Origin of the sequence: Arthrobacter sp. MYb214, assembly GCF_002979865.1 — a bacterium.
In the GTDB taxonomy this organism is placed as follows: domain Bacteria; phylum Actinomycetota; class Actinomycetes; order Actinomycetales; family Micrococcaceae; genus Glutamicibacter.
On the sequence record NZ_PCPZ01000007.1, the window covers coordinates 1 to 114,292 of the forward strand.

Below are 114,292 nucleotides of genomic sequence, written 5' to 3' on the forward strand. Positions count from 1 at the left end.
GGTCACCGCCGGACTTAACTTGAGTAGATGGTTTGAGGCCCTGGTACCGTTTGGTGCCGGGGCCTCACCTGTTTAACCCGTCCCCTGGTAATCGACTTGCTACAGCCTATGGGTTCAGTTTCATGCTAGGCCCTTTTTGTCGTTAACCCCTTTTAGAAGAGTTGAATCTATCAAGGGGCTTCGATCGGCTACGCATGCGTCGATGGCTGGGGGGACAACCTTAGGGCCGCCACTGAGTGTCTTGCCACATTGGACCCGTTTCCCTATGGTATGACTCGTGCCTCCCGTAGACTTGAATTTAGATGTACATGCCTCGAGGGCATGCTGAATAGTTAATAGTGAAGTGATTTGCAAAGGCAAACACGAAGGTTGCGGTATTGAGATAGCCGCTGAAGGGGACATTAGATGTCTAACGAATTCCGCCGTAACTCCGACAACGGACGAGGCGACTTCCGGAACTCAGATTCAAACCGCAACAACTCCCGCGATGGCTTCAAGCGTCGCGACGACCGTAGTGATTTCAAGCGCACCGACGATAACCGTGGTGGCTTCCGCGGTGACCGTAATGCTGACCGCGGCGGTGACTTCAAGCGCGACGACAACCGTGGTGGTGGCTTCAAGCGTGATGACAACCGTGGTGGTGGCTTCAAGCGTGACGATAACCGCGGTGGCGGTTTCCGCAATGATGACCGTGGTGGTTTCCGCGGCGAGCGTCGCGATGACAACCGTGGCGGTGGCTTCCGCAATGATGACCGTGGTGGTTTCCGTGGCGAGCGTCGCGATGACAACCGCGGTGGCGGCTTCAAGCGTGATGACAACCGCGGTGGCGGCTTCAAGCGTGATGACAACCGCGGTGGCGGTTTCCGCAATGATGACCGTGGCGGCTTCAAGCGTGATGACAACCGCGGTGGCGGTTTCCGCAATGAAGACCGTGGTGGTTTCCGCGGCGAGCGTCGCGATGACAACCGTGGCGGTGGCTTCAAGCGTGATGACAACCGCGGTGGCGGTTTCCGCAATGACGATCGTGGCGGCTTCAAGCGTGACGATAACCGTGGCGGTGGCTTCAAGCGTGATGACAACCGCGATGGTGGCTTCAAGCGTGCCGACGACCGTCGCTCGAAGGGTGAGTACCCAGCACGTGAAGACCGCTTTGCTGATAAGCGCGGTGACGCACCGCGCGCACATAATCCTGGCGATCTTCGCATCTCGAACCGTGCCGATCGTGAACAGTCCCCAGATATCGATGAGGATGTTACCGGTAAGGAGTTGGACCGCGTAGCACGCGCCCAGCTGCGTTACCTCGAAGAGCGCTCGGCAAGCTGGGTCGCAAAGCACCTGGTGATGGCTGGCCGCCTGCTGGAAGACGACCCAGAGCTGGCATACGAGCACACCCTGGCAGCATCGCGCCGCGGCGGCCGTGTCGCGGTGGTTCGCGAGGCCGTTGGCATCGCTGCCTACCACGCTGGCAAGTACGCCGATGCACTGCGCGAACTGCGTACCCACCGTCGTATTTCCGGTTCGGACTACAACCTGCCATTGATCGCTGACTCGCTGCGTGGCCTGGGCCGCCCAGAGAAGGCAATCGAGCTCGCCCAGTCCGAGGAATGCGCCAATCTGGAAAGCGCCGTCAAGGTTGAAATGCAGATGGTTGCTGCCGGTTCGTATGGTGACTTGGGCAAGCTGGATAAGGCACTGGCTGAGCTGGAGTCGCTGGAACAGCTGAACTTCAACCGTGCCTTCTCCTTCAGCCCACGTTTGTTCACTGCCTACGCTGATCTGCTGTCGGCTGCCGGCCGTGCAGAAGACGCGAAGCGCTGGAACGCTCAGGTCGAGGTTGCAGAAAGCGCCCTGGGCATCGAGCGTGAAACCGAATCCTTCATCATGGACCTGGCTCCGGAGATGGATGAGGAAGAGGAAACCCCACGCGCCAAGGATCTGATCGAGCCTTCGGAAGCTGAAGAAGCAGATGCCGACGCCGAGGCTGAAGAAGCAGATGCAGAAGCCGAGGCCGAAGAAGCAGAAGAGGCAGAAGCCGAGCAGACCGGCATCGACGAGGAAGATGACCTGAACGAAGTCATCGAATCCGACACGGAAGCTGGCGAAGCTGACGTGGAAGAAGAATCGGCGAAGTAAGCTTTGGCGTAGTAGCCAAATACCTCAAGTAGTAGGAACCACCACCGAATGCTGATTTCCGGATTTGATTCCGTCCTCTCCGACTTGGACGGCGTCGTCTATGCTGGCCCGAACGCCATTGACGACGCCGTGGAGTCGCTGAACACCCTCGCGGAAGTGAATGTCACCTTGGCGTTCATTACCAACAATGCTGGGCGTTCGCCGATGTCCGTCGCGGCCCACCTGCGCCAGCTGGGCGTGAAAACCAGCGCTGAGCAGGTTTTCGGTTCTGCCGACGCCGGTGCGGAGATGCTGGCCCGCGAATTGAATCCGGGATCCAAGGTTTTGGTGGTGGGTTCCCCCTACCTGCGCGAATGCATTGCCGTGCGCGGGTTGGAAGTCGTCGAATCCCATAAGGAAGAACCCGTAGCGGTGATCCAGGGGTTCGACCCGGACATCTCGTGGAAGAACCTGGCCGAGGCCAGCTACGCGATCAATCACGGTGCCCAATGGGTTGCCACCAACACCGACCTGACGATTCCGCGCGCCGAGGGCCTGGCCCCGGGCAACGGATCGCTGGTCAATGCGGTGAAACTGGCCACGAGCGTGGAACCACGCGTGGCGGGCAAACCCGAATCCTACCTGTTCGCTCGGGCCGCGGACCGACTGGATTCCCAGCGCCCGCTGGTCGTCGGCGACCGCCTGGATACCGACATCCTTGGCGGCTTCCGTGCCGGGTTCTCCACCGCGCTGGTGCTGACCGGTGTGGACACGCCGCGCACAGCACTGGGCGCGCCGGTCGAGCAGCGCCCCAACTACCTCATCAATTCGATGGCTGATCTGTACCGGCCGTATCCGACCATCAAGGTACTGGGCTACGGCGTGCAGGTCGGCGACGCGGTTGCCAAGGTCGATAACGGCGCGATCGAAGTCTCGGGCAGCGACCAGGACCTGAATGCCTGGCGCGCCGCCTGCCATGCCTGGTGGCTGGCCCATCCGCGCCAGTCGGGGCACGAAGAACCGGAAATCCGGTTTACCGAACGCGGGCTCGATGCCCTGCGCAAGATCCGGGGCTAAGCATGCAGCCGCAGAATCCTCTTCCGAGCCCTGGCCCTCGCGGGCTGGATGATGCAGCAGTGGAGCAGGCGCTGTCTTCCCTGGCCGACCATGACATTACCGAGCATGCCGGAATCTATGAGCAACTGCTCGTCGGCCTGCAGCAAGAACTGAATCGTACGGAGCACGGCGCGTGAATCGCCTGGATCAAGAACTTGTCACCCGTGGGCTGGCGCGCTCGCGCACCGAAGCAGCCAAGCTGATCGATGCCCAGCGGGTGCTGCTGAACGGGCAGGCCGCCACCAAGGCCGCCAAGAAGGTTTCCGCCACCGATGAGCTGGCGCTGGTGCCCAGCGAAGGCGAAGAATACGTCTCCCGTGCCGGGCATAAGCTCGCCGGAGCCCTAGATGCTTTTACGACTATTGACCCCGCTGGCCTGCACTGCCTGGACGCCGGTGCCTCGACCGGCGGCTTCACCGACGTGCTGTTGCGCCGCGGTGCGAAATCTGTGGTCGCAGCCGATGTAGGCCATGGCCAGCTGGTCGACGAGCTGCGCGAAGACCCCCGCGTCACGGTCCACGAAGGACTGAACGTCCGCTATCTGGCCCCCGAAGATATTGGGGGACCAGTCGACCTCGTAGTAGCCGACTTGTCCTTTATTTCGCTGCGCCTGGTGATCGACGCCTTGGCCGGGGCCGCCAAGGACGGCGGCTTCCTGCTGCTGATGGTCAAGCCGCAGTTCGAGGTCGGGCGCGAACACCTGAACCGCACCGGCGTGGTCACCGATCCCGCCCTGCGCCGCAGCTCCGTTGAAGCGGTGGTCGCCAGCGCGCAAGCCGCGGGACTGCACCTGCGCGGGCTGGCACGCAGCCCGCTGCCGGGACAGGACGGCAATGTCGAATTCTTCCTTTGGCTTGCCGCAGGAGAGGATCCACAGCCTGCCGATGTTCCACGCATCGGGCAGGATGTTGACTATTCTTAGTAGTGACGTGTTTTAGCCGTGGTCGATAACCACGGTCATTTTGCACCTCGCGATGCTGAGAGGGGCCGACCGCCTTGCGCCGAATCCTGATTTTCACCCATACCGGACGCCAAGAAGCGATCACCGCGGCCATAGAAACCTGCGCCCTGCTCAACGCCGCCGGAGCTATCCCGGTGATGCGCGGCAAGGACCAGCTGGCGATGACCGAAGCGATCGGCGCGGCTGTGCCTTCGGTGCAGGTGCTCGGCGAGGATTGCCAGATCGAGGACGTCGACATGGGCGTGGTGCTCGGTGGCGATGGCTCCGTGTTGCGTGCCGCGGAATTGGTGCGGGAATCCCCGATGCCGCTGGTGGGGGTAAACCTCGGGCATGTGGGTTTCCTCGCCGAAGCTGAACGCAGCGAACTGGCCTCCACCGTGGAAGCACTGGTCAATGAGACCTACACCGTGGAAGAACGCATGACCATGGAGGTCAAGGTGTGGCTGGACAACGTCTGCCTCGCCGAGACCTGGGCCTTGAACGAGGCCGCGGTGGAAAAGGCCAACCGCGAACGCATGGTCGAGGTCGTGATCGAGGTCGACGGCCGGCCGATCTCCACCTTCGGTTGCGATGGTGTCGTGATGGCCACGCCTACCGGTTCCACCGCGTACTCCTTCTCCGCCGGCGGCCCGGTGGTCTGGCCGGACGTGGCGGCGCTGATCATGGTGCCGATCTCCGCTCACGCACTGTTCGCCAAGCCCCTGGTCATTTCCCCGGATTCGATCATGGCCGTCGAAATGCTGACCCGCACCGATGCCGGGGCCGTGCTCTGGTGCGATGGACGGCGCACCATCGAGCTGCCGCCGGGAGCCCGTGTGGAAGTAACGCGCAGCGACCGCCCGGTGTACATGGCGCGATTGAACACGACGCCGTTTTCCGAGCGCCTGGTCAACAAGTTCGAGCTGCCCATTACCGGTTGGCGCGGACCAGCGAAGGAAGAGGCGCGCCGTCCGGCCACTACGGCACTGCCGGTGATCGGACCAGGCCTGCAAAGCGTCGATCCGCATTACCGCGATGAACCGGGCATTCCCATGGTGGGACGCCCCGAGGACCAGGACTGAATAGCGGCCTCGAAGAAAAACTTTCCACACGCTCGAACATAGTTACGAAAAATAGGGTTAGAACACATATACTAAAAGCGCACGGTACGACTTGAACTCGACATTCGGGAGCAGGCATTGATTCAGGAAATCCAGATATCCAACCTTGGGGTGATCACCGAGGCCACGCTTCCGCTTGGTCCGGGACTCACGGTAGTCACCGGTGAAACCGGCGCTGGCAAGACCATGGTGATCACCGCCTTGTCCCTGCTGCTCGGGCGCCGGGCCGATGCCGGTGCGGTGCGCAACGGCGCCAAGCACGCCCTTGCTGAAGCCGTGGTGCACTTGCCGCCAGATCACCACGTGCTCGATGCCGCAGGCCAGGCAGGCGCATTCATCGAACCAGCGGGGGAGAACAGTGAACTGCTGCTTTCCCGCTCGCTCTCGGCCCAAGGCCGTTCACGCGCCACCATCGGCGGACGCAGCGCCCCTGTCGGCCTGCTAGCCGAACTGGGGCACGATCTGGTGGCCGTCCATGGCCAATCGGACCAGATTCGCCTGAAAGAGCCGGTGGCGCAACGCGATGCCCTGGACCGCTTTGCAGGTAGCTCGCTGTCGCGCACGCTAAGCAACTACCAGCGAGCCTACCGCCAGTGGCGATCGGCTTCCAAGGAGCTGGCGGGGCTCAAAACCGAATCGCGCAACCGTGTTCGCGAAGCAGAAAACTTGCGCCTGGCGCTGGACGAGATCGATTCCCTGGATCCGCAGCCGGGCGAGGACGAAGCCTTGCGCGAGCAATCCATGAAGCTGGGCAATGTCGAGTCCCTGCGCACCGCCGGGCGGCAGGCGCAAGCCGTCATCGACTCCGAGGATTTCGAGAACCCGGGCGTTACCACCTTGGCGGAGACCGCCCGCGGCGTGCTGGCCCAGGCCAGTGACGATGATACTGCGCTGGCCGCCTTCGCGGAGCGGGCAGCGGAACTGGGCATTCTCGCCTCGGAACTCTCCAGTGATCTTGCCGCCTACGTTGCCGACCTCGATGAGGAAGGTCCGGAGCGCTTGGCGCAGATTGAAGCCCGCCGTGCCGATTTGAGCAAGCTCATGCGCAAGTACGCACCGAGCATTGATCAGGTGCTCGCCTGGGCTGCCGAATCCCGTACCCGTCTGGAAGAACTCGGTGGGGATGACTCGCGCATCGAGGAGCTGGAAACAGAAGTCGTTGAATTGGAGCACAAGGTGGCCTCGCTGGCCTCGGACCTCTCCGACGCGCGCCGCAAGGCTGCCAAGAAACTCTCCGCGCAGGTTTCAGCCGAGCTCAAGGCCCTGGCGATGCCGGATGCCAAGCTCGTCATCGAGGTGAAGGAACTGGAAGAACCAGGTGCCTTCGGCCAGGACGCGATTTCCATGCTGCTGGCCCCGCATGCCGGAGCCTCGCCGCGACCGCTGGGCAAGGGTGCCAGCGGCGGCGAGCTCTCCCGCGTCATGCTGGCCATTGAAGTCGTCCTAGCGGCGGTCGACCCGGTGCCGACCTTCGTCTTTGACGAGGTGGACCAGGGCGTGGGTGGCAAAGCGGCGGTGGCCATTGGAGAGCGCCTGGCGATGCTGGCAAAGCATGTGCAGGTCATCGTCGTGACCCACCTGCCCCAGGTGGCCGCCTATGCGGATCGGCACATTCGTGTGATCAAGAATTCAGATGCCAAGTCGAAGGCGGGAGCTGGCTACACTGCCAGCGATGTCATCAGCCTGGATCAGGAAGCCCGCGTCAAGGAACTTGCGCGCATGCTCGCCGGCCAAGAGGAATCCGGCACGGCGCAGGCGCATGCTGAGGAGTTGCTTGAAGAAGCGCAGAACCTAGTGTCATCGCTCACTTCCAAGAGAATGGCGAAAGCCTAAAAGTCTTGGTGAGCCCCTGAATTACGGCAATGCTAGGGCATTGGCCGGAGGTGCACTAGAGTCTTATGAGGATGCGAAATATTGGAATGGTGATAGGATGAAATCCCGTGGTGCAGCGTAATTCAACTCGTGATTCCCGGTCGTCTGAAACGACAAAGCATATCTTCGTCACCGGCGGTGTGGCCTCTTCCCTGGGTAAGGGATTGACGGCATCCAGCCTTGGACATCTACTTCGAGCTCGTGGTCTCTCAGTGACCATGCAGAAGCTCGACCCGTACCTGAACGTCGATCCAGGTACTATGAACCCCTTCCAGCACGGTGAAGTCTTCGTTACTGACGATGGCGCAGAAACCGATCTGGATATCGGACACTATGAGCGTTTCCTGGATGAGAACCTTCCGGGTACCGCCAACGTGACCACCGGACAGGTCTACTCGACCGTTCTGGAACGCGAACGTCGCGGTGAATACCTCGGCGATACCGTTCAGGTCATCCCTCACATCACCGATGAGATCAAGCGTCGTATGCGCTTGGCAGCAACCGAACCAGGGGCCGGCAAGTCGGCACCTGACGTGATCATCACGGAAATCGGTGGCACCGTCGGCGATATCGAATCCCAGCCATTCCTCGAAGCAGCACGCCAGGTCCGCCAGGACATCGGCCGCAAGAACGCATTCTTCGTACACGTTTCCCTGGTTCCATTCATCGGCCCAAGCCATGAACTGAAGACCAAGCCTACCCAGCACTCCGTTGCCGCTTTGCGTTCGATCGGTATCCAGCCAGATTCGCTGGTAATCCGCTCGGACCGTCCAATCCCGGCAGAAATGCGCGCCAAGCTCGGCCGTACCTGCGATGTGGACACCGAAGCAGTGATCAACTGCGCCGATGCTCCAAGCATCTACGACATCCCAAAGGTCATCCACTCCCAGGGCCTGGACGCTTACATCGTCCAGACCTTGGAGATGAAGTTCCGCGACGTCGACTGGGCTTCGTGGGATCGCTTGCTCGAAGTCGTGCACAACCCCGCAACCGAGTTGACCGTAGCTTTGGTGGGCAAGTACATCGATCTGCCCGACGCCTACCTGTCGGTCACCGAAGCTCTGCGTGCCGGCGGGTTCGCAAACAACGCCAAGGTCAACATCCGCTGGGTACCAGCAGATGACTGCGCTACCGAAGCAGGGGCCGCCAAGGCGCTTGAGGGTGCAGAGGCAATCTGCGTCCCCGGTGGCTTCGGCATCCGCGGTCTGGAAGGCAAGCTGGGCGCGCTGCGCTTCGCTCGCGAAAACAAGCTGCCAACCCTGGGCCTGTGCCTGGGACTGCAGTCGATGGTCATCGAATACGCCCGCAACATGGCTGGCCTCACCGATGCATCGTCCACCGAATTCGATCCTGAAACCTCGACCCCGGTCATCGCGACCATGGAAGAGCAGCTGGACATCGTTGAAGGCAAGGGCGACCTGGGCGGCACCATGCGTTTGGGCCTGTACGACGCAAAGCTGCTTGAGGGATCGGTTCTGGCTGAGACCTACGGCAAGACCGAGGTTGCGGAGCGCCATCGCCACCGCTACGAGGTCAACAACTCGTACCGCGCGCAGCTCGAAGAGGCTGGCCTGGTCTTCGCTGGCACCTCGCCAGATGGAAACCTGGTCGAGTTCGTTGAACTGCCAAGGGAAGTACACCCGTACTACGTTTCAACGCAGGCTCACCCTGAGCTCTCCAGCCGCCCGACTCGCCCGCACCCGCTGTTTGCAGGTCTGGTCGAGGCAGCTCTGGGGCTGCGCAAGTAAGTAAGTAATACAGCTTGCCGGAGGTAAAACTCTGAAGGCACTGCGCGCCGGTCGTTACTGACCGGCGCGTAGCTGTTTAAGCTGGAGAATACCGACCAGCTTTTTCCACCGAAGGACGATCCTCGTGCCGCTGCATCCGATAGCCGATGAATTCTCACCACGTGAATTGCTGAACCGTGAAACCGTGTACGAGGGACGGATCTGGGACGTCATCCATGACACGGTGAAGCTCTCCGAATCCGGGGCGACCATTGAACGCGATTACATCAACCACCCCGGTGCTGTATGCGTTCTGGTCATGGATGCTGAAGAACGCATCTTGATGGTCAACCAGTACCGCCACCCGGTAGGCATGCGGCTGTGGGAAATCCCTGCCGGGCTGCTCGATGTGGCTGGAGAACCACCTTTGGAAGCTGCCAAGCGCGAATTATGGGAAGAAGCGGATCGTACCGCCGAGCACTGGTCGATCCTCACCGATGTTTTCTTGAGCCCGGGCTCCTCGGCCGAGGCAGTGCGAGTCTACCTCGCGCGCGATGCGAAACTGGTTGCCGCCGATCAGCGCCATGAGCGTACCGAGGAGGAAGCTGAAATGATCAGCACCTGGGTGCCGCTGGAGGAAGCCGTCGCAGCCGTGCTGGCAGGCAAGATCCATAATCCCACCGCGACAATCGCGATCCTTGCCGCTCATGCAGCCCGTACCAGCAAGTACTTGGACCTGCGCGATGCGAACGAGCCATTCGATGTGCACCCATACCTGCGCGAAGGATGAGCGGCCACTTCGAGACCCCGCTCAAGCGCTACCTGCAGCATCTGGCGATCGAGCGCGGGCTGGCCGAGAATACACTGGCTTCCTACCGGAGGGATCTGCTTCGCTACGTTGAAGCGCTGCAGGCAGCCGGCGTAGCACAACCGCAGCAGATTACCGAGCTGGCCATCAGCGGCTACCTTCAGGATCTATCCCGCGGGGACCAAGAGCATAAGCCGTTGAGCGCCCGCTCCGTCGCTCGCCATTCGGTAGCCATCCGCCAACTGCACAAGTACTGGGAGCTCGAAGGGATTTGCGCGCCTAACCCAGCCCGCGAGATCCAGCCTCCGGCTATCGGGCAATCCCTGCCCAAAGCGATCTCCATCGACCTTGTTACCAGGATCCTCGAATCGGTGAGCATCGAAACACCTGCCGGGCTGAGGGATCGCGCGATTCTGGAATTCTTGTACTCCACCGGTGCGCGCATTTCCGAAGTCGTTGACCTGGACGTCGATGACCTGCACTTTGCCGACGATGCGGTGGTGCGCTTGTTCGGCAAGGGATCCAAGGAGCGGGTCGTTCCGGTGGGCGGTTATGCCCAGCGTGCGGTGAGCGATTATCTGGTGCGTTCCCGTCCCGGGCTAGCCGCCAAGGGCAAGGGAACTCCAGCGTTGTTCCTGAACCAGCGCGGGGGACGGCTTTCCCGCCAATCGGTGTGGCTGTTGCTTTCGAAGGCCGCTGAGCGCGCCGGGGTTTCCACCGAGGTTTCTCCGCATACGCTGCGCCATTCCTTCGCCACTCATTTGCTGGAGGGCGGCGCGGATGTGCGGGTGGTCCAGGAGCTGCTGGGACATGCATCGGTCACCACCACGCAGATCTACACCAAGGTCACCGTGGATTCGCTGCGTGAGGCCTACCAGTTGGCCCACCCGAGGGTGAACTAGTGGTCGCCGGCCACCAGGTGCGTTCTGCCAAGCAGGTAGCCCTCGTGGCGCTGCTGCAGGAGCGCGAAGGACGGCTGCACGTGTTGCTCGGACGCAAGCGTCGCGGATTCGGCAAGGGCAATATCGTGTTGCCCGGCGGCAAGATCGAGCAGGGAGAGAGCGCGCGGCAAGCGGCCGTCCGGGAATTCTCCGAGGAAACCGGACTGCTTCTCGCTCCGGAGGATCTGGAGCCTGCGGCGCAGGTCATTTTCCGGTTCCCCGCCCAGCCGGCAGCCGACATGGAATGCGCCACCTTCATTGCCTGGAAGGCATCGGGCCAGCTGCACATCACCGAGGAGCTCGAGCCGCTGTGGGCCGATCCGGCGGCCTTGCCCTTGGGGCAGATGTGGCAGGATTCCCCGTTGTGGCTGCCGCAACTCGTAGCCGGCGGGAAATTTACCGTCGAGATCGTGCTGGCGCAGGACAACATCTCGGTGCAGAGCATCAGCTTCGAGAACTGGGACTAGCCAGCGAGCTGCATCTAGTCCTGTTCGGTTTCGAAGATCAAGAGGTCGCCGGGCTGGCATTCCAATTCCCGGCAGAGGGCTTCAAGGGTGCTGAAACGTACGGCCTTGGCGCGCCCGTTCTTGAGCACCGCGAGGTTGGCCGGGGTAATGCCGATGCGTTCGGCCAACTCGCCGACGGCCATTTTGCGGCGGGCCAGCATCACGTCTATATCTACGCGGATTCCCATTAGATCACGCCGCCCAGTTCGGTACGGAGCGCATCGGCTTGGGCTTCGGTCATCGCCGCTTGTGCGAGCAACTGCCGCAGTACGAGCACGATGATGCTGATGCCGATCATCAGCACTCCGGCTCCACCAACAAGAAGCACGACTCCGGGTGCAATTTCCGTGCTGGCGGCGAAGATCGCTCCGAGGGCAAAAGTGGATAGGGCGCCGATCGTGAAGGCAATGATGATCGGCGTTACATAGCCCAGGGAAGCGGGATCGAAAACGGTGCCGCGTTTAACTCTCGTGGCTAGTTTCCACACGCTGTAGACGCAGGTTTCAATGATGAGCCCGGCGAGAAGCAAGTAGCCGAGGAAGGAGGCTTGAAAGAACTTGTCGGTGCCGTTGCTCGGCGACTCGTGGATCAAGATCATCGGGATCATGAACAGCTGCACAAAAAGAGTGCCGGCCAGGATCACGGCCAGAACTACCTTCAAACCGATAATGCTGAATTTTCCCATGGCAATAGACCTTATCGTTCTTCGGAATGTATCTATCGTTAAACGATAGGCCCATTGGCCTGGGACTGCAACTTCGGGCAACGACGGCAAGCCGATGCCGTTCCGCAGCTGGCACGGCAATGGCCACGGGCTGGCACGGCTGTGCCATACCCGCGGCCAATACCGGGAGTCGAAGTGTGTCTACAGCGAGCGCTGCTCCACGCCGTTATAAGCCGAAAGCGGGCGGATCAACGCATTGGCTGCGCGCTGCTCGAAGATGTGGCTGGTCCAGCCGGTGATGCGTGCCGCGATGAAGATCGGGGTGAACATCTCGGTGTCGAAGCCCATCAGATGATAGGTAGGGCCGGCCGGGTAGTCGAGGTTCGGCTTGATGGACTTGGCCTCGTCCATGGCTGCCTCCAGGCCGTCGTACAAGCCCAGCATCTCATGGCGGCCGTAGTGCTCGATCATGCGATCCAGCGCGGCCTTCATGGTTGGCACGCGGGAGTCGCCGTGCTTGTAGACGCGGTGGCCGAAGCCCATGACCTTCTTCTTGGCGGCCAGTGCCTCTTCCATCCACGACTTGGCGCGCTTGGCTGCATCCTCGCGGGATTCTTCCTTGTCGATGCCGATCTCGTTGAAGGTATGCATGACAGCTTCGTTGGCGCCGCCGTGCAGGGGGCCCTTCAGTGCGCCGATCGCCCCGGTGACGGCCGAGTGCAGGTCGGAGAGGGTCGAGGTGATCACGCGGGCGGTGAAGGTCGAAGCGTTGAAGGAGTGCTCGGCATAGAGCACCATCGATACGCGGAACGCGTCGACAACCTCGGGGGCTGCTTCTTCGCCGAAGGCCATCCACAGGAAGTTCGAGGAGTAATCCAGATCTCCGCGCGGAGCTACCGCGTCCTGGCCGCGGCGGCGGCGCTGGTCGTAGGCAACCACTGCGGGGAAGGCCGCGAACAGCTCTTTGGCCTTGAGCAGCTCTGCCTCGGGGGAGGAGTTCTCGGCCTCGGGGTGGTTGGCGCCGATTACCGAGACGGCGGTACGGCCCACATCCATGGGATGGCAGTCAGCTGGAAGCAGGTCGATAGCGGCCTTCACCCGCGGGTCCAGCGCGCGGTTGGCCCGCTCGAAAGCACTGAACTCGGTCAGTTCGCTTTGCGTTGGCAGCTCGCCGGTCCAGAGCAGCAAGGCGACCTCTTCGAAGGACTTGTTCGCGGCCAGGTCCTGGACCGGGTAGCCGCGGTAGAGCAGCGAGTTGGTGTCTGGATTGACCTTGGAGACGGCGGTGTAGTCAACGACGACGCCTGCTAGGCCCTTCTTGATTTCCTCGGTGGCAGTCATTCTTGCTCCTCTTCATTGCCGGAGAATAATAATGCTTTGGGTCGCGCCGGCCGGCGGGTGCCGGCCGGCGCAGGGGGTAGTAGGTGCTTGCGAGCCTAGAGGTTCGCGCTGTTGGAATCAATGTCCAGGGTTGGGATCTGGAAGTTGAAGATTCCGGTGTCGAAGCGGTTGTAGGCCTCGTAGTCCACGAGCTCGTACAAACGTGACCTGGTCAACATGCTATCCACTTCACGGGCCTGGGTGCCATCCTCGCTGATGGCATCCAGTACGCGTTCAGCCGCGCCCATGGCGCTACGCAGCAAGGTGACCGGATAGATGATCAGCGCGACGCCTGCATCGGCCAGTTCCTGGCGGTTGAACAGCTCGGACTTGCCGAACTCGGTCATGTTCGCCAGTACCGGCACGTCGACCGCATTGCATACTGCCTCGAATTCGGCGACGTTCTTCATCGCCTCCGGGAAGATCGCGTCGGCACCAGCATCGACCATCGCCTTGGCGCGGTCGATCGCCGCATCCAGGCCATCGACCGCACGGATATCGGTGCGGGCCATGATCAGGAAGTTCTCATCGATGCGTGCATCAGCGGCAGCGGCGATGCGCTTGAGCATGGTCTCGGTGTCCACCACATTCTTGCCATCCAGGTGCCCGCAGCGCTTCGGGTTGAACTGGTCCTCGATGTGGCAGCCGGCCAGGCCGGCGTATTCGAGTTCCTGGATGGTGCGGGCCACGTTCATCGGCTCGCCGAATCCGGTGTCGGCATCCACGATCGCCGGCAGGTCCGACATGCGCGCGATCTGCCCGGCGCGGGTTGCTACCTCGGTCAGCGAAGTCAGGCCGATATCCGGCAGGCCCAGGTCGTTGGCCAGGACCGCGCCGGAGATGTAGATTCCGTCGAACTGCTTCTCGCTGATCAGCTTGGCCGAGAGCGGGTTGAAGGCTCCGGGGAACTGGCGGGCAGCGCCCGGGGTGAGCATCTCGCGCAGCGCAAGGCGCTTTTCTGCGGGGGTCCTGGTCGAGTACAGCATGCTAGAACAGGCCCTTCGGTGCGGCCGCGGCGTCGATGACGCCCGCTGCGGCGGCGATGTTCAGCTGGTCCAATTCGCCGGCGGCCAGGTTTTCCAGGTTCTGGGCGGCCGCGATGAAGCGGTCGATCTCGGCGTCGTCCACCAGGCCGGTGGCCAGGGTGCGGAACTTGTTGATGTACTGCTCGCGGGCGAAGGGACGGGCGCCCAGCGGGTGCGCGTCCGCAACGGCGATTTCGTCGGTGATCACGGTGCCATCGTTCAAGGTGATTTCCACCGAGCCGCCGAAAGCCTTCTCGGCGATATCCAGCGAGTGGTAGCGGCGGGTCCATTCGGCATCTTCTTCGGTGGCCACCTTGTTCCACAGCTCCACGGTGTCGGCGCGGCCGGCACGCTCTGGCGAGTAGGAATCCACGTGGTGCCATGCGCCATCCTGCAGGGCGACGGTGAAGATGTACGGGATCGAGTGATCCAGGGTCTCGCGCGATGCGGTTGGATCGTACTTCTGCGGGTCGTTGGCTCCGGAGCCGATGACGTAGTGCGTGTGGTGGCTGGTCTTGATCAGCACCGACTTGACGTTCTGCGGGTCGGTGGCCTCCGGGTGCTCGCCATGCAGCTTGCGGGCCAGGTCGATCCAGGCCTGCGCCTGGTACTCGGCCGAGTGCTCCTTGGTGTAGGTGTCCAGGATGGCGCGCTTGGCTTCGCCAGCCTCCGGCAGTGGCACCTCGTAAGCGGCATCCTTGCCGTCAAGCATCCAGGCGATCACGCCGTCTTCGCCTTCGTAGATTGGCACTGGGGAGGTCTGGCCGCGCATCGCGCGGTCGGCAGCCTCGACGGCCATCTTGCCGGCGAAGGCCGGGGCGTGGGCCTTCCAGGTGGAGATTTCACCCTTGCGCGACTGGCGGGTGGCCGTGGTGGTGTGCAGGCCCTGGCCAACGGCCTGGAAGATGGTCTCGACATCCAGCCCCAGCAGGGTGCCGATGCCGGCAGCGGCCGATGGGCCCAGGTGCGCTACGTGGTCGATCTTGTGCTTGTGCAGGCAGATGGCCTTGACCAAGTCCACCTGGATCTCGTAGCCCGTGGCGATGCCGCGGATCAGGTCCTTGCCCGAAGCTCCGGTGTGCTGGGCAACCGCCAGGATCGGCGGGATGTTATCGCCCGGGTGGGAGTACTCGGCAGCCAGGAAGGTGTCGTGGTAATCCAATTCGCGCACGGCCACCCCGTTGGCCCACGCGGCCCATTCCGGGGAAACCTTCTCGGAAATGCCGAAGACGCTGGCGCCCGCACCGCCGGTGGATGGCGCGTGCGACAGTGCCTGGGCGCGGGCGGCAACGATCGGGCCGCGGTTCAGCGAAGCGATCGCGACCGAAGCATTGTCGATGATGCGGTTAATGATCATGCCGGCCACTTCTGCGGTGACCTCTACCGGATCGGCAGCAACCGTGGCGATCTTATGTGCCAGCTGGTCTTCGCGAGCCAGGTTTTCCTCTGAGCGGTATACGCGTACGGGGTGGTTGATCATGGTAACTGCCTTTCTGATCCGGCCGCATGGGCCATGATGTGGGTGAAGGATTCGTGCAGGTGAACTGTGGTGGCCGCGGCCGCGACCTCTGGGTTTCCGCTGGCGATTGCCCTGGCGATGGCCGCGTGCTCGGAAGCGGAAGCCTTGAGCCTTTCGGGATTGTCCTTGGCCATGCGCCGCACCCGTTGCAGGTTCACCCGCAATGTGCGCAGGGCGTTGGACAGGTAATTATTGCCAGCTGCTTCGTCGATGGACTCGTCCAGCAGCTGCACCAGCTGGTAGTAGGACTCCCGCGATCCGGGAAGCTCCACTTCCGTGAGAGCTGCTTCGAAGCGGCTGGCCAGCTGCGTGAAGGCCGATCGCTGCGCGGACTTGGCAGCTTCGCGTGCGCTGGCGCATTCCAATGCCACGCGCAATACGAACAGGTCTTCTACATGGTCTTCGCTGACCTCGGAGACGACAGCGCCGCGTCCGCGATGCTGAACCGCCAAGCCGTCGGCGACCAGCCGGCCCAAGGCCTCGCGCACCGGAGTGCGGGAAACGCCCAGGCGTTCTGACTGTTCCACTTCGGCCAGGACGGTCCCTGGAGCCAGCCGCCATTCGACAATGTCGGCGCGGAGGCTCTCGTAAACCTTGTCGCTTGCTCTCATGGCTCCAGTGTATACATGAAACCCGAAAATGTGTGAGTTGCGCCAAATTCTTTTGGTATTTTTTCGAAATCTGTATACAAAGTGGTTGCGGTGATGTGATCGTACTCATACAGTTAACGCCAAGAGGACGACCTCAACCACCACACAGGTGCCGGATGATGATGCCCGGAGCCAGGAGGAGAGAACCATGGTGCAGGAATACCGCCAGGCCTATGACCAAGCCACCAATGACCCCGCCGCATTCTGGCTGCAAGCTGCCCGGGATATCCACTGGGACAAGGCGCCGCGGATTGCGCTGGATGATTCGCGCAAGCCGCTGTATGGCTGGTTCCCGGATGGCATGCTGAACCTTTCGGCCAATGCGCTGGACCGCCACGTCGAAGCCGGACGCGGCGAGAGCACCGCCTTGGTCTACGATTCGGCAATGCTGGGCACCGCCACCACCTACTCGTACTCCGAACTGCTGCGCGAAGTGGAAATCTTCGCCGGCGTGCTGGCTGGACGCGGCGTGAAGGCCGGTGACCGCGTGCTGGTCTACCTGCCGATGATCCCGCAGGCGGCCATCGCGATGCTTGCTTGCGCACGCCTGGGTGCAATCCACTCGGTGGTCTTCGGCGGCTTCGCGCCCAAGGAACTGGCGGCCCGCATCACCGACTGCGCCCCGGTCGCGATCATTACCGCCTCCGGCGGCATCGAGCCAAGCCGCCGCATCGAATACCTGCCGGCAGTGGCCGAAGCGCTGGGCCTGGCCGAGCCTGCGGTCAGGGACGTGATCGTTGCCCACCGCGATGGCTTCGAGCACGGCCTGGACGAATACCAGGCAAAGCCGGTCAACGGCCAGCAGATCAATTGGCTGGACTGGGAAGAGCAGGCGAAGACCGCCTCGCAGGCCGGGCCGGTCTCCGTGCCATCCACCCACCCGCTCTACGTGCTCTACACCTCGGGAACCACCGGTGCCCCCAAGGGCGTGGTGCGCGACACCGGCGGCTACGCCACGGCCCTGCAGTACTCCATGAACGCGGTCTACGACGTGCATCCGGGAGACACCATGTTTACCGCCTCCGACGTGGGCTGGGTGGTCGGACACTCCTACATCGTCTATGCGCCGCTGATCGCCGGGGCCACCACGGTGCTCTACGAGGGCAAGCCCATCGGCACTCCGGATGCCGGCGCGTTCGGCCGGATCATCGAGGACCACAAGGTCACCACGATGTTCACCGCGCCGACTGCGCTGCGCGCGGTGCGCAAGGCCGACCCGGAAGGCGCGATGATCGCCAGCCACGATCTGTCATCGCTGCGTGCGCTGTTCGTCGCCGGCGAGCGGCTGGATCCGGATACCTACCACTTCGCCTCGAAGCTGCTGGGCATCCCCGTGGTGGATAACTGGTGGCAGACCGAAACCGGCTGGCCGATCGCGTCCAACCCGCTGGGCCTGGAAGAGCTGTCTGCCAAGGCCGGTTCGCCCACCACCCCGGTACCGGGGTTCGACGTGCAGATCCGCGATGCGCTGGGCGAGCAGCTCGGCGCGAACCAGGAAGGCAACATCGTAGTCCGGCTGCCCTTGCCGCCCGGCGCCTTGACCACCCTGTGGGGCAACGACCAGCGCTTCATCGACACCTACCTTTCGCAGATCCAGGGGTGCTACCTCACCGGCGATTCCGGCTTCCTGGACGACGACGGCTACCTGTTCGTCATGGGGCGAACCGATGACGTGATCAACGTGTCCGGGCACCGCCTGTCCACCGGTGCCATGGAGCAGGTGCTGGCCAGCCATCCCGCCGTGGCCGAATGCGCGGTGATCGGCCTGGCCGACGCGCTCAAGGGCCAGCGGGCCAGCGGCTATGTGGTGCTCAAGTCCGGCGTGCAGATCCAGGAGGAAACGCTGAAGAAGGAAATCGTCGCGCTGGTGCGCCAGCACATCGGTGCGGTGGCCGACTTCCGCGAAGTCACCGTCGTGGCGGCGCTGCCCAAAACCCGTTCGGGCAAGATCCTGCGCAAGACCATGCGGCAGATTGCCGATGGCAAGGAATACTCGGTCCCGTCGACCATCGAGGACACCGCGGTGCTCGACGAGCTGGTGCCGCTGCTGCGTCCCGAAGCCTAGGGGAAACCAGAGCCTAGCTGCGCGAGGCTGCCCGGTATTCGTATTCCGGGCGGCCTCGTGTGCCATGCCGGGGCTGCTTGACCACGGCCTTGACCTCGGCAAGATGCTCCAGATAGCGCCGGGCGGTGACCCGGGAGATGCCCAGCTCTTCTCCGAGCTCGGTCGCTGACAGGCAGGTATCGGGCTTGCTGCGCAGATGGTCGGTGATCTGCGCCAGCGTTTCCGGAATCAGCCCCTTGGGCAGGGACGCGGAAGCGCTGGTGGTGCGCAGGGCCGAGAACGCATTATCCAGCGCGGCCTGGCTGGTATCCGGGCCGGTGGAGCTGATCTCGGAAATGAACCGCCGGTGGTTCTCCAATTTCTCGCTGAACGCCGCGAAGGTGAAGGGCTTGATCAGGTACTGGGTGATTCCGGTGGCTACCGCCGAACGCACCACAGCCAGGTCCCGCACCGCGGTAATGGCGATGATGTCGGTGGTCAGCCCGCGGCCGCGCATGCGCTTGGCGACGTCGATGCCGTGCAGGTCGGGCAGGGTCATATCCAGCAGGACCAGGTCAAAGGGGTCGTGGGCATCGCGGGCCGCGGCCAAGAGCCCGAGCGCCTGCTGGCCGTTGGCGGCAATGGCGCCGGTGGCGAATCCCGGAACGCGGTTGACGTACTTGGCGTGGGAGGCGGCAGTTTGCGGCTCGTCGTCGACCACGAGCACCTTGAAGCTGTGCGAGGCGGTGCCCGGCGGGGGCGTGGCTGCAGGGGATTCGTGCACGGTACCCTCCTGGGCTAGTCGCTGATTCTCAAGGGCAAGGTGACGGTGAAGATTGCGCCGGCATCGTTATCAACACCCATTGTGCCACCTAGCCGCAGCACCGCCTGCTGCACCAGTGCCAGCCCCAGGCCGCGCGGCTGGCCGCCGGCCTTGGTGCTGGCCCCGAAGCGCAGCAGCTGATCGAGGAACTCGGGTTCGATGCCCGGGCCGGAATCGGCCACCGCGATGATCAGCTCGTCATCGGCCGCGGCCACTTCCACCCACACCGTCGCGTCCTGGGTGCCCGCCGAAGCATCCAGCGCGTTATCCAGCAGGTTGCCGACGATGGTGACGATGTCGGTGGCGGCAAAGGCATTGCCCGGAATCATGCCCTGCGCGTTGATATCGAGCTTCACGCCGCGCTCATGGGCTTGGGCGGCCTTGGCCACCAGCAGGCTGGAAAGATAGACGTCGTCGATGGAATGCACGATCGCATCGGTGAGCTTCTGCGAATGCTGGCGGTCATCGACCGCGAAGGCCAGCGCCTTGTCGCTCTGGCCATTTTCGATCAGCGTGGCAATGGTGTGCAGGCGGTTGGCATGCTCATGGGTTTGCGCTCGCAGGGCGGTGGAGAAGGTCTTCAGCGATTGCACTTCGCCGGCCAGTTCCTGCACTTCGGTCAAATCGCGCAGCGTCATGACCTGGCCGGTCACCGGCTGGGAACCGAACCAGCGGGCCGGCAGCCCGCCGCGGCGGGGCAATCGCGCGTTGGTCAGGCGGGCCGGGCCCTGGGAAATGGACAGCACGGTGTGGGTGCCCAAATGGATTTCGTCCTTGCAGCTGCGTCCGGTCGCCATCAGGGTGCGCAGGGTTTCGGGGATCTGCACCTGGTCGAGGTCCAATCCGCCGGAAGGCACTTCCTCGGGGAAGCCGAGCAATCTGGAAGCTTCCTGGTTGTAGAGCACGATGCGGTGCCGCCGGTCCAGCAGGACCAGGCCCTCGCGAACCGAGTGCAGGGCCGAGAAGTAGAAGGCGTAGAGCCGGCGCAGCCCGTGCGGGCCGAAGCCGAGCGTGGCCTGGTTGACGTAGCGGGAGAAGGACCATGAGCTGAAACCCGCCAGCAGCAGGGCCAGCGCCGAAACGGTCATGATCTGCGGAAGTTCGCTGCGGTAGATCGACTCCAGGCTCTCCAGCGTGATGCCCGAAGAGACCATCCCCACCAGCTCGCCGTCGTGGTAGACCGGGGCGATGGTGCGCACCGAAAGGCCCAAGGTGCCCGCGGCCACCTCGTTGTGGGTCTGGCCGGCCAGCGCTTGGTTGATGCTGCCCGAATATCCCTTGCCCAGCTGCTCGGGGTCGGGGTGGGTGACGCGCAGGGCATCGGGGGTCATGATCGTAATGAAATCCACGCCTTGCCCGCGGTCCAGGATCTTGTCGGTGTAGGGCTGCAGCTGCTCGGTGGGGTGATCGCCGGCCAGGGCCTGGGACACGAAAGGATCGTTGGCCAGGGTGATGGAAATCGTGGCCACCGTGGCCTGCTTGTCATCCTGGATCACCTGCGCCTGGTGCTGGTAGGTGGCGACCGCCAGGCCCACGACGACGAAGATGACCACCAGCATCTGGGCGGCGAAGATGACTACCGCCAGGGACCAGCCGTCGCGGCTGAGCGGTGCGGGGGAGGCGGCCTCGCGGGTGGGGCGGGCCAGCGACAGGTCGGTGAAATGATCGGTCACTGCGCTCATCTCCTTGTGCTGCCTGGTCCTTGTACTGTTCACCGCGTGACCAATATGAACGCAATGGAGATGCGGATCACTTCGAACCGCACCATGGATACAGAACGATTCTACGTAATGCCGGCTGTGCAAGGGTGCACGGTTCGGTTCCATGCGCTCACAAGGGTAGGACTACCATGGCTGTCACAGACCAGATGCCGCCGGCAGGCAATTCGCCGCAGGCCGGAACGAAGAAGAAAGACAAGACCCACTGGCTGTACATCATGGTGATTGCCGCCGTGGTGCTCGGCGCAGCGGTCGGCCTGCTGGCCCCGGAGGTGGGCAAGGCCCTCAAGCCCCTGGGCACCGGATTCGTCGCACTGATCAAGATGCTGATCGGTCCAGTCATCTTCTGCACCATCGTCCTGGGCGTTGGTTCCATTGCCAAGGCGGCAACCGTCGGCAAGGTCGGCGGTCTGGCGCTGCTGTACTTCATCACCATGTCCACCTTTGCGCTGGCCATCGGCCTGGTCGTCGGCAACATCATCCACCCGGGTTCGGGGCTGAAGCTCGAGCCGTACGAGTCGGGATCCGGCGGCGGGGAGAACTCCACCGTGGCCTTCCTGCTGGAAATGATTCCGGGCGACATCCCCGTGCTGCCGACCCTGGTGCTGGCCCTGCTGGTCGGCTTCGCGCTGCAGTCCATGGGCAAGTCCGGCGAGCCTGTGCTCAACGCAGTCAAGCACATCCAGGCGGTGGTCTTCCGCCTGATGATGATGATCATGTGGGCTGCCCCGATCGGTGCCTTCGGTGCCATTGCCGCCGTGGTCGGCGCTACCGGCTGGGCCGCCATCGGCTCGATGGCGATCCTCATGGGTGCCTTCTACGTCACCTGCGCGCTCTTCATCGTCGTCGTCCTCGGTTCCCTGTTGCGCCTGGTCACCGGCCTGAACATCTTCCTGCTGCTGAAGTACCTGGCTCGCGAATACCTGCTGATCTTCTCCACCTCATCCTCCGAGTCGGCACTGCCGCGCCTGATCGCCAAGATGGAGCACGCAGGGGTGTCCAAGCCCGTCGTGGGCATCACCGTGCCTACCGGCTACTCCTTCAACCTCGATGGCACCGCCATCTACCTGACCATGGCGGCACTCTTCGTCTCAACGGCCATGGGCATGCCCATGAGCCTGAGCGAGCAGATCGGCCTGCTGGTCTTCATGATCATCGCTTCCAAGGGCGCAGCCGGCGTGACCGGCGCCGGCCTGGCCACCCTGGCAGCCGGCCTGCAGTCGCACCGCCCGGAACTGCTGGACGGCATGGGCGTGATCGTGGGCATCGACAAGTTCATGTCCGAGGCCCGCGCGCTGACCAACTTCACCGGCAACGCCGTGGCAACCTTGCTGATCGGCAAGTGGACCAGGGAGATCGACATGGACCAGGCCAAGGCTGTACTGGCGGGCAGCCTTCCATTCGACGAGAGCAGCGTCGAAGGCCACTAGGACCTTGCTGGAAATCCGTTATCCGACACGTTCGGGTAACGGATTTTCTGCGTCTGGGCGCCTTTGGCAAGATAGGGCCCAGCCGGGCGCAGCAGCCAGCAGGCGGAAAGGCATCATGGGTTCAGCGGTACGAGTGTGCTTTGTCGGCGATTCCTTCGTCGCAGGAGTCGGCGATGAAACCCATCGCGGATGGGCGGGGCGGCTGGTCGCCCGGGGAATCGAACGGGGCCATGGGCTCACCGGCTACAACCTCGGTGTTCGCGGCGATACCAGCGCCATGATCCGGCAGCGATTCGAAGCTGAATGCGCCGCACGCTTTCCGCCAGGGGACTACGCGCCAGGCGTGGTGCTCTGCTTCGGGGGCAACGACGTGATCCGCTGGGACGCGAAGCCGCGGGTGGCCGCCGGAGAACGGATCCAGAACCTCGAGGCCATCCTGGATGCGGCAAAGGAACGCAATTGGCCGGTTCTCATGATCGGTCCGCCGCCGATCGCCGATGATGCATTGAACGCGGAACTGCGCGAGCTGGATGCGCAAATGCGGGCACGGTGCGCATCGAGGAATGTGCCTTATCTAAGCGTGTTCGGGGATCTCGCGGAACATGAGCTGTGGCGCCGCCAAGTGGCCGCCGATGATGGAGCGCACCCGCGCGCAGCAGGCTACGACCTGCTGGCGGAGATGGCCAGCCAGGCTTGGGACCCCTGGCTTGCGGAACTGTGCAGCTAGGCTGGAGCAATGAACGGGACACCGCACCGGCAGCAGTATCGTGCACTGGCAGACGCCGAAGAAGAACTGGTCGAACTCGCCCGGCGGACCATTGAGGCAGCAACCGACGCGCCCGATGGCGGCGACGGAGTGCACACCATGGGTGCCGCGGTGCTGGCTGCCGACGGCGCCATGCACGCGGGCGTGAATTTCTACCACTTCACCGGAGGCCCGTGTGCAGAGCTGGTGGCCTTCGGTGCGGCCCGTGCGGCCGGGGCAAGGGATCCGCAGGTGGTGGTGGCAGTGGGCAACCAGGGGCGCGGCATCAAAAACCCGTGCGGGCGCTGCCGCCAGGTGATGGCTGATAGCTATCCGTGGCTGCGGGTCATCGTCGATACCCCGCACGGGGCGCGCAGCATCGGCATTCGCGAGCTGCTGCCGTTGTCTTTCGACTGGTTGGCCGAGCAAGCCTGAGAGCCTGATGCCCGGCTCAGCGCGAGAGGCCGGGCAAGGGCGAAGCGAGCACCACCCGGTTGCCGTCGGGATCCTGCAGCTGCACGATCCGTGCTCCGCCGCCGGGCTGCGGGCCGTGATGCCCGATGCCCGCATCCAGCAGGCGCGCGGCCTGCGCGTCGAGGTCGGCCACTTCCAGAACCAGCGTGCTGTATCCGGCACGGTCGGGCTCCGCGAAGACCTGGACTCCGAATCCCGGGGCCAGATGCCATTCGAGCAGCCCGTCCATGGGCCGCTGGTCCGGCGCCCGGTTGAAGAGCCGCGCGTACCAGTGCTCGGCTCGGGCCAAATTCGATACCGTGCAATTGCTGAGCATTCCCGTGAACATCTGCCTCGCCCCTTATGCCGCCGGATGCCGGCGCGTGTGGAACCATTCGACCACCGGAATGCGCCAGGATCAAGAACTTATCCGAATAGCCAGCGGATGATCGGGATGGGCACCAGGGCGCTGCCCAGCCGGGGACTCCACGGCAGGATCACCCTCCAGTGCCTGGCCGGTGGCTAGGGCCAGATCGCAGAGGTGGTCAAGCAGTTCGCGTACCGTCCAAGCGGTGCATGGCGCGGGAATCCTGGTTCATGATGATTCCGGTTTTCGGCCCAGAAGCACGCAGGTCAGTGGCCGGCCGCGGTGAGCAGGCGCTGCAGGCGCGGGCCGAACTGGACCTCATGATCCAGAGCCATCAGCTCGTCGATCGACGCGTGCAGCTGTTGCGCAGCGAGAATCGACTGGATGTACTGCCAATAAGCATGCAGCTCCTCGGCCCGTGTCCACCCCGGTGCCAGTTCATCCGGGCCCACCACAACCAACGCGGTTTCGCGGATTCCGGCCGGCGTCACCTGCGCCCATTCTTCGCTGCTGGACCATCCGCGGTCGTCGAGCACCACGATGAATAGCCCGTCGTCCAGTTGGGCCTGGAGGAGCACACGGACCCTTGCCTGCTTGCTGCCTGGCTCGGCTTCCGCCCAGCTGGCGAGCTTTTCAATGGTGCGCATCGCGCCCTTCCCGTAAATGCCAGATTGCGTTCAGCTCGCATACAACATTAGAGCTAAGGTTCAAGGTAAAGGCTCGCCGTGGAAGAACCCAAAAAACCAAGATCTTTTGCTTCGACCGATAACCTTGAAAAGAGCTTACAGCTCGAAGAATCAGGTTTATCGAACGGGAAGTGTGGTTTACCCATCGTGAGCGAGGAACAGGGAAACAAGCACCGCGGAGCGGGGATGCTCAAGGAGCCTCGCCCAGTGGGTCCTACTGGCAAGCCATTGACAGATTTCCCCGTGCCAGCACCGTTGCCATCGCACGGCCCGGCACGCGTGATCGCCATGGTGAACCAGAAGGGCGGCGTTGGCAAGACCACCTCCACCATCAATCTCGCCGCCGCGCTCGCCGAGTACGGCCGCAAGGTGCTGCTGGTGGACTTCGACCCGCAGGGCGCGCTGTCTGCCGGCTTCGGAACCAACCCGCATGAAATGGACATCACCGTCTACAACGTGCTGATGGACCGCAAGGTGAAGATCACCGACGCCATCGTGAAGACCGACGTCGAGAACATCGATCTGCTGCCAGCCAACATCGATTTGTCCGCAGCCGAGGTGCAGCTGGTCAACGAGGTCGCCCGCGAGCAGGTGCTGGAACGTGCGCTGCGCAATGTCATCGACGACTACGATGTGGTGCTCATCGACTGCCAGCCATCGCTGGGCCTGCTGACCATCAACGCGCTCACCGCCGCCCATGGCGTGATCATCCCGCTGACCGCAGAGTTCTTTGCGCTGCGTGCGGTGGCATTGCTGATGGAAACCATCGACAAGGTCAAGGACCGGCTGAACCAGGTGCTGGAGTTGGACGGCGTGGTGGCCACCATGTACGACGCCCGCACCCTGCACAGCCGCGAGGTCATCACCCGGCTGGATGAGGCCTTCGGCGACAAGCTCTTCGAGACCGTCATCAAGCGCACCATCAAGTTCGCCGACGCGAACGTGGCCGCCGAACCGATTACTTCCTACGCCGCCAACCACCCGGGCGCTGAGGCCTACCGCAACCTCGCCCGCGAACTGATTTGGCGTGGTGGTGCCCCGTAATGAGCGCCACGCTCAGCGAAGAAGCCGCCACCGATTCCACCACGCCAGCAGGAGCTGAGCAGGAATCGGCTGGCGGTTTTCGCCTTGCCCTGCAGAATTTCAACGGGCCCTTCGATGTGCTGCTGCACCTGATTACCAAACGCGAGCTGGATATTACCGAGGTCGCGTTGGCAGAGGTCACCGACGAATTCATCGCCTACCTGCGCGAGCTGCAAGCCACCAGTGCCGCCGAGGGGAGCGACGGGATGAAGGTGCTCGATGAAACCACCGAATTCCTCGTGGTCGCCTCCACGCTGCTGGATTTGAAGGCGGCCCGCTTGCTGCCGCGCGGCGAAATGGCCGATGAGGAGGACTTCGAGCTGCTCGAAGCCCGCGACCTGCTTTTCGCGCGGCTGCTGCAGTACAAGGCCTTCAAGCAGGCCGCCGAGTTCTTGGGCGAACGCTACGGAATCGAGGGAGCGCGCCATCCCCGCGAAGTCTCGCTGGAACCGCAGTTCGCGGCCCTGCTGCCGGAACTGGTGTTCAGCATCGGGCCCGACGCCTTGGCCGCGATGGCGGCCAAGGCGCTGGCGCCGAAGCCGGAACCGGAAACAGAGGTCGGCATCGGGCATCTGCACGGGGCGAACGTCACCATTGCCGAGGAAGCCGATGCGATCACCGCCCTGCTCGAAGCCCGCGGCACGCTGGCATTCACCGAGCTGGTGGCAGACGCGGATGCGCAGCTGGTGGTGGTCGTGCGTTTTCTGGCATTGTTGGAGATGTTCAGGCAGAGAGCCATTAGCTTTGCGCAGGAAGATCCGCTCGGCCCGCTGCTGATCTCGCTGGTCCAGGAGTCCAGTTTCGATGCGCAGGCCGTGCAAGACGACTACGAGGGGAGTGGTGGTGAGGTGGATCATGAGTGAGATTGCACCCATTGACCAGCTGCCAGGAGGCCTGGAATCGGGCCTTGAAGCGGTGCTGATGGTCGCCGATATCCCCGTATCTTCGGCGCGTTTGGCCGAAATCTTCGAAGTCCCCACCGCCAGGGTTGCCGCCGCTTTGGAGACCCTTGCTACCGAGTATGATAGTAAGGATCGCCCGCGCGGATTTGAACTGCGTCGCGTCGCCTCCGGGTGGCGCTTCTATTCGCGGGCCGATTACGCCGATTTCGTCTCCAGTTATGTGCTCGACGGGCAGACAGCACGCCTGTCACAGGCCGCCCTAGAAACCCTGGCTGTCATCGCTTACCGACAGCCGGTCTCGCGTGGACGTATTTCGGCGATTCGAGGTGTCAACGTCGATTCAGTGGTGCGCACGCTGCTCACCCGCGGATTGATCACGGAGTATCCGGAAGTTGGGGATGGCGGAGCGACGCTGTACCAAACCACCGAATACTTCCTGGAACGACTGGGACTGGGCTCGCTTGATGAGTTGCCTGCGCTGTCCCCGTATCTTCCCGGGGTGGCCGACCTCGAATCGCTCGATTCGGCAACCTACGACGACTAGGTAGCTGCCAGCCGGCAGCTACAACGGACCAACCACGCGTGAAGCCCCAAGACTGGCGGGCTCGCGCAGCGAACACGTAACAGCAAGGGACACAGGCAAGCATGAGCAGGGGACCATCCTCAGGCCGCAACGATCGCGGCAACAATTCAAACTTCGGCGGCAAGCCAGCAGGCGGCCGCGGCACTACCGGCGGCAAGGCCTACGGCAAGCCAGGCGGTGCAGGCCGCACCGGTGGCAAGTCCTTCGGCGAGAAGCCATTCGGCGAGAAGCCGTATGGCAAGTCCGCCTCGGGCAAGCCAGGGGAAAAGTCGAATTCGGCCAAGCGCAACACCGCAGCACCGCGCAAGAACTCCGAGCGTGCTTTCGGCAAGGAACGCTTCGGCAACTCCGTGCCGACCAACTATGCGCGCCCGACCCAGCGCGCCCGCGCCCAGGCTCGTGCCGAAAGCCAGGCAGCTCGCGAGATCAACGGCGAGCAGCAGGACGGCATCCGCCTGCAGAAGGCCATGGCCAACGCCGGGGTGGCCTCGCGCCGCGTCTGCGAGGAGATGATCCTCGAAGGCCGCGTCGAGGTCAACGGCAACCTGGTCGTCGAGCTGGGTTCGCGCGTGGATCCAGCCAAGGACCGCATCCACGTCGATGGCATGCGCATCCAGATGAACCAGGCAAACCGCTACTTCGTCTTCAACAAGCCGAAGCACGTGATGTGCACCATGGATGACCCGGAGGGCCGCCGCACCATCGCCGACTACTTCAAGAACGAGCACCACTCGCTGCGCTTGTTCCACGTTGGCCGACTGGACTACAAGACCGAAGGCGTCTTGATCCTGACCAACGACGGCGAGCTGGCCAACCGCCTGCAGCACCCGAAGTACGAAGTCCCCAAGACCTACCTGGTGCAGATCCCCGGCCCGCTGCCGCGTGCGGTAAGCAACCAGCTGCGCGAGGGAATCAAGCTCGAAGATGGCTGGATCAAGGTCGATGACCTGAAGATCATCGCCACCACACCGAAGCACGTGATGGTCGAGGTGACCCTGCACTCGGGCCGCAACCGCATCGTGCGCCGCATGTTCGACGCCGTAGGCCACCCGGTCCAGCGCCTGGTGCGCGTTGCCGTGGGTCCGGTGCTGCTGGGCGACCAGAAGCAGGGCACCATCCGCTCCCTGGGCAACCAGGAAGTCGGGCACCTCATGGCCATGGTGGGGATGTAGCCCATGGCGTCTTCTCACCTTGCAGGCCCGGTGCTGGTCATCGGCACCGGCTTGCTGGGCACCTCGGTGGGATTGGGCCTGCGCGCCAAGGGCGTGCACGTCTACCTGTCGGATATTTCGCCGACCGCTGCCGGAGTAGCCCAGGACATTGGCGCCGGGGTGCTGCTGGAGCACCAGCAGATCGCCCCGGAACTGGTCGTGATCGGTGCTCCGCCGGATGTCACCTCCGCCCTGGTGGGCGACGCGCTGCTGGCCTATCCGAACGCGGCCGTGGTGGACATCGCCAGTGTCAAGGGCTCGATCCTGGCCGGCGTGCTGGCGGACGAGCGGCTGGGCGAGGCTGAGACTTCCCGCTATGTGGGGACGCACCCGATGGCGGGCCGGGAGAAGTCCGGACCGGCCGCGGCCCGTGGCGAATTGTTCACCTCCATGCCGTGGGTCATCTGCGCCCATGAAGGCGCGCAGGCTTCGCGGGTTAAAGCCGCCGAATCCCTGGCCATCGACCTGGGTGCGACCATGTACCGGATGAGCGTGGCCGAGCACGATGAGTCCGTCGCGCTGATCAGCCACTTCCCGCAAGCGGCCAGCTCGATGATCGCCTCGCGCCTGCTGAACGCCGAAAGCCACCAGCTGGCCTTGGCGGGCAACGGGCTGCGCGACACCACGCGCATCGCGGCCAGCGACGAGAAGCTCTGGATCCAGATCTTCTCGCACAATGCCGCCGCACTGGTGCCGATCCTGACCGGGATGAAGGAAGATCTTGACCGGCTGATCAGCACGCTGCAGAACCCGCAGGGCCCCGGCGCGCTGCTGGACCTCTCGCAGCTGATGACCGAAGGCAACGCCGGCAAGGCCCGGATTCCGGGCAAGCACGGCGCACCGCCGCAGGCGTTCGCGTTGGTCACCGTCGTGATCGATGACCGGCCGGGGCAGATCGCCCAGTTGCTGGCCGAAATCGGCGACGCGCAGATCAACATCGAGGATTTGCGCATGGAGCACTCCGCGGGCCATCAGGTCGGCATGGTGGATGTTTCGGTCGTGCCCGGCCGGCGCGATGAATTGATAGATGTATTGACCAAGAACGGATGGAAGGTAGCCCAGTGAGCACCTTGAACAACGACAAGCTGGTTATTGCCATCGACGGCCCTAGCGGCTCCGGCAAGTCCTCGGTCTCCAAGGCCGTCGCCCGCAAGCTGGGCGCAGCCTACCTGGACACCGGCGCCATGTACCGTGCGATCACCTACTCGGTGCTCGCCGATGGCACCGATCTGTCCAACGCCGAGGCCATTGCCCAGGCCGTGCGCGATGCCAAGCTGTCCATCTCGGTCGATCCTGATGCTGAACTGGTTGAAATCGGCGGTGTAGACGTGACCGCGGCAATCCGCGAACCACGCATCTCCGAGCAGGTTTCCACCGTTGCCACCAACCTGGACGCGCGTGCCGAACTGGTCCGCCGCCAGCAGGAAATCATTGCGGCCAACACCCGCATCGTGGCCGAAGGCCGCGACATCACCACCGTGGTCGCCCCGGATGCCGATGCGCGCATCCTGCTGACCGCATCGGAAGAAGCCCGCCTGCGCCGCCGCGGCCTGCAGCTGGGCGGATCGCAGAACGAGTCGCAGCTGGCTACCCAGGTGCTGGCGCGCGATGCGAAGGACTCCACCGTGGTGAACTTCACCCAGGCTGCCGACGGAGTCATGACCGTAGACTCCTCGGACCTGGATTTCGAGCAGACCATCGACGCAGTGCTTGACGCAGTCGGCACTGCAACGAAAAACTAGCCTAAAGCTGGTGCCCATCCTCGGCGAGAGCCGATGAAGATTACGATCGCTGTGAAGGGAAAATCATGAGCGAGAACAACTCCACCCACGACGAGGAATACATCCCCGTTGGAGACGACGATATCGCCGAGCGCCTGGCCGAACTGAGCGAGGAAGAGGCCGCGGTTCGCGCCCAGGCCCTGCTCAGCGGACTGGAAGACTACGAACTGGACGAAGAGGACTCCGCCCTGCTTGCAGGCCTGGATAGCTTCGATGACGACGATGAAGACGTTGTCATTCCGCCGGTCCTGGCTGTTATCGGACGACCTAACGTCGGCAAGTCCACCTTGGTCAACCGCATCCTGGGCCGCCGCGAAGCGGTAGTCGAGGATACCCCGGGCGTCACCCGCGACCGCGTGTCCTATTCCGCCGAGTGGGTGGGACGCCCATTCACCATCGTCGATACCGGTGGCTGGGAGCACGATGCCAAGGGCATCCACGCCTCGGTTGCCGACCAGGCCGAAATTGCCGCCGACGTCGCTGACGCCATCCTCTTCGTGGTCGACTCCCACGTGGGCGCGACCGCAACCGACGAGGCTGTGGTGAAGATGCTGCGCAAGAAGGGCAAGCCGGTCTTCCTAGTGGCCAACAAGGTCGACGACTTCAACCAGGAAGCCGAAGCCGCCGCGCTGTGGGGACTGGGATTCGGCCAGCCATGGCCAGTCTCGGCCCTGCACGGCCGCGGCACCGCCGACCTGCTGGACGCTGTCATGGAGAAAATGCCGGCCCATTCGGCTTTCGGCGGCATGATCCCATCGGGCGGTCCGCGCCGCATTGCGCTGATCGGCCGTCCGAATGTGGGCAAGTCCTCGCTGCTGAACAAGGTGGCCGGCTCCGAGCGCGTAGTTGTCGACGATCTGGCCGGCACCACCCGCGATCCCGTGGACGAACTTGTCGAGCTGGGCGGCGAAGTCTGGCGCTTCGTGGATACCGCCGGTATCCGCCGCCGCCAGCACATGGCCGTCGGCTCGGACTACTACGCGTCGTTGCGTACCCAGACGGCGCTGGAGAAGGCCGAAGTCGCCGTCATCCTGCTGGCTGCCAATGAAACCATCTCCGAGCAGGACGTGCGCATCATCCAGCTGGCCATCGAAGCCGGCCGCGCGATGGTCATCGTCTACAACAAGTGGGATGAGGTGGATGAGGATCGCCGCTACTACCTGGACCAGGAGATCGAGCGCGACCTTGCCCATATCGAGTGGGCACCGCGCGTGAACATCTCGGCGAAGACCGGCTGGCACAAGGACAAGCTCGTTCCCGCACTGAATACCGCGCTGGAATCCTGGGACAAGCGCATTCCAACGGGCAAGCTGAACGCCTTCCTGGGCGAACTTGTCGCAGCCCACCCGCACCCGGTGCGCGGCGGCAAGCAGCCACGCATCCTGTTCGGCACCCAGGCTTCGGCCCGTCCGCCGCGCTTCGTGCTGTTCACCACCGGCTTCCTGGATCCAGGCTACCGCCGCTTCATCACCCGGCGGCTGCGCGAAACCTTCGGTTTCGAAGGAAGTCCCATCGAGGTTTCGATGCGAATCCGCGAGCGCCGCGGACGCAATCGCTAAATTTCGAATTTAGCCCTTCACTTGGTGTAGGCTAATAAAGGAGCTTTTCGCAGACGGCACCCTTGGTTCTCACGACTTGGGGATAACGGCTGCGAGGGCATCGGGCTATGGCGCAGCTTGGTAGCGCGCCTCACTGGGGGTGAGGAGGTCGCAAGTTCAAATCTTGTTAGCCCGACGATCCAATCGGAAAACCCCGTCGAGAGTTTCTCTCGGCGGGGTTTTGCCGTGCCTCCCCAGAATTCCACACCCACGGCGAAGATCCGGAAGATGGTCCAATGCAACGCAGATTCCAGCAGGTCGATGTCTTCGGCGCCACCCCGTACAAGGGCAACCCGCTAGGCGTGGTGCTCGACGGGCAGGGCCTGGATACCGAGTCGATGCAGGACTACTCGCTCTGGTCCAATCTCTCCGAGGTCACCTACGTACTGCCGGCCAGCGATGAGCGGGCCGACTACCGTTTCCGCATCTTTGCGCGCGAACGCGAATTCCCATTTGCCGGCCACCCTGCCTTGGGCACAGCGCGTGCCTGGCTGCATGCCGGGGGAGTGCCGCAGGATCCGAAGCAGCTGGTCGTCGAGTGCGAAGCTGGTTTGGTACCGATCAGGATCGAAGGTGAAACGCTTTCCTTTGCTTCGCCCCCGGCTGTTCGAACCGGTGCAATTGCGCCGCACGAACTGACGGAAATGATCCAGATCCTGGGCATTGAGCCCGAGCAGATTGTGGATTCGCAGTGGACGGATAACGGGCCGGGGTGGGCCGCGGTGCTGCTGGAAAACTCGCAGCAGGTTTTGGACATCGCACCGCGGATCCCCAATAGGCCGGGACGCTGGAAAATCGGGGTCTTCGGCGCACTGCCGCAGTCGTCGGCACCGGAAAAACTCGAAGTCCGAGCTCTGGCCATTGAAAACGGGGGCTTGCGCGAGGATCCGGTCACCGGAAGCCTGAATGGAGCGGCCACGCAATGGCTGATGGCCGCCGGGCACGCCACCGCGCCACTGGTCAACCGGCAGGGTGCGAAAGTCGGACGCGATGGGCATGTGCATCTGGACTTGGCCGACGGCCAGCTTTGGGTTGGCGGGGCCGCGAACGTCCTGATTGAGGGCATCATCGAGCTGTAGTGCGCAAAACCTTGCCTGTTGTGATGGCTTGGGCTTAGCCTTGAATGGTGGGAACGTTAATTCATGGAGTCCATTTCCTCTAGGCGGTAACCAGTGTCGAGCTTCGCTCCGCTGACGCCATCTTCATTGCACCTTTGTGGTGCCCGCCAACCACCAGCACCGCACCGGCCCTGATTACTCGGCGAACCGGTGCTAGGCAGGAAATTCCCATGACCCAGTCCCAAAATATCCACCAGTCTTCCCAGCATGAGCGCGAAACCGAACCGGACTACGTATGCTCATTGCAAGGCATCGCAGTCAGTTTCGGCGAACGGGATGTGCTGACCGGCATCGACCTTGCAATTTCCGGTACCGACCGCATCGCAGTACTTGGCGATAACGGTTCGGGAAAATCCACGCTGATGCGCGTGATTGCAGGGAATCTCGAACCCGACCACGGGCAGCGGAAGATGAACGCGCCCGGTGCCGTTGCCTACGCTGCGCAGAACCCGAGCTTCGCTGCGAACATGAGCGTGCAACAGGTGATCGATTCCTATCATCGGCGCTTCCGTGAACTGGAAGGCTTGATGCGCGTCGTCTCGGCCAAGCTCCAAGATGCTCCAGAACCTGTCGCCGAACGTTTGATGAAGCAGCTGCAGCAGGTTACCGACCTGTATGAGGCGGCCGACGGCTATTCGCTGGCTCCGCGCCTGGATAGCGCCTTGGAGCAGCTGGGCCTAGGAGATCTGGATCGCCAGCGCCTTGTGTCCCAACTTTCCGGTGGGCAGCGATCCCGGCTGTCGCTGGCCTGTGTCCTGTGTTCGGGTGCGCAATTGCTCCTGCTCGATGAACCAACGAACGACCTGGACGAGGCGGCCATGAACTGGCTGGAGCGCACCCTGGATAAGCATCGCGGTGCGCTGGTGCTGATCAGCCATGACCGGATGTTCCTCAAGCGTTTTGCCCGATCCATCGTTGAGGTTGCCGACGGGTCGGTCGCGCATTACGGCAATGGCTATGACGGTTATCTGCATGCCAAGGAGCAGGAGCGCATCGCGATCCGCGTCGCCTACGAAAATTGGGTGCAGGAGCTTGAGCGTTCACAGAACTTGGTTGATAAGTATGCTTCACGCGTCAGCGCCATTCCGCGCAAGCAGGAGAAATCCAGTTTTGGACATGGAAATTTCCGGGCCCGCGATTCCAGCCATGGGTCGACCTCCAAGATCCGCCAGGCAAAATCCCGAATCGAAGACCTCGAAACCCACCGGGCACCCGAGCCGGCTGCTGAGCTGTCGTTCTTGATGCCCGGCAGCACCCAGGACCAGGCTGGTGGCGAAACCTTGCTGCAGGTGATGAACGCCCGGCGCGGCTCGGATCCGAAACTGTCCACGCCACGCTTCGACATCAAGCTCGGCGAGCGCTGGCTAGTCACCGGCCCCAATGGTGCTGGCAAATCCACATTGCTCAAAATGCTCGCCGGAGAACTGGAATGCGCCGAGGGGAAGATCGAGCGCGCTGCCAACTTGCACTGCGGTTGGCTCCGCCAGGAAGTCGGAATTTTTCCTGGCAGCACCCTGGTTGAAGCCTTCGCCGCGGCCACCGGCCAGTATGTCCAGGACGCCGGTGCGTCCCTGGCCCAGCTGGGCCTGTTTTCGCCGCAGGATTTCCTGCGGCACCCCATGGCGCTTTCGGTAGGCCAGCGCCGCCGCCTGGAACTGGCTATTGCGGTCAGCACCAAAGCGCAGATGCTGTTCCTGGACGAGCCGACGAACCATCTCTCACCGGCCTTGGTGGAGCAGCTGGAGTCAGCGCTGGCGGAATATCCGGGCGCCGTGGTCACGGTCAGCCACGACCGGCGCTGGCAGCAGAAAATGCGCGAGCATTCGGTGGTGCATCGGCTCGGGGTGGAAGCAGGACGCGTCGAGCTGATCAGGTAGCGCTGGAGTTCTGGCTTCTCAAGTTCAGTCCGCCATCAAACAGGTGCTGCGGGTCAGTTCTCTCGGACAGGGCACGCAGCCGGGTTCCGGTCTGCCCAGGCCAGGCGAGCTCGGCAGCCGAACGGCGAACGTCCGAAGAGTAGGCGCCGTACGCGCCGGTGCCCAGAACCTGCAGGGCAGCGAACGACTGGTCCTGCTCGGCGATGCCTAACGGGTGGATCCAGGTAGCTGCCAGCACTTCTTGATGCCGCGACCCCCAAGGCGGTGGCGTGGGCCGGAACCCGGGCTACGGCACCGCCCAAGGCCCGCAATTCGCCGACCAGGCTGGCCCGATGGGCCAATGACTGCGCCATGGCATCGCCCAACTGCTCATCCGCCTGATCGACCAGGACATCACGCATTTTGATGCGCTGCTGACCGGCATGCGGCGAATTCGGGGCTGGCACGATCAGCGGATAAGGCACTAGCTCGGTGCGCGAATCGTGAAGTTGGGCCAGGCCCAGGGCCTCGCGCAAGACCGGTGCTGCCTGGTCCTGGCCATCGCCAGCCCAGACATTGAGCGCCTGAATTGCGTGCTGTCCATCGCCCAATGCCTGCACCATCAGGAAGCTTTCCAGCTCGTCAGGCGACTGGCGCACCCACTGGCCCCAATCAGCGGTGAATTGCGGCAGCGAATCGGTCAGGTAGGTCAGTTGCTGGTGGATGATGCTGGCGTCACCGGCGGCAGTTCGCAGATCGGTGGCCGTGAACTCGAAGGCCGTGACTACTCCGGCATGGGTCGCACCTCCGCGCACGGCCCAGAACAATTCGGGCTCATGATCAGTGTCTACCCAGCGGATCGTTCCGTCGGCGGTGACCAATTTGGCCCGCACCATGGAGTCCAGCGTCAGTCCCTGCGAACGGGCGAAGTAGCCGACGCCGCCAGCCGTGGCCAGGCCGCCGACGCCGGTGTCGCCAAAGTTGCCGCTGCTGATGACCAGGTCTTCGGCGGCTAGCTGTCCGGCAATTTGTCCCCACGTGGCTCCGGCGCCCACCCGGACCAGGCCAAGTTGCGGATCGAGCATTTCGAAGTGCCGCAGGGCGGAAAGATCCAGGATGATGCCCCCGGTATTCGTCGAGGTGCCTGCGATGCCGTGGCCCCCTGAACGGATGCTGAATTCAACGCGGGTTCCCGATTGCTCTCGGAGCCGCGCTGCATAGAGCACCGTTTCCTGCACGTCCTGTTCGCTCCGGGCCTTGATGATCAGGGCCGGTGCGCCAACAGACATGTAGCTGGACCGTTCCATGGCATAGCCTGCCCGATGCTCGGTGATCGCGCGTGCGGCCAGCGTGCCCGGGAGTCCGGGCCAGCCGTCGGGCGGCACCAGGTCGTGCGATCGTGCTAGGCGGTTGGTGTTCATGGTGCCAGTTCCTTCATCAGCTGCGCTGCGGCCTGCGTGGTGCGAAGCGTGTAGTGCGCCGAGGGGCGCTCGGGCCGGGCGGCCAGGGCCGCGGTGATCGAGCCGAGTTCTTCGTTGGTGATCCACTGCGGATCAACCCATGGGCGTTCGCGGGTTGCCACTGGTCCGAGCTCGTGGGCGAAGACGCGGCGCTGGGTTCCGGCTTCGGCGCTGAGCACCCGATGCATCATCAAGAGTCCCGCTTGTTCCATGTTGATGATCGATGCACCGGGAACCGGGGTCGTAGCGCTCCCGCCAAGGACCAGATGGTAGCTGCCTGCAGGCGCCAGCAGGGGGAGCCAGGCACGCACATTTGCGACATGGGCGGTGGACAGATCGAGGTTGAAGCGCTGCCATTCCGATTCGGTGACTTCCCACAGCGGCTTTCCCTGCCACCAGCCGCCGATAGCAGCGATCACATCGGTAACGTCCCCGAATTCGCCGGTGATGCGCTGGGCCATGTCGGTTGCCGCGGTGAAACTGGTGTACTCGCCCACGACCAATTCCAGATTCGCGGTGTCGATGTTCTCGAGACGGGCCAGCAGTTCCTTGCCGCGGCTTTCGGTGCGGGTAGGAATGATGACTTCGGCACCGGCGGCCAGCCAGGAACGGACGATGCCCTCGCCGACCCGGCCGGTTCCGCCGAGGATCACCACGCGGTGCGCGCTCAATGCCGGCTGTTTGGTGCCCAGTTTGCTGTCGATGCTGGTCATTTAGGTTCCATGCCTTTCATCCGTGTACTAGAATCAATTACTGTAACTACAGATACTTTGATCCTATTCCCGGGAGGCATCCATGAACACGGAATTGAACGATCGGCAGGAGATCTGGCGCGGCCTGCTCTACGGACAGCGCTCGATGATGCTGCGGCTATCGGTTGAGCTCAAGCGCGATTTCGGGTTGAACAGTGCGCAATTCGAGGCGCTGCTGTACCTCTGGGAGGCGAAGGCGAACCGCCTGCCAGCCACCCAGCTTTCCAACCAGCTGCTCTACAGTTCCGGCTCGGGGTCCCATCTGATCAGCAGGCTTGAGCAACTCCACCTGGTGCGCCGGGACCGTGATTCCCAGGATGCGCGCATGGTGGTGGTGACGCTGACCGAAGCGGGCCTTGATCTCATAAGCCGAGCCCGAGCCGCGCACATTGAATCGCTGGCAAAGGAATTCGACCCGCTGATCGGGGATGCCGAGGTCCCGGTACTGCTGGACTTCGCGCGCCGGCTCTCCCGTCATGAAAGTGTCACCTCGCAGCCCTATTCCGGATAGCCGCACCGCATCCCGCTGGCCCAATGGATCCGGGCTAGCGGGAATATCCTTGCAAATATATCTGTTATTACAGATATATTTGCGGAAAGCACTTGTAAAGCAACGAAGGAAGGAAAACCATGAAGCAGCATTATCGTGTCGCTGTGGCCAGGCAGTTCGGCGCCCCGGAAGTCATCAGTATCGAAAATCATCCAGTGCAGCCACTGGCTGCGGGCGAGGTCCGCGTGGCGGTACGTGCCGCGGGCCAAAACCCCGTGGATGCCCGTCGCCGGGCCGGCAATTTCGGCGGCCAGGTGCCTCTGGTCTTTGGCACCGAATTCTCCGGAATTGTCCATGAGTCGAAAGACCCGGGTTGGGCTGCGGGGGATGAGGTGGTGGGCTGGGGTGCCGTCGGCGCCGACGCCGATCTGGTTCTCACCTCGGGGGACAAGCTGGCGGCTAAGCCCAAGGAACTGCCGTGGGCCGTGGCTGGCGGACTCAGTGGTGCGGGTCAGACCTCCCTGGCAGCCCTTGCCGCACTGGAGCTGCAACCAGGAGATGTGATTCTGGTGCACGCAGCGGCAGGTGGCGTAGGAAGCATGCTGGTTCAGCTCGCCATGCATCAAGGCCTGGTCGTCATTGGTACCGCCGGAACAGGCAACCAGGAATATCTGCGTCAGCTAGGGGTTCTTCCTGTCGTTTACGGACCGGGCCTCAGCGAGCGCGTGGCCCAGGCCGCGGGAGGCCGGGCAATTGCCGCGTCCATCGATTTAGCCGGAAGCATGGAAGCTGGCGACCTGGCCCGTGAACTGGTAAGCGGTGGAGCGCAGTGCATCACGCTGGTTCCCGAGACCTGGCAATCCCATGGCCTGCCACTGGTGAGCGTCCGAGCCAGCGCGCAACGGTTCGCAGAGCTGATGCGCAGCTATCGGGATGGCGGCTTGCAACTGCAGGTGAACACCCTCGAATTCAACGATGTCGTGAAGGCCCATCGCCAGATGGATGCCAAGCATTCACGCGGAAAGCTCGTCTTGGAAATGAGCGATAACCCCTACCTCGCCAACAGCGGCGACGCGGCCTAGCTGCCGCTCAAGAAAGGCATGAACATGGCTTCAGTAGCACTGATCGGACCGGGGCGGCACGGAACCGCCATCGCAGAACTCTTCGCCTCCCACGGGGTAAGCGTCGTGATCTACCACCACAATGCCGCCAAGGGGGAGGCAGCTGCGCAAAAGATTCGACAGGCCGCGGTAGACGCGCAGGTGCAGGTGGCCGCTGACCTGGCCTCAGCTGTGGAAGGCCAAGAGGTCGTAGTCTTGGCCACGCTCTGGGACCAGCCGCAACGCAAGGTCCTGGCCGAGCTGGGCTCCAGGCTGGCAGGCAAGGTACTGCTCGATGTTTCGAACCCCTTGGACGTGACACCAGCGGGCATTATTCCGCGCTCGCCGGCCGAAGGCTCGGCAGGTCAATTCGTGGCTTCATTGCTGCCGCACGGTGCAGGGCATGCCAAGGCGTTTTCGAACTTGGCCACTGCGTTCATTCGCGAGGGAGCGGATCGGGAACCACCGGCGATCCTGCCATTTGCCGCGGATTGCGCTGCCACGGCCAGCATCATCCGCCCCTATCTGTCGGCCACCAAATGGAAGCCGTGGCTGGTCGGAGATATCTCGTCCTCGCGCGACTTGGAGATTGGCGGGAAGTTCAACGCGGTGCACGGAGCCTATGGGCGTTCGCAACTTAATGAAGAGCAGATGCTGGAGTATGCCGGACCCGAGTGGGAGCATCGGTAGCAGCTGGCATCAGTGATGGGCCCCGGCGCGAGGTTATTGCGCCGGGGCTTCTGCCCATCTGCGGCTTAGGGTGGCCGGCGCAGCGTGCGTGAACTTGTGCCTGAGCTCACAGATTGTATATGATTAGTGTGCGATAAAAGATCATGCAGTTCTAATATCGAACATTATATTTATTGACTGAGGTCATCACAGGGAATTGGGGGATGAAACGGTGCAGTTTCACCACAACGGATACATTTCAGCCGATCCACGGGTGCAGCCAGCGGCTGGCGTGGGCATAAACCGTCCCATGGAGATGCCCGATGTCATGGATGTGCTGATCGTCGGTGCCGGTCCCGCAGGCATCATCACCGCCGCCCAGCTTTCCCAGTTCCCTGATGTGCACACCCGCATCATCGACCGACGGCCCGGCCGCCTGGAAATCGGCCAGGCCGACGGGATCCAGTCACGCACGGTGGAGACGTTCCAGGCTTTCGGTTTTGCCGAGCGCATCACCGCCGAGGCCTACATCATCAAGGAAACCACCTTCTGGAACCCTGATCCGCAGAACCCGGATCAGATCATCCGCACCGACCGCACCGCCGATGATCCAACCGGCGTCAGTGAATTCCCGCACCTCGTGGTCAACCAGGCGCGCGTTATCGACTATTTCGCTGATTTCGCGGCGAACTCCCCAGCTCGCACCGTCCCGGACTACGGGTGGGACTTCAAGGAACTGGTCGTTGAAGACGGCGAAGAGTACCCGGTGAAGGTCACCCTGATCGGCTGCGGCGAGAGCAATGACGGCATTGAGCGTGTAGTGCGTGCCAAGTACGTGGTCGGTTCCGATGGGGCCAGAAGCAATGTCCGCCGCTCGATCGGCGCGAAGCTCTCCGGTGACAAGGCCAATCACGCTTGGGGCGTCATGGACACCCTGGGCCTGACCAACTTCCCGGATGTGCGCACCAAGTGCGCCATCCATTCCAAGGCTGGTTCGATCCTGCTGATTCCGCGCGAAGGCGGGCAGCTCTTCCGCCTCTACGTCGACCTGGGTGAAGTTCCGGAAGGGGATAACGGCAAGGTCCGCGAGACTCCGCTGGAAGAAATCATCGAGCGCGCCAAGGCGATTTTGAATCCCTATACCCTCGAGGTCAAGGACGTCGCGTGGCACAGCGTCTACGAAGTAGGCCACCGGCTGGCTGACCGCTTCGATGATGTGCCGGTTGAAGAGATCGGTACCCGTGAGCCGCGCGTGTTCATTACCGGCGACGCCTGCCACACCCACTCGGCCAAGGCCGGCCAAGGCATGAACGTCTCCATGCAGGACGGGTTCAACCTGGCCTGGAAGATCGGCTATGTGCTCTCGGGCCAAGCTCCGGAAAGCCTGCTGCGCACCTACTCGGACGAGCGCAAGGTGATCGCCAAGGACCTGATCGACTTCGACAAGAAGTGGTCCTCCATCATGGCTGCTACTGCGAAGGAGCTTGAAGGCCAAGAAGGCGTTGCCGAGTTCTATGTACGCACGGCCGAATTCCCTGCCGGCTTCATGACCGAGTACGCGGCATCTGCGCTGGTCGCCGGCAAGGAGCACCAGGAGCTGGCCGCCGGATTCCCCGTGGGCAAGCGCTTCCGCTCTTCGGAAGTCATGCGCTTGGCCGATGCCAACCCAACGCACCTGGGCCACCACCATCGTGCCGACGGCCGCTACCGCATCTACGTCTTTGCTGATCAGCAGCCGGTGGGAGAGTCCCAGAAAATTGCCGCCTTGTCGAGTTGGCTGCTGGAGAATGAGCGCTCGCCACTGGTTCGCTTCACGCCGAAGGGTGCCGACGCCGACGCGCTGTTCGATGTCAAGGTGGTCTACCAGCAGGACTACACCACGATGAACGTGAATGACGCGCCGAAGGTGTTCCGTCCGGACACCGGCGTGTTCGGCCTGATGGATTACGAGAAGGTCTACACCGCATTGGACGGCTCGGACATCTTCGAGGAGCGCCAGATCTCCCGCGATGGCGCGATCGTGATCGTCCGTCCGGATATGTATGTTGCCAGCATCCTGCCATTGGATGCGGCCAACGAGCTGGCCCGTTTCTTCGAGCCGATCCTGCTGGAGCAGAACTAGTAGCGCCCTCGCTCCACACATCACCGATGGCGCCGCGAGTATCTCGCGGTGCCATCGGTTTCCCTGCGCAGGGCGTCGCGTGGAAGTGCGGAATATTCTTTGTCGCAACGTGGTTGAACCACCAAGGGACAGGACTTCGATGAAAGGTGCCACGGTGAGCCAGGAATTCAGCTTTGACCTTCAGCAGGTGGTCGATTCGGATATGGTGTGTGCCGACGGCGTGTGCTTCGTGCCGCCTACGGACCAGAGAGCTGATCGAGCAGATAGTCACGCAACACCACAGCATGATTAGCCTGCTCATTTTTTGCTCCGTAGACCAAAGTGACCACGGGATGCTGGTCCAGTACTTCCAGAAAGCCATCGACAGCGGGGTTCTGATATAGCTCGGCGCGATAGTGCTGCGCAAATTCGCCAAAGCGGTCGGCATCGTGATCCCAGCCTTTGCGAAGCCCGGTGCTCGGTGCCAAGGCCTTGGCCCAGTGATCCAGCTGAAGGGCAGCCTTGCTCTTCCCGCGCGGCCAGAGCATGTCAACCAGGATCCTGTAGCCGTCCTCGACGCTGGGCGCGGTATACGCGCGTTTGAGAAGTATCTTCGTCATGATTCACCTGAAAGTTCCTGAATTCTCATTGCATCGCCTCCATCTGTGGGAAAGGATCGAAGTGCAGGGGCTGCCAAGGCATCATCGTCTCTCTTGGCATCTTGCCACACTGGCAATCCCTTGCAGCGGAAAATATGTACTTTTCTGTTATCAGTTGGGCAGTGAGTAGGCTAATCTGTAAATAGTTTGGTATTACTGACTGTGCCAACACAGAACTCAAGGTCGTCACGCACGAACTGTTAACAGAATTTTCTGGAGGACCCCATAATGTCGGAACATCGGCCGGTTGACCCGCACAACGAGTCTGCCTCTGAGACGACCAATATCGCTCTTCCTGCGGTGCACAAGGGTGCTGAACCTTCGGTCATCTACACCCTGAGTGAGGATGAGAAAAACGCAGTTAACGCCCTGCCAGCTGGTTCTGCGCTGCTGATTGCCCATTCCGGACCAAACAAGGGCGCACGCTTCTTGCTGGACACCGACGAGAGCATCGCAGGCCGCCATCCAAACGCGGATATCTTCCTGGACGATGTGACCGTTTCGCGTCGGCATGCCAAGTTCTCCCGAACGGACGCGAGGTTCACGCTCAGCGACATCGGATCGCTGAATGGTACCTACATCAACGGCGACCGTATCGACGAGATCCCGTTGAGCACTGGTGTTCAGGTTCAGATCGGCAAATTCCGCCTGAATTTCTACCAAAGCGTTCCGAACCTTTAAACTAGTAGAGTTCGAGGTTTTGTCCGCCGGCGTCTGGCACGCCGACATATCCATACATCCGAGGTGTAGACCCTTTGCCGATCTTTGACGCAGCCCGCAGCCCACGTCTCGAGGCTCATCGCCACGAGACCTTCCGGCAGGCCGCGCTGAATATCGGCGAGGTGCTCTCGGAACTCAAGGATGAGTTCCCACGTGTCACTGCGTCCAAGATCCGCTTCCTGGAAGACAAGGGACTGATCATCCCGCAACGTACCTCCGCTGGATATCGAAAGTACTCCGCGTCGGATGTGAGCCGCTTGCGTTTCATCCTTTCGGTTCAGCGCGACCAGTACCTGCCGTTGAAGGTCATCAAGGACCATCTCGACTCGGTGGATCGCGGTGAAGCGCCAGCAGCATTGCCTGGGGGAGCCCCGGTGGCGCCACAGGCGGTCAACGATGACATGGCTGAGGCCGTGGAGCGCAAAACCCGTTCGGTGTCCTTGGCTGAACTGCAGGGGCTGACCGGTGCCAGCGAGGAGCTCGTTGGCGAATTGATAAAGTTCGGCTTGATCGAACCGGTTGCTGGCCTGTTCGACGCCAACAGCATCAAGGTCACCAGATCGGCCGTTCAGCTGGCGGGCCATGGCGTTGAACCTCGCCACCTGCGGCAGTTCCGTACCGCAGCTGATCGCGAGTTCTCGCTGATTGAATCGATTGTCGGCAACGAACTGAAGAAGCCTGAAGTCTCCGCTCGTGCCCGCGCTGCGGAAGAGGCCCAGGAAATCTCGCGCCAGTGCCTGGAAATTCACGAGGCCCTGGTGCAACGTGCTATTTCCCAACTGGATCGCTAGGCTGAATTCGAACAGGCAACAACAACTCTAAGGGGCTAGCATGCTGGAACTGGAGTTTGCCGGAATCCGTATTCAATTGCCGGCGAATCAGCCGCTGTTGCTGCTCAAATACCCTGAGCGTAATCTCTACCTTCCGCTGTGGATAGGTGCGCCCGAAGCCTCGGCCATCGCAATGTCTGAACAAGGGCTCACTCCGCCTCGGCCGATGACCCATGATCTGCTGCTCAGCGTCATTGAAAGCATGGACGTGAAGCTTGAGCGGATCGAAATAGTCTCGGTAAACAATGCCGTGTTCGTCGCGGAGCTTGTCCTTTCCAACGGCAAACGCGTAGATTCCCGTTCCTCGGATGCCGTCGCCCTTGCCGTGCGCGCCCAGTGCCCGATCATGTGCGCCGAGCACGTCCTGGAAGAAGCTGGCGTGGCCATCGAGAATGAAACTGGCGGCGAAGAAGCACCCGAAGAGCAGTTGCGCGAATTCCGTGAATTCTTGGACAATATTGATCCAGAAGATTTTTCTTCGTAGATATCGCGCGTTTGGTTTCAGTGGAATATTGGCCTTGAATTGGGTAATTCCCCAAGCCTGCGCGACACGCCTTAAAGTTAAGCTTGAAGGTCTTTGACCATTAGTCGTTATCGCCGTACCGTCTTTGCATAGGGACATTTAAAAAGAGCTGTTTTTTGATGGTCATCACTCGCATCTGCGCGGTTCTCATTCGGTCCCTGGATACTCGTTTAGGAACGTGCTGACACGCAAGGAGCAATTGGATGGAGTCTCGCCAGACTGGGCCTCACTATGGGGTCGACGGTGGCAACAAGCAATCCAGCACCCAGGGATTGCTCTTCACCGATGACCTGCCTGAGCTGGATGAACATGCCGGCTACCGCGGTCCAATTGTGTGCAAGGCAGCCGGCATTACCTACCGCCAACTCGACTACTGGGCACGTACTGGCCTGGTAGAGCCGGCAGTGCGCGGAGCCAAGGGATCCGGCAGCCACCGCCTTTATTCATTCCGGGATATCCTCGTGCTCAAGGTTGTCAAGCGGCTGCTGGACACCGGAGTATCCCTGCAGCAGATCCGTTCGGCCGTTTTGCACCTGCGTGAACGCGGCGTTGAGGACCTTGCCCAGATCACGTTGATGAGCGATGGAGCTTCGGTCTACGAATGCACCAGCGCCGACGAGGTCATTGACCTTGTCCAGAAGGGCCAGGGCGTATTCGGCATCGCCGTAGGCCGTGTTTGGCGCGAGGTGGAAGGTTCCCTTGCCCAGCTGCCTTCAGAGAGCTCTGTGCAGCAGACCCTGCCAGAAGATGAATTGGCTGCCCGTCGGGCTGCCAAGGCGGCGCGCAACGTCGGCTAGGGCCGGCAGATAATTCAAGAGCTTAAGCAATTGACCGGATCTTCCTTGAAGGAAGATCCGGTCAATTGCTTAAGCTGCTATCCGTATCCGGGCCTAGGTGTTGTTCGGGCCTGCTGCGGACATGACTTCCTTGAGCAACGCGTCGAACTGCGCCAGCATCGGAGCAGTAGCCTTGGAAGGCCACTGGTGCACCGAGTACGCGGCACCTTGGATCTGCTGCCATTCCGGGTGTTCGGGAATCTCGGGCTTGACCATGGAGTCGCCGAACATCTGGCGCATTTCGCCCAAACGGAAGGTATGCTCCGCGGAGTCCTTGCGGACGCGGTTGGCGACAACACGTACCGGTCCCAGGGAAGGAGCGAATTCACGGCGGAAGAGTTCCAATGCGCGCTGGGTGCGCTCGGTGCCGGCCACGGAGAACAAGCTGGGTTCTGCCACTAGCACGAGCTGATCCGACGCGCTCCATGCCATGCGGGTCAAGCCGTTCAGCGATGGCGGGCAGTCGATGAGAACCAACTGGTAACCGCTGGTGCGGCTCAGAAGCTGGGAGAGGCGGCGTAGGTCGCGGGTCCGCAGATCTGGTCGATCGTAGATGCCGGTGAATGCGTCGCCAACGGCAACATCGAGCACTGGAATGCGGGTACGGGATTTCTTCTCTGCTGCCTTGGACTGCCAAGCGCTGGCGACAACCTGATCTTGCAGACGGGCGCGACGAGCGTTCTTGAGCATTTGCCCAATTGGCTGCTTCCCATTAGCCCGGACTCCAAGGCCAGTGCTGGCATCCGCATGGGGATCCAGGTCAATGACGAGAGTCGGAATGCCGGCGGCAAGTGCTGCTGAAGCCAATCCGAGTGTCACGGAGGTTTTTCCTACGCCACCCTTGAGGCTGCTGATGCTCACTACGTGCACGGACCAGACCACGCCTTTCACTGTTCGTTAGTTTAAACGTCCCACCGAATTTTTAGTCTCTCATCATCATAGTGTGCCGAGCCGTGTTTCTCCGACTTTGCAACGTCAGTTTTTGCCATTAGGCACAAGTTAGTGATTAAAACTTCAAAGATCCAATTATTTCATGTGGTCTGACCACAAGGCGAAATGTTTGGACGTTCTGGAGAATCCCCGTGTAGTGTGTTTCACAGAAGTGGCAAATGCTAGCTGCTTTTCGAGACCCGACACGCTGGGATGGCGGGCCTGCACCTGAGGGGAACAGTCCTGATTGTGCCGTTGAACCAGCGTGTACAGATTCGATGTAGGGACACTATGTTTGAAAAGATCTTGGTCGCCAACCGCGGTGAGATTGCGATTCGCGCTTTCCGCGCCGGCTACGAGCTGGGCGCAAAGACCGTTGCTGTCTACCCACATGAGGATCGCAATTCGATCCACCGTCAGAAGGCCGCAGAGGCCTACCAGATCGGCGAAGAGGGCCATCCGGTCCGCGCCTACCTGGATATCGACGAGATTATCCGCGTTGCCAAAGAAGCCGGCGCGGATGCAATCTACCCGGGCTACGGCTTCCTCTCGGAAAATCCTGACCTCGCACGAGCTGCCGAAGCAGCAGGCATCAAGTTCATCGGTCCAAAGGCGGACGTGCTTGAACTGGCCGGCAATAAGGTAGCGGCGCTGAAGGCTGCTCGCGAGGCAGGCATTCCGGTACTGGAATCCTCCGAGCCAAGCGATGATGTTGATTACCTGATTGCCGAGGCCGATCGCATCGGCTTCCCGATCTTCGTCAAGGCTGTAGCCGGCGGCGGCGGTCGCGGCATGCGCCGTGTCGACAAGCGCGAAGACCTGCCGGAGCTGATGGGCGCGGCAATGCGCGAAGCCGGCACCGCCTTCGGGGACCCCACCGTTTTCCTGGAACAAGCAGTGCTGCGTCCGCGCCACATCGAGGTGCAGATCCTCGCCGACGAGCAGGGCAACATTGTCCACCTGCATGAGCGCGACTGCTCGCTGCAGCGCCGCCACCAGAAGGTTGTCGAAATCGCTCCAGCACCGAATCTGGATGAATCGATTCGCCAGGCGCTGTTCCGGGACGCCGTGAAGTTCGCGCAGACTCTGGGCTACCAGAACGCAGGCACCGTCGAATTCCTCGTTGATACCGTGGGCGACCGCGCCGGGCAGCACGTATTCATTGAAATGAACCCGCGCATCCAGGTTGAGCACACGGTGACCGAAGAGGTTACCGACATCGACCTGGTGCAGGCGCAGATGCGCATCGCTGCTGGCGAGTCGCTGAAGGATCTGGAGATCAGCCAGGACACCATCCAGGTGCGTGGCTGGGCCTTGCAGTCCCGCATCACCACCGAAGATCCAGCCAATGGCTTCCGTCCGGATGTTGGAACCATTACCGTCTACCGCTCCGCCGGCGGCTCGGGTGTCCGTCTGGATGGCGGCACGATCTACACCGGCGCCGAGGTGTCCCCGCACTTCGACTCGATGCTGGTCAAGCTCACTTGCCGTGGCCGTGACTACCAGACGGCTGTGGCTCGCGCCCGCCGTGCGCTGGCCGAGTTCCGCGTGCGCGGTGTGGCCACCAACATCCCGTTCATCCAGAATGTGCTCAGTGATCCGCAGTTCCTGGCCGGTGATGTCGCTACCGACTTCATCGACTCCCGCCCGGATCTGCTCACCGGCAATGAATCCCAGGACCGCGGTACCAAGGCGCTGAACTTCCTGGCCCATGTCACGGTGAACCAGCCAAATGGCAGCCGTGTCGAGGGAATCGACCCGCGCAAGAAGCTTCCTGCTTTCCCGGGTGACAAGACCGACGAGCCAGAGCGTTCGCCATTCGATGGCCCCTCCAAGTCCGCCGTGCCGGCCGATGGCTGGCGCCAGAAGCTGCTGGATCTCGGTCCGGAAGGATTCGCCAAGGCCCTGCGCGAGTCGAAAGCGGTGGGCATCACCGATACCACCTTCCGCGATGCGCACCAGTCGCTGCTGGCCACCCGCGTCCGCACCCGCGACCTGCTCGCGGCAGCACCGGCCTACGCGCACAACGTCCCGCAGCTGTTCTCCATGGAAGTCTGGGGCGGTGCCACCTACGATGTGTCCCTGCGATTCCTGGGCGAAGATCCCTGGAAGCGCCTGGAGCTGCTGCGTGCGGAGCTGCCGAACATCCCGTTGCAGATGCTGCTGCGCGGCCGCAATACCGTGGGCTACACTCCATACCCAACCGAGGTCACCGACGCTTTCGTGAAGGAAGCCGCGTCCGCAGGCATCGACATCTTCCGCATCTTCGATGCGCTGAACGATGTTTCGCAGATGGCTCCGGCCATCAAGGCGGTACGCGACACCGGCACCGCAGTCGCCGAAGTGGCCCTGTGCTACACCGGCAACCTGCTGGATGCCAACGAGAAGCTGTACACCCTGGACTACTACCTGGAGCTGGCACAGCAGATCGTCGACGCTGGCGCGCATATCCTCGCAATCAAGGACATGGCCGGCCTGCTGCGCCCAGCGGCAGCAACCAAGCTGGTCACGGCCCTGCGCGAACGCTTCGCTCTTCCGGTGCACCTGCACACCCACGACACCTCCGGCGGGCAGCTGGCGACGTTGATGGCTGCCATCGACGCCGGTGTGGACGCCGTCGACGTGGCCAGCGCGGCCATGGCGGGCACCACCTCGCAGCCATCGGCCTCTGCACTGGTCGCAGCGCTGGAGTTCACCGAGCGTGATCCCGGCCTGTCACTGGATGCCGTGGCGTCGCTGGAACCGTACTGGGAAGCAGTGCGCGCCATGTACAAGCCATTCGAATCCGGACTGCCAGCGCCAACCGGCCGTGTCTACCAGCACGAGATTCCGGGCGGCCAGCTTTCGAACCTGCGCCAGCAGGCCATTGCATTGGGCCTGGGCGAGCGTTTCGAAGCGATCGAGTCGATGTACGCCTCGGTCAATGACATGCTCGGCAATGTGGTCAAGGTGACTCCATCGTCCAAGGTCGTCGGCGACCTGGCCTTGCAGCTGGTGGGTTCCGGAGTCCCAGCCGCGGACTTCGAAGCGAACCCGCAGAACTACGACATCCCGGATTCGGTCATCCAGTTCCTCTCGGGCGAGCTGGGCAACCCTCCAGGCGGTTGGCCGGAACCGTTCCGCACCAAGGCGTTGCAGGGACGCAATGTCAAGGCCCATGTCGAGGACCTCTCGGCAGAGGACCTGACAGCGCTGCAGGCGGATTCGCAGACGATTCGCGGTACCCTGAACCGGTTGCTCTTCGCTGGCCCAACCCGTGACTTCGAGAAGTCGGTGGAGAACTACGGCGATTTGTCCGTCCTGCACACCCGCGACTACCTCTACGGCCTGGTTCCCGGCTTTGAGCATGTCATTTCGCTGGGTACCGGTGTTCGATTGCTGGTCAGGCTGGTATCGGTATCGGAAGCCGATGAGAAGGGCCTGCGCACCGTCGTGGTCAACCTCAACGGCCAGTCCCGCCAGCTCAAGGTCCGCGACGAATCGGTAGAATCCACCGTGAAGTCCGCGCCGAAGGCCGATCCGAACAACAACGGCCACGTCGCTGCACCCTTCGCGGGAGCGGTGACTGTGAACGTCAAGGTCGGCGACCTGATCGAGGCCGGCCAGTCCGTGGCCACCATCGAAGCAATGAAGATGGAAGCTGGCATCACCGCCAACGCGGGCGGCGTGGTCAGCCAGGTAACCCTGAATGGCACCAGCCAGGTACAGGGTGGCGATCTGCTGCTGGTGATCGAACCCAAGTAGCATCCGCAGTACCCAGAGCACGGGGGCTCGTGACCAAGGTTGCGGGCCCCTGCGCTCTGCCAACTAATCGTGCGAACCACAAAGCAGAAGGAGCTGTGATGCGCCCAAGCAAGATGACGCCCGGGGCTGTGCCCGCCCGGCTGAGGCAGCAGGTTGCCGAGCTGGGATCCAAGGGCCAGCCGATCACGGTACTGGTCTTCACCCTCGACACGCATCTTCCGTTCTGCGAAATCGCAGAGCACCTGGCCGAACAATTCGGCGAATTGGATTGCAAGGCCCAGGTGGCCACGGCCGGACCGCAGCGCGTGCAATCGGTGATGGACGGGAAATTCACCGGCACCAACGTGTTGGTGGTTGTGGGCGATACCAGTGCCGACTCGGAAGACCGGCTCATGGAATTGGTCGAATGGCTGCTGGCCAATGGCCGCAAGGACCTGGCTGGGAACCTGATCTACGCGGTGCTTGGCCACGAGCACCAGAATCACGCCACCCAGGCATTCAGCCGCGTGGTATTGCCGCGCAGCTACTATGCCCGAACACAGCAAAGCGGCCTCAAGTTGCCTTGGGCCGCCTCAGCTCGCGAATCGTGGGAGCTGGCTAATGCAGTGCTGGACTATGCTGTCGGCTTGGGCGCCGAGTAGATGCCTTCGATCACGGCTTCGTAGTCCTTGAGCACTACTGCACGCTTGATCTTCATCGAGGGAGTCAAATGACCGGTTTCCTCGGTGAAGTCAGCAGGCACAACGCGGAAGGACTTGATCGCCTCGGCCTTGGATACCGAGGTGTTGGCCTTGTCGATGACCGCCTGCACGGTTTCGAGCACCTTTGGATGGGTCGATAGCTCGTCCAGCGACAGGTTCTGGTCCATCTGGTGACGGGCCAGCCAACCTGGCAGGGCTTCTGGATCCAAGGTCACCAGGGCCGCAATGAACGAGCGGCCCTCGCCGATGACCACGCACTGGGAAACCAGCGCGTCGGCGCGGATCTGGTCCTCAAGCAGCGCAGGAACCACGTTCTTGCCGCTGGCGGTGACGATGATTTCCTTCTTGCGCCCGGTGATTCTCAGGAATCCGTCGGCGTCGAGTTCGCCGATATCCCCGGTGCGGAACCAGCCATCGGTGAAGGTCTCATCCTGCAGCTCTGGACGGTTGCGGTAGCCGCGCATCACGCAAATGCCCTTGGTGAGGATCTCTCCGTCCGCGGCGATGCGCACGGCGTTGCCCGGCAGCGGCTTGCCTACGGTGCCGATCTTGATCCGGTCCAGGGTGTTCACCGTGATCGGTGCGGTGGTTTCAGTCAGGCCGTAGCCTTCCAGAATGGTGACCCCGATGCCGTTGAAGAAGTGGCCGAGGCGCTCGCCCAGCGGACCTCCGCCGGAGACCGCATGGCGGATGTTGCCACCCATCGCGGTGCGCAGTTTCTGGTAGAGCAGGGCGTCGAAGAGCTTGTGCTTCAGGTTCAGCACGAGCGGTACCTTGCCCTCCTGCTTGGCGCGGGAGTATGCCACTGCAACGTCAACGCCGGCGTGGAAGATCTTGCCCTTGCCGCTATCTTCAGCCTTGAGCATGGCCGAGTTGTAGACCTTCTCGAAGACGCGCGGCACAGCGAGGATGAAGTTCGGCTTGAAGGACTGGAGGTCCTCGAGCAGGTGCTTGACATCGGGGGTGTGCCCGGTGCGGCAACCAGCGGCAATGTTGACTACCGAGATGAAGCGGGCGAAAACGTGAGCCAGCGGCAGGAACATGATGGTCGATGCGCCCGGGTAAACGGCGCCGGGCAAGGTAGCCACAGCGTTCTCCGCCAGCTCCACGAAGTTGCCGTGGGTCAGCTCGCAGCCCTTGGGACGGCCGGTGGTGCCCGAGGTGTAGATGATCGTGGCGATGTCATCCAATGCTGCGCCCGAACGGCGGGCTTCGAGCAACTGGTCATCGACGTTCCGGCCATCTTCGGAGAGCTGTTCCAGCCCGCCATCGAACTGCCAGACGTGATCCAGTCCGTCGAGCTGTTCCTGATGGGCGGCGCGGCGCACCACGGCTTCCTGGGCGGCGGCCTCAACGACGACGGCCTTGGCACCGGAATCGGAAACGATCCAGGCAACCTGGCTAGGGGAGGAAGTTTCATAGACGGGGACAGTGACACAGCCGGCGAACCAGATGGCGAAGTCAACCAGTGTCCACTCGTAGCGGGTCTTGGCCATCAACGCGATGCGGTCGCCAGCTTCGATGCCATTGGCGATGAACCCCTTCGCAATGGCCCGGGCGTCGGCAGCGAACTGCGATGCCGTGACATCATTCCACGTTCCGTCGGTTCCCGGCTTTGAGAACAATGCCGGGTTGGCCGCTGAATTCGCGTGGCGTAATAGCAGATCTGTAATATTCGACTGCTGTGGCGAATGAATGCGAATTGGCGAGCTGTATTCGCGCATCTGGTCTTCAACTCCTGAAACTCTGTGGGACCCCATTAGCAATAGCGGGTAACCCGCATCACATCTTTATTACTATAGAGTAACCTACCGTGTGGTGTACTCAAAGCCGTTTTCTATACTTGAGCCCCATCATCTCCCGGATCGCGTTCAGTGGGAAGACGTTTGAGCAAGTAGGCGATTCCGAGCAGGGCGGCGAGTGCCAGTCCGAAATAGATGAACACCGGAGCTGATCGGAAAAACACCACGCACAGCAGCAACCCAAGCGGACCGCCAGCGGCGCCAACCCAGGCGAGGTTCAGCATCGGATCACCCGAACCCAGCGCGGCGGGTTCTTCTGGAACGAACTCTTCCGGGGTCTGCTCAGCAACATAGTCGCGCGGTCCGCGAACCGCGGCAGGCCCGGTGTTGAAGAGCTTCTCCAGTCTCGCCGCGCGCTCGTCGGCGCTGGGTTCGCGGGGTGCCGAGGCATCAAGCTGACGGAAATTCTCGACTAGCTCATCCCACTGCGGATCATTCTGGTTTGAAGGATGGGCATCTTCCGGATTCATGCGCGCTCCTCCTGGCGCTTCTGTTCCGTGGCGGCCAGCTGCGCGAAGAAGCGAGCGGATTCGTGGAAAATCTGCTCCGCATCGTAGTCCAGTGTGGCTACGTGCTTGGAGTGCAAGAGCATGTGGTGCTCGGCCAGGGTGCCTGAGTTCAGGCCCTCGACCAGCTCGCGCACCGACTGCTCTGAGACTACGTTGTCGACGGTGGAACGGAAGAGCTGCACCGGGGCGTTCACCAGTTCCAAGCGCCGGCGGGTCTGGGCAAAGAGCGAACGGAGTTCGGCTACGGCTGCTACCGGGGTGCGCGGGTAGGCCCCTTCATCGACACCGCGCTTGGCGATGTCATTGCTGATAGGGGCAACGCTGCGCACTACATGCTTGAGCCAAGGAGTATAGGGGGACAAGGGGGAGTCCACGACCAGGCCCGGATTGACCAGCGAAACACCGGCTACATTGCGGCGGGTCGCCAGATGCAGGGCCAGGGCGCCACCCATGGAAAGGCCAGCGGCGAATACCTGCTCGTGCGTGCGCGCGAGCCTGTCAAAAGCCGCTTCGGTAGCGTGGATCCACTGGCCATAACCTCGACCGACCATGTCCTGCCATTGCGTTCCGTGCCCGGGCAAAAGGGGAATGTCCGTGTCGAATCCGGCCTGCTCCAAGGAATCCGCCCATGGCTGCATGGAAACAGCGGAGCCGGTAAAACCGTGGATCATAAGTACTGCACATGGACGTTTGCGCTCGTCCAGCGGAGTATTGCCTGCATCAAGTTTCATCGTGAACCCTCCGGATTTCTGCCTTCACCTTCGAGCGTAGTGCACAATTGAAGGGTGCGGAGTGCGCTTCGACCAGTAAGGTCGCGGTTTCTCTTCCCGCGTAGCTGGTCAACTAGAAGAAGGAATTTTCCCGCTGTGCTGTACGACTTCCTCAAGCGTTTCGCTGTCCGGCCGCTAATACGAATTTTCTTCCGCGTCAAGATCCAGGGCATCGGCAATGTGCCTGAAACCGGTGCGGCGATCTTGGCTTCCAACCACCTGTCGGTGAGCGACTCGGTGTTCCTCCCAGCGGCGCTGGATCGTACCGTGATCTTCCTGGCCAAGGACGAGTACTTCAACGGCAAGGGCATCAAGGGCCGGATCACCGCGTGGTTCTTCCGCAATATCAACCAGCTGCCCATGGACCGTTCAGGCGGGCAGAAATCGGCTGCTTCGCTGGCCAGTGCCAAGAACGCACTGGCGCAGGGCCAGGTGCTGGGCATCTATCCGGAAGGCACCCGTTCACCGGATGGACGGTTGTACCGGGCCAAGCTCGGCGTCGCAAAGCTCGCCCTGGAAACCGGTGCCCCGGTGATACCAATTGCAATGATTGGCACCGACAAGGTCCAGCCCATCGGCCAAAGCCTGCCGCATCCGGGCCGGATCGGGATCAAGATCGGCAAGCCGCTGACCTTCGAGCACCTGAACGGCAGGTCCGCGAATCCTGAAACGCTTCGCGCTTGCGCCGACGAGATCCGCAAGGCAATCAATGTCCTGTCAGGTCAGAGCTACGTCGACATCTATGCTCCACGCAAACCAAAGAAGTAGCAGGCCGTTATGCGCAGTGTTACGGCGACTTGTTACATTCATCGCGGTCCTTTGAGCTGATGCCACGTAGAATGGGCAAGGTGAGCGAAGAAAACCGAACCCCATTGCCAGGCTCCTCCGTAGCCGGCCCCGCCACCGATCCGCAACTAGATTTGTGGCGTGAATTGCCAATTGCCCAGCAGCCGACTTGGCGTGAGCACAAGGACTATCAGTCCTCCATCAACGAATTGGGTTCGCGTCCGCCACTGGTATTTGCCGGCGAAGTCGACGTACTGCGCGAACGCTTGGCCGCAGCAGCCCAGGGCAAGGCCTTCTTGCTGCAGGGCGGCGACTGCGCCGAAACCTTTGCCGATGCAACCGCCGACAAGATCTCCTCGCGAGTTCGCACCATCTTGCAGATGGCTGTGGTGCTGACCTATGGCGCATCGATGCCGGTAATCAAGATGGGACGCATGGCTGGCCAGTTCGCCAAGCCGCGCTCCTCGAATGACGAAACCCGAGATGGTGTTACTTTGCCGGCATTCCGCGGCGACATCGTCAACGGCTTCGACTTCACACCCGATTCCCGTGCCCACGATCCGAAGCGCATGGTGCAGGCCTACAACACCTCATCGGCCACGCTGAACCTGATCCGCGCGTTCACCCAGGGCGGCTTCGCAGACCTGCGCAGCGTGCACTCGTGGAACAGCGGATTCATGGCCAACCCGGCGCACTCCGCCTACGAGCAGCTGGCCGGCGAGATCGACTCGGCCATCCGCTTCATGGATGCCTGCGGTGCAGACTTCGAGGCGCTCAAGCGCACCGAGTTCTTCGCCTCCCATGAAGCACTGCTGCTGGACTACGAGCGTGCGTTGACGCGTACCGATTCGCGGACCGGCCTGCCGTACGACACCTCCGGCCACTTCCTGTGGATCGGTGAACGAACCCGTCAGCTGGACCACGCACATGTGGACTTCCTCTCGCGCGTGCGCAACCCAATCGGCGTGAAGCTGGGCCCGAACTCGGATCCGGAAGATGTCCTCGCGCTGATCGAAAAGCTCGATCCGAACCGCGAACCAGGACGCCTGACCTTCATCACCCGCATGGGTGCGAAGAACATCCGCGAGAAGCTGCCAAACCTGATCGAAAAGGTCACGGCCTCCGGCGCCCAGGTGCTGTGGGTTACGGACCCAATGCACGGCAACACGGTCACCAGCCAGAACGGCTACAAGACCCGCAACTTCGAAGATGTCATGGACGAAGTCCGCGGCTTCTTCGAAGTGCACGACGCGCTGGGCACCTTCCCAGGCGGCCTGCATGTGGAGATGACCGGCGACGATGTGGCTGAGTGCCTCGGCGGAGCGGATCCGATCCGCGAGGAAGACTTCGACTCGCTGTACGAGTCGCTGTGCGACCCGCGCCTGAACCACCGCCAGTCCCTGGAGATGGCCTTCCTGGTCTCCTCGGCACTGCAGAGCCGCAGCCGAAACCGCTAGCAGCTAGAGAATAATCCGGTTCCCGACAGCGGGAACCGGATTATTTTTATGCCTGGGGAACGGCGCAGGCCTCAGAAGGCGTAGATGCTGATCTCGCTGCCGCGCACGGCTTGCTGGTGCAATGGAGACTGCATGCGAACGGTCTGGCTGAAACCGCCAAAGACATTGTGCGTCTTCACGGAAAAGCCGGCGGCTTCCAGTGCAGAGAGTGCTTCCTCGACGCCCATGCCGAGCACGGATGGGATCTGGACGTATTCTGGTCCTTCCGAGAGATTCACTGTCACGGTGCTGCCGTACGCAACGGTGCCCTGGGCCGGGTCCTGGACGGCGACTAGGCCTTTTTCGGTCGTCGTGGAATGGACGGATTCACCGGTTTCCAGCTTCAAGCCCATGGACTCAAGCTTTTCCTTGGCCGCATCCTTGCCAAGACCAATGACCGCAGGAACAGGAACCGGAGCATGTCCCTGGGAAACAGTGAGGGTGATGATGTTCTTCCGCGGCAATTTCTTGCCGGCGGCAGGGGAGGAACTGATAATCTCGCCCTTCGTCACCGATTCCGAGTAGGCCTCGGCTTCCTGGACATCTTCGAAACCGATTTCATCGAGCAACTTGGTGGCCTGATCCAGGGTTTTCCCGGTGAAATCCGGAACTGCAAAAAGCTGAGGGCCTTGCGAAACGATCAGATCGATTCCCTGGAACTTCATGATGTTCTCGCCGGTCCCCGGCTGCGAGTCGACCACCCTGCCGATGGCAATCTCATCGTTGTAGGTCGTGCCTACCCGAACTGGAACACCTTGGCCATCCATTTGCGCGACTGCCTGCGATTGAAGCATGCCGGTCAATGACGGGATGCGGATGACGGTTCCGGGGCCGCGGCCGAAGAACCATCCGGCACCTGCGACCAGAGCCACGATGAGGATCCACATCACGGTGATGACGAACTTCTGCGTACCCGAGCGAGGCTGACGCAACCGGTGGGTGGGTACCTGTGCTTCCTTGCGCCACTTTCTTGCAGCCTGCTTCTGCGCACGCTTTTGGCCACGTACCGACAGCGGTGCTTCGGAATCGGCGTCATTCTCGTGGGCCGGTTCCAGATCGCGGCCGCGGGTGTACACCGACGTTGCGGCTATGCCAGAATCAGCGGCAAGATCAGTGGGACGAGGCTGGGCCAGTGTGGCTTGCGCATCGCGAAGATCCAAGACTTCGGTGGCGTCAACCGCGGCAATGACGGTTGTCTGGTCAGGATCGGCGGGGGCATCATCGATAACGTAGCTGTCCTCGTGCTGAGCAGTATTCCGCTTCAGCCATAGCTGTTCACGCTCATCTTCGCGCTCGCGTTGCATCGCATCAAGACGCTGCTGCAGCGTAGTGGGCATCTGCGCCATAGTTTGCGGGGTGAGATCTTCAATCCCGCCGAGGTCCTCGGCGCCCAGGTCCAGTTGCGCATCGTTGAGCGTTGAGCGGATCTGGATGATCTCCTCCAGCAGCAGCGAAGCATCTTGCGGGCGCTTCTCTGGATCCTTCTCGGTGCACCATCGAACCAACTCATCGAGATCTTCGGCCAATCCCGGAACCAAGTCCGAGGGCATGGGCATGGGGGAGTCCAGATGATGCTTCATTAATGCAGCGGCATTGGTCTCGGTATACGGTGCTTGTCCAGTCAGCATCTGGTAGATCATGATGCCCAGTGCGTAGATGTCGCTGCGCGAATCGGCTGGTGCCCCTGAAACTAGTTCGGGGGAGACATGGGACAGCGTGGCGACGAGCGTGGCTGACTGGGTATGGGCGCTGGCAGCACGGGCCAAGCCGAAGTCGGTAACTTTCACTTCGCCGGTATCGGAGAGCAGCACATTTGCCGGTTTCATATCCCGGTGGATGATTCCCTCGCTGTGCGCGGCGCTGAGACCGTGGCAAATTTGTTCAAGGACGCTTAGCGCCTGACGCGGAGTAAAGCGGCCGCGTTCTTCAATGACCTGTTCGAGGTTCCGTCCTCGAACATACTCCATCACGAGGTACACCAGATTATCGCTCACGTTGTGATCGCGGATGGAGACCACATTCGGATGAGTGATATTCGCAGCGATGACAGCTTCGGATTCGAATCGCTCACGCACTGTATGCTCGCTGGAGAAGTTGTCGTTCAGGATCTTCACGACAACCGCTCGATGCAGGCGCTTGTCCATGCTGCGGTAGATGCGTGACATGCCACCCAGGGCAAGCAGATGGTCCAGTCGGTATCGACCATCCAGCGTCTTGCCCAGGTTGGGGTCGGTCAGGGCCGGGCTCATTTTGCGGTCGCACCTGCCTGAACGGTGCACGCGAAGCGGGCCAGAGTCACTAACGGATCCTTTCGAACATGAATACTACTTTTAATGTACCTAGCTGAGCTGACAATTTGTCGCTTAAACTCGAAATCCGCCAGTGGTGTTTACCTCTGGCGGATTTCGTATAGCGTCTCGGGTTGCGAGAATTACCTCGAGCGCAGCTTAATTAGGAAGCGCGGCGAGCTCGTGCTGCACGACGCTTCAAGGCACGACGCTCATCTTCGCTCATGCCACCCCAGACGCCTGCATCCTGGCCGGACTCAATAGCCCACTGCAGGCAGGTTTCGGTTACTTCACATCGACGGCAGACGCTCTTGGCCTCTTCGATCTGCAACAGGGCCGGACCGGTGTTTCCCACTGGGAAAAACAGTTCCGGGTCCTTTTCCAGACACGCCGCGCGGCTACGCCAATCCATGCTTATTGATGCTCCTTGAAATCTGAGAGGGTGTGAAACACCAACGACAATCAACACACAGGCAAAAAATAACTAGGAGTGAAACGAAATCCTGGTTGCCTAGCGGTTAACATCTGGCGTCTCGAAAGGTCGGAGAAGTCCATTCGGGCACTTCGTTTAACCGACCACATAAGGTTTTCATGTAACGCGGAAGTAAACAAGAGTCACGGTAGCGAAATGTTGCTGAATGCCTGAGTGCTTTCTCACATGGCATTTGGCACTAGGATCCGCTAGTTATCAGAGGTGTGGCGCGAGCAACAGCAAAAGTCAATTGTTGCGGTTTGAGTTCCTGCAGAAGGTCAACGAAAATTGTTGATGTGAGCAACGAAAATGCAATCTCGTCCCGCCCAACCAGTGTTTTCGTGGTTGCCGCGCTTGTCCTAATTGAGGCCCTGGCTGTTCTGGCGTACGCCATCAGCTACATGTTGAACCTCGACACCAACGGAACAGTCAATATGGGCGGGCAGTTATTCATGCTGACCCTGTGCTTGCTTCTTGCCGTTTGGCAAGGCTCGGTAGCTGTCAACTTCTTCAAGGGAAAAGCGTTCACTCGTGCTCCGATTGTCGTTTGGCAACTATTCCAGCTCATCCTCTCTGTTTCATTCCTGAGCTCCAATATCCCGATGGTGACGGCCGCGGCGGTACTTTCCATCGTGGTCGCCGGAACCACTGTGGTGATGCTCTTCGCGCCGAAGACCACCGCATTCCTCGGAGACCGGCCAAACCGCTGAATTGCCAGCAGATAATTCGTACGGAATATGAATCATCCGCGGTTTGCCTCGTTTGGAGATGACCGCGCACCAATAGTCTTTGGCTCCTTGATGAGGCACCTGATGGATTGGCTGCCAATTCATCGGTTGAAGATCTTGCGGATGATGGGCTTCGACAGCGACTACCTGGCGATCATCGAACCCGTTGGCGCTCAATCCCAGGTCGAAGGCCATCCTGCTGGACGGCGGAACGAATAGCGCGACACCGATTCCCCTCGAATTCAGAGCGTTCAAGAGCGGTGGCAACCGAGAGTCATTGGTGGTTTCGAGGAAGAGGCAAAGCAAGTCCTGCCGAACACGGTACGAGCCGTCCTCGAGAGAACGTACGAACCGTTCAAAGTCCGGTAGGCCGCAAATATGCGGGGAGTTCCAACGCACAGCGAGTACGGCAGTCAGCTGCCGGCGCTGTTGCGTATCGGGGCACAGCACAACAACCATCGGACCTGCTGGTCGAGGGACCGCCTCACCATCGAAGGGCGAGTATCCCAGAAAGTTTGCCGGTTGAAGGGCAGAACCTGAAGGCATCTGCCAAGCCGAAGGCACTTCGGGCCAGGTGCTTCCCGGGATTTCAGCTAATTGAACTTCGGTGAGTTGGAAGACCTGCGGAGGATGCCCCGAACTCAGCTTGACCCCTCGACCCGGCAAAAGCGAACAGGCCGGGATCTTGGGCCACATCATCTTTAATGACTCGGTAGCGTTGAATGGGAAGAACCATTGCTCTGTACAAAGACCGGTGGACTTCAACGCGTTTTGGTCGCGGTCAACTGAACAAATCACCATAGGCGATTGCGGGCCGCCGAAACGCAATAGCGTACCGAGTGCTTCGTCCAGGCGTTGGAAATGTTGCGGGTGGATATTGGACTGCAACTGGGCCAGTGAATGAACGAGAATGATCAATGCTGGATCACTGGGCATGGATTCCAGGAAGTCGACAGCATCGAAAAAGCCATAGGGATCCTCACCCGTGACAACCTTGACGTTTTCAGTGGCATCCGGGATCGGCGACGGACCGAAGCAAAGTATTTTTCTGGGCGAACGGGCGAGGGAAGCGAACAGGGTTCGGGCACCGGCTTCTGGCAAGCCGCAGATCAATGTTGATCGTGAACGGGCAGGGTCAAGAATCAAAGGTTCAAGCCGGGCCAAATGCAGATTATCTGCAACGCCGCAGTAAATCGTTCCTCGTTCCTTCCCATCCCACGTATCTGGCGAGTGCGTTGGTTCTGCTGGCCGAGGCAACGCTGGAGCAAAACCAGATACCGGGAGCTCCGAAGTGGACCACTGTGAGGAAAGTTCTGCTGCATGGTTTTGCAAGCGATCTCCAGCGACTGACGCGATGCTCTTTTCGAATCGGCACAACGGACGAAGGCTGAGATCTTGACGATTCCGCTCGAATAGTTCGCCGTGCAGTGGCGGCTCGATGGCCAGCTGGAATTGCATGTTCCTAGTGGGCTTGGAAGCGCCCTTGATGATCGCCTGTCCGGGGTGGAGGAGTTTGGACGCCTCGGTGGAGCCCACCAGTTCCACGGACTCACCCGGGTCGTTTACCCTCAATGCGATTGTCGTGTTTAAGTTCGCCTTGGTTTGTCCCGTCAAAGCGCCAGCCGGACGCTGCGTGCTGAGAATCAGATGGATTCCTAGAGCTCGACCCACCGCAGCTAAACGATCAATTCTGGCGCTGGCTTGAGGAAGCGTTTCGACGAAAACACGGAATTCGTCAATGACTACCAGCAAGCGAGGCAGAATCGGGCCTGATTCGTCGAGATCTTGATATTCCGCAATGTCGCTGCAGCCTTGTGCTGCCAGAAGCTCCTCGCGCCGCCGCACCTCATGTTCTAGTTGTTCCAACGTGCGCTGAGCCGCTGCCTCATCGAGGTCGCTTGCGAAGAGCTGGACATGGGGCAAACCTGCATAGACGCCTAGTCCAGCTCCACCCTTGAAATCAATAAGTGCGAAGGCAAGCTGAGTCGGCGGGTAGTTCCGGGCAAAATCAGCAATCAGGCGCCTGAGCGCTTCTGACTTGCCTGACCCTGTAGTGCCGCAAATCAGTACATGCGGACCATCCTCATGAAGATCAAGGAACACGTCCTCTTGCTGTTCATCGAGGCCCAGATGTGCCCGTACGGCTAGTGACGGGGATGCAATGGATTCTGCGTTCTTGGTTATTGCCTGCTTTTGCAGCTGCACATACTGCTGCACCATCCTGTCGAACCGCGAAAGGCTCAGCGTGCTTAGGTTCTGCAGCACTAAGCGTTCGTCGGGCAAACGCGAGGACACGGGGCTTGGAACAATCCAATTCTCCACGGATTCGGCCAGCACCGGTGAAACGCCCAGCACCAGGGCGCCGGAAATAGGTTGAGGTTCCTGGGCAGTGACGTACAACGTCGCCAGGTTGGTTTCCTCTTTCCTGGTGAAGCTCGATTCTTCGGGAATCGACAGGTGGGCCACGGAAACGTTGCTCACCAAAAGCAGCGACGCCGGAAGACACCTGACACTGGGATCGAGCACGAGCCGTATCTGGCCGGAATGTATGGCCGGGAGATAGCGTGCAAGTACTGCGGCCAGAATAGCCCCAGCGCTTTGCCCTTGTGCAGAATTCAGCTGCCAGACGCTCGGGGTACTCGGGAAAAATACTGGACCGAACCAGGGCGCGTCCGACTTCGTCTTCCTGAGGCTACGAAATACTTTGCGGATCCCCGTGGGATCAGAACGAGAGGTGTCCTGCGGAGACCACAGTCCCTCGCCCCAAACCAGTGGTGGTATCCGGGCATGCGACAGTCCCAAAGAAGCGGAATCCAGTCCGGCTACGAACGATTCTCCGAGAGCCGGAGAATATTTACTTCTCGCGATAATGGCGGAAGCTCGTTGCACTTCCATTTCCCTTTTCCATTCGCGACGCTCCACGAACAGTTGACCGGCAGGCACCATACCCATAAGGGCCGAAACGCCACTCAAGATCAGAAAGAGCATCGAACCGGTAACCAAGGCAAGCAAGACGCCGGAGATGATCGGAACGAATGCTGCGAGGACCAGAGCAATTAAGCGGGACAGCTCGGGCTTGGAAGGTACTTGGATTTCCAATTGTTCGGGGGTTACCAATTGACCGGATTGGGCGGTTAATGGATCGCCGACAGCGAATTCAGTGTTGCCCAGAAAGAAGCGCGATCCGTGTTCCAATTCCACGGACTCGCAGCGGCTGCCATCTGGCATGGCAAGTTGCTGCTCAGAGCAGGCTACCAGGCGCAAGCTCCGGGTTGTCACGAATAACTTCGCGTGAACCCGGGACACCAGCGGATCTTCTAACCATAATGGGGCGGTTCTGCCGATGACATGTTCTCCCTTTGTGAGCGGAATCCAGGCACCAGCGTCGGGGCCGCGAACTACATATAACTTGAGGCACGAAGCTGTGGTGCTTGTGGCGCGAACAGGTTGGGGCAATTCATTGAGCAGAAGACGTTCAGACGCATGCAGGATCCCCAACTCTTCTATCCGCGTTATTCCCGAATACCATCGTTGTCCCGGGAAATGCTGCTGCAGCAGTGCGGCGAGCTGCTCGCCCGATATTCGTCCGGACATGACAAGTTCGAATTGCCGCGGATGCTGGAATTTTCGGGAAATCAGAAGTAATTCATAGCGGACCATGAGGTCTCCTGAATGTAATGGAATGTTGTCGTTCCCATCTAAACCAGCATTGAGGGCGGCGCTGGAAGATAAGAATCTTGGTGTGGAGAAAGTACCAAGAACTATCCACAACTTCGGGAACCTCTTGAAAGCGGTCTCTGCTGCAGATAGCATCCCTTGTCATACGAATAGGTATGCTGCACCGACGACGCGCTCGCCGATAGTCCCCGAGATCGGGATCCTCCAGTAGGGAAGCCAAAGGAGTCAGTCGTGGATGCGCTGTCCATTGTCGAAGACGAAGTACGCGAGCTGGTTCGCCGGCGTGGATTGGACCCGGCAAAGCAGCCAGCGATGATCCGATCACTTATTGAAGAGGTCATTCGCGACTACGACGAACGCGCATTGCTTGGCGCCGTGCCTTCACTTGGATCGCTAGAGGCCGCCCAACGTTCAGTATTCGATAATGTGGCCGGGTTCGGAGCGCTGCAACCCTTATTGGATGATCCTTCTGTTGAAGAGATCTGGGTAAATTCTCCACATCAAGTATTTTGCGCCAGAGGTGGCCAAAGCGAACTGACCCACATACGCATGGAATCGGCAGAAATCGCGGCTCTAGTAGAACGCATGCTCAAAACGTCGGGCAGGCGTCTGGACCTTTCCCAGCCATTCGTCGACTGCCAATTGCCTGATGGGTCTCGTCTTCACGTCGTGATTCCAGACATCACCCATGAGCATTGGGCCATCAACATTCGTAAGTTCATTGCTCGCGCGGGAAAACTTGAAGATCTAGTTGAGCTGGGAGCCTTGAGCGAACAAGCAGCGAGGTTCCTTTCTACGGCGATCAGTGCCGGTCTGAATGTCATCGTTACTGGCCCTACACAAGCCGGCAAAACGACAATGCTCAACTGTCTGGCATCAGCGATCGGCCCCAGGGAACGCATTATCACCATCGAGGAAATCTTTGAGCTGAATCTTTCACTAAGAGATGTCGTTGCCATGCAAACTCGCCTCGCCAATCTTGAAGGCACCGGTGAAATCACGATGCGCCGGCTGGTCAAGGAGGCCTTGCGCATGCGCCCGGAACGGATCATTATCGGCGAGGTCCGCGAAGCAGAGTCCTTGGATATGCTCATTGCCCTGAACTCGGGAATCGCGGGGCTATGTACCTTGCATGCGAATTCTGCCCGCGACGCTATCACAAAAATTTGCACTTTGCCGTTGCTTGCAGGACCAAATATCACCAGCGACTTCACCATCAAGACCGTGGCTGCATGCATTGACCTTGTGGTTCATTGCGTGCGGAGTCCACAGGGCCATCGCTATGTCAACGAGATTCTCAGCGTGCGCAACCGCGTGGAGGAAGGGCAAATTGAGTCCTCGACGCTTTTCGAGCGGCAAGCCGATCGCCTGCTGCCGGCTCGGGGAGCCGATTGGTCCCATGAAAAGTTTGATGTCGCTGGAATCAATATTGCCGAATTGATGGCGGTGTAGCGGTGGTTGCTTTCTTTGCTCTCCTTGGCGGGCTAGGCATTGCCCTCATGGTTGACTGGTTGCTCTTCGCCCCGTGGGCAAAATCGCCCAAACGTAGCTCGGCCATCAAGAATGCTCTTTTGCATGCAGGAATGAGCAATCTGGCTCCGGCAAAATTCATCGTGATTTGCCTGGTCTGCGGGCTGACTTCCGCGTTGGTGACGTTGGGACTCACCGCTTCGTGGCTCTTCGCCTTGGTGTTTAGCATCTTCGGTTCATTCGCACCATGGGTCTACCTGCGCCATCAAGCCACCAAGCGCCGCACAGCATTGCAAGAACAATGGCCAGAGGTGGTTGATCACTTGCGAAGTGCCATCCGGGCGGGCCTATCTCTTCCCGAAGCATTGAGCCAATTGGCTGTCGTCGGCCCGCAGGTATTGCGTCCGCTATTTCGGGATTTCGCATTGGACTATCGAGCCACAGCGAACTTCTCCGTGGCGCTGGACCAGCTGGGCGAACGCTTGGCAGACCCGGTAGCCGACAAGATTCTCACGACATTGCGGATTACGCGTGAAGTCGGGGGCACCGACTTGGGGCATACGCTCACAACTTTGTCGGCATTCTTGCGCGATGACGTGAGAACACGAGGGGAACTCGCTGCCCGCCAATCATGGATTGTCTCGGCAGCGCGTTTGGCAGTCGCCGCGCCATGGATCTTGCTGTTGGTCTTGGGCACCCAGGAAGCTGCGAAGGATGCATATATGACGTTCGGGGGAGTGATAGTGCTATGCCTGGGCATGCTGGTTTCCCTCGTTTGCTATCGAATCATGCTCCGGCTGGGCACCTTGCCAGTAGAAGAACGAGTCCTGGCATGAACAGCTATACACCGTGGGCGGCGCTTTGCGGTTTGGGACTTGGCATAGGCCTTTGGCTGGTCTTTGTGAACCTGCCGGGCTGGCGAAGAATGGCCTTCGCTGATCGTATTGCGCCCCATGTTCGCGTTGGCGTTCGAAGCTCACGCATGCTGGAAGACTCATGGCACTCTGACTCCGGGCACTCGGCTTTAGGCCAACTCGCTGCCCCCATGTTGCTGCAAATCAAGAAGCTGGCTAGCCTACACAGTCCTTCGGCAAGTACTCTTCGGAAGCGTCTGAACGCTGCCGGATTGGACATGAGCGTAATTGACTACCGGTCTCAAGAAATTGTTTATGCTCTGGCAGGGCTAGTAGCAGGATCTGCGCTCATGGCCTTTGCCGCCGTTCAGTATCATGTCTCTTTGATCCTATCGGTGCTAGTCGTTATTGGTTTCGGGATTGTTGGCTATGCATTGCGTGGTTGGTGGCTTGGCGAACAGATCCATCGGCGGGCCAGGAAAATATTGACTCAGTTTCCAACCGTGGCCGAAGTGCTGGCGCTAACTGTCGGCGCAGGCGAATCAACCACCGGGGCCATCGAAAGAATTTCACGAATCTGCCACGGGGTGATCGGTGACGAATTCACCAAGACTTTGAACGACATTCACGCAGGCACACCGATGGTCCAAGCGATGCAGAATATGTCCGACCGGATGCAAGTTGGAGCCATGACGCGATTTGTCGATGCAATCGTTGTTGCAACAGAGCGAGGCACACCATTGGCTCAAGTGCTCAGAGACCAAGCACAAGATGTCCGCGATGCGTCCAAACGAGAACTTATGGAAGTTGCAGGAAAACGCGAGATTTCCATGCTGGTACCGGTCGTGTTCGGAATTCTTCCTCTCACGATCGTTTTCGCCGTATTCCCCGGTCTGGCGTTATTGGAGATGAGTTATTGATCGGAGCATAGAAAAGCTTGAATCTCCCACTTTGAAATCCTTTAGCAAGTTAGAAGGGCCGTCATGAATCACATACAAGAAATGATGCTCAAACTGGTATTGCAAATCACTGCAACCGGTGAACTACTCTTTCGTAAGGTTTCCCCGAAACTCAGGGATAGCAGAGGCGACGTGCCCGGATGGGTCATGATTACACTCATGTCCGCGTTGCTGGTTGCCGCCTTGCTGGCCATTGCAGGGCCTAGGCTGCAGGACCTGTTCAACCAAGCGATCGATCGAGTTTCCGGATTGGGATAACCGCGCATGTGGTCGAGTGCGGGGTCTCCTGGAAATTCGGAATCTGCGGAACTTGTAGATTGCGAGAACGGGTCTGCTGTAGCCGAATTTGTCATGGTCACAACGTTGCTTGTGGTCATCGCAATGACGCTCATCCAACTCGCGTTGGTACTGCATGTGCGCAACACCCTGATTGACGCAGCATCGAACGGCGCCCATTACGGTGCTTTGGCCAATCGGTCAGTATCCGACGCTCGAAGCAGAACTCGGATGTTGATCACCGAAAGCTTGCATGGCGGATTTGCCCGTGACATTGCTGTGAGCACAACCCGCGTTGGTGATAGCCAGTTGGTAACCGTATCGGTTAACACTAGGGTGCCCTTAATCGGGTTCTTGCCCAACGGGTGGGATTTGCAGGTTCAGGGAGAAGCTGTGCGTTATGGGTAGAGCCAAGTATCTCGCTGCCGCGATGCACAAGAGAATCCGGGCCGAAGATCGCGGCAGCGCGATAGTGGAGTTTATTTTTGCTTCAACTGTCTTGCTGATTCCCATGGTGTACCTGATTCTGGCCGTCGGACAGCTGCAAGGCGGTAGCTATGCCGTGGTTGGAGCTGCTGATCATGCAGCGAAGGTTTTCGCCGCCGCCGATAACCCCGCCCAGGCAAGGTCAGATGCGCACGCAGTCGTACGAAGAACCATGAACAACTTTGGATATGCCGACGCTCGCACATCGATTAGTTGCGACAAGGAATGCTTGAGTCCGGGCAGTGTCGTCACTGTGACGGTAGCGTTGGATGTTCCCCTTCCTTTCGTTTCCGACTGGGCAGAGGTATCTGCTTTCACCGTGGATTCTTCAGCCTCGCAAAGGACTGATCGCTTTGGCTAGGACAAAACGCGCTGCCCTGAATCCACGGGACGAGGATGGACAATCCTTAGTGCTGGCAATCGGCTTGTGCGCCATCACTTTGCTGACTATTTCAGTGGTGCTAGCAGTCAGCGCAGTCAACCTCAAAGCGCGTCAGCTGTTGTCAATTGCCGACGGGGCGGTCGTGGCTGCCGTGGATGAATTCGAATTTGTTGCGGACAATGGCGACCCGAGGATTCAGTTGGACCAGCAGCGCGTGCAACAAGCCGTGCAACAGTACCTTTCGGATGTGGGTGCGGCCGGCCGCGTCGACAATTTACGCATTGGCCGGGTGCAGATCACGCCTGATGGGCAAGGCGCGAATCTCGTGCTGCAGGGCTCGGTGCAACCGCCGATAGTGGGGTGGATCGTTCCAGACGGAGTACCAATATCTCTAGATTCATCAGCAAGAACTGTACTGAGCAGGTGAACACCTCCGCGCAGAGCAGCATGGATGTTCCAGGGAAGCGGGAAATGCACAAGTACTGGGAAGCAAGAGAAAGAACGTGTCAGCGAGCAACGCTGCTGCATGCCCCAGGAGCGGAATCCAAGAAGGATGGATCCAGCGCAACCGGATCCATCATTTTTGCGGTAGTTCGGGCTTCTTTGGAAGCTTGCGGACCCACCTCCAAATCCCAGTTCAGAAATACTGTTCGAGAACTGACTGGCCGGATTCCCGATCGACCCGTGGATGCAAGCCTTGCAAGTTGGCTAGGGGTTCCACAGCGCGATTTTCAGTGAAAACCTCGATTGGAACTTCTTTTCGGCGATAGCACCGGACTCATTGATCAATGGCTAAATGACGTAGTCTTAGAGGACCATGGCAAAAACTGACTTCTCCGCTGAAATCCGCTCACTGCGTTCTACATTCTCCGCAATTGAAGACGTGAGCGATGTCGAGCAGATCAAAGCTGACATCGCAGTCCTCTCGGAGGAAGCTGGCGTTCCGAACCTCTGGGATGATCCGGCCGCCGCGCAGATCGTTACCAGCAAGCTATCGCATCGCCAGTCTGAGCTGGAACGGCTGACCCGGCTGAAGACCCGCATCGACGATTTGGAAGTCTTGGTTGAGCTTGCTGAACTTGAAGACGACGATGATACGTTGCACGAAGCGGATAGAGAGCTCGTCAGCGTCCAGAAGTCCCTTGCCGAACTCGAAATTGTTACCCTTCTCAACGGTGAATTCGATGCTCGCGGAGCGGTTGTCACGATTCGCTCCGGTGCCGGCGGCGTTGATGCCGCCGATTTCGCAGAGATGCTTTTGCGCATGTACCTGCGCTGGGCTGAACGCCGTGGTTACAAGGCCACCGTTATGGATACCTCGTATGCCGAGGAGGCCGGCCTTAAATCGGCAACCTTCGAAATCGACGCACCGTATGCCTTCGGCACACTCTCGGTAGAAGCCGGCACGCACCGTCTGGTTCGTATTTCACCATTCGATAATCAGGGACGTCGCCAGACGTCGTTTGCCGCAGTGGAGGTCGTGCCGCTGATTGAGCAGACTGACACCATCGAAATCCCTGAATCTGAAATCCGCGTGGACGTCTTCCGTTCCTCTGGCCCTGGCGGACAGAGCGTTAACACCACCGACTCTGCAGTACGCATGACGCATATTCCTACCGGAGTTGTCGTCTCGATGCAGAACGAAAAGTCGCAGATCCAGAACCGTGCTGCCGCACTTCGAGTTCTGCAATCGCGGTTGCTGCTTCTGAAGAAGGAACAAGAAGACGCCCAGAAGAAGGAATTCGCCGGAGATGTGAAGGCATCTTGGGGCGATCAGATGCGATCCTATGTGCTTAATCCGTACCAAATGGTCAAGGACCTGCGTACCGAACATGAAGTCGGCAATACCCAGGCAGTACTTGATGGTGAAATTGACGATTTCATTGATGCAGGCATCCGCTGGCGTGCAGGACAGCGTCGCCCTAGTAAGTAAGCGAAATCGCGAATTCCAGCTGGTCTAAACGCTTTTGCCACAGAGGGTGTAAGTATCATCACCGTTACGAACTCCGTTTCGCTAATTCCAGCTAGTCATGCCTAAGCTGGGCATTCTGCGTTAGCTGTATGTACGGCATGAATCTCGCAACACACCTTATATTTCGGCTGGTTAGCTACCTGGCACCGATAGTGTTTGGAAGACTGGCGCACCAAAAGACGTTTGATCTCGAGATTGGTATTCGTGGGTCGCGCCCCGACGAAGACTAGCGATTGAAGACATGATTAAATTCGAAAACGTCTCGATGGTTTACGAGCCAAAGCAGCAGAATGCAGCTTTGGACGATATAAACATCGAGATAGACCGTGGCGAGTTCGCCTTCTTGGTTGGCGAATCCGGTTCGGGTAAGTCGACCTTCCTCAGCTTGGTGCTGCGCGAAAAGCGCTCCACCGACGGATCCGTCTACGTGGCGGGACAGAACCTCAACCGCATTCCGAGCCGCCGTGTGCCTAAGCTGCGCCGTGACATCGGTTTCGTTTTCCAGGACTTCCGCCTGCTGCGCGAGCGCACGGTCTTCGACAACGTCGCGTTCGCCATGGAGGTCATTGGAGCTTCACGGGCCCAGATCCGCGAGCGTGTGCCAGATGCACTTAAAATGGTCGGCCTTGAAGATAAGGCGCGTCGCAAGCCAACTGAACTTTCCGGTGGCGAGCAGCAACGCGTCGGCATTGCCCGCGCCATTGTGAACAGGCCCTCGATCCTGCTTGCCGATGAGCCTACGGGTAACCTCGACCGCAAGAACAGCATCGAAGTCATGAACGTGCTCAACCGCATTAACCAGAACGGTACGACTGTCCTGATGGCTACGCACGCACATGAACTGGTGAGCGAATACCGCCACCGCGTTATTGAACTGAGTCGCGGGCAGGTCATCCGCGATGAAATTGATGGACAGTACGCCCCGATGACCACCGTGGTGAACCAGGACGGTTCGCGCGAACTGCTCGTCGGCGATTCCGCCGTGGAGTACGACGAAGAGTCACAGGTTGCTGAGGACAAGAAAGACGAGGACCAGTGAGACTAGGATTTATTCTCCGCGAAGCGGCGAAGGGCCTGCGGCAGAATGTCGTCATGGTCGTCTCTGTGGTGCTGGTGACTTTCGTATCGTTGACCTTCGTCGGTGCCTCGGTATTACTGCAGCTCCAGATCAACCAGATGAAGGGCTACTGGTACGACCGCATGGAAGTTGCGGTGTACCTCTGTGATGACACGAGCACTTCGCCCAACTGCGCTGGTAGCGCGGTTTCCGAAGAGCAGCGCCAGAGCATTGAAGAGATGCTCAAATCAGAGCAGCTTGCGCCGTATATCAAGGAATTCGCCTACGAGTCGAAGGACCAGGCATACGAAAACTTCCTCGACCAATACGAGAACTCGGCATTGGTTGACCAGGTCACTGCTGAGCAGCTGCCCGAATCATTCCGCGTCGCACTGGTAGATCCGGAGAAGTATCCGGTGATCAACGAAGCGTTCTCCACGGTACAAGGCGTTGACTCGGTCATTGACCAACGGGAACTGCTTGAAAAGGTCTTCCAGTTGGTGCGCGTGGCATCCGCCGCCGCTGCTGTCGTTGCAATCGTGATGATTGTTTGCGCGGTGCTGCTGACCGGTACGACTATCCAGCTCTCAGCCATGCACCGGCGACTCGAAACAACGATCATGCGACTGGTTGGTGCATCGAAAGCAACGATTCAGCTGCCGTTCATTATCGAAGGAGTCATCGCGTCGCTGATTGGTGGATTGCTGGCTTCTGGCACCTTGTGGTTGCTGCTGAAGTTCCTCGTCGAGGATAAGTTGGCCAATGAAAACGTCGGTGTAGCGTTCATCTCCACCAGCGAAATATGGCTAGTTGCTCCGATACTCTTGATTATTGGTATCGTTTTGGCCACAATTTCATCAGTGGTAACGTTGAAGCGTTACCTGAAGGTTTAGCTGAAACGTTATCTAGGCTTGAACTGAAGTACGCAATTTCTAAAAGGAGCTTTATGCTGTCGAACGCAGTGCGACGTAAATTCTTACGCGCCTCCATCGGTGGAGCAATGGCTCTCGCGCTCACGCTGCCCGCAGGGCTGGTAGCCGCCGATGAACTGGACGACAAGAAAGCTCAAGTCGAAAAGAACATCGATACCCTCGAGAACGACATGGAATTCTTGGATGCCGACATTCAAGAAACCGACAGGAAATTGCGTGACCAGCAAGCACAGGTTCCTGTAGCCCAGCAGGCATTGGCTGACGCGCAAAGCCGCGTAGCCAATGCACAGGCCACCCTTTCCGATCTCAACAACCGCTTAATCAGCGCGCAAGCGACTCGTGATGAAGTGGCTAAGCAGATCGAGGAAAACGCGGCTAAGCTTTCCGACGCTCAAGATGCGATGGCGCAGATCGCTTCTGAAGCTTATAAGCGCGGCGGCGTTTCTGGCGGGCTGGACATGATCCTCAACATGGATTCGGCGACCAAGATGGCCGATGGCCTGGACATGGCCAACCGCGCCATGGAATCCCAGAATGCCGCATACAATGACCTGGCCCAGGAACAAGCCAGCAATGAAAGCAACAAGCTTCGCCTGGTTGCTGTTGAAAAGGAAATTTCCTCCCTGAAAGCCCAGGCTGAGGAAGCCTTGGCGCAGGAGCAGGCGGCGCGAGATGCTGCGCAGAACGCCAAGAACGAACTGGATGCGCTGGTTGCCAGCACCGAAGAACTCAGTGCTGAACTTGAAGCGCAGAAGCCGCGTATCCAGGCGAAACTGCAATCGCAGCAGAAGGAATACGCCGCGGTCAACCAGCAGATCAAGGAACGCCAGGAGCGCTTGATCAGGGAAGCTGCCGAACGCAAGCGCAAGGCAGAAGAAAAAGCGCGCCGCGAAGCAGAAGCCGAGCGAAAGCGCATCGCCGAGGAAAAGGCGGCCTACGAAGCTGAGCAGGAGCGCAAGGCAGCAGAAGCTCGCGCAGAGAAAAAGGCCTACAAGAAGAAGGCCTATGTAGCACCCAAATCCGAGCCAAAGGCACCGACATATGCCGAGCCAAGCAGCTGGGGTTTGGTTAAGCCCACTACCAGTAACCGATTGACCTCGACCTTCGGGTGGCGCCCGACTCCAGCTGGAACAATCGACTATGGCGGCCGTGGCGGCTATGTCCACGCAGGCATTGACTGGGGATTCGGCGGCCAGTGCGGCTCGCCAATCACGGCTGCTGCCTCCGGTGAAGTGTGGATGGCCGGTTGGGGCGGATCCTCGGGTAACAAGGTCACCGTTTCTCACGGCGTCATCAAGGGCAAGGCCCTGGCCACCAACTATCACCACATGTCCCGCATCGCGGTAAGCGTCGGCCAGCATGTGAAGCAGGGCCAGGTTATAGGCTACGTTGGCACCACCGGCAATTCGACCGGCTGCCATCTGCACTTCGAAACGATCATCAATGGTTCACATGTGAACCCCTTGGGACTTCTCTAGCGCTAGACTTGTAATCTGTGCGCGGGAATCCGCCCGCGACATGCAAGGAGTAACGTGGCTAAGAAGAATCAAGAAGATCGAGTAATCGCGAGCAACCGCAAGGCGCGCCACGATTTCGAAATACTCGACACCTTCGAAGCTGGCATGGTGCTCACGGGTACTGAGGTGAAGTCGCTTCGCGAAGGCAAGGCCTCGCTGGTTGACGGTTTCGGCCAGTTCTACCGTGGCGAGCTGTACATCGAGAACGTCTACATCCCCGAGTACCTCAATGGATCGTGGACCAATCACGCGGCCCGTCGTCGCCGCAAGCTCTTGCTGCACCGCCAGGAACTGCTCAAGATCGAACGCAAAATCAGTGAAGCCGGCCTGACCGTCGTCCCGCTGAGCTTGTACTTCAAATCCGGTCGGGCGAAGCTGGAGATCGGCGTTGCCCGCGGTAAGCGCGAATACGACAAGCGCCAGACCTTGAGGGAAAAGCAGGATAATCGCGAGGCGTTGCGTGCCATGCGCGAACGCAACCGCGGAAACGCATAAGGTTAGCTTGTGGCGCATTTCGCATTGGGGGAAACCCGGGCAGTGCGCTATGATTGGTAGACACGCCCTAGGGTGTGGTTGTACCCGGGAGACCGGGACTGACAACAAAATACGGGGATGATCGGTTTCGACGGTGTGAGTCGCGACAGATGAAGCGGGCCGAGGACGCAAAGTTATCTCGTAAACGCCCTTTGCAAACCAATAAGTGCCGAATCAAAGCGCACTGACTTCGCTCTCGCTGCCTAAGCAGCCAGACGGTCCGTTAGCCAGGGGACGCTATCGCCCCTGTTCCTAACGTCATTTAGATAGCCAATGTATCCAGCGGATGTTGCCGCTTCTGGATACACATTTAGGCAACTGTGCCCGGATCAACCACATGTTTGCGTGATGGTTGGGGCAGAGAAAATCCGCAGCAAACTGCGCCCGGAGAAGACCTGGCAACACCACATCGGACGGGAGTTCAATTCTCCCCATCTCCACAATATCCAGCTCCGGAGCCAGGCCCATAGGTCTGGCTCCGGAGCTTTTTGTTTGTTTCGGAGTCCGCAGTCACATCGCGAGCCTGTTCGCGGGATGGAGAATTTACACATAGACTTGAAATGAAAGTCCAAGGCTTTCGAAACGACAGCGTGTGCAGAAACGGAGTGAGATTGAAGTCGATGGGTAAAAACAGTTCCCAGCGGGTATCGCCTTTCCTTTCAGCAAGCTATGCGGCAGTTGCCTTCCTCTTGGAAGTAGGATTGCTTTTCGCCGCGGCACTAGCCGCTATCGCTTTCATCCCATGGCCGACAATTCCAGCAATCCTTGTAGTAGTTGTCCCGCTGCTGATCCTCTGGTCGATTTTCTTCTCGCCGAAAGCCGTCATCAAGTTGAGGCTGCGAACCCGTCTGCTCCTGGTCCATATCATTTACCTCATCGGAGCCTACGTGCTGTGGCTGAGCGTCGACCATTCCTTCTACGATCAATCGCAGATTTGGGCCATCGGAATGCTTGCGTTGACCGGTATCAGCGCCATTCTGGTCATCGCCACCGGCGGATACGTGGTCCCGCACGATCGAACCAAGCAGCCACCGAAGCAAGTTCCGAGCCGGGCACGAGCGGGTGCTCCCAAGGGACGCCGGGCAGCACGCTAGAACTGATGGAATGCCAAGCCGAAAGGCTTGGCATTTTTCGTTTGCGGCTAGAAGAGCCCAGCGACGTGGTAGCCGAGCAATGCCGCGAGCACCGCTCCAGCGAGGGTCCCCAATGCATTGGCCAGGCTGGCTGCGAGGCGGCCGGCCTGGAGCAGCCGGACAGTTTCGAAACTGGCCGCCGAAAACGTCGTGTAGCCGCCGAGCAATCCTGAACCTATGGCCGCAAGCCATTGCGCCGACAACAACTGCTGGGCCATCAGCCCGGTCAGCGCACCCAGCGCGAAGGAGCCGGAGAGATTGACCAGGATCGTGCCCCAGGGCAGCGGGGCCGGAAGCCACCGCTTGATCAGGGCATCGACCACGAAACGCAGGCAGGCGCCAAGGCCGCCGCAGAGCGCAACGATAAGAAATAAGCCGGGGGAGAGCACTAGTGAAGCCCTCCCGATTTCCGGGCCATGCGCCTAGCACCGGCGGCGATTCCGCACCAGGTTGCCAATGCACCGAAGAACACCGTGAACAGTGCGTAACCCAGGGCATGGAGCGCTGCGCCGGATGCGAACATCTGCATGCTGCCGGTGGCCAGCGCGCTGTAGGTCGTGAAGCCGCCCAGGAAACCGGTGCCCAGCAGCAGCCGCAGCCGGTGACGCTTGCCCTCGTCGAGGCCGGGATGCGAAAGCGCCTCGAGCAGCAGGCCGAGCAGGAACGCCCCCAGCATGTTGGCTAGGAAAATCGCGATCGGGAAACCGCCGGGATCTGGCAGCAGCAGGCCCAGGCCTTGCCGGCAGGCAGTACCGGCAGCGCCGCCAAGGAATACCAGCAGCAGGAAACGCGGGTTGAGGAAGGAACCCTGCGCGGGGCGCTGGGCCATGGGTGTTGGCGGACGGGTCATGAATTGCGAATCTGTTCTGCGCGGCGTGGCGGGACGAGGAGCACCGGATGGCGCTGTCGATGGGTCAGATGCACCGCTACCGAACCGTTGAGCAGTTCCCCAATAGTGTTGGCCATGGAACGCTCCCGAACCCCGAGCACAATCAGCGCCGCATCATGCTGCAGGGCAAGATGCGACAGCTGCTGACCGGGGCCACCGGCCGCGGCATGCGCCTGCCATTCCAGTCCCGATCCGCCGAGCTGGGCTTCGAGCTGCTGCAGAAGCCGTGCCGGGAAGCGCTCAATTGCTTCGTCCCCGGATTCGGGATCCAGCGGTGCGCTGCGGATGGTGCCATCGGGAAGCTCTTCGAGCGGATAGCGGGTGGGATCCACGTGGACGCAAAGCAACCGCGCTCCGAGCGCGCCTGCGAGGTCTGCGGCTGCGTCCAGAACGTGGGGATCGAGGCGATCCGGGATGCCCAGGATGATCGGTCGTGTCTCCAATGGCCCTCCCTTTGGCAGTGGGGCGCACCGTGCAGCGCGTCGCTGCTTTTAATTCTTGCACAGCCGGCAATCAGCTAGGCTTTGCGCACCCAGATCAGCGAAGCCTCAATGAAATCCAGCTGATGCGGCAGCTCGATGACCGCCCCGGGAACCAGCCCCTGGGCGGCGGCACGACGCAGGAACTGGGGATCTTCATCGCTGATCCGGTCGATGACGGCCCGGGCACCGGAGAAGCGGTCAAGCCGGATGGCCCCGGAGACCGGCAGTTCCCCTTCCGCGCTGGGAATCGCGTCGCCATGCGGATCGTGGCGCGGGTGGCCCAGCCGGGCTTCCAGGGCGTTGATGAAGCGGTCGGTGACGGTGTGCTCCAGGGCCTCGGCCTCGTCATGCACCTCATCCCAGCCGTAGCCCAGCTCATCACGCAGGAATGTTTCCAGCAGGCGGTGGCGGCGCACCATGCGCAAGGCCTCGCGCCGGCCGGTGCCGCTGAGCGTAATGGCCCCGCGCGGCACGTGATGGACCAGGTGCTTGGCTGCGAGCTTCTGCACCATGGCGGTGGCCGAGGCAGGGGACAAGCCCAGCTGGTCGGCCAGCGCGCCGGTGCCCACTTCGGTGTCTTCCCATTCGGTGAGCAGGTACACCGCCTTGAGGTAGTCCTCTTCGCTGGTGGTCAGCCCGGCCGGCCCGCGTCGTGCAGTTGCCATCGTCCTCGCGCTGCCTAGCTGCGGTTCAGGTAGGGAAGGATCGCCTCGTGCAGCTTGCCGTTGGTGGCCAGGGCGTTGCCGCCATGGCAGCCCTCTTCTCCGGCCACCGAGGTGAAGCGGCCCCCGGCTTCGCGTACCACCGGCACCAGGGCGGCCATGTCGTAGAGCTCCAGTTCGGGTTCGAAGGCCGCATCGACCGCGCCTTCGGCCAGCAGCGCGTAGGACAGGAAATCCCCGTAGCCGCGGGTGCGCCACGCGGTATCCAGCAGTTCCAGGAAGCCCTCGAGCTTGCCGGCCTCCTTCCAGCCGTTCAGCGAGGCGTAGGCCAGCGAGGAGTCAGACAGCTCGCTCACCGAGGAGACCTTGATCTGGCGGGTGGCGGTGGTACCGGCGGTGGCACCCGGTTCGGTGACGTACGCGCCCAGGCCGCTCGCGGCATGCCAGCGGCGGGTCATGGCCGGGGCGGAGATGACTCCCAGCACCGGTTCGCCGTCGATCTCCAGCGCGATCAGCGTGGCCCAGACGGGTACGCGGCGCACGAAGTTCTTGGTGCCGTCGATCGGGTCGATGACCCAGCGCCGGGAGCCGGTTCCGTGCACGCCGAATTCTTCGCCGAGCACCGAATCATCGGGGCGGTGGGCGGCCAGCTCGGCCAGGATCAGCTGCTCGGCGCCGCGGTCGGCGTCGGAGACCGGGGTCATGTCCGGCTTGGATTCGACCACCAGGTCGTTGGCGCCGTAGCGGGCCAGGGTGAAGGCGTCGACCTTCCCGGCCAGAGCCAGGGCGAAGTCGAGATCTTGCTGCAGGGTGTATTCAGCCATGGTGTTGCGGGCGCCTAGAGCGCGCCGAGCTCCTTTTCGTGCGTGGTTTCCTCGGTGGTGACCAGCCGGCGGTAGGAGGCCAACCGGTCAGCGGCCTGGGTGCCTTCGGCATTTTCGGCCCAAGCTTCCAGCGCGCAGCCCGCCTCGCCGGCGGCATGGGTGCAACCGCGCGGGCAGCCGGTGGCGATTTCTGCCAGGTCCTCGAAGGCGGCCAGGATATTGTCCCGGTCTACCAGTCCCAGCCCGAAAGAACGGATGCCGGGGGTGTCGATCAGCCAGGATCCAGGGGTGTCGCCCAGGCGCAGTGCCAGGGCGTTGGACGAGGTATGGCGTCCGCGGCCGGTGACCGCGTTGACGTGCCCGGTGGCGCGGGTCGAACCGGTCAGGGCGTTGACCAGGGTGGACTTGCCTACTCCGGAGTGGCCCAGCACTACCGAGACGCAGCCGGAGAGGATCTCTTCGAGTTCGGCCAGCGCGCCGGCATCCAGCCGGGCGCTGGAACCGTCGGCGCCGCGCGCGTCCACGCCGGAGGCGTCGGCAGTGGTGGTGCGGGAGATGACCACGGGGAACTCCAGTCCCTCGTAGTGCTTGAGGAAGTCGGCCGGATCCTTCACATCCGCCTTGGTCACGCACAGCACCGGCTGGATGCCGGCGTCGAAGGCGGCGACCAGCGCGCGGTCCACGAAGCCGGTGCGCGGCTCGGGATTGGCGGCGGCCACGACGATGACCAGCTTGTCGACATTGGCGACGACCACGCGCTCGGTGGCGTCGGTGTCGTCGGCGCTGCGGCGCAGCAGCGTGGTGCGCTCTTCGATGCGGATCAGCCGGGCCAGGGTATCGGGCTTTCCGGAGGTGTCGCCCACCAGTCCCACCAGGTCCCCGGGCACGATCGCCTGGCGGCGCAGCTCGCGGGCCCGGGCGGCGATGACGATGCGCTCCGTGGCGGTGTCCTCATCCAGGATTGCGGTGTAGCGGCCGCGGTCCACGGTGATGATGCGGCCGATGACCGCCTGTTCGTAGGCCGGGCGGTCCTTGGTGCGCGGACGGCTGCCCTTCTTGTTGGGGCGGACGCGGACCGAGGATTCGTCGTAGTCGGAGTAGCGCATTAGCCCTGGCCCTTTGCGGTAGCCGCCATGCGGGACCATAGCTGCGGGAAATCCGGCATGGTCTTGGCGGTGGTGGCGATGTTTTCCACGCGCACCCCGTCGATGGCCAGGCCCAGCAGGGCACCGGCGGTCGCCATGCGATGGTCCTCGTAGGAATCGATATCCGCTGCCTGCAGGGCTCCGGGAACGATTTCCAGCGCGTCCGCGGTGGCGGTGATTCTGGCGCCCACCTTGGACAATTCGGTTTCCAGCGCGGCCAGCCGATCGGTTTCATGGCCGCGCAGGTGCCCGATGCCGGTCAGCTTGCTCGGCGAATCGGCCAGCACGCACAGTGCTGCCAGGGTAGGGGCCAGCTCGGAGGCATCGGCGTAGTCGATGCCGCGGATGACTCCGGTTCCGCGCACGGTGAGCACGCCGTCGCCGCCGTGGCTGACTTCCGCTCCCATCGCGGCCAGTATTTCTACCCACTTGCCGCCGACCTGGGTGGTCCTGGCAGGCCAGAAGGGCACGCGCACGGTGCCATGGCTCGCCAGCGCGGCGGCCAGGAACGGTCCGGCGTTGGACAGGTCCGGTTCCACGGTGACGGTGAAGCCCGCCAGCTGGCCCGGGGCGATGCTCCAGCCGCGCGCGTCGGCATCGACGCTTACCTCTACGCCCAAATCGCGCAGGGTCTGGACGGTCATCGCGATGTGGTCCGGGGAAGCGATAGGCCCCGGCGCGGCGCGCAGCTTCAGCCCGCCGGGCAGTGCCTGGCCAACCAGCAGCAGCGCGGAGATGAACTGGGAGCTGCCCGACGCGTCGATGACCACTTCGGCATCCTGCTTCAGCTCGCTGGCATCAATGGTGAAGGGCAGCATGCCGGTGCTCCCGGCGTAGTCGATGCGGGCGCCCAAGGCTGCCAGCGCGTCCAGTACCGGGGCCATGGGCCGCACGCGGGCCGCGGCGTCGCCGTCGAAGGCCACCTTGGCGCCGGCGACGGCAGCCAATGGGGGAACGAAGCGCATCACCGTGCCCGCCAAGCCGCAGTCGATCGCCAGCGGTCCGGCGGCCAGCTGGCCCGGGGTGATGTCCACGGTGGTGGAGCCGTCGGCCTGCTCGGTGCGCTTGATCCCGACCCCGAATCCGGCCAGGGCGCTGAGCATCAGCTCGGTGTCGCGGCTGATCAGCGTGTTGTGGATCGTGGATGGCGAGGAGGCCAGGGCCGCAAGGATCAGATACCGGTTGGTCAGCGACTTCGAAGCTGGCACCGGGACGGTTGCATCCAGTCCGGCGGCGGCATAGGGCGCTGCCCACCAGTTCTTTTCTGCGTCGTGCAGCTGATCGAGGGGGCTCCCGGGGGCGCTTGCAGTGCTGATTGGTAGATCCTTAGGCTCGAGGCTTCAATTCGGGGCCGCTGGCAGTACCGCAAGTACTGTGCGCCCACTGCCTAATTCTAGCCGAGATCGGTGCGGGAATAAGGCTTTAGCTCCGCTGGTTATACCTACTGTGACGATACGACAGGACACTTCAAACGCCGGCGGCACCGCTTGCGCCGTCGCCGAGCAACCGCGGCCGGCCCGGGCCCGCGCTGGCACGCGCATAAAGCCGTTCGAACGCGTAGACTCGGCAGTGATGAACAACAAGAGTGTGGACGAGAATTTGCCCGATGTGGCCTCCGAGTCCGAGCAGCAGCGCCGCGAACGCTTCGAGCGTGACGCGATGCAGTACGTGGACCAGCTCTATTCGGCTGCCCTGCGCATGGCGCGCAACCCGTCGGATGCCGAGGATTTGGTGCAGGAGGCCTACACCAAGGCCTATTCCGCCTTCCACCAGTACAAGCCGGGCACCAACCTGAAGGCCTGGCTGTACCGCATCCTGACCAACACGTACATCAATTTGTACCGCAAGCGCCAACGCGAGCCGCTGCGCACTTCCACCGATACGGTCGAGGATTGGCAGATGGCCCAGGCCATGGAGCATTCGCCGACCGGCTTGCGCTCGGCCGAGGCCGAGGCGCTGGACCACCTTCCGGATTCGGATGTGAAAGCCGCGCTGCAGTCGATCGGCGAGGATTTCCGCATGGCCGTCTACTTCGTGGATGTCGAGGGCTTCAGCTACAAGGAAGCCAGCGAGATCCTGGGCGTGCCGATCGGCACCGTGATGTCCCGGTTGCATCGCGGACGCAAGAACTTGAGGGAACTGCTGGCCGATTACGCAGCAGATCGTGGGATCGCCACCGGCACCCAGAGCAAGAGTGCCGCCAAGGCTGACCGAGGAGCGAAATAAGATGGATTGCAATTCAATGGGTGATTGCGCCGATGACCGCATCGTCCGCATCTACGAGTACCTCGACGGAGCGCTGACGCTCGATGACCTCAAGGAGGTCAAGTCCCATCTGGATGGCTGCCCGGAATGCACCGAGCAGTACGATCTGGAGTGCATCATCCGCTCGGTGGTGCGCCGCAGCTGCCAGGAGCATGCCCCGCAGACCTTGAAGGCCAGCATCATCGCGCGGATCTCGCAGATCCGCGTGGAATCAGGCCACTAGCACGGCAAAGAGAAACCCCGTATCTTCCGAGTTGATCTCGAAGGGTACGGGGTTCTTTTTTGTTCGCTTCGCTTAGCTGTTTGGGCGCTTGCCGTGGTTGGCACCGCCACGCTTGCGATCGCGACGCTTACGAGCGCGCTTCGACATGGTGACTCCTTAGAGGGAACAATATTGCTTCCCGAAAATTCGGGCCGGCTCATAGTCTTTCACACTTCCGGCCCATTTTCCTAACGGACCGGCGGTCCCTAGCCCTCGCCTGGCTCAGGCAACTCCAGCCAGGAATACCAGCCGCGGTGCAGCACCAGCCAGGCCATCAGCCCGTAGCCTGCCTGGCCGGGCACCCCGCCGGAAGCGTTCAGATCGGCACGCCACTGGGCATGGGAACGCAGGGGCGTGAAAGTATCGACGTAGTGGTGGTTGCGGCGCAGCGCCACATCCGAGTAGACGCGGTTCAGTTCTGCCACGCGCTGGTTGCGCGCATCATCCAGGCCCGGGGCCGGGCCGACCAGCAAGGCTTTGATGTTCATCTGCGAGGCCGAATCCAGGATGTTGGCCAGGTTCAGCCGGCTGCGCGCGGTGGTGACATCCAGATCGACGTCGCGGTCCGAGAGCGCGATGACCAGGCGGTTTTCGTATTGGTCGCTGAATCGGCGGGAGGCTTCCCCCAGCCAGCGTTCGGCCAGCGCTTCGGATCCCTCGGCCGGGGAAGCCAGGACGAAGGACTGCAGGCGCAGGGCCGGATCCTGGGTGCGGGCCATGACGCGGCCGAACCAGCCCAGGCCCCGCGGGTCGCCATGTCCGGCCAGTAGCTCATCTCCGATTGCGGTAATTCGGATTGTGCGTAACTCCAACTGGGCGACCTTTCGTTGGCTCAAAAATGATGAATCGCTCCCCACCTTAGCAGTCGGAACGCTGGCATCGGGGGAGGCGGTCATTGGTTAAACCCCACAATTCCCTGCGAAAAACCAGCGCCGGGGTTAAAGCGCTGTTGCCGGCGAACCTCCGAGGTGGAACCCCCGGATAGTTCGCCGGCAACAGTTGGCCAGCAGCGTTCAGGCGATGCGGTCTAGCGGGCGAAGGCCTGCTGGATCAGCACTGCGTTTTCTGCGTCGTGGCGCTTTGCATTGCCAGCGGAGGTCGCAGCCGATGCCGGGCGGGAGATCAAGGTGATCTTCTGCTCCAGTGCCGGTGCAACGTACAAGCCGAAGAACGGCCATGGACCCTGGTTCGCAGGCTCGTCCTGGACCCAAGCCACCTCGGCGTTCGGGTACTTGGCCAGTTCGGCAGCGATCTGCTCGGCCGGAGCCGGGTAGAGCTGCTCGACGCGTACCAGCGCGGTCTTGGTGTCGTTCGCCTTGGTGCGAGCGGCCAGCAGATCGTAGTAGACGCGGCCCGAGCACAGCAGCACCTTGTCCACGGCGTTCGCATCGGTGATCGACGCATCGCCGATGACCTCGCGGAAGCCTCCGGTGGTGAAGTCCTCTACCGAGCTGGCCGCGGCCTTCAGGCGAAGCAGCTGCTTCGGGGTGAAGACGATCAGCGGCTTGCGCGGACGGGCGTAGGCCTGGCGGCGCAGCAGGTGGAAGTGGTTTGCACCGGTGGAAGGCTGGGCAACGACCATGTTGTTCTCGGCGCACAGCTGCAAGAAGCGCTCGATGCGGGCCGAGGAGTGATCCGGGCCCTGGCCTTCGTAGCCGTGCGGCAGCAGCATGACCAGCGAGGAGGACTGCGACCACTTCTGCTCTGCGGAGGAGATGAACTCGTCGATCACGGTCTGCGCGCCATTGACGAAGTCGCCGAACTGCGCTTCCCACATGACCAGTGCATCCGGGCGTTCTACCGAGTAGCCGTACTCGAAGCCGAGCGCGGCGTATTCGGAGAGCAGGGAGTCGTAGATCCACAGCGGTGCCTGGTCTTCGGCCAGGTGGTGCAGCGGGTACCACTCGGTGTCGTTCTCGCGGTCGTGGAAGACTGCGTGGCGCTGCACGAAGGTGCCGCGGCGCGAGTCCTGGCCTGCCAGGCGGACCGGCACGCCTTCCATGGTCAAGGTGCCCAGGGCTGCCAGTTCTGCGAAGCCCCAGTCGATGCCGCCTTCGCGGGACATCTTCTCGCGGCGCTCGAGCAGCGACTTCAGCTTGGTGTGCATGGTGAAGCCGGCCGGGATATCCAGGTGGGCGGCACCAATCTTCGCCAGCGTCTGGGCGGTGATGGCCGAGCCGCGTGCGCCGTCGACGGTGTTCTCGTCGGCAGCCTGGGCGAATGGCTTCTCCAGGTCGTTGATGGTCGAGCCCGGGGTGATGATCGGGATCGGCGAAGTCTGGGCCGCATGCGTCTCGGCGAAGATGCGCTCCAGGTTCTCCTTGTACTCGGCCAGCACGTTCTCGGCTTCTTCCTGCGTGATGTCGCCGCGGCCCACCAGGGCCTCGGTGTACAGCTTGCGGGTCGAGCGCTTGGCTTCGATCAGGTTGTACATGATCGGCTGGGTCATCGAAGGGTCATCGCCCTCGTTGTGGCCGCGGCGGCGGTAGCACACCAGGTCGATGACGACGTCCTTGCCGAACTTCTGGCGGTACTCGAAGGCCAGCTGGCCCACGTGCACCACTGCCTCCGGGTCATCCCCGTTGACGTGGAAGATCGGAGCCTGCACGGTGCGTGCAACGTCGGTTGCGTACACCGAGGAGCGCGAGGAGCTCGGCGCGGTGGTGAAGCCGATCTGGTTGTTCACGATCACATGGACGGTGCCGCCGGTCTTGTAGCCGGGCAGCTGGCTCATGGCCAGTACCTCGGAGACCACGCCCTGGCCGGCGAATGCCGCATCGCCGTGGACCAGGATCGGCAGCACGGTGTTCTTCTGGTTCAGGCGGTCCAGCTTGGCGCGGGTGATGCCCTCGAGCACTGGATCGACTGCTTCCAGGTGCGATGGGTTGGCAGCCAGGTAGATCTTGGTCTGGTTGCCCGCATCCGAGGTGTACGAACCCTCGGTGCCCAGGTGGTACTTCACATCGCCCGAACCCTGGACCGAGCCCGGGGTTGCGGTGCCTTCGAATTCGCGGAAGACCTGTGCGTAGGTCTTGCCGGCGATGTTGGTCAGCACGTTCAGGCGGCCGCGGTGGGCCATGCCGATCGCGACCTCGTCCAGCTGCTCGTCGGCTGCGTCGGAGATGATCGCATCCAGCAGTGGAATCAGCGATTCGCCGCCTTCCAGCGAGAAGCGCTTCTGGCCAACGAACTTGGTCTGCAGGAAGGTCTCGAAAGCCTCGGCGGAGTTCAGCTTCGACAGGATGCGCAGCTGCTCTTCGCGGCTTGGCTTGGCGTAGCCGGACTCCAGCTTGGCCTGGAACCATTCGCGCTCTTCGGGGTTCTGCAGGTGCATGTACTCGGTGCCGATGGTGCGGCAGTAGGCATCGCGCAGCACGCCGAGGATGTCGCGCAGCAGGCCGCGGTCCTTGCCGCCCAGGCCGCCGGCCAGCCATTCGCGGTCCAGATCCCACAGGGTCAGGCCGTAGGAATTGATGTCCAGGTCCGGGTGCTTGCGCTGGACGTACTCCAGCGGGTTGGTATCGGCCATCAGGTGGCCGCGCACGCGGTAGGAGTTGATCAGGTGCTGGATGCGGGCAACCTTGTTGACCTGCAGGTCGATGTCGACCTGGTTGTCAACGGCCCAGCGAACCGGCTCGTAAGGGATGCGCAGCTGCTCGAAGATCTCGTCGTAGAAACCCTGCTCGCCCAGCAGCAGCGACTCGACCAGCTTCAGGAATTCGCCCGAACCTGCACCCTGGATGACGCGGTGGTCGTAGGTGGAGGTCAGGGTGATGTGCTTGCCGATACCCAGGGCGGCCACGGTCTTCTCCGAGGAGCCGCGGTACTCTGCCGGGTATTCCAGTGCGCCAACGCCGATGATCGCGGCCTGGCCCTTGGACAGGCGTGGAACCGAGTGAACGGTGCCGATGCCGCCTGGGTTGGTCAGCGAAACGGTGGTGCCTGCGTAGTCGTCAGCGGTCAGCTTGTTGCCGCGGGCGCGCTTGATCAGGTCTTCGTAGGTGGCCCAGAACTCGTTGAAGCTCAGGGTCTCGGCAGCCTTGATGTTCGGCACGGCCAGCATGCGGGTGCCATCCGGCTTCGGCATGTCGATCGCGATGCCGAAGTTCACGTGGGCTGGCTGGATCGCAGTTGGCTTCTTGTCGATCACGTCGTAGGTGACGTTCATCGACGGGATCTGCTTCAGCGCACGGATCACGGCGAAGCCGATCAGGTGGGTGAAGGAGATCTTGCCGCCGCGAGCGCGCTTGAGGTGGTTGTTGATGACAATGCGGTTGTCGATCATCACCTTCGCCGGTACGGCACGCACGGTGGTGGCCGTAGGCACGGTGAGGGAGGCATCCATGTTGGTTGCGATGGCCTTCATTGGTCCACGCAGCGGGGTGCGCTTTTCCTCACCGAAAAGTTCGGTGGACGGCGTAGCCTTCGGAGCCTGTGCCGGGATCGGCGCAGTCTTCGGTGCTGGCTCGGCCTTCTTGGCTTCAGCGGCCGGAGCTGGTGCTGCCTTGGCAGCCGGTGCTGGTTCGGAGGCACGGGCCTGGGCTGCGGCGCGTGGCGCGCCCTGCCCGTTGGCTGCAGATGCTGCGGCAGGTGCTGCCGCTGCTGGCGCCGGCTGCGCTGCCGGTGCTGCTGGTGCCTTCTTTTCGGCGGCGAGAGATTCGAAAATATCCCACCATTTCTTATCTACCGAGTTCTTGTCGACGAGATACTGTTCGAACAGCTCGTCTACTAGCCACTCGTTTCCACCAAACTCTTCAGTAAGTCGGTGGTGTGCTTGCTCTGGCACGTGCAACGCCTCTTCCCTGATTTCTACGTTGTTCTAGCTTGAGCCGGTGGTCTTTCGAGGACGTGATACGACCACTGCGGCCCACAAGATTTCTAGACCTGCGCACCAGTCTAGTGACTTTTCCGCCCACTTGGCCACGGCACGTATGTAATGTCACGAAAGTGTTGCGCCTAACATGCCGTTCAGCGTATCCAAAGCACCGCTGGGCGAGCATGTGTCGAAGTGGTGCGCAATGGCCCTTCGTTCGATAGACTAATTCGCACTATGGAATCCCACTCTCCAAGCCGGTGTGCCGCCCAAGGGCGCAGTGCCGGCCACAACAGTCCATGTTCAGGAAGTTCCGCCTCCCTTTTGGAGCCTTCTAGTTGCCGCCCTGTCGGCACTGGAACTGAACTTCGCACGCCAGTGAATAGGCGGCGGTAAACGCCTATGGAATGGCTCTCAATACTTTTCGGCCTGCTGCTGATTCTCGGCACCGGCTTCTTCGTGGCCGTGGAATTCTCCCTGGTCGCCCTGGATAAAAGCACCGTGCAGCGTGCCGTAAATGACGGCGAGCGTGGCGCTAAGCCGCTGCTGCAGTGCCTCACCTCCCTCTCTACCCAGCTGTCCAGCTGCCAGCTGGGCATTACGCTGACCACGCTGCTGACCGGCTACGTGCTTGAACCCGCAATGAGCGCGCTGCTCGAGCCGTTGATGGAACAATTCGGCATTCCGGCCGCAAGCTCGCTGGCCATTGCCGTGGTGATCTCGATGGTCGTTGCCACCTTGCTTTCGATGCTGATCGGCGAACTGGTCCCGAAGAACATGGCAATTGCCCAGGCGATGAAGGTTGGCAAGCTGCTGGCCCGCCCGCAGCTGGTTTTCACCGCCATCTTCAAGCCGGCCATCATCGTGCTCAACGGCTTCTCGAATGCGGTACTGCGCAAGTTCTTCGGACTCGAAGCCAAGGAAGAAATCTCCGCGGCCCGCTCCTCGCAGGAACTGGCATCGCTGGTCCGCCGTTCGGCTCAGCTGGGCACCTTGGATGTGCAGACCGCTCGCTTCGTGGAATCCACCATTGAATTCTCCGAGCGCACCGCCGCCGACGTGATGACCCCGCGAACCTCGATGTCCACCATTGATTCCGAGGCGGCACTTTCCGAGCTGATCGAGGTCAGCGCGGACACCGGATTCTCGCGTTTCCCGGTCACCACCGGCTCCACCGATGAAATCCAAGGCATCTGCCACGTCAAGGCAATTGTCTCGGTGCCCCGCGAACGCCGCGCAGCGCTGCAGGTCGGCGAGTTCGCCCGCGACGCGCTGTACGTTCCGGAAACCATTCACCTGGATGTGCTGCTTGAGCAGTTGCGCGCCGCCGAGTTCCAGGTCGCGATCGTGATGGACGAATACGGTGGAACCGCTGGACTGGTGACCCTTGAAGACCTGGTCGAAGAAATCGTCGGCGAAGTTTCCGATGAGCACGACGAGGACGAGGAGGAAGCAGTCACCCAGCCCGACGGCAACTGGCTGTTCCCGGGCATGTACCGCCCGGACCAGATCAACGAGAACTTCGATACGGACGTCATCCCGGAAGAGTCGACCTACGAAACCATCGGCGGCTTCATGCTCGCCGAACTGGGCCGCTTGGCTGAACTCAATGACCGGGTCGCCACCGAGCACGGCACCTTCACGGTGACCGAGCTCGATGGCCGCCGCATCTCGCAGGTTCGTTTCGAACCAGCAGTGCAGGAGGATGGCAATGAATGACTTCATGGGCCTGGTCTGGCTGATTGTCTTGCTGGCTGGCAATGCCTTCTTCGTTGCCGGCGAATTCGCGGTGATGAGTGCGCGTCGTTCGCAGATTGAACCCTTGGCCGACGAGGGCAATAAGCGGGCAAAGATCGCGCTGTACGCCATGGAGCATGTTTCGATCATGCTCGCGGTGTGCCAGTTGGGCATTACCGTTTGCTCGCTGCTGATCCTGAATATTTCGGAGCCGGCGATCCACCACCTGCTGGCCGAACCGCTGACCATGATCGGCATGGCCGAATCAGCTGCGGACACCGTAGCGTTCCTGATTGCCTTGATCCTGGTGACCTTCCTGCACGTGACCTTCGGCGAAATGGTGCCGAAGAACATTTCGGTTTCCGTTGCGGACAAGGCCGTGCTGCTGCTGGCCATGCCACTGGTCGGCCTGTCCAAGGTGCTCAAGCCGATTACGGCGTCGCTCAATGGCGTGGCGAACCTGGTGCTGCACGCCTTCGGTATCGAACCGAAGGATGAGGTGGCCAGCTCGTATACCGCCGCTGAAGTCCGATCGATCATCGATGCTTCATCCGAGGAAGGCGCGCTGGATGAGGACGATGCCGCACGCTTGACCAAAGCGCTGGAATTCTCCTCGGTTACCGCGCGCAGCTGCATGGTTCCGCTGGATGACCTGTTCACCTTGGAATACGGGCAGACGACCGCGCGCGCTTTCGAGAAGAAGGTCGGCAAGACCGGATTCTCGCGCATGGTGATCACCAAGAACGAGGTTCCGGTGGGCTACTGGCATGTGAAGGACGTGATGCTCATCGATGATGCCCACTCCACGCAGCCACTGCTTGATTTGCCATTGCACCCGCTGGGCCGGTTGGAGCAGGACACCGAAATCGAGGCCGCCCTGGAAGCGATGCGGCAGGAAGGCAACCACCTTTCGGCGGTTGTCGACGAGTCGGGGGCAACGCTCGGCGTGCTCTTCCTGGAGGACGTGATCGAGGTGCTGGTCGGTGAAATCACCGATACCACGCGAAAACGCGTCAACCCGCCTCGCAGCGAAAAACGGGCAAATTAGCTCAAGCTCACCCCTGAGTGCATATTGCGAATGACTCGCAACTGATACGATTGACTGCGGCACCCATTGCGGGTGCCGCAGTTTTTCGTTGCCGGCCCATCCTCAGCCAGCGCAATCCAGAAAGCAGTCAATGACAGAGACCCCCATCGTCAGGTTTGAAGACGCGCGCCTTGCCTATGGCTCCCGCGTGCTCTGGGATGAACTCAACCTATCCATAGCGGCGGGGGAGTTCCTTGCAGTTCTAGGGCCCAACGGCTCGGGCAAGACCAGCTTCATCAACACGATGCTCGGCACCACCGCGCTCAATCGAGGCAGGGTCTCGATCGCCGGGGAGGCCGTGCGCCGGGGGTCGGCTGCCGTGGGGTTGATCCCGCAGCAGCGCCCCTTCGGGGACAACGTTCCCCTGCGCGCTCGCGACCTGGTCGCACTGGGACTGGATGGAACCCGGCCCGGGATTCGCGTGGCCCGCAGGGCCGTGCGCAACAAGGTCGACGAACTGCTGGAACTGGTCGGCGCTACCGCCTACGCCAACCGTGCGGTGTCCGACCTTTCCGGAGGCGAGCAGCAGCGCCTGCGCGCAGCGCAGGCTTTGGCCAGCGATCCCCGGGTCCTGCTATGCGACGAGCCGCTGCTCTCCCTGGACCTCAATCACCAGCAGGCGATCAGCGAAGTGATTCACCGCCAGGCCGCAGAGCGCGGCAGCGCGGTAGTCTTCGTGACGCACGAGATCAACCCGATCCTGCCCTATGTCGACCGCGTCTTGTACCTGGCCGAAGGCCGCTTCCATCTGGGCAGCGTGGATGAAGTCATGCAGTCTGCGGTGCTCACCGAACTTTACGGTGCTCCGGTCGAGGTGCTGCGGGTCAATGGCCGCATCGTGGTGGTCTCGGGCGATGGCAATCGGGCATTGCCGGCCGATGGGCACGACCACGTTGAAGAAATCGATCTAGAGACCGGAAAGTAGGAGCAGGACATGGACTTTTCGGATCTCATCGAGAAGGCGTTCAACTTCCAGGATTACGGACTGCTGCTTCCGCTGGTGACCAATTCCCTGATTGCCGGTGCAGTCCTGGGCGTGGTTGGCGGTCTGATCGGCATCTTCATCATGATGCGGGACATGGCTTTCGCCGTGCACGGCATCGCTGAGCTGTCCTTTGCGGGGGCGGCCTTCGCCTTGCTCATCGGCGCCGACGTGGTGACTGGCTCGGTGTTCGGGTCCATGATCGCGGCGCTGATCCTTGGCATTCTCGGAACCCGGGCGAGGGATCGGAATTCCATCACCGGCGTGCTGATGCCTTTCGGCCTTGGCCTGGGCATCTTGTTCCTGTCGCTGTATGAAGGGCGAAGCGCCAATAAGTTTGGCCTGCTGACCGGCCAGATCGTGGCCGTGGATGACGTGCAATTGACAGGAATGCTGGTCCTTTCGGCGGTGGTAGTGATCGCGCTGCTGGTTATTTGGCGTCCGCTGACCTTCGCTTCGGTGGACCCGGTGGTTGCCAATGCCCGGGGCGTGCGCACTGCTGGCCTGTCCATCGTCTTCATGATGATCCTGGCGCTGGCTGTAGCGGTGACGATTCAAGTGGTCGGTGCCTTGCTGGTGCTGGCGCTGCTGATCACGCCCGCCGCAGCCGCCATGCGCGTGAGCTCCAATCCGGTCATCACCGTCGTGCTCTCCATCGTGTTCGCGGAACTGGCTGTCGTGGGCGGCATCCTTCTTGCCCTGGCTGGTTCCTTGCCGATCAGTCCATATGTGACCACGATTTCGTTCGTGATCTATGTGGTCTGCCGCGGAATCGAAGCGGTGCGTTCCCCTCGCCGCCACCAAGTCTAGGAGCTGCATTCGGCCAGCGCGCCCCCGCTGGTTCCGGGCCCGGTTGACTAGCAAGCAGCCGAACCTCCAAGCTGGAGCATGAGCAAAATTCCAGCCAGTGAGATCTGGCCATTGGTGCATGCCGAACGCCTGGCCCTGATCGACGATCTGGGAACTTTGGATCCGGATCAGTGGGAAGTTCCCTCCCTGTGCGATGGGTGGAGCGTCCATGACGTGGCTGCTCATTTGGCAGATAACACGCGTGCGACTTTCTTCCGCCTGCTTGCCGGGATGGCCAAGGCCGGATTCAGCTTGGACCGCCAGAACGACAATGGCGTGGCCGCCGAGAAGGCCGCGACTCCCGATGGGACATTGCGCAGGCTCGTCGAGGTCGCGGCTTTGCGGGCCACTCCACCGGTTCCGCTTGCCAGCAGGTTGGTGGAGGAAATCGCCCATGGGGAAGACATCCGTCGTGCCGTGGGCCTGAAACGGGACTATCCTGCAGAATCCCTGGAGCCAGCAATCAAATACCAGGCAGCGACCCCGCAGGGTGTCGGGGGTGCCAAGGAATTAGCGAGCAGGGTCCAGCTGTGCAGCGAAGACGAAGACTTCCGGCTGGGCATCGGCCCGCAGATCGCAGGACCGCGCCTTGAACTGCTGATGCTGGTTTCAGGCCGAGGCAAGCACGCTGTGGGCCTGACGGGTCCGGGGCTGGCCCTCGTGCGGTAAATTGCAGAATAGGGAGGGGCCGCGCGGCAGAACGCGCGCCGCTGCCTAGGTTTCAGTAGTTCCTGGTCCGTCGGGCCTGGTGAGCCGTTCCTTTAAATCAGCGAACCATTTCGAGTCGCGCATTAGTTGCGGGAATGGCTTGTGCATGAATCCAGTTGCCGGTGGTGCAGTGGATCGATAGGACATCGCCGAGCCCGGACAGATCATCATCGAGTGCCGATCGCGGAAAGCGGTGTACTCGTACCAGCCGTCGGCCTGCTTTGCCTTGTTGCAGGTCGCGCAACGGCCCGAGGCGTTGGCCACGGTCGTCTTGCCGCCACGTGCATACTGGAGCACGTGGTCTGTTTCTTCGACCAGCCCGTCGCAGAAGGGCGTTCGGCAATGCCGATCGCGAATCCCGATGAACCTCTTGAGCTTATCCGGGAAGATCCGGGCTTTGGAATCCATCGCGATCAGTTCCTGGTCCCCGGGAGCGGTGTAGAGACGAGTTATCTCCGTCATCACTTCGATCCGCTCAATATTCTCGGGGGTGAGTTCGGCTTCCATTTCCGCGAAGGTCAGCTCATTGGGAATCTGGTGGCCGCCAATGAGTTCCCGCGCAGTCTGCGCGGGGATGAAGCCGTAGCCTTCCAAATGGGCCGGTTCGCGATCACCCATGAACAGCGCTCTATCGGTCATGACCAGTCCGAGCTGGACGTTGATCTTCTGCTCATTGTTTTCATCGAAGAACATGTAGCGGGCCAGCAGATCGGCCTGGATCTGGGTGCGGGTGCGGGCATCGCCCTTGCGCTTGATCCTGCATGACTGGTTTCGCAGCGTCATCTGCAATCCGGTTCCGCCAACGATAGGCAGACGGGCCTGGAGGAAGACGCACCCTGCTTCCCGATCGGTGCGGAAGCGAACGTAGCGTTGCTGGTTGGCTTCCTTCAGCTTCTTGTCTTCCCGGTCCGATGCGTACTTGATCGTGAAGCTGGTGACCGTCTCCTTGATGCGCTTGGGGCCCATGGATTCGAACATGTCTGGATTCTGCCCGTAGATCGCATCGAACTCGGTGCGGCGCAATGGCCGGACTTCCTGCAGCGGGGTGAGCATTGCATTGATCTGCGCTTCGGTGAATTCACCACGGGAGAATGCGGCAGCGATATTCGGGGTGTCCTCGAAGGGGATGCGGCAATTGGCCAGGTAGTTCCTGGAGCCTCGTTGAGTCTGCTTGCGGGCGATGGCGACGCGGCTGGCCGCTCCGCGGACCTGGTCATCGATGTTGGTGCCGCGCTCTTCATTCTCGCGCAGGACTTCCTTCTCCAACTGGTGAGCCAGGCCGGCTTGCTGATAGCGCAAGGATGAGACCAGTCCTTCGACGGACTCGATAACCCGGGCGCACGCGGCCTTGCCGCCGTGGTCATGGAACCATGACAGGTCGTTCTGCAGCTGGATCAGGTGGGATTCGAAATCCGGCTGATCTGCTGGGCGGGCTAGGCTGTTTCCGTGCGCCTTTGCTTCGAGCATAGTACTAGTATACGCCCATTGTTCGAATATGTCTTCGAATAATTCAGCTGGGGATTACCGAATTCTTGGGGCGCTGAACAGTCCGCTGGACCCAGGTCCAGGCAGCGGAAAGGGCTACGAGGCAGCGGGGGCGCCAGCCTTGGCTTTGGCACGGCAGTCGGCGCAGAGGCCGTAGATTTCCACGGTGTGCTCGGGATCGGAGAAGTCGTGCTCCGCGGCAACCCGAGCGGCCCAGCGCTCGACGGAAGGGGCAAGTACCTCGACGGTTTTGGAGCAAACGCGGCAGACCAGATGATGGTGGTGGACCTCGGTGACGCACTGGCGGAAGCGGGCTTCGCCATCTCCGCTGCGCAGCACATCGACCAGGCCATCGTCGGCCATGGACTGCAGCAGGCGGTACACGGTGGCCAGCGAAACCTTTTTCTCCGAATCCTGCAGCCAACGATGCAGCTGCTGGGCGGTGGCGAAATCATCGACCTCGCCCAGTGCCTCGGTGACGGCCAGGCGCTGCTTGGTGACCCGGGTTTCTGGCTGGGACATCGACGTGCACCATTCCTTGAGTTTGTTGCGGACCGGCGATGAGCCAGCGAACTGGGCCAATCACCTGCGGTTTCCCTCAATTTTAGCCAACTTTGCGTTGCAATGCGTGTCTGGCTCTGGCATGGGCGGGGCGCTGAGCCTACGCTAAGGATATGCGCATCAAACTTAGGGGCCATTCCTGCTTGGAAGCGAGCACGATCGACGGCAAGGTCTTGCTGGATCCGGGCGGATTTTCGCAGCTTGACGACGCGTTCGACGGCATCAATGCCGTGCTGGTCACCCATGAGCATGCTGACCATGCCGACCAGCCGGCCATTGCCGCCGCGCTGGAGGCGAATTCCATCCTGGAGCTCTACGCGCCGGCCGCGCTGGCGCAGGCGATGCGCGACCAGCTGCCGCCAGCGGCCCAATCCCAGGTGGTGACGGTGCGAGCAGGGGCCGACTTCATTGTCGGCGGCATTCGCGTACGGACTTTCGGAGGCACCCACGCCACCATCCACCATTCCATTGCAGTGGTTGCCAACGTGGGCTACCTCCTGGGGGACCGCGCGGTAGGCCAGCTGGAGGTCTTCCACCCGGGCGACAGCTACCAGGTGCCGGTGGGGGCGCAGCCGGATGTGCTGCTGCTGCCGGTGATGGCCCCGTGGGGCAAGATGGCCGAGGCTGCCGACTTCGCGGTGGCCGTGGATGCGAAGTGCTGGATGCCGATCCACGACGGGCTGCTCAACGCCAACGGGCTGGGGCTTTTCGATCGCCAGCTCGGCGCGATCGCCCAGCGGGCAGGATGCAGCTATGTGCGCTTGGAACCTGGAATCGAACATCATCTCGACGAGTTGCTGGGAGGCACCAACGAATGAACCCCTTGATAAGCGCCGCGCAGCTTCGCGAAATCCTGGACGCCGGGGGCCAGCCGGTGCTGCTCGATGTGCGGTGGGTCCTGGGCCGCGACGACGGGGCGCAGAGCTACGCTGCCGGGCATATCCCCGGCGCGGTGTTCGCTGACCTGGAAAAAGAGCTTTCCGGTGCGCCGGGCGAGCATACCGGCCGCCACCCGCTGCCTTTGCCGGCGGACTTCGAGCAGGCCGCGCGCGGCTGGGGCATCAACGCCCAGAGCCACGTGGTGGCGTACGACAACTCCGGAGCCCTCGCCGCGGCCCGGGCCTGGTGGCTGCTGCGCCATGCCGGATTCGACCGCGTGCAGGTGCTCGACGGCGGGCTCGGGGCCTGGACGGACGCCGGCGGAGAGCTGGCGCTGGGCTACGAGCAGGCCGCCAAGGGCAGCGTTTCGCTGTCATGGGGCCGGATGCCGGTGGTGGAGTACGAGGAGCTGGACACCTTGCCCGGCACCCTGATCGACTCGCGGGCCACCGCGCGCTACCTGGGCATCGAGGAGCCCATCGACCCGGTGGCCGGGCATATTCCCGGTGCGCTGAACCGTCCCACCACCGACAACCTCGACGCGCAGATGCGTTTCCGGGCGCCGGAGGTGCTGCATTCCAGCTTCGTGACGCTGGGTGCCCACAGGCCGGGATCGGCCGCCTACTGCGGTTCGGGGATCACCGCGGCGCACCAGGTATTGGCCGCGGCAAGTGCCGGGATCCCGCTGGGGCTCTTCCCCGGCAGCTGGTCCGAATACTGCTCCTACCCGGATGCGCCGGTCGCTACGAGCGACGAGAAGCACCGCCACTAGAATTCAGCCATCGAGCAAGAAAGGCAGCAATGAGTACGCTGTTCACCAAGATCATCAACGGGCAGATCCCGGGCCGCTTCGTGTGGGAGGACGAAACCTGCGTGGCGTTCTTGTCCATCGGGCCGCTCTCCGACGGGCACGCACTGGTGGTTCCGCGCGAGGAAATCGACGAGTTCACCGATGCCTCCGACGAGCTGGTTGCGCACCTGACCCTGGTCGCGGCCAAGATCGGGCGCACCCAGAAGCGCGTGTTCTCCGCGCAGCGCGCGGGCCTGATGATCGCCGGATTCGAGGTGCCGCACCTGCATGTGCATGTCTGGCCGACCAACTCGCTGGCGGACTTCGACCTGTCCAATGCGGCCGATAACCCGGATCCGGTGGCCATGGACAAGAACGCGCAAGCGCTTCGCGCGGGCCTGCGCGAAGATGGCCACGGGGAATTCGTGCCCGAGGCCTAGCCGGTGCAATTCATCCGCTACCAGGGCACCGAGCCCAACCACCGCGGCGTGCACCTGGGGATTTTCGCGCTGGCCAATTCCCTGGGCCACGGCGGGAAGCTGAGCGCCGCCGAACACGCCATCTGGCGTGCGGGCAACGACTGGTACGACGCTGCCTATCCGAACCCGAGCCGCACCCATCGGGCAATCTACGATCATGCGATCAACCCCGGGGCCGTGGCGTGGTTCAAGGGCAGCGCGCAGCACCTGCTGGAGCGCGTCGAGCCGTATTTGCGGTTGCTCGACGCGCACCGGATCGGCTGGGAGAAGCTGGAAAGCAGTGCTCCGGGCACCATCATCTACGAAGATGACGTGCAGGTGATCGCCACGCCCGCAGTGCCCTAGCCCTTCACCCGGCGCATGGTCATGTGGGAGGTGACGCGGCGGACCGCCGGCAGCGCGGTCAGCTTGGGAATCAGGTCCCGGTCGTAGGCCTCGGCATCGGCCACCTGGATGCGCAGGAAGTAGTCGGGCTGGCCGTAGAGGCGGCGTATTTCGGTGACGCCGGCAACGGTGTCCACCGCCTTCTCGAATTCGTCGAGGCTGTGCTCGTTGTTCATTTCGACGTCAATGGCCACGGTAACCTCGAAGCCCCTGCCATAGGCCTTGGGATTGACGATCGCCTTGTAGCCATGGATGATTCCCTCGGCCTCCAGGCGCTGGACGCGGCGCAGGCAGGGAGCGGGGGTCAGGCCCACCCTGCGCGAGAGCTCGAGGTTGCTGATGCGGCCGTCATTTTCCAGTTCGGCAATAATTGCGCGGTCAAGATCATCCATGCATCTATTATTGCCGATCCAACCCGTCGGTTAGCTAGAATTGGCAACCATATTTGGCTTGGAATTTCCTAATATTGCTTCATGAGCGAAAAACTGGCAATTAAAGGTTCCCGGCCTTTGTCCGACGAGGGCCGATGGCAGCAGATCAGGCTGGGCGCGAAAAATGTGCTTCCCGCCAGTCTGGCGGTCATGCCATTGGGCCTGGCCCTGGGCGTGCTGCTGGTGCGCTCGGGATTGCCCTGGTGGTCAGCTCCCTTGCTTGCCGGGCTGGTGTTCGCCGGTTCCCTGGAATTCCTCTTGATCGGGCTGCTTGCCGCCGTGGCGCCGCTGTCCCATATCGCCCTGACCGCGCTGGTAGTCAATTTCCGCCACGTATTCTATGCGATCTCTTTCCCGCTGCACCGGGTCAAGGGCAAGGGGGCGAAGTTCTACAGCATGTTTGCGCTGACCGATGAGGCCTATGCGCTGACCCTGCAGGCCGAGCGGAAGGACTATTCCTCGACGCGGATCCTGGCCATCCAGAGCCTGTTCCATGCAAGCTGGACCACCAGCGTGCTGGGCGGATCGCTGCTGGGCGCAATGATCCCCGAATCCATCAGGGGTCTGGAATTCGCGGTGACCGCATTGTTTGCCGTGCTGGCGATCGAAGCGTTCAAGGCCTACCGCAGTGTGCCGCTGTCCATGCTGGCGCTGATCAGCGCCGTGGCGGCCAGCTGGATCGCACCGCAGAGCATGATGGTGGTAGCCATGGCGATTTTCCTGGCCGGACTTGCGGCGGCCTACCTGCTGCGACGGCGCACCGGCACCGCTCAGCAGGCCGGCGGGCAGCAGGCGGGAGAAGCAGCCGATGCCCGATAGCCTCTACCTCTTCTCGGCCATCGCGTTGAGCACCGCAGTGACCTTCGGGCTGCGTGCCTTGCCCTTCGCCTTCATCGCCAAATTGCGCAGCAACGCGTTCATCAACTACCTGGCGCTGCGCATGCCCTTGGGAATCATGGTGGTGCTGGTTGCTTCCACGGTGCCTGCCGGCATTGCGGATCCGGCCGTGGCGTGGCCGGTGGCCACGGCCCTGGCGGCCACCGTGGTGCTGCACCTGCTCAAGTCCAATGCGGTGCTCAGCGTGCTGGGCGGTACCGCCGTCTACGTTGGGATCCTCAGCTGGCCGCTATAGCTGCGCCAGCGAATCCTTGATCGCCTTGCGGATGCGCTTTTCGCTGACCGAATAGGCGGTGCCCAGCTCTTGGGCGAACAGCGAAATGCGCATTTCCTCCAGCATCCACTTCACCTGGGCCAAGTCCGCCGGCACCCGGGCTCCGGGCGGAACCCGATCCAGGGCGGTATCGTATTCGTCTTCCAGCTTCTGGATCACGACCAGGGCCTGGGAATCACGGGTGACCGCACCTGCGCGCAGCTTCTCCAAGCGCTTCTCGATGCCCTGCACATAGCGCGGCAGGCGCATCAGGTTCGCTGCCCCGGTGGCCGCGATGAAGCCCGGATAGATCAGCTGCTCGAGCTGGGAGCGGATATCGGTGACTGCCGCGAACATCGCCAGGGAGTTGGTGCTCTTCAGATCCTTGTTGATCCGGGTCGAGGAGCCGAAGACCTTCGCCACGATCCCGGTAATCGTGAAGACCGTGTCGATCTGCTCGGCGCGCACCGTCTCGAACAGCGCCTCGAATTCGGCGCGGTTCATCGGTAGCTTCTCGGGCACCAGCTGGTCTACCGCGGCCATGGTGCAATCGGCAATCAGCTTCTCGATGGACCCGTGCGGGTTCTGCGTGAACACCAGCTTCTCAGCGTTCTTCAGATGCGAAATCACGAACTTCCCGGCAGGCGGCAAGCGCAGCATCAGCAACCGGATGACACCGGTGCGGTGCGCCGCATCGCGCTCGGCCTGGGTGCGGAAAACACTCAGGTCGACCTTTTCGCCGGTGTCCATCAGCCCCGGATAGGCGGTGATCTGCTGGCCCATCACCGTGGTGGTGACCTTGGCAGGCAGCGTATCGCCCAGGGTATCGCCTGATGATTCCAGCTGCGGCCAATGATCCAGCGACTTCTGGTCCCAGGCGCCGGTGGCCGCCGCTGCGGTGGCCGCGGCGCCCTTCTTCCTGGACTGCGCCTTCGACGCGGCCGCAGGCTTGCCAGGCACCCCCGGCTTGCCGGTGGCGACACCGGGGGAGTTGACCCCGCTGGCCAGCGCGGCGCGGTTGGCCGCGGCGAACTTGTACTGCAACGCGGCCAGGTCATCGCCGCTGCCCAGCACCTTCCCCGAAGCATCGGTGACGGTGAAGCCGAAGCGCAGATGCGCAGGCAGGGTCGAGAAGTCGAAGACCGAAGGCTCGACGACCATGCCGCGCAGCCGGCGCAGCACCAAGGCCAGGGAATCGGCCAGGTCATCGGCCGCCGGATCGAAGTCCGCCTCCAGCATGGCCAGCGCCTTGGCCGCCACATCCGGGGCAGGCACGAAGTTCTTGCGGATGGCCTTGGGCATCGAACGGATCAGCGCGGTGAGCAGCTCGTGGCGCAACCCCGGAATCAGCCAGGCGAAGCGCGCGGGATCCAGCTGGTTCAAGAACACCACCGGGACCGTGAGCGAAACGCCATCGCCTTCTCCCGGGGCGGCCGCCGGGTTGTACTCGTAGGACAGCGGCAAGTGGATGCTGCCCAGCTGCCAGGTGGTGGGGAACGCGGCCTCGTCAACCGCATCGGACTCGGCCAGCAGCGCCTCGGGGTCGAAGTCCAGCAGCGAGGGATCGGTGGCGCGGGCCTTCTTCCACCAGCGGTCGAAGTGGCGCTCCGAGTAGACCTCGGCGCCCACCCGGGCATCGTAGAAGGCGAACAGGTCCTCATCGGAAATGCGCAGGTCATGGCGGCGCATGCGGGTTTCGAGCTCTTCGACTTCTTCGAGCAGCGCCCGGTTCTTGGCGAAGAACTTATGGTGGGTGCGCCAATCGCCCTCCACCAGCGCGTGGCGGATGAACAGCTCGCGAGCCAGGTCCTTATCCACCCGCCAGTAGTGGAACTGGCGGCGCGGGATGATCGGCAGGCCGAAAAGCGTGACCTTCTCGTAGCCCATGACCGAACCGGTGCGCTTGGACCAGTGCGGCTCGGAGTGGGTGCGCTTGAGCAGGTGCGGAGCCAGCTCTTCCACCCATTCGGGGGAGATGGCCGCGTTGGTGCGGGCCCACAGCCGCGAGGTTTCCACCAGCTCGGCGGACATCACCCAGGTCGGGGACTTCTTGAACAGGCCCGAGCCGGGGAAGATCGCAAAACGGGTGCCGCGTGCGCCCAGGTAGTCGCGCTTGCGCTCATCGTAGAGCCCGATGTGCCCCAGCAGGCCCGACAGCAGCGACTTGTGCACCTGGTCCTCATTGGCCGCCGGGTCGATCGGGGCGGCCGCCATGGTGATGCCCAGCGGCTTGGCCAGCTGGCGCAGCTGGGTGAACAGGTCCTGCCACTCGCGCACGCGCTGGTAGTTGACGAACTCGTTCTTGCACAGCCGGCGGAAAGCCGAGGAGGACAACTCCTTCTGCTGCTCCTGCAGGTAGGCCCACAAATTCAGCAGCGCAATGAAGTCGGACTTGTCATCGGCGAAGCGCTTATGCAGCTCCACCGCACGATCACGCTGCCCGGTTTCCTCGCTGGGACGCTCGCGCGGATCCTGGATGCTCAGCCCGGCAGCCAGCACCATCACTTCCTTGGCGACCCCGCGCTGTGCGGACTCGACGATCATCCGGCCCAGGCGCACATCCAGCGGCAGCACCGCCAGCGCCCTGCCGGTTTCGGTCAGCTTCGCGGCCTTGTCCTGCTCCAGCGCACCGAGCTCGCGCAGCAGGTTCACGCCATCGGTGATGGCCTTGGCTTCGGGCGGCTGGACGAACGGGAAGCTGGCCACCTCGGTGGCCGAAGCGACCACGCCCATGGAGATCATCTGCAGGATCACGCTGGCCAGGTTGGTGCGCAGGATTTCCGGGTCGGTGAACTCCGGACGCGCCTCGTAGTCGGGCTCCGAGTACAAGCGGATGGCGATGCCCTCCGACACGCGGCCGCAACGTCCCGAACGCTGGTTGGCGCTGGCCTGCGAAACGCGCTCGATGGGCAGGCGCTGCACCTTGGTGCGGTGAGAATAGCGCGAAATGCGGGCGGTGCCGGTATCGATCACGTACTTGATGCCCGGCACCGTCAGCGAGGTCTCGGCGACGTTGGTGGCCAGGATGATGCGCGGGGCGCCACCGGGGTGGAAGACCCGGTGCTGCTCGGCCAGCGACAACCGGGCGAACAGCGGGAGCACCTCATAGCGCGGCAGGCGCTTATTGGCGGTGACCATGGCGCGCAAGGCTTCGGCCGCGTCGCGGATTTCGCGCTCGCCGGAGAAGAAGATCAGGATGTCCCCGGGCGCTTCGCCGCTCAGTTCCTTGACCGCGTCGGTGACCGCATCCAGTGGGTCGCGTTCTTCCTCCAGCGTGTTCTCCGCGGCCTCGTCCGCGTCGACATCGAGCTCGGCCTGCAGCGGGCGGTAGCGCAATTCGACGGGGAAGGTGCGCCCGGAAACCTCCAGGATCGGGGCAGGCTCGACGCCGCCGCCGGGCAGCGGCTTGCCGAAGTGCTCGGCGAAGCGCTGCGGGTCGATGGTGGCGGAGGTGATGATGATCTTCAGCTCGGGGCGCTTGGGCATGATCTGCTTGAGGTAGCCCAGCAGGAAATCGATGTTCAGGCTGCGCTCGTGGGCCTCGTCGATGATGATCGCCGAGTATTTCTTGAGCAGCTTGTCGCGCTTGATCTCGGCTAGCAGGATGCCGTCGGTCATCACCTTCAGCTTGGTCTTGCGCGAAACCTCGCCGGTGAAGCGCACGTGGAAGCCGACTTCCTCGCCGATTTCGGTGCCCATTTCCTCGGCGATGCGCTCGGCCACGGTGCGCGCGGCCAGGCGGCGCGGCTGGGTGTGCCCGATCATGCCCTTCTCGGCCAGGCCGAGCTCGATGAGCATCTTGGGAAGCTGGGTGGTCTTGCCCGAACCGGTTTCGCCGGCGATTACCACGACCTGGTTTTCGCGGACCGCGGCGAGGATGTCCTCGCGGCGGGCTGAAACGGGAAGGGCTTCGGGATACGTAATGCTGAGCGCCATGATGTTCCCATTCTATTCGCGCCACGCATTTTCGTGGTGGCCGCCGGGCCGAAGCCCGATTCGGGGCAGGAAATGTGCTCCCGGACGCATTGCTCCATGAGTCAAATTTTCAGATTGTCCAAGCAATTGTCGACAAGTTCGGGCCGGTAAATACAAAACTTCCAGATTCTGCTTCCCGGCGGAGCATTTGTGTCCACAAGAATCCGTATCAAGATGCAAACGTCTAGGAATCGACCTTGATTGTAGGCAAGGTGAGGTCGTTCACATGTAAGATCGGGGTAATCATCGATGTGATGCCTGGACGGTTCCCGCATGCTGCGCACCAGTTGCGCTTCATAACCAGGCTTCCGCGCTATCGGTGGGAATCACTCGCAAGGGAACTTTGAAAGGAACTTCAATGAAGAGCTTCACCGCCATGAAATTCGCTGCCATCGCAGCAGCTGGCGCACTGGCCCTGACCGCCTGCGGCGGCAGTGGCGAGCAGGGCACCGCGGAGGGCGGCGACGAGGCCGTCAAGATCGGCATCTCCCAGTTCGTCTCGCACCCTTCGCTGGACGCAGTGGTCACCGGCTTCAAGGCAGGCATGGAAGAAGCCGGCTACACCGGCGAGAAGATCAGCTACGACGAGAACAACGCCGAAACCGATCAGGCTACCAACACCTCGATTGCCGGCAAGCTCGCCGCTGATTCGGATATCGACCTGGTGCTGGCAATTGCTACCCCATCGGCCCAGGCTGCGGCGCAGGCGATTACCAAGGTTCCGGTGCTCTTCTCCGCTGTGACCGACCCGGTTGATGCCAAGCTGGTCGCCTCCAATGAAGCTCCGGGCGCGAATGTCACCGGCACGTCGGACATGAACCCGGTCGACGAGCAGCTGCAGTTGCTCAAGGACCTGGTGCCCGATGCCAAGAAGGTCGGCATTGTCTACTCCTCGGGTGAAGCCAACTCCGCAGTCCAGGTGAAGATGGCCAAGGAAGCAGCCAAGGGCCTGGGCTTGACCATTGAAGAAGCCGCTGTCTCGGCGTCCAGCGAAGTCCAGCAGGCCGCCAGCTCGCTGGATGTCGACGCGTACTACGTTCCGACTGACAACGCTGTCGTTTCTGCCCTGGAAGGCCTGCTGCAGGTTGCCGAGAAGAACGGCGTGCCGGTCATTTCGGCTGACGGCGAGTCCGTCAAGCGCGGTGCTACCGCAACCTACGGCATCAACTACGAGAAGCTGGGCGCGCAGACCGCTGCCATGGCCGTGAAGCTGCTCAAGGGCGAGGCCGAGCCGGCAACCCTGCCGGTGGAGACCATCTCCGAGGTCGATCTCTACCTGAATGAAGATGCCGCCAAGAAGGCAGGCATCGAATTCACCGACGAGATGAAGTCCGAAGCCGTAGAGGTCTACTAAGCCCCGGCAACAACTTACCGACGCAAGGCGAGGCGCATAACCTGGTGCCTCGCCTTTCGTCGTGATTACCTGCAAAACTTACAACTCAAGGATCCACACATGATCACAGCGGTTGAACTCGGCCTGATTTACGCCATCATGGCGCTCGGGGTGTACCTGACCTTTCGTATCCTGGACTTTCCCGACCTGACTGTCGACGGCAGCTTCACCACCGGTGCCGCCGTCGCCTCGGTGGGCATCGTGAACGGGATGAATCCCTGGCTGGCCACCGTGCTGGCCTTCTTCGCCGGCATGGTTGCCGGTGTCATTACCGGCCTGCTGCATACCAAGGGCAAGATCGACGGCCTGCTCGCCGGCATCCTGACCATGATCGCGCTGTACTCGATCAACCTGCGCATCATGGGCAAGGCCAACACCCCCTTGCTGGGGGAGGAGACCCTGATCAGCCCGATGCGCGTCTCGGGCCTGCTCGGCTCATGGGCGTCGGTGGCCATCCTCTTTGCCGTCTGCCTGGTCTTCGTGGCAGCGATCGTCTGGTTCCTGCACACCGAGCTGGGCATGGCCATGCGGGCCACCGGCGACAACCAGGAAATGATCCGTTCCTTCGGCGTGAGCACCGACAACCAGAAGATCCTGGGCCTGGCGCTGTCCAACGGCCTGGTGGCGCTGTCCGGTGCGGTCATCGCCCAGTACCAGGGCTTCGCCGATATCGGCATGGGCATCGGCCTGATCCTGATCGGCCTGGCCTCGGTCATCGTCGGCCAGGCGATCTTCACCCAGCGCTACATCTGGCTGGCCGCCATCGCGGTGGTCTTCGGCGCAGTGATCTACCGCCTGGTGATCCAGATGGCCCTGTCGGCAGGCCTGGAGGTCAACGACATGAAGCTGATCTCCGCGGTCCTCGTCGTCGTCGCCCTGCTGCTGCCGAAGTGGAAGGGCTTCCAGAAGATCATCAAGAACTTCAAGCGCACCCCAGCAGCAGTTGAAACCAAGGAAGAGGTTCGCACCAATGCTTGAAATCAAGAACCTGTCGCGCACGTTCTTCCCGGGAACTGTCAACGAGCGCAAGGCGCTGCGCAACATCAACCTGAACCTGTCGGACGGTGAATTCGTCACCGTCATCGGCTCCAACGGCGCCGGCAAGTCCACCGTGCTGAATATGGTTGCAGGCAAGCTGCAGCCCGATGCCGGTTCGGTGTCCATCGCGGGGAAGAACGTCACCAGGATGGCCGACTACACCCGCGCCAAGTACATCGGCCGGGTATTCCAGGACCCGATGGCCGGCACTGCGCCGACCATGTCCATCGAGGAGAACATGGCTCTGGCCTACGCCCGCGGCCGTTTCCGCGGCCTGGGCCTGGGCGTAGGCACCAAGCGGCGCGAGCTGTTCGTCGAGGAGCTCAAGAGCTTGGAACTCGGTTTGGAAGGCCGCTTGAAGACCAAGGTGGGCCTGCTCTCGGGCGGCCAGCGCCAGGCGCTGAGCTTGCTGATGGCCACATTCTCCAAGCCCAAGATCCTGCTGCTCGATGAGCACACCGCGGCCCTGGATCCGCAGCGTGCCGCGCTGGTCTCGCGCCTGACCAAGGAAATTGTCGAACGCCACCAGTTGACCACGTTGATGGTGACGCACAATATGGAACAGGCCTTGCAGCTGGGCACCCGGCTGATCATGATGCACGATGGGCAGATCATCCTGGACCTGGACCAGGAAGAGAAGTCCAAGATGACCGTCAAGGGCCTGCTGGAGGAATTCAGCAAGATCAAGGGCGCACAGCTCGATGACAAGACCATGCTGCAGTAGCAGCTGGCCAGTATCCGTGCAGGCTCCGCACCCGATGGGTGCGGGGCCTGTCGGGTTTAAGGCAGCGGTTTGCGCAGGCGGTGCTCGACGCGTCCCGAGCTCCGGTCGATGACTTGCTGTCCTGTCCATTGGTACCCGCAACGGCGATAGAGCCCCCTCGGCACGTGCATTGCCGGCGATCAGCAGACTGGAGATGGCTGGGGCAGTGACCAGCAGGATGGATCAGTTCTACACCTGTCGGCCTGCCTGCGCTGTCAAGATCCTAGTTCACGAGGTACGGCATGGTGGAAGACTCGATTTCTGCCGTTTCAACTGCTAGCTCATGAGAGAGCGCGACATGCGCGGCCGCAGCTCTGGCATCGTAGGTGGCATTAATGGGTTTACTCATGCAGCTGATCTTCGATACTCAATATGAATTTGAGAAATATTCATGCAGTTAAAGATGCATTGCTATAAACCTGCCTAGGATTAACACCTTCTGCGAAACGAATGGTGGACTATTGAGAACCCGTAGCGCGTACATAGCTGCAGCGACAGGAGTCGTCGGTCTGGCTCTCATCACTGGATTGCTGTCGGGTTGCTCTTTGACTGGGAAATACTCCGATGAAACCTGCGATGGCCGCAAACCCGTCAGCTCGTTAGAGCAGGCGGGCACGGAATTGGTAGTTGCTGCGTATGCTGGCGATCGCACTGGAGTTTGCCGGGTTACTTCGCCATTTCCAGGAGGAAACCTGGATGACGAGATGGTCAGCCAGACTCGGCAGATTCTAGAGAACCACGGCATTACACCTGAAAATGTGTCGGTCGTGGTTGGAGAGCAGTTTGGAAGCGCAGTATCGGTTCACCTGACTGACGGTAACCAGTATGCTCGGCACTCACTGTGGGTCGGTGGCCGTAGTATCCGTGAGGAAGGATTCACTATAGGGCTACCGGAGGAACTGTATCCTGCTGCGCCCGAGCATCCGGCATCCCAGTCATCCACGGTTGATCCCTAAGCTTTGCAATTCTAGTGATTCAGGATTCTTGGCATCCGGGTATCTCGTAAGCGCGATACAAAGCGAAATTTCCCCGGCTATTGCTCTAAGTGGAGCTTTGGTTCCCTCTCGGCAATGCCGGTTAGGCTTTCGCCGAATCATTAGCGCGGACAATCAGCTGCCGCGCGATGTCTTTAGGCTTTTCGCCTAGTGTCCAAATGAAACATCGGAAACGCCTGTTTATTCTTCATTCGTGGCATAAACAGTGACCCAGACTCCCACCGGCTCTTTGAATTCGAGCTGTACCTCATTGGTGTTGATTTGATGTGCCGGGGTAGAAAGGCTCGTATATATTTCTGAATTCGAATCGCAACCACTCGCACCGGTTTTCGATCCACCTAGCAGGATAATCTCCCAAGGGGACGTTGCATCACATGAAATTATGAAGCCAACTGAATCAAATCCTCCGGGAAGATCCCCGAGGCGCAGAGTGGTCGAGCCCACGGAATGAGTTTCATTGAGAATCTGGAAGGAGTCTTCGCTCTGGGCGAGGAATTCGGCATGCTTCTTTAGGGGATCTGGCGATTCCGAGGTGCTGGCCGACGTATCTGACGAAGGAATCTCTCCAAGCGCTGTCTCAGGGGAAGTCGAAGGGCTGCATGAAGACAGTGCCAAAGCAATCACAGAAGCAAGTGAAATGATTCCAAAGAGGCGTTTCGTCATTTGTCAAGATTATCTTTTAGCGGGATAAAATCAAGAGTTCATGAGAGTACTTCGATTTCCCGCGTTTTCGCTCGGGTAGTTTGCCGAGGAACTCTTGAATGGCAGCGATGCGAATTCAGTGTCGAGTGGATGGAGTATCGCTCTTTCCATCAAGCGGTGGGCAGTTAGCGGCCGCGGGCAATTTGATGCGGGTATCGCCATCTCGGATTGGTGACGAGCCCGGTCCATGCCGGCAGTAGTTCCCGAATAGGCCGGTCGGGTCGACTCCGAGATCCCCTATGTGCAGTTCTGGATTTGAAGCAAGGTCGCCGAGCGGTCCCAGAGTTGCTTCGCTAGTACCTCATCATGGATCAGCGGGTTGACCTTCGATGCGATCTTTCCCGACTCGTAGTAGGCGCCCGGTTCGAATTGCACGCCAGGCTTCGCCTCCGCAAGCCAGACGAGCTGGTCGGCACCCTTGGTCGAGTCGACCGTGAAGAAGCGCCTAAGCGGACCGTGGTAAAGGAACTTCAATAACCCCTTGGAGTCCGAGGCGAAACTGGTGCCAACGATTCCGGGGTGGAACGCCACGGCGTTAATCCCGGAACCGCCAAAGCGCCGCTGTAATTCCGAGGTGAACAGAATGTTCGCCAACTTTGCATTGCCGTAGGCGGCCCTCGGTGAGTAGCTGTTTTCGCCCTGTAGGTCCGCAATGTCGAACTTGGCCATGAGACGCGCAGCCATGCTGGCGGTCTGAATGACCGTGGCACCCGAATCGATTAGTCGTTGCAACAACAGATTCGTGAGTAGGAAGGGCGCTAGATGATTGACTTGGAAAGTCTTTTCGAATCCATCCACGGTCAGTTCGCGCTCTGCCTTGATCCCGCCGGCATTATTAGCCAGCACATCAATTCGGGGATACTTCTGGAGCAACTGCGTGGCCAGGCCGCGTACCTGTGCGAGCTGGCTGAAGTCTGCCACGAAATAGCTGGCGCCTAGCTCATGGGCGATGGCCTGGGTTTTGGTTTGCGAACGACCGACAACGACAATCTGGTGCCTCTGTCGTGAAAGTTCTCGGGCCGATGCGGCCCCGATCCCGTCGCTGGCTCCGGTAATGAGAATGGTTTTTTTCATGGTGCCCTTAAGCGCTTGTTGGTTTATCCGAGTTTAGGGCCTAGCCGAAGCTAAAGGTTGTGGCGACGGGGAAGCTGCCAGAAAATGCTGGCAGGAGAAGATTCGTGGCCTCGCGCGAGCTGCGGCGTGAGAAGAAGAGCGAAAAAAATAGCAGGCCCTGGTAACCAGGACCTGCAATTTAGGTGGTGCCCCTGAAAGGAATCGAACCTTCGGCCTTCTGCTCCGGAGGCAGACGCTCTATCCACTGAGCTACAGAGGCGTGTTGCTGGGCAACAGGAAAAATACTATCAGGTCGTCACTTGATCTGCGCAATTCCAGCACCCTGGCACCCATGTGTTGCAAAAGTCACCGGGTTGGGCCAGTCTCACAGGCGATGCAAGTCATGAATGCTGAAGAAGCACGGCAATTGCCGGTATTCTTGAACGGTGACTCCTGAAGAACTCTCCGCAGCAATATCCGCATGCCTCACCGAAGCCGTAGCCGCCGGCGAAATCTCCGTCGAGGTGCCAGAGACCGTACGCGTGGACCGCCCGAAAAGCCGTGAACACGGCGACTGGGCAACCAACATCGCGCTGCAGCTGGGCAAGAAGGCCGGCATGGCCCCGCGCGACTTCGCCCAGATCCTGGCCACCCGACTTGCTTCGGTCCCAGGAGTCGGCGCCGTGGACATCGCAGGTCCCGGCTTCCTGAACATCACCCTCGAAGCCGGCGCTGCCGGCGAGCTGGCCCGCACCATCGTCGAGGCGGGTTCCGCCTACGGCAGCAACGAGGCCCTGGCCGGCCACGTGGTCAACATGGAATTCGTTTCCGCGAACCCCACCGGCCCGCTGCACATCGGCCACACCCGCTGGGCCGCGCTGGGAGATGCCATCTCCCGTGTGCTGCGCGCTTCGGGCGCTTCGGTGACCAGCGAGTACTACATCAACGATGCCGGCAACCAGATGAACGTCTTCGCCCGTTCGGTGTACAACCGCATCCACGGCCTGCCAGTGCCAGAGGGCGGCTACCCGGGCGAATACATCAAGGAACTGGGCGACGCCGTCCTGGCCGAAGCCCCGCAGCTGCGCGAGCTGGACGAAGCAGAAGCCATTCCTGCCCTGCGCGACGCCGCCTACAAGGCGCAGCTCGAAGACATCAAGTCCACCCTGGCCGACTTCGGCGTCAGCTTCGACGTGTTCTTCTCCGAAACCACCTTGCATGAAGGCGGCGCGGTGGCTGACGCCGTGGCACGCCTGCGCGAACAGGGCCACATCTTCGATCTGGAGGGTGCGGTTTGGCTGCGCACCACCGACTTCGGCGATGACAAGGACCGCGTGCTGATCCGCGCCAACGGCGAGCCGACCTACTTCGCCGCCGATGCCGCCTACTACCTGTCCAAGAAGGACCGCGGCTTCGAAGAGAAGATCTACCTGCTGGGCGCCGACCACCACGGCTACGTCAACCGCCTGAAGGCGATCGCCGCCTGCGCGGGAGATGACAAGGACAAGAACATCGAGGTGCTGATCGGCCAGCTGATCTCCGTCAACGGAGCCAAGCTGTCCAAGCGCGCGGGCAACATCATCGAGCTGCGCGATTTGATCAACTGGATCGGCGCCGACGCGCTGCGCTACTCGCTGGCCCGTTTCCCGGCTGATTCGCCGATCGCGCTGGATCCAGAGCAGCTGAAGAAGAACACCAATGACAACCCGGTGTTCTACGTCCAGTACGCCCATGCCCGTTCGTGCGCCGCGGCCCGCAATGCCGCCGCCAAGGGCGTGACCCGTGACGGCTTCGATGCCGCGCTGCTGACCGACCCGACCGAAAACGAGCTGCTGGCCGTGCTCGGCCAGTTCCCGTCGGTGGTTGCCGGTGCCGCGGAATTCCGCGAACCGCACCGCATTGCCCGTTACCTGGAGCAGGTCGCTGGCGCCTACCACTCGTGGTACGCCGCAACCCGCATCACCCCGGTGGGCGAAGGCGAAGCGGTCGCGCCGGTGCACGGCACCCGGCTGTGGCTGAACGACGCCGCCACCACCGTTTTGGCAAATGGATTGGAACTGCTGGGCGTTTCCGCCCCAGAGAGGATGTAAGACCTTATGGCCGTATCGCCGCTAGCCCCGCAATGGCTGCAATTCCCGGAAAACATCAACGCACTTCGACAGATCGAGTGGGCTTCGGGGGTTTCCCGCGAGGCTGGCGGCGAACTGTCCATCCAGGGCCTTCCCGTCTCCCAGCTGGCCGCCGAGTTCGGCACCCCGCTGTTCGTGCTCGACGAGAACGACTTCCGCGCCCGCGCCCGGGGTTTCAAGACCGCCTTCGACGACGCGTTCAGGCAGCTGTGCGGGGGAGTCGACGTCTACTACGCCGGCAAGGCGTTCTTGTGCACCGAGGTGGCCCGCTGGGTGACCGACGAGGGCCTGCGCCTGGATACCTGCTCCGGGGGCGAACTGGCCGTGGCCAACGCCGCCAAGGTGCCCGCTGCCAACCTCTCGCTGCACGGGAACAACAAGTCGGCTGCTGAGATCACCCGCGCCATCGAAATGGGCGTCGGGCGCCTGGTCATCGACTCGCTGGACGAGCTGGACCGGGTGATTTCGATCGCCGACGCCATGGGCCAGAGCGCGCAGGTCATGCTGCGCATTACCCCCGGCGTGCACGCCTCCACCCATGAGGCCATTGCCACCGCGCACGAGGACCAGAAGTTCGGGCTGTCCATCCTGGACGATGCCTCCGGCACTTCTCCTGCGCTGCGTGCGGTCGCCCAGGCGATCGAGGCGCAGAACATCAACCTGCTGGGCCTGCACGCCCACATCGGTTCGCAGATCTTCGAGGCCGAAGGCTTCGCAATGGTCGCCCGCACCATGCTCGGCCTGCTGGCCAAGATCCGCTCGATCCATGGTGTTTCCCTGCCCGAGCTGGATCTGGGCGGCGGCTACGGCATTGCCTACACCTCCGAGGACCACCCCTCCACCCCGGCCAAGCTGGCCGGCCAGATGGCCGAAGTGGTCTCGGCGACCTGCGCCGAACTCGAGCTGGAATGCCCGCGCATTTCCATCGAGCCGGGCCGCGCCATCGCCGGCCCGAGCACCTTCACCCTCTACGAGGCCGGCGTGCGCAAGGACGTCCAGGTGGAAGACGGCTCAGGGGCGCTGCACCCGCGCCGCTACCTTTCGGTGGACGGCGGGATGAGCGACAACCCGCGCCCGGTGCTCTACGACGCGCAATATACCGCCGTGCTGGCTAGCCGTATGACGCAAAACGACGCAATTATTTCTCGTGTAGTTGGGAAACATTGCGAGTCAGGTGACATAGTCGTGAAGGACGTTTACCTGCCCGATGACGTGGCGGCCGGCGATTTGATCGCCGTTCCGGCCACCGGCGCCTACTGCTGGGCGCTGTCGAGCAACTACAACTACCTCACCCGCCCCGCGGTGGTAGCGGTACGCGATGGCCAAGCCCGTCTGATCGTGCGCAGGGAAACGGAAACAGACTTGTTGGCCCGTGACATGGGAGTTTAATTGAGCGGCGAAAAGAACCTGAAGGTAGCCCTGCTGGGTTGCGGCACGGTCGGAGCCCAGGTGGCCCGGATCCTGCTGGAAGATGCAAACGAACTGGCGGCCCGCTCGGGCGCCGGCCTGCAGCTGATCGGCATTGCCGTGCGCAACCCGGATGCCAAGCGCGATGCAGTGCTGCCCCAGGAGCTTTTCACCACCGACGCCCACGGGCTGATCGCCCAGGCCGATGTGGTCATCGAACTGCTCGGCGGCATGGAGCCGGCCGGCGAATACATCGCCGCCGCCCTTGCCAAGGGTGCCAGCGTCATCACCGGCAACAAGGCGCTGATTGCGCTCAAGGGCGCCGAACTGAACGCGATCGCTGCCGGCAACGGCGCCCAGCTGCGCTACGAGGCCGCGGTGGCCGGGGCCATCCCGATCCTGCGCCCGATTGCGGACTCGCTGGCCGGGGACCACATCACCAAGGTGATGGGCATCGTCAACGGCACCACCAACTTCATCCTCGACGCCATGGACACCACCGGTGCCGCGTTCGACGACGTGCTGGCCGAAGCCCAGGCGCTGGGCTATGCGGAAGCCGATCCAACCGCCGACGTGGGCGGGCACGATGCCGCCGCGAAGGCCGCGATCCTGGCTTCGCTGGCCTTCCACACCACCGTGTCCTCGGACCAGGTCTGGACCCAGGGCATCACCGAAGTCAGCGCCGCCGATGTCGCGGCCGCGGCCGCCGCCGGCTACGTGATCAAGCTGCTGGCCATCGCCGAGCAGGCCGAAGCCGGGATTTCGGTGCGCGTCTACCCGGCCCTGGTGCGCCGCAGCCACCCGCTGGCTACCGTGCATGGCGCGTTCAACGCCGTGTTCGTCGAAGCGCAGAACGCCGGCGACCTGATGTTCTACGGGGCTGGAGCCGGTGGCAACCCGACCGCGTCGGCGGTCATGGGCGACGTCGTTGCCGTGGCCCGCCAGATCGCTGCCGGAGCCCCGCTGCCCAACGGCTCGGTTAACCAGGCGCCACGGATGCTGGACTTCGAGGCCATCGACACCCGCTACTGGATTGGCCTGTCGGTCAAGGACCAGTCCGGCGTGCTGGCCGCCATCGCCACCGTCTTCGGCGAGCACGGGGTCTCCATCGAGTCGATGAGCCAGCAGGTGGACGCCGAAGCGGGCGCGCAGCTGCGCATCCTGACCCACCAGGGCACCGAAGCGGCCCTGGCCAGCACCGTCGAGGCGCTGACCGCGCTGGACGCGGTGCACTCTGTTCTATCCGTTATGCGAGTTGAAGGAAACTAACGTGGCTCACCAGTGGCGCGGAGTGATCCGCGAATATGCCGATCGCCTGCCAGTAGACGAAAACACCAAGGTCATCACCCTGGGCGAGGGCGGCACCCCGCTGGTCTACGCCCCGGCGCTGTCGGCGCAGACCGGCAACGAGGTGTACCTGAAGGTCGAGGGCATGAACCCGACCGGTTCCTTCAAGGACCGCGGCATGACCATGGCGATGACCGCCGCGGTGGCTGCCGGCGCCAAGGCCGTGGTGTGCGCCTCCACCGGCAACACCTCCGCTTCGGCCGCCGCCTACGCTACCCAGGCAGGGCTGAAGTGCGCGGTGCTGGTGCCCGATGGCAAGATCTCCATGGGCAAGATGTCCCAGGCGATCGCCCACGGTGCGGACATCATCCAGATCGACGGCAACTTCGATAACTGCCTGGAAGTGGCGCGCAAGCTCAGCGAGAACTACCCGGTGTTCCTGGTGAATTCGGTGAACCCGGCCCGCATCCAGGGCCAGAAGACCGGCGCCTTCGAGGTCGTCGACTTCCTGGGCGACGCCCCGGATTACCACCTGCTGCCGGTAGGCAACGCGGGGAACATCACCGCGTACTGGAAGGGCTACAAGGAGTATTCCTCCAAGTGGACCAACGAAGCCGGCAAGGAACTGCAGCCGGTGTCCACCAAGAACCCGGTCATGTGGGGCTTCCAGGCCGCCGGGGCCGCCCCGATCGTGGCCGGCCACCCGATCACCGAACCGGATACCATCGCCACCGCCATCCGCATCGGCAATCCGGCATCCTGGGAACAGGCCGAAGCCGCCCGCGACGAGTCCGGCGGGCAGATCGACTCGGTCACCGACGAGCAGATCCTCGAAGCCCATCGCTGGCTTTCAAGCCGCGAAGGCGTCTTCGTGGAGCCAGCTTCGGCAGCCGGCGTGGCCGGCCTGCTCAAGCACCACGCCGCCGGCACTGCGCCGACCGGCAAGAAGATCGTGATCACCGTGACCGGCCACGGCCTGAAGGACCCGGACTGGGCCCTGAAGCAGGCCGACGGCTCGGAAGTTGCGCCGAAGAAGGTGGCCTTCGACGTGGTCGAGGTCGCCGGCGCGCTGGGCCTGGCCTAGCAGCTTTTCGCCGGCCAGCCGCCGGCAGCACGACGGCCCGCCGCGTCATTGGCTCTCCCGGACCGGGGGAGCCAATCGCGGCGGGCCGTTGCGCACCTGATACCTATCGCACCGAATTCTTGAAGGAACCATGACGCAGCAGATCGCCCTGGGCCAGAAGTTGATCGTTTCTCCGCCGGCCACCTCAGCCAACCTCGGTCCTGGCTTCGATTCGCTGGGCCTGGCCCTGGAATACCGCGACCGCCTCGAAGTGCGCACCGCGCAGTCCAGCAGCGTCGAGATTTTCGGCGATGGGGCGCAGGAGTTGCCACGCGATGAGTCGCATCTGATCATCAAGGAAATGCACCGTTACTGGAAAGACGCCGGTTTTGAACCGGTAGGCGTCCAGCTGGTCGCGCATAACAACATCCCGCACGCGCGCGGCATGGGATCCTCGGCCGCGGCGATCGTCGCGGCCTACGCCGCCGCCGATGCGCTGCTTCCGGCCCCAGCCCGTGGCGGGACCGAGCGGATCTTCCAGGCGGCTGCAGCGTGGGAAGGGCACCCGGACAATGTGGCTCCGGCGGTCTTTGGCGGACTAAGCATCTCTGCCACCGATGCCGCCGGCAGCTTCAGCTCGGTGCAGGTGCCCCTGCACCCGGACCTGCGCGCAGTGCTGGCGATCCCGTCCAATGGCTTGTCCACCGAGGTCGCGCGCGGCGCGCTGCCTGCACAGGTCGACCACGCGGTAGCCGCGGCGAACAGCGCGAGCGCCGCGCTGCTGATCCATGCGCTGAGCAACGATCCGCGCCAGCTGCTGGGCGGCACCAAGGACTACCTGCACCAGGACTATCGCGCCGCGGCCATGCCCGAAAGCGCGGCGCTGATTGCCAAGCTGCGCGGTGCAGGACTGGCCGCAGTGGTGTCCGGCGCCGGACCGACCGTGTTGACCCTGGTGGCCAGCGATGAACAGGTCGCTGCCGTGCAAGCGGCCATCGATGAATTCTCTGCAGGATCTCCAGTGTCTTGGCGTGCTGAAGTTCCCAAGCTGGCTGCCAACGGTGTTACAGTAGAAGTGCTGTAACACCATGGCAGGCCGGATAGCTGGGCAGTAGCCCGGTCCGAATCCTTTGTGGCCAGTGTTGATGCGGATAAATTCGGTTCTCGAACCCCATTTCATCCGTCCAGCCGTCCCGGATCTTCCTGCAGTTCGCAGCAACTTTGATAT

General features: G+C 61.8%; 107 protein-coding genes, 2 tRNA genes and 1 other RNA gene. 71 read left to right on the forward strand and 39 right to left on the reverse strand.

Going from position 1 to position 114,292, the window contains the following annotated elements:
- Positions 1-405: 405 nt before the first annotated feature.
- The 10 genes from CQ012_RS18070 to CQ012_RS15170 all read left to right on the forward strand — a co-directional run bounded on the left by CQ012_RS18070 (position 406) and on the right by CQ012_RS15170 (position 11,104).
- Entirely contained in the window at positions 406-2,133 is a 1,728-nt protein-coding gene (locus CQ012_RS18070; RefSeq protein WP_502692958.1) for a hypothetical protein, read from the forward strand.
- Positions 2,134-2,181: 48 nt separating this feature from the next.
- Complete coding sequence (locus CQ012_RS15135) at positions 2,182-3,189, forward strand: HAD-IIA family hydrolase (protein ID WP_105659024.1); 1,008 nt, start codon at positions 2,182-2,184, stop codon at positions 3,187-3,189.
- 2 nt (positions 3,190-3,191) lie between these two features.
- A complete protein-coding gene (locus CQ012_RS17680) occupies positions 3,192-3,365 on the forward strand; it encodes a hypothetical protein (RefSeq protein ID WP_166650819.1) in 174 nt (57 codons plus the stop codon).
- On the forward strand, positions 3,362-4,150 hold the full coding sequence (locus CQ012_RS15140; protein ID WP_105659025.1) for a TlyA family RNA methyltransferase: 789 nt from the start codon (positions 3,362-3,364) through the stop codon (positions 4,148-4,150). Before CQ012_RS17680 ends, CQ012_RS15140 begins: the two co-directional genes overlap by 4 nt.
- Before the next feature lie 74 nt (positions 4,151-4,224).
- On the forward strand, positions 4,225-5,250 hold the full coding sequence (locus CQ012_RS15145; protein ID WP_105659026.1) for an NAD kinase: 1,026 nt from the start codon (positions 4,225-4,227) through the stop codon (positions 5,248-5,250).
- 117 nt (positions 5,251-5,367) lie between these two features.
- A complete protein-coding gene (gene recN, locus CQ012_RS15150; protein ID WP_105659027.1) occupies positions 5,368-7,122 on the forward strand; it encodes a DNA repair protein RecN in 1,755 nt (584 codons plus the stop codon).
- Positions 7,123-7,229: 107 nt separating this feature from the next.
- On the forward strand, positions 7,230-8,909 hold the full coding sequence (gene pyrG, locus CQ012_RS15155) for a CTP synthase (protein WP_105659028.1): 1,680 nt from the start codon (positions 7,230-7,232) through the stop codon (positions 8,907-8,909).
- Positions 8,910-9,033: 124 nt separating this feature from the next.
- Positions 9,034-9,678: an NUDIX domain-containing protein gene (locus CQ012_RS15160; protein WP_105659029.1), complete on the forward strand. Its 645-nt coding sequence runs from the start codon at positions 9,034-9,036 to the stop codon at positions 9,676-9,678.
- Complete coding sequence (xerD, locus tag CQ012_RS15165; protein WP_105659030.1) at positions 9,675-10,598, forward strand: site-specific tyrosine recombinase XerD; 924 nt, start codon at positions 9,675-9,677, stop codon at positions 10,596-10,598. The genes CQ012_RS15160 and xerD overlap by 4 nt, the downstream gene beginning before the upstream one ends.
- On the forward strand, positions 10,598-11,104 hold the full coding sequence (locus CQ012_RS15170; RefSeq protein WP_105659031.1) for an 8-oxo-dGTP diphosphatase: 507 nt from the start codon (positions 10,598-10,600) through the stop codon (positions 11,102-11,104). The genes xerD and CQ012_RS15170 overlap by 1 nt, the downstream gene beginning before the upstream one ends.
- 14 nt (positions 11,105-11,118) lie before the next feature.
- Here the strand turns inward: CQ012_RS15170 and CQ012_RS15175 are convergent, their stop codons facing one another.
- The 6 genes from CQ012_RS15175 to CQ012_RS15200 form a co-directional block, all read right to left on the reverse strand.
- The gene (locus CQ012_RS15175) at positions 11,119-11,331 is read right to left on the reverse strand and encodes a helix-turn-helix domain-containing protein (protein ID WP_105659032.1); all 213 of its coding nucleotides are present in this window, start codon (positions 11,329-11,331) and stop codon (positions 11,119-11,121) included.
- Entirely contained in the window at positions 11,331-11,828 is a 498-nt protein-coding gene (locus tag CQ012_RS15180) for a DUF2975 domain-containing protein (RefSeq protein ID WP_105662543.1), read from the reverse strand. Before CQ012_RS15180 ends, CQ012_RS15175 begins: the two co-directional genes overlap by 1 nt.
- Before the next feature lie 180 nt (positions 11,829-12,008).
- Positions 12,009-13,148 (reverse strand): bifunctional 2-methylcitrate synthase/citrate synthase, encoded by a 1,140-nt coding sequence (locus tag CQ012_RS15185; RefSeq protein ID WP_105659034.1) that lies wholly within the window; start codon positions 13,146-13,148, stop codon positions 12,009-12,011.
- A 95-nt stretch (positions 13,149-13,243) separates the two neighbouring features.
- Positions 13,244-14,173, reverse strand: coding sequence for a methylisocitrate lyase (gene prpB / locus CQ012_RS15190; protein WP_105662544.1), 930 nt, complete (start codon positions 14,171-14,173; stop codon positions 13,244-13,246).
- Between the two features lies 1 nt (position 14,174).
- On the reverse strand, positions 14,175-15,692 hold the full coding sequence (locus CQ012_RS15195) for an MmgE/PrpD family protein (protein WP_105662545.1): 1,518 nt from the start codon (positions 15,690-15,692) through the stop codon (positions 14,175-14,177).
- Positions 15,689-16,342 carry a GntR family transcriptional regulator gene (locus tag CQ012_RS15200; RefSeq protein WP_105659037.1) on the reverse strand — a complete coding sequence of 218 codons (654 nt, stop codon included), beginning with the start codon at positions 16,340-16,342 and terminating at the stop codon, positions 15,689-15,691. Before CQ012_RS15200 ends, CQ012_RS15195 begins: the two co-directional genes overlap by 4 nt.
- Before the next feature lie 187 nt (positions 16,343-16,529).
- Between CQ012_RS15200 and CQ012_RS15205 the strand changes: the two genes are divergently transcribed.
- Positions 16,530-18,446 (forward strand): AMP-binding protein, encoded by a 1,917-nt coding sequence (locus CQ012_RS15205; protein ID WP_105659038.1) that lies wholly within the window; start codon positions 16,530-16,532, stop codon positions 18,444-18,446.
- A 13-nt stretch (positions 18,447-18,459) separates the two neighbouring features.
- Here the strand turns inward: CQ012_RS15205 and CQ012_RS15210 are convergent, their stop codons facing one another.
- Both CQ012_RS15210 and CQ012_RS15215 read right to left on the reverse strand, forming a co-directional pair.
- On the reverse strand, positions 18,460-19,209 hold the full coding sequence (locus CQ012_RS15210) for a response regulator (protein ID WP_105659039.1): 750 nt from the start codon (positions 19,207-19,209) through the stop codon (positions 18,460-18,462).
- Between the two features lie 14 nt (positions 19,210-19,223).
- A complete protein-coding gene (locus CQ012_RS15215; protein ID WP_166650818.1) occupies positions 19,224-20,930 on the reverse strand; it encodes a sensor histidine kinase in 1,707 nt (568 codons plus the stop codon).
- Between the two features lie 167 nt (positions 20,931-21,097).
- Between CQ012_RS15215 and CQ012_RS15220 the strand changes: the two genes are divergently transcribed.
- The 3 genes from CQ012_RS15220 to CQ012_RS15230 all read left to right on the forward strand — a co-directional run bounded on the left by CQ012_RS15220 (position 21,098) and on the right by CQ012_RS15230 (position 23,576).
- On the forward strand, positions 21,098-22,396 hold the full coding sequence (locus tag CQ012_RS15220) for a cation:dicarboxylate symporter family transporter (protein WP_105659041.1): 1,299 nt from the start codon (positions 21,098-21,100) through the stop codon (positions 22,394-22,396).
- A gap of 115 nt (positions 22,397-22,511) precedes the next feature.
- Positions 22,512-23,123: a DUF459 domain-containing protein gene (locus CQ012_RS15225; protein WP_105662546.1), complete on the forward strand. Its 612-nt coding sequence runs from the start codon at positions 22,512-22,514 to the stop codon at positions 23,121-23,123.
- Positions 23,124-23,132: 9 nt separating this feature from the next.
- Entirely contained in the window at positions 23,133-23,576 is a 444-nt protein-coding gene (locus CQ012_RS15230; protein ID WP_105662547.1) for a cytidine deaminase family protein, read from the forward strand.
- Between the two features lie 16 nt (positions 23,577-23,592).
- On the opposite strand, the gene CQ012_RS15235 is transcribed toward CQ012_RS15230, so the two are convergent.
- The 3 genes from CQ012_RS15235 to CQ012_RS15245 all read right to left on the reverse strand — a co-directional run bounded on the left by CQ012_RS15235 (position 23,593) and on the right by CQ012_RS15245 (position 24,608).
- Positions 23,593-23,943, reverse strand: a complete 351-nt coding sequence (locus CQ012_RS15235; RefSeq protein WP_105659044.1) for a VOC family protein — start codon at positions 23,941-23,943, stop codon at positions 23,593-23,595.
- A 69-nt stretch (positions 23,944-24,012) separates the two neighbouring features.
- Positions 24,013-24,183, reverse strand: coding sequence for a maleylpyruvate isomerase N-terminal domain-containing protein (locus CQ012_RS18025; protein ID WP_105662611.1), 171 nt, complete (start codon positions 24,181-24,183; stop codon positions 24,013-24,015).
- 44 nt (positions 24,184-24,227) lie between these two features.
- Entirely contained in the window at positions 24,228-24,608 is a 381-nt protein-coding gene (locus tag CQ012_RS15245; protein ID WP_105662548.1) for a hypothetical protein, read from the reverse strand.
- 186 nt (positions 24,609-24,794) lie between these two features.
- Between CQ012_RS15245 and CQ012_RS15250 the strand changes: the two genes are divergently transcribed.
- The 10 genes from CQ012_RS15250 (at position 24,795) to abc-f (ending at position 34,800) form a co-directional block, all read left to right on the forward strand.
- Positions 24,795-25,691: a ParA family protein gene (locus tag CQ012_RS15250; protein ID WP_013348536.1), complete on the forward strand. Its 897-nt coding sequence runs from the start codon at positions 24,795-24,797 to the stop codon at positions 25,689-25,691.
- Complete coding sequence (locus tag CQ012_RS15255; protein ID WP_105659046.1) at positions 25,691-26,593, forward strand: segregation and condensation protein A; 903 nt, start codon at positions 25,691-25,693, stop codon at positions 26,591-26,593. Before CQ012_RS15250 ends, CQ012_RS15255 begins: the two co-directional genes overlap by 1 nt.
- Entirely contained in the window at positions 26,586-27,176 is a 591-nt protein-coding gene (scpB, locus tag CQ012_RS15260) for an SMC-Scp complex subunit ScpB (RefSeq protein WP_105659047.1), read from the forward strand. The genes CQ012_RS15255 and scpB overlap by 8 nt, the downstream gene beginning before the upstream one ends.
- A 101-nt stretch (positions 27,177-27,277) precedes the next feature.
- Positions 27,278-28,387, forward strand: a complete 1,110-nt coding sequence (locus tag CQ012_RS15265; protein WP_105659048.1) for a pseudouridine synthase — start codon at positions 27,278-27,280, stop codon at positions 28,385-28,387.
- 3 nt (positions 28,388-28,390) lie between these two features.
- Positions 28,391-29,491, forward strand: coding sequence for a prephenate dehydrogenase (locus CQ012_RS15270; protein WP_105659049.1), 1,101 nt, complete (start codon positions 28,391-28,393; stop codon positions 29,489-29,491).
- Positions 29,473-30,168 carry a (d)CMP kinase gene (gene cmk, locus CQ012_RS15275; RefSeq protein WP_105659050.1) on the forward strand — a complete coding sequence of 232 codons (696 nt, stop codon included), beginning with the start codon at positions 29,473-29,475 and terminating at the stop codon, positions 30,166-30,168. The genes CQ012_RS15270 and cmk overlap by 19 nt, the downstream gene beginning before the upstream one ends.
- Positions 30,169-30,233: 65 nt before the next feature.
- Positions 30,234-31,766 carry a ribosome biogenesis GTPase Der gene (gene der / locus CQ012_RS15280; protein ID WP_105659051.1) on the forward strand — a complete coding sequence of 511 codons (1,533 nt, stop codon included), beginning with the start codon at positions 30,234-30,236 and terminating at the stop codon, positions 31,764-31,766.
- Between the two features lie 101 nt (positions 31,767-31,867).
- Positions 31,868-31,941, forward strand: a tRNA-Pro gene (locus tag CQ012_RS15285).
- A gap of 100 nt (positions 31,942-32,041) precedes the next feature.
- The gene (locus tag CQ012_RS15290) at positions 32,042-32,884 is read left to right on the forward strand and encodes a PhzF family phenazine biosynthesis protein (protein WP_105662549.1); all 843 of its coding nucleotides are present in this window, start codon (positions 32,042-32,044) and stop codon (positions 32,882-32,884) included.
- A gap of 209 nt (positions 32,885-33,093) precedes the next feature.
- Complete coding sequence (gene abc-f, locus CQ012_RS15295) at positions 33,094-34,800, forward strand: ribosomal protection-like ABC-F family protein (RefSeq protein WP_105662550.1); 1,707 nt, start codon at positions 33,094-33,096, stop codon at positions 34,798-34,800.
- A gap of 53 nt (positions 34,801-34,853) precedes the next feature.
- Here abc-f and CQ012_RS15300 read toward each other — a convergent pair whose 3' ends face one another.
- Positions 34,854-36,200 (reverse strand): FAD-binding oxidoreductase, encoded by a 1,347-nt coding sequence (locus CQ012_RS15300; protein ID WP_105662551.1) that lies wholly within the window; start codon positions 36,198-36,200, stop codon positions 34,854-34,856.
- Complete coding sequence (locus CQ012_RS15305; protein WP_105662552.1) at positions 36,197-36,952, reverse strand: SDR family oxidoreductase; 756 nt, start codon at positions 36,950-36,952, stop codon at positions 36,197-36,199. The genes CQ012_RS15300 and CQ012_RS15305 overlap by 4 nt, the downstream gene beginning before the upstream one ends.
- 82 nt (positions 36,953-37,034) lie before the next feature.
- On the opposite strand from CQ012_RS15305, the gene CQ012_RS15310 reads away from it, so the two are divergent.
- The 4 genes from CQ012_RS15310 to CQ012_RS15325 all read left to right on the forward strand — a co-directional run bounded on the left by CQ012_RS15310 (position 37,035) and on the right by CQ012_RS15325 (position 41,372).
- Positions 37,035-37,502: a MarR family winged helix-turn-helix transcriptional regulator gene (locus tag CQ012_RS15310; protein WP_105662553.1), complete on the forward strand. Its 468-nt coding sequence runs from the start codon at positions 37,035-37,037 to the stop codon at positions 37,500-37,502.
- Between the two features lie 119 nt (positions 37,503-37,621).
- The gene (locus CQ012_RS15315) at positions 37,622-38,563 is read left to right on the forward strand and encodes an NADP-dependent oxidoreductase (RefSeq protein ID WP_105662554.1); all 942 of its coding nucleotides are present in this window, start codon (positions 37,622-37,624) and stop codon (positions 38,561-38,563) included.
- 24 nt (positions 38,564-38,587) lie between these two features.
- Positions 38,588-39,271, forward strand: coding sequence for an NADPH-dependent F420 reductase (locus CQ012_RS15320; protein ID WP_105662612.1), 684 nt, complete (start codon positions 38,588-38,590; stop codon positions 39,269-39,271).
- Positions 39,272-39,482: 211 nt separating this feature from the next.
- Entirely contained in the window at positions 39,483-41,372 is a 1,890-nt protein-coding gene (locus CQ012_RS15325; protein WP_105662555.1) for an FAD-binding monooxygenase, read from the forward strand.
- 236 nt (positions 41,373-41,608) lie between these two features.
- Here CQ012_RS15325 and CQ012_RS15330 read toward each other — a convergent pair whose 3' ends face one another.
- Entirely contained in the window at positions 41,609-41,971 is a 363-nt protein-coding gene (locus tag CQ012_RS15330; protein WP_105662556.1) for a DUF488 domain-containing protein, read from the reverse strand.
- A 267-nt stretch (positions 41,972-42,238) separates the two neighbouring features.
- On the opposite strand from CQ012_RS15330, the gene CQ012_RS15340 reads away from it, so the two are divergent.
- From CQ012_RS15340 to CQ012_RS15355, 4 genes are all read left to right on the forward strand, one after another.
- Positions 42,239-42,691, forward strand: coding sequence for an FHA domain-containing protein (locus CQ012_RS15340; RefSeq protein WP_105659058.1), 453 nt, complete (start codon positions 42,239-42,241; stop codon positions 42,689-42,691).
- Positions 42,692-42,765: 74 nt separating this feature from the next.
- Positions 42,766-43,521, forward strand: a complete 756-nt coding sequence (gene ftsR / locus CQ012_RS15345; protein ID WP_286134694.1) for a transcriptional regulator FtsR — start codon at positions 42,766-42,768, stop codon at positions 43,519-43,521.
- Between the two features lie 40 nt (positions 43,522-43,561).
- Complete coding sequence (locus CQ012_RS15350) at positions 43,562-44,044, forward strand: bifunctional nuclease family protein (protein ID WP_105662558.1); 483 nt, start codon at positions 43,562-43,564, stop codon at positions 44,042-44,044.
- Between the two features lie 242 nt (positions 44,045-44,286).
- Positions 44,287-44,880: a MerR family transcriptional regulator gene (locus CQ012_RS15355; protein WP_105659060.1), complete on the forward strand. Its 594-nt coding sequence runs from the start codon at positions 44,287-44,289 to the stop codon at positions 44,878-44,880.
- 93 nt (positions 44,881-44,973) lie between these two features.
- Here CQ012_RS15355 and CQ012_RS15360 read toward each other — a convergent pair whose 3' ends face one another.
- Positions 44,974-45,789 carry a ParA family protein gene (locus tag CQ012_RS15360; RefSeq protein WP_105659072.1) on the reverse strand — a complete coding sequence of 272 codons (816 nt, stop codon included), beginning with the start codon at positions 45,787-45,789 and terminating at the stop codon, positions 44,974-44,976.
- A 351-nt stretch (positions 45,790-46,140) separates the two neighbouring features.
- Here CQ012_RS15360 and CQ012_RS15365 point away from each other — a divergent pair, with 351 nt between their 5' ends.
- Positions 46,141-49,593 carry a pyruvate carboxylase gene (locus tag CQ012_RS15365; RefSeq protein ID WP_105662559.1) on the forward strand — a complete coding sequence of 1,151 codons (3,453 nt, stop codon included), beginning with the start codon at positions 46,141-46,143 and terminating at the stop codon, positions 49,591-49,593.
- Positions 49,594-49,691: 98 nt separating this feature from the next.
- The gene (locus tag CQ012_RS15370; protein WP_105662560.1) at positions 49,692-50,234 is read left to right on the forward strand and encodes a hypothetical protein; all 543 of its coding nucleotides are present in this window, start codon (positions 49,692-49,694) and stop codon (positions 50,232-50,234) included.
- On the opposite strand, the gene CQ012_RS15375 is transcribed toward CQ012_RS15370, so the two are convergent.
- The 3 genes from CQ012_RS15375 to CQ012_RS15385 all read right to left on the reverse strand — a co-directional run bounded on the left by CQ012_RS15375 (position 50,207) and on the right by CQ012_RS15385 (position 53,336).
- Complete coding sequence (locus tag CQ012_RS15375) at positions 50,207-52,018, reverse strand: AMP-dependent synthetase/ligase (RefSeq protein ID WP_105659063.1); 1,812 nt, start codon at positions 52,016-52,018, stop codon at positions 50,207-50,209. The two genes, CQ012_RS15370 and CQ012_RS15375, sit on opposite strands and share 28 nt — an antisense overlap.
- Before the next feature lie 113 nt (positions 52,019-52,131).
- On the reverse strand, positions 52,132-52,566 hold the full coding sequence (locus CQ012_RS15380) for a hypothetical protein (protein ID WP_105659064.1): 435 nt from the start codon (positions 52,564-52,566) through the stop codon (positions 52,132-52,134).
- The gene (locus CQ012_RS15385; protein ID WP_105662561.1) at positions 52,563-53,336 is read right to left on the reverse strand and encodes an alpha/beta hydrolase; all 774 of its coding nucleotides are present in this window, start codon (positions 53,334-53,336) and stop codon (positions 52,563-52,565) included. The genes CQ012_RS15380 and CQ012_RS15385 overlap by 4 nt, the downstream gene beginning before the upstream one ends.
- Positions 53,337-53,471: 135 nt before the next feature.
- Between CQ012_RS15385 and CQ012_RS15390 the strand changes: the two genes are divergently transcribed.
- Both CQ012_RS15390 and CQ012_RS15395 read left to right on the forward strand, forming a co-directional pair.
- Positions 53,472-54,143 carry a lysophospholipid acyltransferase family protein gene (locus CQ012_RS15390; protein ID WP_105659066.1) on the forward strand — a complete coding sequence of 224 codons (672 nt, stop codon included), beginning with the start codon at positions 53,472-53,474 and terminating at the stop codon, positions 54,141-54,143.
- A 71-nt stretch (positions 54,144-54,214) separates the two neighbouring features.
- The gene (locus CQ012_RS15395; protein ID WP_105659067.1) at positions 54,215-55,618 is read left to right on the forward strand and encodes a class II 3-deoxy-7-phosphoheptulonate synthase; all 1,404 of its coding nucleotides are present in this window, start codon (positions 54,215-54,217) and stop codon (positions 55,616-55,618) included.
- 71 nt (positions 55,619-55,689) lie between these two features.
- Here CQ012_RS15395 and CQ012_RS15400 read toward each other — a convergent pair whose 3' ends face one another.
- The 3 genes from CQ012_RS15400 to CQ012_RS15410 all read right to left on the reverse strand — a co-directional run bounded on the left by CQ012_RS15400 (position 55,690) and on the right by CQ012_RS15410 (position 62,805).
- A complete protein-coding gene (locus CQ012_RS15400; RefSeq protein WP_105662562.1) occupies positions 55,690-57,906 on the reverse strand; it encodes a Stk1 family PASTA domain-containing Ser/Thr kinase in 2,217 nt (738 codons plus the stop codon).
- A 202-nt stretch (positions 57,907-58,108) separates the two neighbouring features.
- Positions 58,109-58,357 (reverse strand): WhiB family transcriptional regulator, encoded by a 249-nt coding sequence (locus CQ012_RS15405; protein WP_013348560.1) that lies wholly within the window; start codon positions 58,355-58,357, stop codon positions 58,109-58,111.
- Positions 58,358-58,995: 638 nt separating this feature from the next.
- On the reverse strand, positions 58,996-62,805 hold the full coding sequence (locus CQ012_RS15410) for an FHA domain-containing protein (RefSeq protein ID WP_181149084.1): 3,810 nt from the start codon (positions 62,803-62,805) through the stop codon (positions 58,996-58,998).
- Between the two features lie 249 nt (positions 62,806-63,054).
- Between CQ012_RS15410 and CQ012_RS15415 the strand changes: the two genes are divergently transcribed.
- From CQ012_RS15415 to CQ012_RS15480, 14 genes are all read left to right on the forward strand, one after another.
- On the forward strand, positions 63,055-64,275 hold the full coding sequence (locus CQ012_RS15415; protein WP_105662564.1) for a TadA family conjugal transfer-associated ATPase: 1,221 nt from the start codon (positions 63,055-63,057) through the stop codon (positions 64,273-64,275).
- Between the two features lie 2 nt (positions 64,276-64,277).
- Entirely contained in the window at positions 64,278-65,129 is an 852-nt protein-coding gene (locus CQ012_RS15420) for a type II secretion system F family protein (protein WP_105662565.1), read from the forward strand.
- A complete protein-coding gene (locus tag CQ012_RS15425) occupies positions 65,126-66,067 on the forward strand; it encodes a type II secretion system F family protein (protein ID WP_105662566.1) in 942 nt (313 codons plus the stop codon). Before CQ012_RS15420 ends, CQ012_RS15425 begins: the two co-directional genes overlap by 4 nt.
- A gap of 81 nt (positions 66,068-66,148) precedes the next feature.
- Positions 66,149-66,364: a hypothetical protein gene (locus CQ012_RS15430; protein WP_286134310.1), complete on the forward strand. Its 216-nt coding sequence runs from the start codon at positions 66,149-66,151 to the stop codon at positions 66,362-66,364.
- A 6-nt stretch (positions 66,365-66,370) separates the two neighbouring features.
- Positions 66,371-66,790 (forward strand): TadE family protein, encoded by a 420-nt coding sequence (locus CQ012_RS18030; protein ID WP_105658363.1) that lies wholly within the window; start codon positions 66,371-66,373, stop codon positions 66,788-66,790.
- On the forward strand, positions 66,783-67,229 hold the full coding sequence (locus CQ012_RS15440) for a hypothetical protein (protein WP_105658364.1): 447 nt from the start codon (positions 66,783-66,785) through the stop codon (positions 67,227-67,229). The genes CQ012_RS18030 and CQ012_RS15440 overlap by 8 nt, the downstream gene beginning before the upstream one ends.
- A gap of 49 nt (positions 67,230-67,278) precedes the next feature.
- Entirely contained in the window at positions 67,279-67,677 is a 399-nt protein-coding gene (locus CQ012_RS15445; RefSeq protein ID WP_105662567.1) for a hypothetical protein, read from the forward strand.
- A gap of 390 nt (positions 67,678-68,067) precedes the next feature.
- On the forward strand, positions 68,068-69,183 hold the full coding sequence (gene prfB, locus CQ012_RS15450; RefSeq protein WP_105658366.1) for a peptide chain release factor 2: 1,116 nt from the start codon (positions 68,068-68,070) through the stop codon (positions 69,181-69,183).
- A 280-nt stretch (positions 69,184-69,463) separates the two neighbouring features.
- Entirely contained in the window at positions 69,464-70,261 is a 798-nt protein-coding gene (gene ftsE, locus CQ012_RS15455; protein ID WP_105658367.1) for a cell division ATP-binding protein FtsE, read from the forward strand.
- Positions 70,258-71,172 (forward strand): permease-like cell division protein FtsX, encoded by a 915-nt coding sequence (gene ftsX / locus CQ012_RS15460; RefSeq protein ID WP_105658368.1) that lies wholly within the window; start codon positions 70,258-70,260, stop codon positions 71,170-71,172. The genes ftsE and ftsX overlap by 4 nt, the downstream gene beginning before the upstream one ends.
- A gap of 53 nt (positions 71,173-71,225) precedes the next feature.
- On the forward strand, positions 71,226-72,689 hold the full coding sequence (locus CQ012_RS15465; RefSeq protein WP_105658369.1) for a M23 family metallopeptidase: 1,464 nt from the start codon (positions 71,226-71,228) through the stop codon (positions 72,687-72,689).
- A 54-nt stretch (positions 72,690-72,743) separates the two neighbouring features.
- Complete coding sequence (gene smpB, locus CQ012_RS15470; RefSeq protein ID WP_105658370.1) at positions 72,744-73,223, forward strand: SsrA-binding protein SmpB; 480 nt, start codon at positions 72,744-72,746, stop codon at positions 73,221-73,223.
- Between the two features lie 113 nt (positions 73,224-73,336).
- Positions 73,337-73,705, forward strand: a transfer-messenger RNA (tmRNA) gene (gene ssrA, locus CQ012_RS15475).
- 177 nt (positions 73,706-73,882) lie between these two features.
- Positions 73,883-74,356 (forward strand): DUF2568 domain-containing protein, encoded by a 474-nt coding sequence (locus tag CQ012_RS15480; RefSeq protein WP_166650814.1) that lies wholly within the window; start codon positions 73,883-73,885, stop codon positions 74,354-74,356.
- A 47-nt stretch (positions 74,357-74,403) separates the two neighbouring features.
- On the opposite strand, the gene crcB is transcribed toward CQ012_RS15480, so the two are convergent.
- The 7 genes from crcB to aroA all read right to left on the reverse strand — a co-directional run bounded on the left by crcB (position 74,404) and on the right by aroA (position 79,674).
- Positions 74,404-74,784, reverse strand: coding sequence for a fluoride efflux transporter CrcB (gene crcB / locus CQ012_RS15485; protein ID WP_105658372.1), 381 nt, complete (start codon positions 74,782-74,784; stop codon positions 74,404-74,406).
- On the reverse strand, positions 74,784-75,245 hold the full coding sequence (locus CQ012_RS15490; RefSeq protein WP_105658373.1) for a CrcB family protein: 462 nt from the start codon (positions 75,243-75,245) through the stop codon (positions 74,784-74,786). The genes crcB and CQ012_RS15490 overlap by 1 nt, the downstream gene beginning before the upstream one ends.
- Positions 75,242-75,727 carry a universal stress protein gene (locus tag CQ012_RS15495; RefSeq protein WP_166650813.1) on the reverse strand — a complete coding sequence of 162 codons (486 nt, stop codon included), beginning with the start codon at positions 75,725-75,727 and terminating at the stop codon, positions 75,242-75,244. Before CQ012_RS15495 ends, CQ012_RS15490 begins: the two co-directional genes overlap by 4 nt.
- A 74-nt stretch (positions 75,728-75,801) precedes the next feature.
- Complete coding sequence (locus CQ012_RS15500) at positions 75,802-76,431, reverse strand: metal-dependent transcriptional regulator (protein ID WP_105658375.1); 630 nt, start codon at positions 76,429-76,431, stop codon at positions 75,802-75,804.
- A gap of 14 nt (positions 76,432-76,445) precedes the next feature.
- Positions 76,446-77,252, reverse strand: coding sequence for an inositol monophosphatase family protein (locus CQ012_RS15505; RefSeq protein WP_105658376.1), 807 nt, complete (start codon positions 77,250-77,252; stop codon positions 76,446-76,448).
- 14 nt (positions 77,253-77,266) lie between these two features.
- On the reverse strand, positions 77,267-78,358 hold the full coding sequence (gene rsgA, locus CQ012_RS15510; protein WP_105658377.1) for a ribosome small subunit-dependent GTPase A: 1,092 nt from the start codon (positions 78,356-78,358) through the stop codon (positions 77,267-77,269).
- Positions 78,358-79,674 (reverse strand): 3-phosphoshikimate 1-carboxyvinyltransferase, encoded by a 1,317-nt coding sequence (aroA, locus tag CQ012_RS15515; protein ID WP_105658378.1) that lies wholly within the window; start codon positions 79,672-79,674, stop codon positions 78,358-78,360. The genes rsgA and aroA overlap by 1 nt, the downstream gene beginning before the upstream one ends.
- A gap of 295 nt (positions 79,675-79,969) precedes the next feature.
- On the opposite strand from aroA, the gene CQ012_RS15520 reads away from it, so the two are divergent.
- Both CQ012_RS15520 and rsrA read left to right on the forward strand, forming a co-directional pair.
- Positions 79,970-80,623, forward strand: a complete 654-nt coding sequence (locus CQ012_RS15520; protein WP_166650812.1) for a sigma-70 family RNA polymerase sigma factor — start codon at positions 79,970-79,972, stop codon at positions 80,621-80,623.
- Position 80,624: 1 nt separating this feature from the next.
- Positions 80,625-80,885, forward strand: a complete 261-nt coding sequence (rsrA, locus tag CQ012_RS15525) for a mycothiol system anti-sigma-R factor (protein WP_105658379.1) — start codon at positions 80,625-80,627, stop codon at positions 80,883-80,885.
- 72 nt (positions 80,886-80,957) lie between these two features.
- Here the strand turns inward: rsrA and CQ012_RS18075 are convergent, their stop codons facing one another.
- From CQ012_RS18075 to CQ012_RS15535, 3 genes are all read right to left on the reverse strand, one after another.
- On the reverse strand, positions 80,958-81,032 hold the full coding sequence (locus CQ012_RS18075; protein WP_369299107.1) for a 50S ribosomal protein bL37: 75 nt from the start codon (positions 81,030-81,032) through the stop codon (positions 80,958-80,960).
- A gap of 98 nt (positions 81,033-81,130) precedes the next feature.
- Complete coding sequence (locus CQ012_RS15530; protein WP_105662568.1) at positions 81,131-81,736, reverse strand: GDSL-type esterase/lipase family protein; 606 nt, start codon at positions 81,734-81,736, stop codon at positions 81,131-81,133.
- Between the two features lie 215 nt (positions 81,737-81,951).
- Positions 81,952-85,710 carry a multifunctional oxoglutarate decarboxylase/oxoglutarate dehydrogenase thiamine pyrophosphate-binding subunit/dihydrolipoyllysine-residue succinyltransferase subunit gene (locus tag CQ012_RS15535; RefSeq protein WP_105658380.1) on the reverse strand — a complete coding sequence of 1,253 codons (3,759 nt, stop codon included), beginning with the start codon at positions 85,708-85,710 and terminating at the stop codon, positions 81,952-81,954.
- A 429-nt stretch (positions 85,711-86,139) separates the two neighbouring features.
- Between CQ012_RS15535 and CQ012_RS15540 the strand changes: the two genes are divergently transcribed.
- The 5 genes from CQ012_RS15540 to CQ012_RS15560 all read left to right on the forward strand — a co-directional run bounded on the left by CQ012_RS15540 (position 86,140) and on the right by CQ012_RS15560 (position 91,061).
- Positions 86,140-87,456, forward strand: coding sequence for a hemolysin family protein (locus CQ012_RS15540; RefSeq protein WP_105658381.1), 1,317 nt, complete (start codon positions 86,140-86,142; stop codon positions 87,454-87,456).
- Positions 87,449-88,522, forward strand: a complete 1,074-nt coding sequence (locus CQ012_RS15545; RefSeq protein WP_166650811.1) for a hemolysin family protein — start codon at positions 87,449-87,451, stop codon at positions 88,520-88,522. The genes CQ012_RS15540 and CQ012_RS15545 overlap by 8 nt, the downstream gene beginning before the upstream one ends.
- A 130-nt stretch (positions 88,523-88,652) precedes the next feature.
- Complete coding sequence (locus tag CQ012_RS15550) at positions 88,653-89,486, forward strand: metal ABC transporter ATP-binding protein (protein ID WP_105662569.1); 834 nt, start codon at positions 88,653-88,655, stop codon at positions 89,484-89,486.
- 9 nt (positions 89,487-89,495) lie between these two features.
- The gene (locus CQ012_RS15555) at positions 89,496-90,353 is read left to right on the forward strand and encodes a metal ABC transporter permease (RefSeq protein WP_105658383.1); all 858 of its coding nucleotides are present in this window, start codon (positions 89,496-89,498) and stop codon (positions 90,351-90,353) included.
- 78 nt (positions 90,354-90,431) lie between these two features.
- Positions 90,432-91,061, forward strand: coding sequence for a maleylpyruvate isomerase family mycothiol-dependent enzyme (locus CQ012_RS15560; RefSeq protein WP_105662570.1), 630 nt, complete (start codon positions 90,432-90,434; stop codon positions 91,059-91,061).
- Between the two features lie 45 nt (positions 91,062-91,106).
- Here the strand turns inward: CQ012_RS15560 and CQ012_RS15565 are convergent, their stop codons facing one another.
- Both CQ012_RS15565 and CQ012_RS15570 read right to left on the reverse strand, forming a co-directional pair.
- On the reverse strand, positions 91,107-92,567 hold the full coding sequence (locus CQ012_RS15565; protein WP_105662571.1) for an HNH endonuclease: 1,461 nt from the start codon (positions 92,565-92,567) through the stop codon (positions 91,107-91,109).
- 114 nt (positions 92,568-92,681) lie between these two features.
- Entirely contained in the window at positions 92,682-93,107 is a 426-nt protein-coding gene (locus CQ012_RS15570) for a Fur family transcriptional regulator (protein WP_105658386.1), read from the reverse strand.
- A gap of 152 nt (positions 93,108-93,259) precedes the next feature.
- Here CQ012_RS15570 and CQ012_RS15575 point away from each other — a divergent pair, with 152 nt between their 5' ends.
- The 4 genes from CQ012_RS15575 to CQ012_RS15590 are packed head-to-tail and all read left to right on the forward strand — an operon-like array spanning position 93,260 to position 95,639.
- Entirely contained in the window at positions 93,260-93,964 is a 705-nt protein-coding gene (locus CQ012_RS15575; RefSeq protein WP_105662572.1) for an MBL fold metallo-hydrolase, read from the forward strand.
- Positions 93,961-94,797, forward strand: a complete 837-nt coding sequence (locus CQ012_RS15580; protein WP_105658388.1) for a sulfurtransferase — start codon at positions 93,961-93,963, stop codon at positions 94,795-94,797. The genes CQ012_RS15575 and CQ012_RS15580 overlap by 4 nt, the downstream gene beginning before the upstream one ends.
- 29 nt (positions 94,798-94,826) lie before the next feature.
- Positions 94,827-95,255 carry an HIT family protein gene (locus CQ012_RS15585; RefSeq protein ID WP_105662573.1) on the forward strand — a complete coding sequence of 143 codons (429 nt, stop codon included), beginning with the start codon at positions 94,827-94,829 and terminating at the stop codon, positions 95,253-95,255.
- A gap of 3 nt (positions 95,256-95,258) precedes the next feature.
- Positions 95,259-95,639, forward strand: coding sequence for a hypothetical protein (locus tag CQ012_RS15590; protein ID WP_105662574.1), 381 nt, complete (start codon positions 95,259-95,261; stop codon positions 95,637-95,639).
- On the opposite strand, the gene CQ012_RS15595 is transcribed toward CQ012_RS15590, so the two are convergent.
- Positions 95,636-96,070 carry an Lrp/AsnC family transcriptional regulator gene (locus CQ012_RS15595; protein ID WP_105658391.1) on the reverse strand — a complete coding sequence of 145 codons (435 nt, stop codon included), beginning with the start codon at positions 96,068-96,070 and terminating at the stop codon, positions 95,636-95,638. The two genes, CQ012_RS15590 and CQ012_RS15595, sit on opposite strands and share 4 nt — an antisense overlap.
- Positions 96,071-96,151: 81 nt before the next feature.
- Here CQ012_RS15595 and CQ012_RS15600 point away from each other — a divergent pair, with 81 nt between their 5' ends.
- Both CQ012_RS15600 and CQ012_RS15605 read left to right on the forward strand, forming a co-directional pair.
- The gene (locus CQ012_RS15600; protein WP_105662575.1) at positions 96,152-96,928 is read left to right on the forward strand and encodes an AzlC family ABC transporter permease; all 777 of its coding nucleotides are present in this window, start codon (positions 96,152-96,154) and stop codon (positions 96,926-96,928) included.
- Positions 96,918-97,241 (forward strand): branched-chain amino acid transporter permease, encoded by a 324-nt coding sequence (locus tag CQ012_RS15605; protein WP_105658393.1) that lies wholly within the window; start codon positions 96,918-96,920, stop codon positions 97,239-97,241. Before CQ012_RS15600 ends, CQ012_RS15605 begins: the two co-directional genes overlap by 11 nt.
- Here the strand turns inward: CQ012_RS15605 and hrpA are convergent.
- A complete protein-coding gene (gene hrpA / locus CQ012_RS15610) occupies positions 97,236-101,195 on the reverse strand; it encodes an ATP-dependent RNA helicase HrpA (protein WP_105662576.1) in 3,960 nt (1,319 codons plus the stop codon). The two genes, CQ012_RS15605 and hrpA, sit on opposite strands and share 6 nt — an antisense overlap.
- Positions 101,196-101,592: 397 nt before the next feature.
- On the opposite strand from hrpA, the gene CQ012_RS15615 reads away from it, so the two are divergent.
- From CQ012_RS15615 to CQ012_RS15625, 3 genes are all read left to right on the forward strand, one after another.
- Positions 101,593-102,588: an ABC transporter substrate-binding protein gene (locus CQ012_RS15615; RefSeq protein ID WP_105658395.1), complete on the forward strand. Its 996-nt coding sequence runs from the start codon at positions 101,593-101,595 to the stop codon at positions 102,586-102,588.
- 99 nt (positions 102,589-102,687) lie between these two features.
- Positions 102,688-103,605: an ABC transporter permease gene (locus CQ012_RS15620; protein ID WP_105658396.1), complete on the forward strand. Its 918-nt coding sequence runs from the start codon at positions 102,688-102,690 to the stop codon at positions 103,603-103,605.
- Positions 103,598-104,389 (forward strand): ABC transporter ATP-binding protein, encoded by a 792-nt coding sequence (locus tag CQ012_RS15625; protein WP_105662577.1) that lies wholly within the window; start codon positions 103,598-103,600, stop codon positions 104,387-104,389. Before CQ012_RS15620 ends, CQ012_RS15625 begins: the two co-directional genes overlap by 8 nt.
- A 262-nt stretch (positions 104,390-104,651) precedes the next feature.
- Here the strand turns inward: CQ012_RS15625 and CQ012_RS17935 are convergent, their stop codons facing one another.
- The 4 genes from CQ012_RS17935 to CQ012_RS15635 all read right to left on the reverse strand — a co-directional run bounded on the left by CQ012_RS17935 (position 104,652) and on the right by CQ012_RS15635 (position 107,458).
- A complete protein-coding gene (locus tag CQ012_RS17935; RefSeq protein ID WP_286134695.1) occupies positions 104,652-104,777 on the reverse strand; it encodes a hypothetical protein in 126 nt (41 codons plus the stop codon).
- An 826-nt stretch (positions 104,778-105,603) separates the two neighbouring features.
- On the reverse strand, positions 105,604-106,086 hold the full coding sequence (locus CQ012_RS17510) for a hypothetical protein (protein ID WP_133834473.1): 483 nt from the start codon (positions 106,084-106,086) through the stop codon (positions 105,604-105,606).
- 276 nt (positions 106,087-106,362) lie between these two features.
- Positions 106,363-107,199 carry an SDR family NAD(P)-dependent oxidoreductase gene (locus CQ012_RS15630; RefSeq protein WP_105662578.1) on the reverse strand — a complete coding sequence of 279 codons (837 nt, stop codon included), beginning with the start codon at positions 107,197-107,199 and terminating at the stop codon, positions 106,363-106,365.
- A 183-nt stretch (positions 107,200-107,382) separates the two neighbouring features.
- Positions 107,383-107,458 (reverse strand) — tRNA-Arg (locus CQ012_RS15635).
- Positions 107,459-107,624: 166 nt separating this feature from the next.
- On the opposite strand from CQ012_RS15635, the gene argS reads away from it, so the two are divergent.
- From argS to thrB, 5 genes are all read left to right on the forward strand, one after another.
- The gene (argS, locus tag CQ012_RS15640; RefSeq protein ID WP_105662579.1) at positions 107,625-109,268 is read left to right on the forward strand and encodes an arginine--tRNA ligase; all 1,644 of its coding nucleotides are present in this window, start codon (positions 107,625-107,627) and stop codon (positions 109,266-109,268) included.
- 6 nt (positions 109,269-109,274) lie between these two features.
- Entirely contained in the window at positions 109,275-110,696 is a 1,422-nt protein-coding gene (gene lysA / locus CQ012_RS15645; protein ID WP_105662580.1) for a diaminopimelate decarboxylase, read from the forward strand.
- On the forward strand, positions 110,697-111,983 hold the full coding sequence (locus tag CQ012_RS15650; RefSeq protein WP_105662581.1) for a homoserine dehydrogenase: 1,287 nt from the start codon (positions 110,697-110,699) through the stop codon (positions 111,981-111,983).
- Between the two features lies 1 nt (position 111,984).
- On the forward strand, positions 111,985-113,085 hold the full coding sequence (gene thrC / locus CQ012_RS15655; RefSeq protein WP_105658402.1) for a threonine synthase: 1,101 nt from the start codon (positions 111,985-111,987) through the stop codon (positions 113,083-113,085).
- Between the two features lie 130 nt (positions 113,086-113,215).
- Positions 113,216-114,148 (forward strand): homoserine kinase, encoded by a 933-nt coding sequence (gene thrB, locus CQ012_RS15660; protein ID WP_105662582.1) that lies wholly within the window; start codon positions 113,216-113,218, stop codon positions 114,146-114,148.
- Positions 114,149-114,292: the final 144 nt, after the last annotated feature.

What these genes read in the sequence shown, in the direction of transcription:
- CQ012_RS18070 (WP_502692958.1), top strand. Translation starts at nt 406, where the DNA reads ATGTCTAACGAATTCCGCCGTAACTCCGACAACGGACGAGGCGACTTC.
- CQ012_RS15375 (WP_105659063.1), bottom strand. Translation starts at nt 52,018, where the DNA reads ATGCGCGAATACAGCTCGCCAATTCGCATTCATTCGCCACAGCAGTCG.
- CQ012_RS15365 (WP_105662559.1), top strand. Translation starts at nt 46,141, where the DNA reads ATGTTTGAAAAGATCTTGGTCGCCAACCGCGGTGAGATTGCGATTCGC.
- CQ012_RS15605 (WP_105658393.1), top strand. Translation starts at nt 96,918, where the DNA reads ATGCCCGATAGCCTCTACCTCTTCTCGGCCATCGCGTTGAGCACCGCA.
- CQ012_RS15630 (WP_105662578.1), bottom strand. Translation starts at nt 107,199, where the DNA reads ATGAAAAAAACCATTCTCATTACCGGAGCCAGCGACGGGATCGGGGCC.
- CQ012_RS15565 (WP_105662571.1), bottom strand. Translation starts at nt 92,567, where the DNA reads ATGCTCGAAGCAAAGGCGCACGGAAACAGCCTAGCCCGCCCAGCAGAT.
- CQ012_RS17510 (WP_133834473.1), bottom strand. Translation starts at nt 106,086, where the DNA reads ATGACGAAACGCCTCTTTGGAATCATTTCACTTGCTTCTGTGATTGCT.
- lysA (WP_105662580.1), top strand. Translation starts at nt 109,275, where the DNA reads ATGGCCGTATCGCCGCTAGCCCCGCAATGGCTGCAATTCCCGGAAAAC.
- CQ012_RS15255 (WP_105659046.1), top strand. Translation starts at nt 25,691, where the DNA reads ATGAGCGCCACGCTCAGCGAAGAAGCCGCCACCGATTCCACCACGCCA.
- CQ012_RS15195 (WP_105662545.1), bottom strand. Translation starts at nt 15,692, where the DNA reads ATGATCAACCACCCCGTACGCGTATACCGCTCAGAGGAAAACCTGGCT.
- CQ012_RS15370 (WP_105662560.1), top strand. Translation starts at nt 49,692, where the DNA reads ATGCGCCCAAGCAAGATGACGCCCGGGGCTGTGCCCGCCCGGCTGAGG.
- CQ012_RS15505 (WP_105658376.1), bottom strand. Translation starts at nt 77,252, where the DNA reads ATGGCTGAATACACCCTGCAGCAAGATCTCGACTTCGCCCTGGCTCTG.
- CQ012_RS15615 (WP_105658395.1), top strand. Translation starts at nt 101,593, where the DNA reads ATGAAGAGCTTCACCGCCATGAAATTCGCTGCCATCGCAGCAGCTGGC.
- CQ012_RS15400 (WP_105662562.1), bottom strand. Translation starts at nt 57,906, where the DNA reads ATGAGCCCGGCCCTGACCGACCCCAACCTGGGCAAGACGCTGGATGGT.
- CQ012_RS15555 (WP_105658383.1), top strand. Translation starts at nt 89,496, where the DNA reads ATGGACTTTTCGGATCTCATCGAGAAGGCGTTCAACTTCCAGGATTAC.
- CQ012_RS15480 (WP_166650814.1), top strand. Translation starts at nt 73,883, where the DNA reads ATGGGTAAAAACAGTTCCCAGCGGGTATCGCCTTTCCTTTCAGCAAGC.
- CQ012_RS15310 (WP_105662553.1), top strand. Translation starts at nt 37,035, where the DNA reads ATGAACACGGAATTGAACGATCGGCAGGAGATCTGGCGCGGCCTGCTC.
- rsrA (WP_105658379.1), top strand. Translation starts at nt 80,625, where the DNA reads ATGGATTGCAATTCAATGGGTGATTGCGCCGATGACCGCATCGTCCGC.
- prfB (WP_105658366.1), top strand. Translation starts at nt 68,068, where the DNA reads ATGGCAAAAACTGACTTCTCCGCTGAAATCCGCTCACTGCGTTCTACA.
- CQ012_RS15350 (WP_105662558.1), top strand. Translation starts at nt 43,562, where the DNA reads ATGCTGGAACTGGAGTTTGCCGGAATCCGTATTCAATTGCCGGCGAAT.
- CQ012_RS15225 (WP_105662546.1), top strand. Translation starts at nt 22,512, where the DNA reads ATGGGTTCAGCGGTACGAGTGTGCTTTGTCGGCGATTCCTTCGTCGCA.
- CQ012_RS15620 (WP_105658396.1), top strand. Translation starts at nt 102,688, where the DNA reads ATGATCACAGCGGTTGAACTCGGCCTGATTTACGCCATCATGGCGCTC.
- CQ012_RS15235 (WP_105659044.1), bottom strand. Translation starts at nt 23,943, where the DNA reads ATGTTCACGGGAATGCTCAGCAATTGCACGGTATCGAATTTGGCCCGA.
- CQ012_RS15380 (WP_105659064.1), bottom strand. Translation starts at nt 52,566, where the DNA reads ATGAATCCGGAAGATGCCCATCCTTCAAACCAGAATGATCCGCAGTGG.
- CQ012_RS15425 (WP_105662566.1), top strand. Translation starts at nt 65,126, where the DNA reads ATGAACAGCTATACACCGTGGGCGGCGCTTTGCGGTTTGGGACTTGGC.
- scpB (WP_105659047.1), top strand. Translation starts at nt 26,586, where the DNA reads ATGAGTGAGATTGCACCCATTGACCAGCTGCCAGGAGGCCTGGAATCG.
- CQ012_RS15175 (WP_105659032.1), bottom strand. Translation starts at nt 11,331, where the DNA reads ATGGGAATCCGCGTAGATATAGACGTGATGCTGGCCCGCCGCAAAATG.
- CQ012_RS15180 (WP_105662543.1), bottom strand. Translation starts at nt 11,828, where the DNA reads ATGGGAAAATTCAGCATTATCGGTTTGAAGGTAGTTCTGGCCGTGATC.
- CQ012_RS15340 (WP_105659058.1), top strand. Translation starts at nt 42,239, where the DNA reads ATGTCGGAACATCGGCCGGTTGACCCGCACAACGAGTCTGCCTCTGAG.
- CQ012_RS15385 (WP_105662561.1), bottom strand. Translation starts at nt 53,336, where the DNA reads ATGAAACTTGATGCAGGCAATACTCCGCTGGACGAGCGCAAACGTCCA.
- CQ012_RS15465 (WP_105658369.1), top strand. Translation starts at nt 71,226, where the DNA reads ATGCTGTCGAACGCAGTGCGACGTAAATTCTTACGCGCCTCCATCGGT.
- CQ012_RS15560 (WP_105662570.1), top strand. Translation starts at nt 90,432, where the DNA reads ATGAGCAAAATTCCAGCCAGTGAGATCTGGCCATTGGTGCATGCCGAA.
- CQ012_RS15355 (WP_105659060.1), top strand. Translation starts at nt 44,287, where the DNA reads ATGGAGTCTCGCCAGACTGGGCCTCACTATGGGGTCGACGGTGGCAAC.
- CQ012_RS15245 (WP_105662548.1), bottom strand. Translation starts at nt 24,608, where the DNA reads ATGCGCACCATTGAAAAGCTCGCCAGCTGGGCGGAAGCCGAGCCAGGC.
- CQ012_RS15490 (WP_105658373.1), bottom strand. Translation starts at nt 75,245, where the DNA reads ATGACCCGTCCGCCAACACCCATGGCCCAGCGCCCCGCGCAGGGTTCC.
- cmk (WP_105659050.1), top strand. Translation starts at nt 29,473, where the DNA reads ATGGAAGGTAGCCCAGTGAGCACCTTGAACAACGACAAGCTGGTTATT.
- CQ012_RS18030 (WP_105658363.1), top strand. Translation starts at nt 66,371, where the DNA reads ATGTGGTCGAGTGCGGGGTCTCCTGGAAATTCGGAATCTGCGGAACTT.
- CQ012_RS15600 (WP_105662575.1), top strand. Translation starts at nt 96,152, where the DNA reads ATGAGCGAAAAACTGGCAATTAAAGGTTCCCGGCCTTTGTCCGACGAG.
- CQ012_RS15440 (WP_105658364.1), top strand. Translation starts at nt 66,783, where the DNA reads ATGGGTAGAGCCAAGTATCTCGCTGCCGCGATGCACAAGAGAATCCGG.
- CQ012_RS15395 (WP_105659067.1), top strand. Translation starts at nt 54,215, where the DNA reads ATGGGCAAGGTGAGCGAAGAAAACCGAACCCCATTGCCAGGCTCCTCC.
- CQ012_RS15330 (WP_105662556.1), bottom strand. Translation starts at nt 41,971, where the DNA reads ATGACGAAGATACTTCTCAAACGCGCGTATACCGCGCCCAGCGTCGAG.
- CQ012_RS15430 (WP_286134310.1), top strand. Translation starts at nt 66,149, where the DNA reads ATGATGCTCAAACTGGTATTGCAAATCACTGCAACCGGTGAACTACTC.
- CQ012_RS15540 (WP_105658381.1), top strand. Translation starts at nt 86,140, where the DNA reads ATGGAATGGCTCTCAATACTTTTCGGCCTGCTGCTGATTCTCGGCACC.
- CQ012_RS15270 (WP_105659049.1), top strand. Translation starts at nt 28,391, where the DNA reads ATGGCGTCTTCTCACCTTGCAGGCCCGGTGCTGGTCATCGGCACCGGC.
- CQ012_RS15580 (WP_105658388.1), top strand. Translation starts at nt 93,961, where the DNA reads ATGAACCCCTTGATAAGCGCCGCGCAGCTTCGCGAAATCCTGGACGCC.
- CQ012_RS15575 (WP_105662572.1), top strand. Translation starts at nt 93,260, where the DNA reads ATGCGCATCAAACTTAGGGGCCATTCCTGCTTGGAAGCGAGCACGATC.
- CQ012_RS15315 (WP_105662554.1), top strand. Translation starts at nt 37,622, where the DNA reads ATGAAGCAGCATTATCGTGTCGCTGTGGCCAGGCAGTTCGGCGCCCCG.
- CQ012_RS15520 (WP_166650812.1), top strand. Translation starts at nt 79,970, where the DNA reads ATGAACAACAAGAGTGTGGACGAGAATTTGCCCGATGTGGCCTCCGAG.
- CQ012_RS15220 (WP_105659041.1), top strand. Translation starts at nt 21,098, where the DNA reads ATGGCTGTCACAGACCAGATGCCGCCGGCAGGCAATTCGCCGCAGGCC.
- CQ012_RS15200 (WP_105659037.1), bottom strand. Translation starts at nt 16,342, where the DNA reads ATGAGAGCAAGCGACAAGGTTTACGAGAGCCTCCGCGCCGACATTGTC.
- CQ012_RS15230 (WP_105662547.1), top strand. Translation starts at nt 23,133, where the DNA reads ATGAACGGGACACCGCACCGGCAGCAGTATCGTGCACTGGCAGACGCC.
- CQ012_RS15305 (WP_105662552.1), bottom strand. Translation starts at nt 36,952, where the DNA reads ATGACCAGCATCGACAGCAAACTGGGCACCAAACAGCCGGCATTGAGC.
- CQ012_RS15545 (WP_166650811.1), top strand. Translation starts at nt 87,449, where the DNA reads ATGAATGACTTCATGGGCCTGGTCTGGCTGATTGTCTTGCTGGCTGGC.
- CQ012_RS15215 (WP_166650818.1), bottom strand. Translation starts at nt 20,930, where the DNA reads ATGAGCGCAGTGACCGATCATTTCACCGACCTGTCGCTGGCCCGCCCC.
- rsgA (WP_105658377.1), bottom strand. Translation starts at nt 78,358, where the DNA reads ATGCGCTACTCCGACTACGACGAATCCTCGGTCCGCGTCCGCCCCAAC.
- CQ012_RS15405 (WP_013348560.1), bottom strand. Translation starts at nt 58,357, where the DNA reads ATGGATTGGCGTAGCCGCGCGGCGTGTCTGGAAAAGGACCCGGAACTG.
- thrB (WP_105662582.1), top strand. Translation starts at nt 113,216, where the DNA reads ATGACGCAGCAGATCGCCCTGGGCCAGAAGTTGATCGTTTCTCCGCCG.
- ftsE (WP_105658367.1), top strand. Translation starts at nt 69,464, where the DNA reads ATGATTAAATTCGAAAACGTCTCGATGGTTTACGAGCCAAAGCAGCAG.
- CQ012_RS17680 (WP_166650819.1), top strand. Translation starts at nt 3,192, where the DNA reads ATGCAGCCGCAGAATCCTCTTCCGAGCCCTGGCCCTCGCGGGCTGGAT.
- CQ012_RS15205 (WP_105659038.1), top strand. Translation starts at nt 16,530, where the DNA reads ATGGTGCAGGAATACCGCCAGGCCTATGACCAAGCCACCAATGACCCC.
- CQ012_RS15185 (WP_105659034.1), bottom strand. Translation starts at nt 13,148, where the DNA reads ATGACTGCCACCGAGGAAATCAAGAAGGGCCTAGCAGGCGTCGTCGTT.
- CQ012_RS15550 (WP_105662569.1), top strand. Translation starts at nt 88,653, where the DNA reads ATGACAGAGACCCCCATCGTCAGGTTTGAAGACGCGCGCCTTGCCTAT.
- hrpA (WP_105662576.1), bottom strand. Translation starts at nt 101,195, where the DNA reads ATGGCGCTCAGCATTACGTATCCCGAAGCCCTTCCCGTTTCAGCCCGC.
- CQ012_RS15300 (WP_105662551.1), bottom strand. Translation starts at nt 36,200, where the DNA reads ATGAACACCAACCGCCTAGCACGATCGCACGACCTGGTGCCGCCCGAC.
- prpB (WP_105662544.1), bottom strand. Translation starts at nt 14,173, where the DNA reads ATGCTGTACTCGACCAGGACCCCCGCAGAAAAGCGCCTTGCGCTGCGC.
- xerD (WP_105659030.1), top strand. Translation starts at nt 9,675, where the DNA reads ATGAGCGGCCACTTCGAGACCCCGCTCAAGCGCTACCTGCAGCATCTG.
- CQ012_RS15320 (WP_105662612.1), top strand. Translation starts at nt 38,588, where the DNA reads ATGGCTTCAGTAGCACTGATCGGACCGGGGCGGCACGGAACCGCCATC.
- abc-f (WP_105662550.1), top strand. Translation starts at nt 33,094, where the DNA reads ATGACCCAGTCCCAAAATATCCACCAGTCTTCCCAGCATGAGCGCGAA.
- CQ012_RS15585 (WP_105662573.1), top strand. Translation starts at nt 94,827, where the DNA reads ATGAGTACGCTGTTCACCAAGATCATCAACGGGCAGATCCCGGGCCGC.
- CQ012_RS17935 (WP_286134695.1), bottom strand. Translation starts at nt 104,777, where the DNA reads ATGAGTAAACCCATTAATGCCACCTACGATGCCAGAGCTGCGGCCGCG.
- CQ012_RS15625 (WP_105662577.1), top strand. Translation starts at nt 103,598, where the DNA reads ATGCTTGAAATCAAGAACCTGTCGCGCACGTTCTTCCCGGGAACTGTC.
- CQ012_RS15265 (WP_105659048.1), top strand. Translation starts at nt 27,278, where the DNA reads ATGAGCAGGGGACCATCCTCAGGCCGCAACGATCGCGGCAACAATTCA.
- CQ012_RS15595 (WP_105658391.1), bottom strand. Translation starts at nt 96,070, where the DNA reads ATGGATGATCTTGACCGCGCAATTATTGCCGAACTGGAAAATGACGGC.
- CQ012_RS15410 (WP_181149084.1), bottom strand. Translation starts at nt 62,805, where the DNA reads ATGGTCCGCTATGAATTACTTCTGATTTCCCGAAAATTCCAGCATCCG.
- CQ012_RS15135 (WP_105659024.1), top strand. Translation starts at nt 2,182, where the DNA reads ATGCTGATTTCCGGATTTGATTCCGTCCTCTCCGACTTGGACGGCGTC.
- CQ012_RS15290 (WP_105662549.1), top strand. Translation starts at nt 32,042, where the DNA reads ATGCAACGCAGATTCCAGCAGGTCGATGTCTTCGGCGCCACCCCGTAC.
- CQ012_RS15500 (WP_105658375.1), bottom strand. Translation starts at nt 76,431, where the DNA reads ATGGCAACTGCACGACGCGGGCCGGCCGGGCTGACCACCAGCGAAGAG.
- der (WP_105659051.1), top strand. Translation starts at nt 30,234, where the DNA reads ATGAGCGAGAACAACTCCACCCACGACGAGGAATACATCCCCGTTGGA.
- CQ012_RS15570 (WP_105658386.1), bottom strand. Translation starts at nt 93,107, where the DNA reads ATGTCCCAGCCAGAAACCCGGGTCACCAAGCAGCGCCTGGCCGTCACC.